The organism is Geodermatophilus sp. URMC 60 (assembly GCF_053502585.1).
The window spans coordinates 5,016,285-5,131,627 of the sequence record NZ_CP199958.1; the positions used below are offsets into that span (position 1 = coordinate 5,016,285).

Genomic DNA, 115,343 nt, shown 5'->3' on the forward strand with positions numbered 1-115,343 from the left:
CTGTTGACGGCGACGAGCGCCGGGTGCATGTGCGAGAGGTTCGTCGTCCCGGTCGCCAGCCGGATCCGTGAGGTCTCCGGGATCAGCGTCGCGAGGAACACCAGGCTGTTGGTGATGTTCTCGTGGCGGTCGGTCAGGTGCTCGCCGATGAACGCGTCGTGGAACCCGAGCCCGTCGGCCAGGATCACCGCCTCGCGGTCCTCCCGCAGGGTCTCGGCCCACGGGCGCCCCTGCGGGTGCATCGGCATGGCGAAGTAGCCCAGTCTCACGACGGTCTCCTCAGGGCTCGGTCGGTGGACGCCCCCAGTCAAGGGCCACGACCGCCGGCCGGGCAGTGTCGGCGGCGGACAAGTTGGCCGGCGGGCGATGACGGACGCCGTGAGTCGGGCCCGCCGGGCTGACGGCCCCCGGCATCCGGATCCCTGCGGGGTGACGCGCTCCGCCATCCCCCCGCGGCGGTCCTCCCGGTCTACTCGGGACAGGTCCGCGCCCGCTCGGGGCGCGGCACGCCACAGCGAGGACGGTCCGCGTGACTACTCCCGAGCCGGCAGCTGCCCCCGCGCTCGACGCCACGACCTTCCGGCACGTCGTGGGGCACCTCGCCAGCGGGGTGACCCTGGTGACGACCCGCACCGCCGAGGGGCCCTACGGCATGACGGCGAGCTCGGTGACGTCCCTGTCGCTGGACCCGCCGATGATGCTGGCCTGCCTGAACACCTCGTCGGTAACCTGTGCCGCCGTCTCGGCGAGCGGCGCCTACGGCGTCAACGTGCTCGGCGAGGGGCAGGGTCACCTGGCCCACCAGTTCGCGACGCCCTCGTCGGACAAGTTCGCGGGGGTGCAGGTCAGCGAGGGCGACCTGGGGGTGCCGCTGCTGACCGAGGCACTGGCGCGCATCGAGTGCGAGGTGGTCGAGGAGGTCCGGGCCGCGACCCACACCGTCTTCCTGGGCCGGGTCCGCCGGGCCGAGGCGGCGGAGGGCTCGCCCCTCACCTACTTCCGCGGCGGTTTCGGCCGCTTCGAGTTCGCCCGCGACGACGCCGTCTACCAGCGGGCCCGCCAGCAGGTGCTCGAGCGCCGGTACGCCGCGGACACCGTGCTGCTGCTCGACGACCTGGCCTACTCCCTGGAGGTGGACAAGCCCGCGGCCTTCTACGCCCTCACCCGGCTGGCCGCCGAGGGCCTGGTCCGCCGGGACCCCGAACGCGGGTACGTCGTCGTCCCGTTCACGGCGCGGACCTCCGACGAGACCTTCGACGCCCGCTGCGCCATCGAGCTGGGTGTCATCGACATGGTGTGCGGGCGGGTGCCGGAGCCGGAGCTCGCCGGGCTGCGCTCCCGCTTCGAGGCGATGGCCGCCCTGCTCGTCGGGGAGCGCTTCGTCGACTTCGACGGCTACCTCGACGCCAACTACGCCTACCACGAGGAGCTGGTCTCGCTGGCCCACAGCGCACCGCTGACCACGGCGTTCGCGCAGCTGCACATCAAGTCGGTGATGACCCGCAGCTTCGGCGCGACCCCGGTGACGTCGCAGAGCTTCATCGAGGCCCAGCGCGGCATCACCGAGGGCCTGGAGAGGGGCGATGCCGCGGCGGCCCGGGCCGCGGTGTACCGCTACACCGACCTGGCCAAGCAGCGGGTCCGGGAGATCCTCCAGCAGACCGGCGGCCGGCTCTGAGCCGCCGTCCGGGGCAGTGTTCCGACCTCCTGAGGGGCGGGGAGAGCGGCCCTCCTGCAGGAGGACCCCGTCCTCCTCGCCTCTCGCAGGCTCGGGGCGGGCCTCGGCACGGGGCCGCGGGGCAGGAGGGTCCCCTCTCAGGACGGCCCGGCGGGGGCGGCGCCCCGGGCGGTCACGGTCGCCCGCACCGTCGCGGCGTCCGCGCCGCCGGCCAGGAGCGCCCAGAGGAGCAGCCGCGCCTTGCGCGGATCGAGCCACCCGGCCGGCAGCACGCCCCGGGCCAGGAGGTCCTCCTCGGAGCCGACGAAACCGTAGGTGCCCGCGAGCACCGGGCCACCGCCGGTGCGGCTGGCCAGCACCACCGGACACCGCCGCACCACCGCGCCGACCACCTCCGCTGCCGCCGCCGAGAGGTGCCCGGCGCCGAAGCCGGCCACGACCACCCCGTCCCAGCCGGCGCCGGCCACCAGGTCCAGCAGCTCCCCGCGGTCACCGAGGTGCGTCTCGAGGAGGGCGACCCTCGGATCGCTCCCCTCCCGGGGGCGGGGCAGCGCCGGCCAGCGCGCCGCCCGCGCGGCGAAGGTGACCGTGCCTTCGTGGACCCTGCCCACCGGACCGAACGAACCCGACGTGAAGGCGTGCAGCGCGATGCTGTCGGTCTTCCGGACCCGCGCGGCGGCGTGCACCTCGTCGGCGAGCACCACCAGGACCCCGCGGTCCCGCGCGCCGGGGTCCGCCGCGACCCGCACCGCGGCGAGCAGGTTGGCCGGCCCGTCCGCACCGGGTGCCGACGGGGCGCGCATCGCGCCGGTGACGACGAGGGGCTCCGGGCGGTCCCAGAACAGGTCGATGAGGTGGGCGGTCTCCTCGATCGTGTCGGTGCCCTGCACCAGCACGACGCCGCCGGCTCCCGCGGCGACCTGCCCGGCGGCCCACTCGGCGGCGGCCACCACGTCGGCCGGCCGCAGCCAGGCGCCCGGGACGGTCTGCAGCGTGGTGGCACCGAGCTCGGCGACCCCGCCGAGCTCCGGCACGCTGCGCAGCAGGTCGGCCGCGTCGAGCTCCGGCCGCACACCGCCGCCGTCGGCCGGCGCGGTCATCGTGATGGTGCCGCCCAGCGAGCCCACGGCCACCCGCGGCCGCTGCACCTGTCCGTCCACGCCGGCGCCCTCCCGTCCCCGTCCGGAGGCCCCGTCGACGTCCGGCCGGGACACCGTAGGGCCCCCCTCCCCCCGTCCGTCGTCAGGAGGACCGCATGACCGACCTGGACCTGCTCGTCGCGGGGGGCACCGTGGTGACCCCGGCCGGGCGCCGCCGCGCGCACGTGGGCGTCCGGGACGGCGTCGTCGTCCACGTGGGCCCGCCGGTGGCGACCGGGAGCCCGACCGCCGCCCGGACCGTCGACGCCGCCGGGCTGGTCGTCCTCCCCGGCGGCGTCGACACCCACGTGCACCTCATGGACCCCGGCAGCCCCGAGCGGGAGGACTTCCCGACCGGGACCGCCGCGGCGGCCGCCGCGGGCGTCACCACGATCGTGGAGCACACCCACGGCGACCCGGTCCGCACCGCCGACGACCTGCGGGACAAGACGGCGTACCTGCGCGAGCGCGCCGACGTCGACTACGGGCTGGCCGCGCACGCCTGGCCGGGGCGGGCGGGGGACGTCGCCGCCCTGTGGGCGGCCGGTGCGGCGTTCTTCAAGGTCTTCACGTGCACCACCCACGGGGTGCCCGGACACGACCCGGCCCGCCTCAAGGAGCACCTGGAGGCGACCGCCCTCGCCGGGGCGGTGAGCCTGCTGCACTGCGAGGACGAGTCCCTGACCGGGGCGGCCGAGACCCTGCTGCGGGAGCAGGGACGCACCGACGGGGGGATCCTGCCCGACTGGCGCAACCGGGACGCCGAGCTCGTCGCCGCCGCCGTCGCCGCCCTGCTCGTCCGTCGCACGGGCGCCCGGGCCACCGTCGCCCACGTCAGCCACCCGGAGGTCGCCGCCTACCTGGCGGCCGAACGCGCCCGCGGCGCGGTACTGGCGGCGGAGGGCTGCCCGCAGTACTTCCTGCTGCGCGAGGACGAGGTGCTCGACGCCGGCGCGCTGCGCAAGTTCACCCCGCCGGCACGGGCCCGCACCGACGCCGACGAGGCGGAGATGTGGCAGCTGCTGCGCTCCGGCGTCCTCACCCACATGTCGAGCGACCACGCCCCGTCCACGCTCGAGCAGAAGCGCGCCGGCGACATCTGGAACGTGCACTTCGGGCTGCCCGGCCTCGACAGCACCATGCAGCTGCTGCTCGACGCCGTCGCCCGTGGCCACCTCGCCCACGAGGACGTGGCCCGCGTCTACGCCGAGCGGCCTGCCCGCGCCTACGGCCTGTGGCCGCGCAAGGGCCGGATCGCCCCGGGCGCGGACGCCGACCTGGTGCTCGTGGACCCCGCCGGCCGACGGACCCTGCGCAACGCCGACGTCCTCTCCAAGGCCGGGTGGACGCCCTACGACGGCCGCACCGTGGGCGGCCGCGTCGTCCAGACCTACCTGCGCGGCACGCTCGTCGCCGAGGAGGGGCGGCCCCTGCGCGCCCGCGGTGGCCGTTTCCTGCCCGGCGCCGGCGCGTCCCCGGTGTCGGCCTGAGGTCTTGCCCCGGCGGGCCGTCGCCACCTATGGTCCGGTCAGCCGTATACGGAGGCGCTTCTCCGCATACGACCATCTGCCCCCCACGAGGAGCCCCCGTGACCCTGTCCAGCCCCGTCCCCGACGTCGTGGACCTGCCGGTCGCCTCCCTGCCGACCGGTCTGCGGATCGGCGGGGAGCTGTCCCCCGGCGGCGCCGAGCCGATCGACGTCGTCAACCCCGCGACCGGCGAGGCCTTCGCGACCGTCGCGGCGGCCGACGCCGCGGACGTCGACCGCGCCGTCCGCGTGGCCGACGAGACGTTCCGCTCCGGCGCGTGGAGCCGGATGCCGATCCACGACCGCGCACGGCTGCTGCACCGCTTCGCCGACGGCATCGAGGCCCGCATGGCGGACCTCTACACGCTGGAGACGATGAACAACGGCCGGCCCATCACCGAGACGAAGGCGCAGATCACGCGGCTCGCGGAGTGGTACCGCTACAACGCCGCGCTGCTGCTGGCCGACCGGGACGCCGTGGTCCCCCTCCGCGGCGACTACCACGCCTACACCAGCCGCTTCCCGCTCGGCGTGGTCGGCATCCTCGCCCCGTTCAACCACCCGATGATGATCGCGTCGAAGAGCCTGGCGCCGGCGCTGGCGACCGGGAACAGCGTCGTCCTCAAGCCGTCGGAGCAGACGCCGCTCACGGCCATGCTGCTCGGCGACATCGCCACCGACGCCGGCATCCCGCCGGGCGTGCTCAACGTCATCAACGGCCTCGGCCGCACCGCCGGGGCGGCGCTGACCGAGCACCCGCTGGTCAAGAAGGTGGTCTTCACCGGCGGCACCGAAGTGGGCCGGGCCATCTCCCTGGCCGCGGCGAACCGGTTCGCCAAGGCCACCCTGGAGCTGGGCGGCAAGTCGCCGGTGCTGGTCTTCGACGACACCCCGGTCGACACCGCCGCCCGAGGGGCCGCCTTCGCCGGCTTCATCGGCGCCGGGCAGACCTGCATCGCGGGCAGCCGGCTGCTGGTCCAGCGCGGCATCTACGACGAGGTCGTGGACGGCCTGGCCACCCAGGCGCAGCAGATCCGGATCGGCGACCCCTCGCTGCCCGAGACGCAGCTCGGGCCGGTGATCTCGGAGCGGGCCCGCACCCGCATCCTCGGCCACGTCCAGAGCGGCATCGCCGAGGGCGCCCGGCTGGTCACCGGCGGCCGGGCCGCCGACGTCCCCGGCCTCCCGGGCGGCTTCTTCATCGAGCCGACGGTGCTGGCCGACGTCCGCAACGACATGCAGATCGCGCAGCAGGAGATCTTCGGCCCGGTGGTCGTGGTGATCCCCTTCGACGACGAGGACGAGGCGATCCGGCTGGCCAACGACTCGCCGTTCGCGCTCGGGTCGGCGATCTGGACGCGTGACGTGGCCCGGGCGCACCGCGTCGCCCAGCAGCTGGAGATGGGGATGGTCTGGGTCAACGACCACCACCGGCTCGACCCCTCCTCGCCCTGGGGCGGCCTCAAGGAGAGCGGTACCGGCCGCGAGGGCGGCTGGGAGTCCTTCCACGACTTCACGCACGTCCGCGCGATCACCGTGCGCACCGCGCCGGACGACGTCGACTGGTACGGCGGCCGGGCGACGGGACGGCTGAACTGATGGCCGGGCTGTCGATCTCACCGGTCACCGACGGCGTCGTCGTCGCGGAGCTGGACCGCGGTCCGGACAACCTCTGGACCCTGGCCGACCTGCGGGAGCTGGTCGGTGTGCTCGAGGCTCCGCCCGAGGGCGCGCACGTGCTGCGGGTGCGCTCGGTGGGCGAGGCGTTCTGCCGGGGCCGCGAGCGCGGTGGCACGAGCACCGCCCCGGGCGTGGTGCGTGGCGAGGCGGAGACGCTGGTCACGGTCACGCGGGCGTTCCGGCGCACCCGGCTGGTGACCGTCGCCGAGGTCCAGGGGGACGCGGCCGGCTTCGGCGTCGGGGTGCTGGCCGCCTGCGACGTCGCGGTCGCCGTCACCGACGCCCGCTTCTCCTTCCCCGAGGTCGGCATCGGGCTCGCGCCGGCACTGGTGCTGGCCTGGCTGCCCCGCAAGATCGGCGAGCGGCAGGCCTTCTGGCTGACCGCGACCGGTGAGCAGGTCCCGGCCGCCCGCGCGCTGGAGCTGGGACTGCTCAACGCCGTCGTCGGCAGCGCGGAGGAGCTGCGCAAGGACGTCGACGAGCGGGTGGCCCAGCTGCGCGCCCGCAGTCCCCGGGTGCACGCCGAGATCAAGGACATGATCCGGGCCTTCGGCGCGGTCGGCGACGACCAGGCCCTGGACATGAGCATCGACCGGCTGGTGGTCGGCTCGCTGCGCCGCGGCGAGCAGTGACCGCTGTGCGGACCACCGAGCACTGGACCGGCGGCAAGCCCACCGCCGGGTCCCCGACCGGCACCGCACCGGTCCGGGACCCGGCCACGGGCGGTCGGCAGGCCGAGGTCGTCCTCGGCTCGGCCGCGGACGTCGACGAGGCCGTGCGGGTCGCCGCGGCGGGCTGGACGGACTCCCTCGTCGGGCCGAGCCGGATCCCCGGCCCGGATGGCGTGGAGTTCCACACCCGGAGCAAGGTGGTCACCGAGCGCCGGCCGGCCGCCGTGGGACCCTCGGCGGCCAGCTACCACTTCCCGACGTCGACCTGAGGGGCCGAGGTGAGCTGAGGATGGCCGAGGAGTCAGCGGGCAGCCGCGTCGCGAGGGGACTCCGCGAGCGGTTGTGGACGGGGGCGATCCCCCCGGGGACCGTGCTGTCCCAGGCCGACATCGCCGCGGAGTACGGGGTCAGCCGCATCCCGGTGCGCGACGCGCTGCACATCCTCTCCACCGAGGGCCTGGTCCGGCTGGAGGTGACCGGTGCCGTGGTCACCGGCCTGTCCACACCGGAGCTCCAGGAGCTCTACGAGATGCGCGAGGCCATCGAGCCGGTGGTCACCGCCATCGCCGTCCCCAACGTGGGCCGCGCCGAGATCGCCCGGATGGCCGCGCTGGCCGACCGGATGGAGGCCGGGGAGACGTCCCCGGGCGAGTGGCTGGAGGCCAACGCGCGCTTCCACGCCCTGGTCTACGAGCGGGCCGACCGGCCGCGGATGGTGGCCCTGACCGAGCAGCTGCGCCGGTTGACCGACCGGTACGTGCACCTGCACCTCGACGTCATCGGCGACGTCGAGCACCTGCACCGGGAGCACCGCCTGATCCTGGCCGCGGTACGCGCGGGCGACCCCCGGGAGGTCGCCGAGCTGACCCGCCTGCACCTGGCGACGTCGCACGACTTCATCCTGCAGTACCTGCTGCGGACCGGAGCGGCCGGCGACGGGCCGCAGGAGCGCCCCGCCGCCTCCTGAGAGGGGATCCCGTCCCTGTCCAGCGCGGGCGGGATCAGCCTCGGCCCTCGGCCTCCGCTGTCCGGATCGCTGCGCGCAGCCGGTCCGGGGTCATCGGCAGCTCGGTGACCCTCACGCCGAGCGGGGCCAGCGCGTCGTTGACGGCCGCGTTGAGCGCCGCCGGGGCCATCATGCGGCCGCCCTCGCCGCCGCCCTTGATGCCGTGCGGGGTGTACGGGGACGGCGTCTCGACGTGGCCGATCCGCAGCTCGGGCACCTCCATGGCGGTCGGGATGGAGTAGTCGAGGAAGCTGCCGGTGACCAGCTGACCCTGCTCGTCGTAGACGAACTCCTCGTACAGTGCGGTGCCGATCCCCTGGGCGGTCCCGCCGATGATGTGCCCGGACAGCGACCGCGGGTTCACCAGCGTGCCGCAGTCGTGCACGGCGGCGTAGGCGAGGATGTCGACCCGTCCGGTCTCGATGTCGACCTCCACCACCGGCACGTGGCAGGCGTTGCCCATGAAGGGGTAGAAGACGCCGAGGTCGCTGCGGTCCGCCGAGGGCATCGTCGTGTACGGGTGGTCGTAGACCTTGCTCTCCTCGAGGCCGGACTCCAGGTCCTCCGGGAAGCTGTGCTTGAACATGTGCAGCATGGCCGCGATCTCGTCGAGGCCCTTGCGCTCGTCGGGCACGCCGCGCACCTGGAAGCCGCCGTCGACCCACTCGAGGTCGTCCGGGTCGACCTCCAGCAGGTGCGCCGCCGCCCGCCGCGCCTTGGCCTTGATCTTGGCCGAGGCGCCTTCGACGGCCCCGGCCAGCATCACCGTCGTCCGCGAGCCCCCGGGGCCGGTGGCCGGCAGACCGCCGGCGAGGCCGTGGTAGATGATCGACACGTCGTGCGGGTCGCAGTCGAACTCCTCGGCGACCAGCTGCGCGACCATGGTCTCCGGGCTGTTGCCCCAGAAGGCGCACGAGTACAGGGTCGCGGTGATCGTCCCGGTGGCGTCCACTCCCAGCGTCACGCTCTCGGGGCTGCTGGTGACCGGGGCGTTGGGCTCGTCGAACCAGAACCAGAACTCGGTCGCGGAGAAGACGCTGCGCTCCTGCGCGGAGATCACGCCGATGCCGATGTAGCGCCCCTCCTGGCGGAGCCGGGTCTGCTCGGCTCGCCAGTGCTCGTGGTCGGCCAGCGCGAGGGTCGCGTCCAGGACGGCGGCGTAGTTCCCGCTGTCGTAGACGTTGCCGCTGGGGATGAAGTACGGGAACTGCTCGGGCCGGATGAAGTTCCGCCGCCGGATCTCGACCGGGTCCATGCCGATCTCCCGGGCGGCCTTGTCCACCATCTGCTCGAGCATCCAGTTGTTCACCTCGGAGCCGAAGCCCCGGTAGGCCCCCTGCTGGTTCTTGTTGGTCAGCGCCGCGCGGACCCGGTAGCGGACGCTGCCGATGGTGTACGGGCCGGTGACCTGGGCGAGGGCGTTGCCGTGGTGACCGACGCCGAACTGGATGTAGGCGCCGTAGTCGTCGACGCAGTCGATCCTGATGCTGCGCATCGTGCCGTCGCGCATGACGGCCAGCTCGACGTCGTACACCCGGTCGGAGCCGTGGTGGTCGGCGTTGGACATGTTGTCGACCCGGTCCTCGAGGTACGCCACGGGGCGGCCCAGGGCGCGCGAGCACATGCCCGCGATCACGGTCGGCTTCGTGACGAACAGCTTCGAGCCGAAGCTGCCGCCCGCCGGTACCTGGTGGACGTCGAACTTGTTCATGGGGATCCCGAGGGAGCCGGCCGCCATGAACATGTAGCTGGTGAAGCTCAGCGAGTTCGTGTGCACGGTCAGCTTGCCGGTGCTGGGGTCGAAGTCGGCGATCGCGCCGACCGCCTCCAGCGGCTGGCCGCCGGAGCGGTGCCAGCGCAGCCGGTCGCGGACGACGACGTCCGCCTCGGCGAAGTCCTGGTCGACGTCGCCGAAGGTGAACTCCCGGTCGTAGGCGACGTTGCTCCCCAGCGCCTCGTGGACCAGCGCGGCCCCGGCCTCGATCGCGCGCTCCGGGTCGACGACCGGGGGCAGGGGGTCGTACTCGACGTCGATCAGGCCGAGGGCGTCCTCCGCGAGGTAGCGGTCGTCGGCGACGACGACGGCCACCCCCTCACCTGCGTAGCGCACCTTGTCCACGGCCAGGCAGCGCCAGGTGTGCTTGGTCGGGTCGGGGCCGAAGTCGGGCAGCGGGCCGGTCAGCTCGGCGGCCTGGGTACCGGTGATGACGAGGTGCACCCCGGGGGCGGCCTCCGCTGCTGCCGTGTCGATCGAGAGGATCCGGGCGTGCGCCATCGGGCTGCGCAGCACGGCGGCGTGCAGCGTGCCCGGCCGGACGAGGTCGGCGACGTAGCCACCGCGACCGCGCAGGAACTTGGGGTCCTCGACCTTGCGGATGCTCTTGCCGACCCACCGGCGGTCGGCCTTGTGGGTCCGGACCGGTGGGGGTGCTGGGCGGTCCACGGCGGTCATGCCTGGGCTCCCGTCCTGGGCTCGGGGGTCGCGGCACCGTCCTGCCGCATGCGTCGGGCAGCGGACACGACGGACTCGACGATGAACTGGTAGCCGGTGCAGCGGCACAGGTTGCTGGCGATCTCCTCCCGCACCCGCTGAGGGGTCGGGTCGGGATCCTGCTCCAGGATCTCGACGGCGCGCATCAGCATCCCCGGGGTGCAGTAGCCGCACTGCAGCCCCTGCTTGTCCCAGAACTCCTCCTGGAGCGGGTGCAGCTCCGCACCGTTGCCGAGCCCCTCGACCGTGCGGACCGTCCGCCCGTCGGCCTGCACGGCCAGCGTGGTGCACGACCGGATGCTGCTGCCGTCGAGGAGCACGGTGCACGTGCCGCAGACGCCGTGCTCGCAGCCGATGTGCGTGCCGACCAGGCCCAGGTCGTCGCGAAGCACGTCGACGAGCAGCCGGCGGGGCTCGACGGCAAGGGTGTGCCGGCGTCCGTTGACCGTGAGGGTGATCTCCTGCAGGTGCCTCACCGGTTCACCTCCGATCCCGGGCGCGGTCGACCGCGCGGTGGATCGCCTCGCGCAGGACCACACGGGCGATGTCGATGCGGGTCCGGGTGCCGGCGTGCACATCACTCGCCGGATCGAGACCGGCCGTGGCGGCGTCGATCGCGGCCGTGACCGCCGCGTCGTCGCCCGACGACCCCGCCAGCGCCTCCTCCGCAGCGCTCAGCCGTACCGGCGTGGGCGCCACGCCGCTGGCCGCGACCGCCGCGCGGGACACCCGCCCGTCGACGACGGCGACGAGGGCCGCGACGCCGACGATGGCGAAGTTGCCGTGTGTGCGGGCGAACTCGACGAAAGCGGAACCGCCGGGGAAGGACGGGAACCGGACCTCGGTGAGGATCTCGTCCGGCTCGAGCGCGGTGGTGAACGGCCCCTGGAAGAAGTCGGCCGCCGCGATGCGCCGCTCCCCGCCCGGCCCGACGGCGGTCATCTCCGCGTCCAGCGCCAGCGCGACCGCGGGCAGTTCGGCCGCCGGGTCGGCGTGCGCGATGCTGCCGACGACGGTGCCGCTGTGCCGCACCGGCGGGTGCGCGACGTGGCCGAGGGCCTCGGCGAGCAGGGGCGCGACGAGCGCCACCTCGGGGCTCCGCTCAGCCGTGGCCTGCCGCACCATGGCTCCGACCACGAGCGAGTCGCCATCGAGCCGGAGGGTGTCCAGCCCCACCACGCGCCGCAGGTCGACCAGGTGCCCCGGCTGGGCCAGCCGGAAGTTCATGAGCGGCACGAGGCTCTGCCCGCCGGCGAGGACCCGCGGCTCCTCCTCGGCGTGCGCCACGAGCAGCGCCACCGCCTCCGGGACGCTCGTCGGGGCCGAGTACTCGAAGGGCGGTGGTTTCACGGCAACACCTCGTCGACGGCTCAGCTCACGGGCGTCCCGTGATCCTGCCGAGCCGGCCGGGCGACCACCATGTGCCCGGGCCCAGGGTGTGCGCGCTCCCTTGGGTGGGTGCCACAAGGGAGGGCGCGACCCACGGGGACCGCGGCGGGCGACTCAGCCGCTCGCGAGCGCGGCGAGCCGGTCGCCGACCTCCTGCGTGCGCAGGGAGTCCTGCCCGCCCCGCGTGGACAGGTCGAAGGCGACCGCGGCGTTGACCTTCCTGGCCTGGTCGGCCCGGCCCAGGTGCTCGAGCAGCAGGCCGACCGAGAGCACCGTGGCGGTCGGGTCGGCGATGCCCTTGCCGGCGATGTCCGGCGCGGAGCCGTGCACCGGCTCGAACATGCTCGGGTGGGTGCCGGAGGTGTCCAGGTTGCCGCTGGCCGCCATGCCGATGCCGCCGGTCACCGCCGCCGCGACGTCGGTGACGATGTCGCCGAACAGGTTGTCGGTGACGATGACGTCGTAGCGGCCCGGGTCGGTGATGAAGAACATCGACGCCGCGTCCACGTGCTGGTAGGCGACGGTGACCTCGGGGAACTCGGCCGCGATCTCCTCCACCGTGCGCGACCACAGCGATCCGGCGTGGGTGAGGACGTTGGTCTTGTGGATCAGCGTCAGGTGCCGACGGGGCCGGGCCACCGCCCGCTCGAACGCGTACCGCACGACCCGCTCGACGCCGAACGCCGTGTTGAGGCTGACCTCGGTCGCGATCTCCTGCGGGGTGTCCCTGCGCACGACGCCGCCGTTGCCGGCGTACAGGCCCTCGGTGCCCTCGCGGACGCAGAGCATGTCGATCTCGCCGGGCTCGGCCAGCGGGCTGCGGACGCCGTCGTAGAGACGGGCCGGCCGCAGGTTGACGTGGTGGTCGAGCTCGAAGCGCAACCGCAGCAGCAGGCCTCGCTCGAGGATGCCGCTGGGGACCCCCGGGTCGCCGATGGCGCCCAGCAGGATGGCGTCGTGCTGACGCAGCTCGTCGAGCACCGTGTCCGGCAGCAGCTCGCCGGTCCGCTGCCACCGGGCGGCCCCGAGGTCGTAGGGGGTGGTCTCGACGTCGGGGACCACCTCACGGAGGACCTTGAGGCCCTCGGCCACCACCTCCGGGCCGATGCCGTCTCCAGGGATCACTGCCAGGCGCATGAGGACCGACCCTAGGTCAGCGGGGGGTCAGGTCCGCCGAGCGGGCCTCACCCGCACCGATGCGGCCGGCGATGTCACCGAGCAGCTCGGCCGGGACCGGGCTGTCGACGGTCACCGCCATGAGCGCCTCGCCACCGCGGTTCGTGCGGCTGACCTGGGCGCCGGCGATGTTGATGCCGGCCTCCCCCAGCGCCGCGCCCACGGCCCCGACGACGCCGGGCCGGTCGGTGTAGACGAAGAAGAGCAGGTAGCCCGAGGCGTCCAGGTCCATGTCGAAGCCGTTGACCTCGACCAGCTTGGGCACCTGGTTCTTGCCGAAGAGCGTGCCCGAGACGGTCACCTCGGTGCCGTCGGCCATGGTGCCGCGGACGCTGATCAGGTTGCGGTAGTCGGGGCTCTCCACGTCGCTGGTCAGCGCCACGTCGAGGCCGCGCTGGTCGGCGAACAGCGGGGCGTTGACGTAGGTGACCTGCTCCTCGACCACGTCGGAGAAGACGCCCTTGAGGACAGCGAGCTGCACCACCGAGTCGTCGAACTCGGCGATCTTGCCGCGCACGTCGACGGTCACCGACTGGGCCAGCCCACCGGCGACGGCGGTGAACACCCGGCCCAGCTTCTCCGCCAGCGGCAGGCCGGGGCGGACGTCCTCGGCGACGACCCCGCCGGCCTGGACGTTCACCGCGTCCGGCACGAACTCGCCCTGCAGCGCCAGGCGCACCGAGTGCGCGACCGCGGTGCCGGCCTTGTCCTGCGCCTCGGTCGTCGAGGCGCCCAGGTGCGGGGTGACGACGGTGTTGGGCAGGCCGAACAGGGGGCTGTCGGTGCACGGCTCCTTGGCGTACACGTCGATGCCCGCCGCGCCGACCTGGCCCGACGCCAGCGCCTCGGCCAGCGCCGCCTCGTCGACCAGCCCGCCCCGGGCCGCGTTGACGATGATCACGCCGCGCTTGGTGGTGGCCAGCTCCGCGGCGCCGATCAGGCCCAGGGTCTCCGGCGTCTTCGGCAGGTGGATGGTGATGAAGTCCGCCTCGCGGAGCAGCTCCTCCAGCGACACCATGCGCACGCCGAGCTGCGCGGCGCGGCCCGGCTGGATGTAGGGGTCGTAGGCGATCAGCGTGACCCCGAAGGCGGCCAGCCGCTGGGCCACCAACTGGCCGATCCGGCCCAGGCCGACCACGCCGACGACCTTGTCGGTGACCTCGACGCCGGTGAACATCGAGCGCTTCCAGGCGCCCTCGCGCAGCGACGCGTCGGCGGCCGGGATGTGCCGGGCCGCGGCCAGCAGCAGCGCCACCGCGTGCTCGGCCGCACTGACGATGTTCGACGTCGGCGCGTTGACGACCATGACGCCGCGCTCGGTCGCCGCGGCCACGTCGACGTTGTCCAGCCCGATGCCGGCGCGGGCGACGACCTTGAGGTTGGGGGCCACGGCCAGCGCCTCGGCGTCGATCTGCGTGGCGCTGCGGATCATCACCGCGGAGGCGTCGGCCAGCGCGGGCAGCAGGGCGGCGCGGTCGGCGCCGTCCACGTGACGGATCTCGACGTCGCGCCCCAGTACCTCCAGCACGCTGGGCGCGAGTTCTTCGGCGATCAGGACGACGGGCGCGGTCGTGGTCACGGGACCACAGCCTAGGGAGGATCGGCGTCGCCGGGCCGACCAGCCCCTTGCAGCCTCCGACTCCGCTGCCGGCCGCCCTCCGACGGGGTGGGTCGCTTGCCCGGGTGAGGACGGGGCGGACATCCTGGCGTGGAGGGTCGGCGGATGCCGGCGCCGACGGAGGAGAGCATGAGCACGCACGACGACGAGCACGGCCCCGGCAGCGACCCGCGGTACACGCCCCCGCAGCAGTACGGGCAGGCGTCGCAGCAGTACGCGGGCAGCGGGCAGCCCGGGCAGCCGTACGGGGGCCAGCAGTACCAGCCCTCCCCCTACGGCCAGGGCCAGCCGTACGGGCAGCCGGGGTACCCGCAGCAGTACGGCCAGCCCGGGGGCTACGGCCCGTACGCGCCGCAGGGCCAGTACGGCCAGTACGGCCAGTACGGCCAGTACGGGCAGTACGGCCAGTACGGCCAGTACGGCCGGACGGCGGTGCCCGCGCGTCCCGCACCGGTCGTGGTCGCCGCCGTCCTCGGCTTCGTCTTCGGCGCCTTCGGCGTGCTGATGTCCCTCGGCCTGCTCCTGGGCGGCGCGGTGTTCGGGACCGTCTTCGACGACCTGGTCGCCAGCGACCCGGCCCTCGAGGACGTCGACACCAGCGGCATCGACACCGGGCAGATCACCGGCGTGCTCGTGGTCATGGGCGTCCTCGCCCTGGCCTGGACGGTGGTGGTGATCTGGGGCTCGGTGCGCGCGCTGACCGGGCGCAGCCGCGTGCTGCTGCTGGTCGGCGGCTCGATCGCCGCCGTGGCGACGGGCGTCTTCGCCCTCCTCGTCCTCTCCGGGCTCTCGACCGGGGAGGTGGGTGGCGGCGAGGTCGTCTTCTTCCTGCTGCTCTTCCTGGGGGCCCTGGCGATCGTCGTGCTGCTCTGCCTGCGGCCGGCCGCGCAGTTCTACGCCGCGCACCGCGCGCGGCGCGGCCGCTGACGCCGGGCCGGGGGCGCCCCGTGTCCTCGACCGGACGTCCCGGCGCCGCCGGGGGCCCGCAGCGGCCGCTGCACGTCCTCATGGCGGGTGTGGCCGGCTTCGCCGAGGCCACGCTGCTGTTCCTGGTGGCCCTGGTGTCGTTCACCTTCAGCGCCCAGGCGGGCCTGCTGGCCCTGTTCGGCGTCTTCTACCTGGTGCTGACGGCGGGGTGCCTGTGGGGCGCGGTCTCGGTGCTGCGGGGGCGGACCGGCCGGCCGCTGATCGCCGCCTCGGCGGTCACCGGCGTGGTCGCCCTGGGCAGCCTCGTCGTCGGGGTCCTGCAGGGTGGCGGGGTGGGCTTCCTGCCCGCGCTGCTCCTGCTGCTCGCCGTCGGCGCAGTGGTGCTCCTGCTGCAGGCGCCGTCCCGCGAGTGGCTGGCCGCGTCCGGCGACCGCTGAGCCGGGGACGACGAGAGGCCCTCGCTGCCGTCGGCAGCGGGGGCCTCTCGTCGTCCTGCCCCGCCCCGAGCCTGCGAGGACGGGAGGCGGGCGGCCCTCCTGCAGGGTCCCCGGCCCTTTCCTGGCGTGCCCTGAGCTTGCGAAGGGCTCGGGGAGAGGGTCCTTCTACGAGCAGGAGGGCAGGAGGGCCCCCCTTCAGCTCCGCGCGGCGGTGCCGGTGTAGTCGTCGGACGCCGACACCCAGCTCATCAGGCCGCGCAGCTTGCGGCCGGTCTCCTCGATCGGGTGCGCCTCGGCCTCGGCGCGGCGACGCTGGAAGTCCGGCGCACCGGCGTCCTGGTCGGCGATGAAGTCCGCCGCCCACGAGCCGTCCTTGATCCGGGCCAGGACGTCCTTCATGGCGTCCTTGACGTGCTGGTCGATGATCTTCGGGCCGGAGGTGTAGTCGCCGTACTCGGCGGTGTCGGACACCGACCAGCGCTGCTTGGCGATGCCACCCTCGTACATGAGGTCGACGATCAGCTTCAGCTCGTGCAGGCACTCGAAGTAGGCGATCTCGGGCTGGTAGCCGGCCTCGGTGAGGGTCTCGAACCCGGCGGTGATCAGCGCGCTGGCGCCACCGCACAGCACGGCCTGCTCGCCGAACAGGTCGGTCTCGGTCTCCTCGGCGAAGGTCGTCCTGATGACGCCGGCGCGGGCGCCGCCGATGGCCTTGGCATAGGACAGCGCCAGCTGCAGCGCCTGCCCGGTGGCGTCCTGCTCGACGGCGACCAGCGCCGGCACGCCCTTGCCGTTCTCGAACTCGCGGCGCACCAGGTGGCCGGGGCCCTTGGGGGCGACCATGGCGACGTCGACGCCGGCCGGGGGCTTGATGTAGCCGAACCGGATGTTGAAGCCGTGGGCGAAGAACAGCGCGTCGCCGTCCTGCAGGTTGGGCTCGACCGACTCCGCGTACAGCCTCCGCTGCACGTGGTCCGGAACGAGGATCATGATCAGGTCGGCCTCGGCAGCCGCCTCGGCCGGCGTCACGACCCGCAGGCCCTCGGCCTCGGCCTTGGCGCGGCTCTTGCTGCCCTCGGGGAGGCCGACGCGGACGTCGACACCCGAGTCGCGCAGCGACAGGGCGTGCGCGTGCCCCTGGCTGCCGTAGCCCAGGACGGCGACGGTGCGCCCCTGGATGATCGAGAGGTCGGCGTCGTCGTCGTAGAAGATCTCGGCGGCCATCAGCTGTGCGGTTCCCTTCGGTTGGTGCTCGTGGCTGTGAGTGGCCCCCGCAGGGTCCCGCGGCGAGCTCGCGAGCTGAGGGGGGGGCAGAGGGTCCTAAGCGGTGCGCTCGACCGGGCGCAAGGTACCGGCGCCGCTCATCGAGCGCGGACCCCGGCCCAGGGCGACCGTGCCCGACTGCGCCATCTCCTTGATGCCGAGCGGGGCGAGGACGGCGAGCAGGGCCTGGAGCTTGTCCGGCGTGCCGGTCGCCTCCAGGGTCACGGTGTCGGTGTTGACGTCCACGACGCGGGCGCGGAACAGCTCGGCGGTCTGCAGCACCTGGGTGCGGTCGGCCATCGGCGCGCGCACCTTGACCAGCAGCAGCTCCCGCTGGACGGCCGCGGTCGCGTCCAGCTCGACGATCTTGATGACCTCGACGAGCTTGTTCAGCTGCTTGGTGATCTGCTCCAGCGGCTGGCTCTCCGCGTCGGCGACGATCGTCATGCGGGACAGGTCGGGGTTCTCGGTCGGCCCGACGGCGAGGGACTCGATGTTGAAGCCGCGGCGGCTGAACAGCGCCGAGACGCGGGCCAGGACGCCGGACTTGTTCTCGACCAGGACAGAGAGCGTGTGCCTCGTCATCGTGTTCAGACCTGCCCCTCGCCGAAGACCGGGCGGATCCCCCGCGCGGCCAGGATGTCGTCGTTGCTGGCGCCCGCGGCCACCATCGGCCACACCTGGGCGTCGGCGCCGACGGTGAAGTCGATGACCACCGGGGCGTCGTCGATCGCCATGGCCTTCTCGATCACGGCGTCGACGTCGTCCTTGCTCTCGCACCGAAGACCCACGCAGCCCAGCGCCTCGGCCAGCGCCACGAAGTCGGGGATGCGCACCGGCTTGGGGCGGCCCTGGTCGTCGACCGGGTGCAGCTTGGTGTTGGAGTAGCGGCCCTCGTAGAACAGCGTCTGCCACTGCCGCACCATGCCGAGGTTGCCGTTGTTGATGATCGCGACCTTGATCGGGATGCCCTCGATGGCGCAGGTGGCCAGCTCCTGGTTGGTCATCTGGAAGCAGCCGTCGCCGTCGATCGCCCAGACGGTGGTGTCCGGGCAGCCGTACTTCGCCCCCATCGCCGCGGGGACGGCGTAGCCCATCGTCCCGAGGCCACCGCTGTTGAGCCAGGTGCCCGGCTTCTCGTACTTGATGAACTGGGCGGCCCACATCTGGTGCTGGCCCACGCCGGAGGCGTAGACCGCGTCCGGCCCGGCGATCGCACCCAGCCGCTCGATGACGTACTGCGGCGAGAGCGCGCCGTCCTCGGGCCACTCGTAGCCGAGCGGGTACTTCTGCCGCCACTGGTCCAGCTGCGCCCACCAGGCGGACAGGTCCGCGGTGCGGCCGGCCTCGCGATCGGCGCGCAGCGCGGTGACCAGCTCGGCGATCGTCTCCCGCGCGTCCCCGACGATGGGCACGTCGGCCTTGCGGTTCTTGCCGATCTCGGCCGGGTCGATGTCGGCGTGCACGACGAGCGCGCCGGGCGCGAAGGACGACAGCTGGCCGGTGACCCGGTCGTCGAAGCGGGCGCCGAGGGCCACGAGCAGGTCGGCCTTCTGCAACGCGGTCACCGCGGTGACGTTGCCGTGCATACCCGGCATCCCGAGGTTCTGCGGGTGGCTGTCCGGGAACGCGCCCCGCGCCATGAGGGTGGTGACCACCGGGGCACCGGTGAGCTCGGCCAGCTCGGCCAGCTCGGCGCTCGCCTGGGCCTTGATGACGCCACCGCCGACGTACAGCACCGGACGGCGGGCGGCGGCGATCAGCGCGGCGGCCTCGCGGACCTGCTTGCCGTGCGGGCGGGTGGTCGGCTTGTAGCCGGGCAGGTCCAGCCGCGGCGGCCAGGAGAAGTCGGTGGTCGCCTGCAGGGCGTCCTTGGAGATGTCGACCAGCACCGGACCGGGGCGGCCGGTGGCGGCGAGGTGGAAGGCCTCGGCGATCCGCTGCGGGATCTCGTCGGCGTCGGTGACCAGGAAGTTGTGCTTGGTGATCGGCATCGTGATGCCCCGGATGTCGGCCTCCTGGAAGGCGTCCGTGCCGATCGCCGCGCTCGGGACCTGGCCGGTGATCGCGACCATCGGGACCGAGTCCATGTAGGCGTCGGCCAGCGGGGTCACCAGGTTGGTCGCACCCGGGCCGGAGGTGGCCATGCAGACGCCGACCCGGCCGGTGGCCTGCGCGTAGCCGGTGGCCGCGTGCCCGGCACCCTGCTCGTGCCGGACGAGCACGTGGCGCACGCGGGAGTCGAACAGCGGGTCGTAGGCGGGCAGGATCGCCCCGCCCGGGATGCCGAAGACGACCTCGACGCCGACCGCCTCGAGCGACCGCACGAGGCTCTGGGCCCCGGTGATGCCGCTGATCGGCTCGGCGGCGGCCTCCTCGACCGAGCGGGCGGTCGTCTCGACCCCGGTCAGTGCCTCGGCGGCCTCACGGGTGGGGGACCCACCCGGGGTGGTGCTGGTCATGGCGTCTCCTGGCCTTGCTCACTGAGGGTGTTGGCTCACTGAGGGTGTTGCCTTCTGCGGGCGCCCCGGGAACGGGGCCGTGCGGTGTGCGGCGTGGGTGCCTGCGGCGGGCCGGTGGCCGTCGGAGGAGGGGTCGGGCCCGCAAACGAAAGACCCCTCGTGCCTGGGGGCACAGAGGGGTCAGCGCGTCGGTCGGGGGGACCGACGCGCTAGGCGACTACGAGGATCAGGCACGCGGGACGCACCCGGCCACTGTGCGCCTCGACCGGGCCGGGCGTCAACCAGGCCGTCCCACGCATTGGGACAGCGTGTCGTCAGATGTGGGACGGCAGCCGGTCGCCGTCCAGCACGCCGGGGACCGCCGCCAGCACCGCGGGCAGGTCCGCGGCGGGCACGGGGCGGCCGAGCAGGTAGCCCTGCAGGATCCGGCAGCCGAGCCGGCGCAGCGCGGCCAGCTGCCCGGTCGTCTCCACACCCTCGGCGACGACGTCGAGGCCGAGGGTGCGCCCCAGCTCGATGACACCGGCGACCACGGCCGCGGTGCGCGGGTCGTCCTCGATGTGGGCCACGAAGTCGCGGTCCATCTTGAGGACGTCGACGGGCAGCCGGGAGAGGCGGGCCAGCGTGGAGTGGCCCTTGCCGAAGTCGTCGATCGAGATGAGGCAGCCGGCCTCCCGCAGGGCGACCAGCTCGCGCTCGACCCGGTCCTCGGCGTCGGCCAGCACCGACTCGGTGATCTCCAGCACAAGCCGGCGGGCCGGCACGCCGGAGGCGGCGAGCGCCCGGGCGACGTCGGCGGCCAGGCAGCCGGCCTGCAGGTGCCGGACGGAGACGTTCACGCCGACCATCAGGTCGTGCCCCTGCGCCAGCAGCGGCGCCAGGGCCTCGGCCGCCGCGCCGAGCACCCAGCGCTGCAGCGGCACGACGAGACCCTCGTCCTCGGCGACCCCGACGAACTCCTCCGGCGGGACGTCGCCCAGGTCCCGGTGCCGCCAGCGCACCAGGGCCTCCAGCCCCAGCACGCGGCCCTCCTGCGCGCCCACCACCGGCTGGAACACCAGCGACAGACCGCCGTCGGCGATCGCGTCGGGCAGGTCCCGCGCCAGCCGGGCACGCCGGTCGACGACCCGGTCCAGGGCCTCGCCGGTGGACCGGACGCAGTTCTTGCCGGCGGCCTTGGCCGCCCGCAGCGCCAGGTCGGCCCGGCGCACCGCCTCGGCGGGGTTCCCGCCGGCACGCAGCTCGGCCACGCCGACGCTGCCGGAGACCGGCAGGACCAGCCCGCCGCGGCCACTGCCGTCGGGGGCCGGGGGCGGTGGTCCCGGTCGAGCAGCACGACCAGCCGCTCGGCCAGCACGGTGGCCTCCTCCCGGCCGGCCCGCACGAGGACGGCGAACTCGTCGCCGCCGAGCCGGGCGACGACGTCGTCCTCCCGGGCGGCCGCGCTCAGCGTCTCGGCCACCTCGCAGAGCAGCCGGTCGCCCGCGTCGTGGCCGGCGACGTCGTTGACGGCCTTGAAGCCGTCGAGGTCGACGAGCAGCAGGCAACCGGGGGCGGTGCCCTCGGACACCTCGCCGAGCGCGGCCATGAGACGGGCGCGGTTGGGCAGGCCGGTGAGGAAGTCGGTGTAGGCCATCCGCTCCAGCTCGCGCCGCCTCGAGCTGCGGTCGGTGACGTCGCGCAGGTGCAGGACCAGGCCGCCGCGCCCCGCGAGACCGGACATCCCGGCGGGCGCGGTGCCGGAGGGAGCCGCCCCGGTGACCTCGACGTCGCGGCAGGCGTCGTCGCGGGCGCGCAGCCGCACGGTCGCGGGCAGCAGTCCCACCGTGGTGCCGCCGTGGACGGCCCGCGCGACGCGGGCGACGAGGTCTCGGTCCTCGTCGTCCAGCAGGTCGGCGAGCAGTCGCCCCGCGAGGTCGTCGTCGGTCCAGCCGAGCTGGGCCTCGACCGCACCCGAGGCCCAGCCGATCCGCCCCGTGCCGTCGAGGACGACGGTGACCGCGTCGCCGCTGTGCACCAGGGCGCGGAAGTACCCCTCGGTGCGCACCAGGCGCTGGGTGAGCCGGTAGCCGTCGGCCGCCCACAGGCCGGTGCGCAGCGAGGTGAGGACGACCAGCGCGGCGCCGCCGCCGGCCTCGACCGGGTCGATCGACCGCCCGGCCAGCACGCCGGCGAGCAGCAGCAGCAGGACGCTCGACGCGACACCCGAGGCGAGCACCAGGCCGCGCAGCGGCACGATCGGCCGGTCGTGGTCCGGGGTCGCCGGCTCCCCGGGGTCCGACCGCACGGCCAGCACGCCGGCCGCCAGCATGGCCATCCAGGCCTGCTCGGTGACGACGGTGGCGGCGGTGCTGCCGGCCGTCCGGCCGAGCGCGCCCCCGACCGCGACGACCGCCATCGCGACCGAGGCGGTGAGCAGCCAGACCGCGGCTCCGCGGCGTGCGCCGCGGACGCCGGTGACGGTGACCAGCCCGACGCCCACCAGGACGGCACCGACGGCCGGGTAGCCCACCGCGATCAGCCCGTCGGCGGCCCCCTCCACACCGGAGAGCAGCGCGGCCAGCAGCACGTGTCCGAGCACCGCGACGGCCAGGGTGGCGATGAGGCCGTCGAGGACCGTTCGGGAGCCGGGCCACCGGCGCGACCGCGGGGGCAGCAGCCGGAGCGCGGCCAGGACGGCGACCGGCACCGCCAGCAGCATCGGGACGTCCTCGGCGCCACCGAACTGCAGGTCCGCGCCGGCGCGGACGGTGGCGAGGACCTGGCCCACGGCCAGCAGTCCGAGGGCCACCGCCAGCGCCCGCCACGGCCGCGCGGACCGGCCCGGGAGCCGGGAGGCACCCCGCGCCGCCACCACGGCCGCCGCGCCCGACCCCAGGCCCAGGCAGGCGGGGACGAGCGCGGGGGCGAGCGGGGACCGGGTCAGCTCCAGGACGGCGGTGGCCGCCGCGAGCACCCCGAGCAGGACCATGACGGGGACCGCGCCGCGTACAGCGGACCGTGGTGGCCCCGTCCAGGGCACCGCTGCGAGCCTGCGAGGGGTGGGGAGGACGGGGTCCTCCATCACCGCGACCCCACGAGCCCCGGCCACAGCTGGCCGGCGCCGTGGTCGAGCACGTCGACGAGGTCCTGCGCACGCATCGGCCGGGCCAGGAGGAAACCCTGCGCGAAGCCGCAGCCCGCGGCGCGCAGCGAGCCGAGCTGGGCCGGCGTCTCCACGCCCTCGGCGACGACGTCCAGGCCCAGGGCCGCGGCGATCGCGACGACCGACTCGCACAGCGCGCGGGCCTTCGGGTCGCGGTCGACGCGCAGCACGAACGCGTGGTCGAGCTTGAGCACGTCGATCGGCAGCCGGGTCAGGTGCGCCAGCGACGAACGGCCGGTGCCGAAGTCGTCGAGCGCCACGTGCACGCCCATGAGCCGCAGCGCCTCGATGTCGACGGCCACGTGCTCGCCCTCGGACATCAGCGTCGCCTCGGTGATCTCCAGGACCAGCCGCTCGGGCGCCAGCCCGGTCGACTGCAGCACCGCGGCGACGTCGCGGACCAGCGTGCGCGCGGCGACGTGCGAGGCGGAGATGTTCACGCCCAGCCGCAACGGCGGGCCGCTGTACGGCAGCGTCAGGACGGCTGCGGCGGCGGTCTCCAGCGCCCAGCGCTGCAGCTCGCCGATCACGCCGGCGCGCTCGGCGATCGGCACGAACTCCGCCGGGGGCACCTCGCCGAGCTCGCTGTGCCGCCAGCGCAGCAGCGCCTCGACCCCGGTCACCCGCTGCTCCGCCAGCGAGACCACCGGCTGGAACAGCACCGACAGCTCGCCGCGGTCCCAGGCGCCCGGCAGGTCCTCGCGCAGCCGGGCGCGCCGCTCGGCGGCGCTGCCTAGCGCCGGCCGGTAACGCAGCGCGGTACCCGTGCCGGCGGCGGCCGCCGCCCGGACGGCGAGCTCGGCGCGGGTCATGAGGTCGGCGACCGACCCGGCGGCGCCCAGGTCGACCACGCCGATGTCGGCACCGAGGTCGAACAGCCCGGCGGCGGTGTCCAGCGGTTGCTCGATCACCGACAGGCAGCGGTCGGCCAGCAGGTCGACGGCGTGCGGCGCGCCCTCGGCCAGGACGGCGAAGGCACCCCCGCCCACCCGGCTGACCGCGTCGCAGCCGCGCACGGTGGCCCGCAGCCGTCGGCCGACCTCGACCAGCACCGCGGTGACGACGTCGCGGCCGGCGTCCTCGCGCACCTCGTCGAGGCCGTCGAGCTCGATCAGCAGCAGGCTCCGGCAGGTCGACCCGGCCTGGGCCAGGGCCTGCTCGAGCCGGCGCTCGAAGCCGGCCCGGTTGGGCAGCCCGGTGACCGGGTCGGTGAACGCGACCTGCTCCAGCGCCCGCTCCCGGGCGACCCGCTCGGTGGTGTCGCGGCAGTGCAGGACGACGGCGCCCACGACGGGGTCCGTGCGCAGGTCGGAGACGCTGGCCTCCAGGTGCCGCCAGGTCCCGTCGGTGTGCCGCAGGCGCAGTGCCATCACGCCGGTGGGGGGAGCCTCCCCCGCCTCCGGCTGCAGGGCACGGGCGACGGGCAGCGCGTCGTCGGGGTGCACCAGCTCGAACAGGTCGGCGCCCACCGGCACCGCGGCGGCGCCGCCGAGCGTCGTCCCCAGGGTCGGTGAGGACCAGGTGACCCGCAGGTCGCCGCCGAGGATGAGGACGGCGTCGCTGCTGGCGGCGACCAGCGAGCGGAAGTAGGCCTCGCTGCGCCGCAGCCGGGCACCGAGGCGCTGCTCGTCGCGGGCGGTCAGCCAGCGGTGCAGCACCGCGAGGACGGCGCACAGCGAGCCCCCGACGGCGATCACCGGGCCGATCCGGTGGCCGGTCAGCGCCACCGCGGCCGCACCGAAGCAGGCCACCGTCATCGCCAGGTACGGCAGCAGCTGGCGCAGCTGGGTGGAGCGTCCGCTGTGCGGGGCGGGGCCGGTCTCGGGGCAGGGGCCGGGATCGAGCAGGACGGCGGCGCCGAGCAGCACCAGGCCGCCGGCGATGAGGAAACGCCCGACGTCGCCGACGGCGTCCTCGCCGGACAGCGTGGCGGCGGTGCCCAGCGCCCGCCCCGGGGCGAGCAGGCACGTGGCGGCGAGCAGCACCAGCGCCATGGGCTGGCGGCGGCTCTCGATGGCGCCGAGCAGGAGCAGCGCCGCGGCCATGGAGGCCGAGGTCACCAGGACGGCCGCGCCGAGGACGACGCCCCCGGTGGGCGTCAGGTCCGTCCAGCGCGGCTCGGGGCCGAGCACGAGCACCTGGACGACGAGGACGCAGGCGGTGAGGAAGAGGGCCAGCTCGACGGCCGGGCGGGCCCCGCTGCGCAGCCGCGAGCGGGCGACGAGGCCGAGGGTGGCCACGACGACGATGACGTAGCCGGGGACGATGGGCAGCCAGCGCAGGGCGACCTGTTCCACCGGGTCCGCGGGCGCGACGACCGTGACGGCGACGAGACCGACCACCGGCGTCAGCGGGGCCAGCGCGAACAGCCGCCAGCCCCGCCAGCCGGACTGCTTCGACCGCCCCGCGGTCCACAGCACGGCGGCGGTGGCGATGCCGAGCGCGGCGAGGGCGAGGTCGCCGACGTACCCAGGACCCGACGGGCTCGCGGAGACCGCGCAGGCGGTACCCACGGGCACGGCGCTCCCGAGGAGCCACCACCTCAGCTTGTCCACACCTGCTCAGTCGGCAGGGAACCGGAGCGACGACAGCCGGGGGGACCCGCCCTCACCCCTCCGGGGGACGGCCGCGTGCTCGGCCCCCTCGCAGGAGGAGGACCCCGTCCTCCTCACCGCTCGGAGGAGGACCCCGTCCCCCTCACCGCTCGGAGAAGGACCCCGTCCTCCTCACCGCTCGCGAGCTCGCGGCGAGCCTCGGGACGGGGCCAGAGCCTCGGGACGGGGCCGGAGCCTCGGGACGGGGCCGGAGCCTCGGGACGGGCCGGCGAGGGCGGCTCCCTTCCGGGCCCGGCCGGCCCCGTCCCGGGTCCCGCTCCGAGCCTGCGATGAGTGGGGAGGACGGGGTCCTCCTACGAAGGGTGGGGGGGAGGGGCGTCCTTCTCTCAGCCGCAGACCGCGCCCTGCGCCGCCGAGCTCACCAGCTTGGCGTACTTGCCGAGGACGCCGGTGGTGTAGCGCGGGGGCAGCGGCGTCCACCCGGCCCGGCGGCGGGCCAGCTCGTCCTCGTCGACGAGCAGGTCGAGGGTGCGGGTGGTGAGGTCCAGCCGGACGCGGTCGCCGTCCTGCACGAACGCGATCGGGCCGCCGTCGGTGGCCTCGGGTGCGACGTGCCCGACGCACAGGCCCGTCGTCCCGCCGGAGAACCGGCCGTCGGTGAGCAGCAGGACGTCCTTGCCCAGGCCCGCGCCCTTGATGGCGCCGGTGACGGCGAGCATCTCGCGCATGCCCGGCCCGCCCCTCGGCCCTTCGTAGCGGATCACCACGACGTCGCCGGCCTGCAGGGTGCCCTCCGTGACGGCGTCCATCGCGCCCTGCTCGCCGTCGAAGACGCGGGCGGTGCCCTCGAAGACGTCGGCGTCGAAGCCGGCCGACTTCACGACCGCGCCGTCCGGGGACAGCGAGCCGCGCAGGATGGTCAGCCCACCGGTCTTGTGGATCGGGTTGTCCATGGCGTGGACGATCGTGCCGTCCAGGTCCGGCGGGGCGATCTCCGCGAGGTTCTCGGCCATCGTCTTGCCGGTGACCGTGAGGACGTCGCCGTGCAGCAGGCCGGCGTCGAGCAGGGCGCGGAGGACGACCGGCACGCCGCCGACGCGGTCGATGTCGGTCATGACGAACCGGCCGAAGGGCTTGACGTCGGCCAGGTGCGGGGTGCGGTCGCCGATCCGGTTGAAGTCCTCGAGCGTGAGGTCGACCTGGGCCTCGTGCGCGATGGCCAGCAGGTGCAGGACGGCGTTGGTCGAGCCACCCAGCGCCATGACCACGGTGATGGCGTTCTCGAACGCCTTCCGGGTCATGATCTGGCGGGCGGTGATGCCCTGGCGCAGCAGGTTGACCACGGCCTCGCCGGAGGCGATCGCGACGGCGTCGCGGCGGCTGTCGGGGGCAGGCGGCGCGGCGCTGCCCGGCAGCGCCATCCCCAGCGCCTCGGCGACGCTGGCCATGGTGTTGGCGGTGTACATGCCGCCGCAGGAGCCCTCACCGGGGCAGGCCGCCTTCTCGATGGCGTCCAGCTCCTCGCGGCTGATGAGCCCGCGGGCGCAGGCCCCGACGCCCTCGAAGACGTCGATGATCGTCAGGTTGTCCCGGTCACCGAGCCGACCGGGCAGGATCGAGCCGGAGTAGACGAAGACGCTCGCCAGGTCGAGGCGGGCGGCGGCCATGAGCATGCCGGGCAGGGACTTGTCGCAGCCGGCGAGCAGCACCGTGCCGTCGAGGCGCTCGGCGAACACGACCGTCTCGACCGAGTCGGCGATGACCTCGCGGGAGACCAGCGAGGCGCGCATGCCCTCGTGGCCCATCGAGATGCCGTCGGAGACGGAGATGGTGCCGAACTCCAGCGGGTAGCCGCCGGCGGCGTGCACGCCCTCCTTGGCCCGCTTGGCCAGCCGGTCGAGCGAGAGGTTGCACGGGGTGATCTCGTTCCACGACGAGGCGACGCCGATCTGCGGCTTCTCCCAGTCGTCGTCGCCCATCCCGACCGCGCGCAGCATCGCGCGGGCCGGTGCCCGGGTGATGCCGTCGGTCACCTCGCGGCTGCGGGGCTTCACGTCGGCGCTGGTGCGGGGTTCCTCCACGGTGGTCACGTCCGGCGATGCTAGGCCGGTTGGCGGGTCCCGCCGAGAGAGAGCTGATACTGGTAGCGACACCACCACCGACGTCCTCCGGAAGACCTCTGTGTCCGCCAGCGCCCGCCGTGCCGATCCCCCGCCCGCCCGCCGTGCCGATCCCCCGCCCGCCCGCCGTGCCGATCCCCCGCCCGCCCGCCGTGCCGATCCCCCGCCCGCCCGCCGTGAGCTCGCGGAGTTCCTCCGGTCCCGGCGCCGCCAGGTCGATCCCCGGATCGCCGGGGTGCCCGCCGGCGGGTCGCGGCGGACGCCGGGGCTGCGCCGCGAGGAGGTCGCGCTGCTCTCCGGCGTGAGCCACACCTGGTACACGTGGCTCGAGCAGGGCCGCGACATCCGGCCCTCGCGGCAGGTGGTCGACGCGCTGGCCCGCACGCTGCGGATGTCGCCGGCCGAGCACGAGTACGTGCTGCGGCTGACCGGACACGGCGGCACCGCTCCGGCGGGCGCGGCCGAGGGCATGCCGGCCCACGTGCAGCGGCTGCTCGACGCGCTGGGCCCCTCCCCCGCGTACGCGATCACCGCCGGCTGGACGATCGTCGGCTGGAACCGCGCCTACGAGCGGCTCTACCCGGGGGTGGCCGCCGTGCCCGCGGCCGAGCGGAACCTGCTGTGGCTGGTGTTCACCGACCCCGCCGTCCGCTCCCTGCTGGCCGACTGGGCGGCGGACAGCCGCCGCTTCCTCACCCAGTTCCGCGCCGAGGTGGGCCCGCGGCTGGCCGATCCGGAGGTCGTCGACCTGGTGGCCCGGCTGGAGGCGACCAGCCCACACTTCCGCAGCGGCTGGGCCAGCCACGACGTCGACCGGTTCAGCTCCTCGGAACGGCGCTTCGAGCACCCACGGGTCGGGACGCTGCTGCTCGAGCACCACCAGCTCACGCCGGCCGACGCCCCCGGCCTGCAACTGGTCGTCTACACCGCCGCAGAGGGCGGCGACGCGGCCGACCGGCTCGCGCGGCTGTCGGCCTGAGCCGGTCTGGGAGGATGTGCGGACGTGGCGACAGCGCGTCTGCGGATGACCCGGGTGGCGCTGCTGCCGGTCCTCTTCCTGCTCATCTGCGTCCTGCCCCTGGCCTTCGCCGCGGTGTGGACACCGGTGTTCCTGCTGGTGCCCGCCCTGGCCGCGGCGTACGTGCTGCGGGTCGGGGTGGACGTCGGCGACGACGGCGTCACCGTGCGCTCACTGGCCGGCTCGCGCTCCGTGCCGTGGAACGAGGTGGCCGGCATCCGCGTCGGCGAGCGCGGCGACCTGTGGCTGGTGACCACCCGCGGCACCGAGCTGCGGCTGCCGGCACTGCGCGCCCGCGACCTGCCCCGCCTGGCCGCCGTCTCCGGTGGCCGCATCCCCGCACCCGGCCCCGCCTGATGCGGCCCTCCTCCCGGCCCGCGCACGTACTGTTCGAGTGGTGAGCCGGCAGCGCGGGCGACGGGGGCGGGGCCTGGCCGGCGCCGCACTGCTGGCCGTCGTCCTGACCGGGTGCGGCAGCGACGGCTACGAGCCGGCCGGCCCGTTCCGCCCGCAGCCGGAGGGGCCACCACCGCAGGTCGGCCCGCCCACCGAGTCCACACCGGCGCCCGCTCCGGGTGACCCGGCAGATCCGGAGTCCGAGGAGGAGGCCGGCGACCCCAACGTGGTGGCCTCGGGGCTGACCGTGCCCACCGGGCTGGTGGTGCTGCCCGACGGCAGCGCGGTCGTCGGAGAGCGCGAGACCGGGCGGCTGCTGCAGGTCTTCCCCGACCGCTCCCCCGCCCGCGAGCTGATGACCGTCGGCGGCATCGACACCGCCGGGGACGGCGGGCTGCTGGCTCTGGCCATCTCACCGACCTTCACCGAGGACGGCCTGTTCTACGCCTACGTCTCGACGGCCACCGACAACCGGGTGGTCCGCTTCCCGATGGGTGGCACCCCGAACCCGGTGCTCACCGGCATCCCGCGTGGCGAGACGCACAACGGCGGCGGGCTGGTCTTCGCCGACGACGGCACGCTGTTCGTCGGCACCGGCGACACCGGCGACCCGGCGTTGGCCCAGGACCCCGCCTCGCTGGCCGGCAAGGTCCTGCACGTCGACGTCTTCGGCCGCCCGGTGGGCACCGGCCCCGTGCACAGCACCGGGCACTCCGACGTGACCGCACTGTGCCTGGGTGGCGAGCAGGTGCTCTACGCCACCGACGACTCCGCCCAGGGGGCCGACGAGCTGAACGCCGTCACGGAGGGCGGCGACGCCGGCTGGCCGACGGCGGGCCGGGACAGCACCCGCCCGGTCGTCGAGTTCGACCCCGCGGAGGGCGGGCTCGGCGGCTGCGCGGTCGCTGGACGCACCGTCTTCCTCGGTGCGCTGGACGGTCGGCGCATCCACACGGTGCAGCTCGACGGCAGCGGTGCGGTCGCCGAGGAGCCCACCGAGTTCCTCACCGACCGGTACGGCCGGCTGCGCACCGTCGTCCTCGACAGCGAGGGTGCGCTGTGGATCACGACGTCCAACAAGGACGGCGTCGGCACCCCGGCTCCGGACGACGACCGGGTGCTGCGCGTCTTCCCCCCGGGCGGAGCCCAGGACTCGCCGTTGTGAGGGGTGGTCGTCCCCGACGCGGGCCCGGAGGGCTCCCGGCGGGCAGGACGCAGCGGCTCAGCGCTCCGGGGGGACGGCACCTGGCCGCGGTGCGGTACGGCAGGACCGCAGTGTCACAGCACGCGCTCCTCGAGCATCCGCTTCACGGTCGCGGCGTCGGCCTTGCCGCGCGTGGCCTTCATGACCGCGCCGACCAGTGCGCCCAGGGCCTGCACCTTGCCGCCCTGCACCTTGGCGACGACGTCGGGCGCCCCGGCGATCGCGGCCTCCACGGCGGCGACCAGCTCGTCGGACTCCCCCATCACCGCCAGACCGCGGGCCTCGACGACCTGCGCCGGGTCGCCCTCACCGGCCAGCACACCGTCGAGCGCCTGCCGGGCCAGCTGGTCGTTGACGGTGCCCGCGGCGACCAGACCGGTGAGCTCGGCGACCTGCCGCGGGGTGACGGCGAGCTCGGTGAGCTCGACCCCGGCGTCGTTGGCACGCCGGGCCAGCTCGCCCAGCCACCACTTGCGCGCGTCGGCCGGCGTGGCACCGGCAGCGACGGTCGCGTCGACCAGGCCGAGGGCGCCGGCGTTGACCAGCCAGGCCATCTCGGTGGCCGACAGACCCCACTCCTCCTGCAGCCGCGCGCGGCGTGCCGCGGGCAGCTCCGGCAGCTCGGCGGCGAGCTTCTCGACCCACTCGGCGTCCGGCGCGACCGGCACGAGGTCCGGCTCGGGGAAGTACCGGTAGTCGGTCGCCTCCTCCTTGCTCCGGCCCGGCGAGGTGCTGCCGGTGTCCTCGTGGAAGTGGCGGGTCTCCTGCAGCACCCGGCCGCCGGCGTCGAGGACGGCGGCCTGGCGGCGCATCTCGTACCGGACCGCCCGCTCGACGCTGCGCAGTGAGTTGACGTTCTTGGTCTCGGTGCGGGTGCCCCACTCGAGGCTGCCGATCGGGGCCAGGGAGGTGTTCACGTCGCAGCGCAGGCTGCCCTGCTCCATCCGGACGTCGGAGGCGCCGAGGGTCTGGATGATGTCGCGCAGCTCCGCGACGTAGGCGCGGGCGACCTCGGGGGCCTTGGCGCCGGTGCCCGGGATGGGCCGGGTGACGATCTCGACCAGCGGGATGCCCGCGCGGTTGAAGTCGACCAGCGAGTGCGAGGCGCCGTGGATGCGCCCGGTGGACCCGCCGACGTGCAGGTTCTTGCCGGTGTCCTCCTCCAGGTGCACCCGCTCGATCTCGACGCGGTAGGTCTGGCCGTCCACCTCGACGTCGAGGTGCCCGGCGGTGCACAGCGGCTCGTCGTACTGGCTGGTCTGGAAGCCCTTGGGGATGTCCGGGTAGAAGTAGTTCTTCCGGGCGAAGCGGCACCAGGAGGCGATCCGGCAGCCCAGTGCCAGGCCGATGCGGATGGTCGCCTCGATGGCGGCGGCGTTGGCCACCGGCAGCGAGCCGGGCAGGCCCAGGCACACCGGGCAGGTCTGCGTGTTGGGCTCGGCGCCGAAGGTGGTCGCGCAGCCGCAGAACATCTTCGACGCGGTGCCGAGCTCGACGTGGGTCTCCAGGCCGATCACCGGCTCGTAGCGGGTGAGGAGCTCGTCGTAGTCGACCAGGCGGTCCGTGCCGTGGGAGGTCGGGGCCTGCGTGGTGGTCATGAGTGGTTGCTCTCCTTCGGGCCGGCACTGCGGCCGCTGAGCCACGCCCCGACGGCGGTGAGCACGCCCAGGACGATGAAGACGGCGAAGAACACCTCGCCGGTGGCGATCCAGCCGATCAGCCCCACGAGGACGACGAACGCGGTGAGGCCCCAGGCGGCCTTGAGTGCCCCGTTCACGCCGCCGCTCCCCGCCTCGCCAGCTCGTCGAGCAGCCGCGAGCCGCGGGCGGCGTCCAGCGCCGCCTCGACCGCGGCGCCGACCCGGTAGCAGCGGTCGTCGGCCAGCGCCGGGGCCATGACCTGGAAGCCGACCGGCAGCTCCTCCGACAGCCCGCACGGCACCGAGATGGCCGGCAGCCCGGCGAGGCTGGCCGGGAGGGTGCACAGGTCGGCGGCGTACATGGCCAGCGGGTCGTCGACGCGCGCGCCGATGGGCCAGGCGACCGTGGGGCTGGTCGGGCTGACCAGCACGTCGACGTCGCCGAACGCGGCGGTGAAGTCGCGGGTGATCAGCGTGCGGACCTTCTGCGCCTGCCCGTAGTAGGCGTCGTAGTAGCCGGCGGACAGGGCGTAGGTGCCCAGCACGATCCGCCGCTTCACCTCGGGGCCGAAGCCCTGCTCCCGGGTCAGCGACATGACCTCCTCGAGGGAGTGGCTGCCGTCGTCCCCCGCCCGCAGGCCGAAGCGCATGCCCTCGAAGCGGGCCAGGTTGGACGACGCCTCGCTCGGCGCGATCAGGTAGTAGGCGGGCAGCGCCAGGTCGAACGCCGGGCAGGACACCTCGCGCACCTCGGCGCCCATGCCCGCCAGCAGCTCGACGGTCTCCCGCACCCGGTCCAGGACGCCGGCGTCGTAGCCGTCGGTGTGCCCGTCGCCGCCCAGCTCGCGGACGACGCCGACGCGCAGGCCGGCCAGCTCGCCGCGCGCCCCCTCCTGCGCGGCCCGGACCAGCGCGGGGACGGGGGCGTCGATGCTCGTCGAGTCGCGGGGGTCGTGCCCGCCGATGACCTCGTGCAGGGTCGCGGCGTCGAGCACGGTGCGCGCCATCGGGCCGGCCTGGTCGAGGCTCGAGGAGAACGCGATCAGCCCGTACCGGGACACCGAGCCGTAGGTGGGCTTGTGCCCGACCAGGCCGGTCATCGCGGCCGGCTGGCGGATCGAGCCGCCGGTGTCGGTGCCGAGGGCCCACGGGGCCAGCCCGCCGGCGACCGCGGTCGACGACCCGCCGGAGGAGCCACCGGGGATCCGGTCGGTGTCCCAGGGGTTCCGCGTCGGGCGGTAGGCGGAGTTCTCGGTGGAGGAGCCCATCGCGAACTCGTCCATGTTGGTCTTGCCCAGCAGCACCGTGCCGGCGGCCTTGAGCCGGGCGGCCACGGTCGCGTCGTACGGCGGCCGCCAGCCCTCGAGGATCTTCGAGCCGCTGGTCGTGGGCACGCCCTCGGTGACGAAGACGTCCTTGAGCGCGATCGGCAGGCCGGCCAGCGGGCCGAGCTCCTCGCCGGCGGCGCGGGCGGCGTCGACCTCGCCGGCGCGGGCCAGCGCGGCCTCGGCGTCGACGTGCAGGTAGGCGCCGAGGACGTCGTCCTGCGCGGCGATCCGGTCGAGGTAGGCCTGGGTGAGCTCCACGGAGGTGGTCTCGCCGGCGGCCAGCCGTCGGCCGAGCTCGGCGGCGTCCAGCGTCGTGAGGTCGTTCGTCATGGGGGTGCTCACTCCTCCTCTCCGAGGATCTGCGGCACGCGGAAGCGGTCGTCCTCGGCCGCCGGCGCCTGCGCGAGGACGACGTCGCGCGGCAGGCTCGGGGTGACGACGTCCTCGCGGGTGACGTTGGTCAGCGGCACCGCGTGGGTCATCGGGGGGACGTCGCTGACGTCGGCCTTCCCGACCTCCGCGACCGCGTCCAGCACCGCGGACAGCTGCCCGGCGAAGTGCTCGAGCTCCTCCTCTGTGAGGGCCAGCCGGGCCAGCCGGGCCAGGTGCGCGACGTCATCACGCCCGAGTCCGGCGGTGTCCTCACGCCCGGGTCCGGCGGTGTCCTCACGCCCGGGTCCGGCGGTGTCCTCACGCCCGGGTCCGGCGGTGTCCTCACGCCCGGGTCCGGCGGTGTCCTCACGCCCGGGTCCGGCGGTGTCCTCACGCCCGGGTCCGGCGGTGTCCTCACGCCCGGGTCCGGCGGTGTCCTCACGCCCGGGTCCGGCGGTGTCCTCACGCCCGGGTCCGGCGGTGTCCTCACGCCCGGGTCCGGCGGTGTCCTCGCGGCCGAGCGCGGCGGACGCCTGCGACTCGGCCGTCTCCTGCGGGGAGGGGGTGCTCATGCTGGGGCGGGACTCTCCTCGGTCGGCGCTCGACGGGCGCTCGTCACCACGTTCGGAACCCCGCCACTGTACGTGCCGGGCCGCTCGCGCCGGTCGGCCGGAGGCGGTCTGCGCGAGGTCGCTCGACCGGCAGCCGGTAGATGGGGGAAGCTGTCGCCGCCCACGATCGACGGAGATCGGCCGACCCCTCGAACACGGAGGAACCGTGTCCTATCTCCTGCGGCTGGTCGTGCCCGACCGTCCCGGCATCCTCGGCGCCGTGGCCACGGCGCTCGGCGAGGCCGGCATAGACATCGTCTCCGTGGACGTGCTCGAGCGCGGCGGGGACGTCGCGGTCGACGACATCGTCGTGGACCTGCCCGCCGACCGGCTGCCCGACAGCCTGATCACCGCCGCGCAGCGCGTGCCGGGCGTGCAGGTCGAGGCGTTGCGCCCCTTCGCGGGGCCGCTCGACACCCACCGCGAGCTGGAGCTCCTGGAGGCGCTGTCCCGGGCGGCTACGCCTGGCCCACCCACCCTCGCCATCAAGCTGCTGGCCGCCGAGCTGCCGCGGGTGTTCCACAGCGGCTGGGCCGTCGTCCTCTCCGGGGACGGCGACGGCCCGTGCGAGGTGCTGGCCGCCTCCGACGCCGCGCCGACCTTCGACGGGATGACCGTGCCCTGGCTGCCGCTGTCGAGCGCGCGGCTGCTGCCCAGCGAGGCCGACTGGCTGCCGGAGCGCTGGCGGGAGATGGCCATCGAGATGATGGCCACCCCGTTCGGCGGCCCGGGGACGGCGGTGGTCATCGGCCGCTCCGGCGGGCCGGCGTTCCGCCGCTCGGAGCTGCTGCGGCTGGTCCACCTCGCCGGCATCGCGGCCAGCGTCGCCCACCTGCCCCCGGCCTGAGGAAGGACCCCGCTGCCCCCACCGCTCGCTGCGCGCCGGCCTGCGGGCCCGGGTGCGAGAAGCGCTGCCGGCCCACCTCGACCGGCTCGGCTGGGACCGCGCCCGGGTCGAGGCCCACCAGCAGCGGCGGCTGCGAGCGCTGCTGGCCCATGCCCGGGCGCACTCGCGGTTCCACGCCGGCCGGCTGGACGGGGTGGACGTCGACCGGTTCACCCTGGCCGGCCTGCCGACCATGACCAAGGCGCAGGCGATGACGGCGTTCGACGACCTGGTCACCGACCCCCGGCTGAGCCGGGACCGGGTGGAGGAACACCTGGCCGCGACCGGGACGGAGGCAGAGCTGCTGCTCGGCGAGTACATGGTGCTCGCCTCGGGCGGCAGCTCCGGGCACCGGGGTGTCTTCGTCTACGACGCCGCCGCGGCGGTGGACTACCTGCTCGGGCTGACCCGGGCGGGCCTGGGACGGCTCCTCCCCGGGCCGGTCCCGCCCGGTGGGATGCCCATGGCGATGGTCGCGGCCGGCCGCGCGGTGCACGCCACCCGGACGCTGCCGTCGCTGTTCTCCGGGGACCTGCTCGCCGTGACCTCGGTCCCGGTGACCCAGCCGGTCCCGGCCATCGTCGAGCGGCTCAACGCCCTGCAGCCGCCGTTGCTGCAGGGCTACCCGTCCATCCTGTCCGTGCTCGCCGCCGAGCAGGACGCCGGACGGCTGCACATCGCACCCCGGTGGTCACGGGCAGCAGCGAGCAGTTCCCGGCCGAGACGCGGGCGCGGGTCGAGGCGGCGTTCGGCGTCGCCGTCGTGGACCAGTTCGGCTCCAGCGAGGGTGTGCTGGGCGTCAGCGCCCCGGGCGAGGCGGTGATCGAGCTGGCCAGCGACCTGGCCGTCGTCGAGCCGGTCGACGCGGAGGGCCGCCCGGTGCCGCCCGGCACCCCGTCGGCCAGGGTGCTGGTCACCAACCTGATGAACCGCACCCAGCCGCTGATCCGCTACGAATTCGACGACCGGTTCGTCGTCCAGCCGGACGCCGGGGGCCGGGGGCACCTGCGGGTCACCGTGGAGGGCCGTGCGGACGACGTCCCGCGCTTCCCGGGGGTCACCCTGCACGCTCTGACGCTGCGCTCGGCCCTCGTCGCGACGCCGGAGGTCGTCGAGTACCAGGTCCGGCAGACCTCGCGCGGTGTCCACGCCGCCGTCGTCGCCGCTGGCGCCCTGGACCGAGACGGCCTCGCCGACCGGCTGCGCGCCGCCCTCGCCGGCGCCGGGCTGCGCGACCCGGTCGTCACCGTGGAGACGGTGCCCGCCATCCCCGTCGATGCCCGCACCGGCAAGGCCAAGCGCTTCGTGCCCCTCGATCCGGTGAGGACCCGGTGAGGACCCGCTGAGCAACGCGGCACGGCGCACGACCGGAGTCGGCACCGGCGGTGTGCCGTGCCGGTCACGACGCCGGGGGCGCGCCGGCCGGCGGGCGGGACTCACTCCCCCGGCGGCTCGCCGCCGTCGCCGATCGTCGCCAGCGCGCGGGCTGCGTCGGGCCCCTCCTCGAGCAGCACCCGGAAGCCGTCGTCGTCCAGGATCGGCACCTTGGCCTGCACCGCCTTGTCGTACTTGCTGCCCGGGTCGGCGCCGACGACGACGAAGCCGGTCTTCCTGCTCACCGAGCCGGTCACCTTGCCGCCCCGCTCCTGGATCGCGGCGATCGCCTGGTCGCGGCTGAAGTCGCGCAGCGAGCCGGTGACGACGACGGTGACGCCGGTGAGCGGTCCGGGCCCGGCGTCCTCACCGTCGTCGGCCATCCGCACGCCGGCGGCCCGCCACTTCTCGACCACCTCGCGGTGCCAGTCGACGGTGAACCAGTCCTTGACCGAACGGGCGATGGTGGGCCCCACGCCGTCGGCGGCGGCAAGCTCCTCCTCGGAGGCCTCCGCGATCCGGTCCAGCGAGCGGAAGTCGCGGGCCAGGGCCTGCGCCGCCGTCGGGCCGACGTGCCGGATGGAGAGCGCGACCAGCACCCGCCACAGCGGCACGTCCTTGCGGGTCTGCAGGTTGGCCAGCAGCTTCTGCCCGTTGGCGGACAGGGCGCCGTCCTTCCTGGTGAAGAACGCGGTGCGGCACAGCGCCGCCTCGTCGAGGAAGAACAGGTCGCCCTCGTCCTGGAGCAGCCCGCTCTGCAGCAGGGCGATCGCCGCCTCGTAGCCGAGGTTCTCGATGTCGAAGGCACCGCGACCGGCCACGTGGAAGACCCGCTCCCGCAGCTGCGCGGGACAGGACCGGGCGTTCGGACAGCGGATGTCGGCGTCGCCCTCCTTCTCCGGCCGCAGCTCCGTGCCGCACTCCGGGCAGTGCGTCGGCATCTCGAACTCGCGCTCGTCGCCGGTGCGCGCGGCGACCACGGGGCCGAGCACCTCGGGGATCACGTCGCCGGCCTTACGGATGACGACGGTGTCGCCGATCAGCACGCCCTTGCGCTTCACCTCGCCGGCGTTGTGCAGGGTCGCCAGCTGCACCGTCGAGCCGGCGACCTTCACCGGCTCCATGTACGCGAACGGCGTCACCCGCCCGGTGCGTCCCACGTTGACCCGGATGTCGAGCAGCTTGGTGGTGGCCTCCTCCGGCGGGTACTTGAACGCGATCGCCCAGCGCGGCGCCCGCGAGGTCGAGCCCAGCCGCCGCTGCAGGGCCACCTGGTCGACCTTGACCACGACGCCGTCGATCTCGTGCTCCACCGAGTGCCGCTGCTCGCGGTAGCGCTCGATGTAGGCCCACACGCCCTCGAGGTCGTCGACCACCGCGAACCGGTCGCTCACCGGCAGGCCCAGCTCGCGCAGCCGCGTGTAGGCCTCCGACTGCCGCTCGGGCGAGATCCCCTCGCGGGCGCCGAGGCCGTGCACGACCAGGCGCAGCGGCCGGGAGGCGGTGACCCGCGGGTCCTTCTGGCGCAGCGAGCCCGCGGCCGCGTTGCGCGGGTTGGCGAACGGCGCCTTGCCCTGCTCCACCATGCCGGCGTTGACGTCGGCGAAGGCGGCGACCGGGAAGTAGATCTCGCCGCGCACCTCGAGCAGCGGCGGGACAGCGCCGTCGTGGGGGTCGCCCGTGAGCTGCTGCGGCACGTCGTCCATCGTGCGCACGTTGGCGGTGACGTCCTCCCCCGTGACGCCGTCCCCCCGGGTGGCCGCGCGCACCAGGCGGCCGCGCTCGTAGACCAGGTCGACCGCGACGCCGTCGACCTTCAGCTCGCAGAGGTAGACCGCCGCGGAGCCCACCTCGCGCTCCACCCGGGCGGCCCAGGCGGACAGCTCGTCACCGGAGAACGCGTTGTCCAGGCTCTGCATCCGCTCCAGGTGCCGCACCGGGGCGAACGTGGCGGTGAAGCCGCCGTTGACCTTCTGGCTCGGCGAGTCAGGCGTGACCAGGGCCGGGTGGGCGCCCTCGATCGCCTTGAGCTCGCCCATCAGCTCGTCGTACTGGCCGTCGCTGACCAGTGGCGCGTCCTGCACGTAGTAGGCGAACGCGTAGCGGTCGAGCTCCTCGGACAGGTCGCGGTGCCGGGTCCGCGCCTCGTCGGGGACCTCGGTGACGTCCTCCCGCTCGGCAGCGGCCTCCACCCGCGGGGCGTCGGCCGGCGACTGGTCCAGGTCGGCGTCGGTGGTCACGCCGGAACGGTATCCGGCCGGTACGACGGCGAACCCGCGGTCACCCGGCCGTGTACGTCACTCGGGCAGGAGGTACCGCGCCGCCTCGCGCACGTGGGTCATGGCCCGGCGGGCGTAGCCGGGCGTCGCCCCGGCCAGCCCGCACGACGGGGTGAGCGTGACCGCCTCGTGCAGCTGCTCGGCGGGGAAGCCGAGCTCCCGCCACCAGGCCCGCAGCCGGGACGCCGTCGCCTTCGGCGCGGGCAGCGGGGCGTCGGTGCCCGGGACGACCCCGGGGAACAGGTGGGTGCCGGCGTCCACGGCGGTGCCGAGCGCGTCGAGGTCCTGCACCAGGCCGAGGTCGAAGGACACCGCGCCCGCCCCGGCGGAGCGGAACAGCCCCAGTGGCGCCCGGTCGGCGCAGCAGTGCACCACCACCGGCCCGGGCAGCGCGCCGACGACGGCGGCGAGCTCCTGCTCGACCACGGGCGCCTCGACGGCCGGCAGCCTCCCGAACCCGCTCGCGGTCGGCAGCGCCCCGGCGAGGACGGCGGGCAGCGAGGGCTCGTCCAGCTGCACGACCACCCGCGCTCCGGGCACCCGCGCGGACACGGCGGCGACGTGGGCGGCGAGGCCCTCGGTGAGCGACTGGGCGAGGTCCCGTCGCGCACCCGCGTCGACGACGGCGCGATCGCCGCGCGTGCGCTCCAGGCCGGAGGCCAGCGTCCACGGCCCCGCGGCCTGGACCTTGAACGGTCCGGTGTAGCCCTCGGCGACGCCGTGGAGGGCGTCGAGGTCGCGGGCCAGGAGCTCCTCGGCGCGGCGCTGGTCGATCCCGGGCCGGGGCACCAGCCGCCAGCCGGCCGGCGTCAGCTCGACGGCGAGGTCGACCAGCAGCGCGGCGCTGCGCCCGACGAGGTCCGCGCCGGGACCGCGGCCGGGCAGCTCGGGCAGGTGCGCGAATTCCGGCAGCTCGCCGGTGACCACGCGCAACGCCTCGGCCGGGTCGGCGCCGGGCAGCGAGCCGACCCCGGTGGCCGGGCCCCACCGTGCTGACGGCGACCCCCCACCGGGGGCCTCCGGTGCGGCCGCCAGGTCGGCGGGGACGTCGGGATCGGTGGGCGAGACGGGGTCAAGCGAGGCCACGGCGGCGACGGTAGTCCGGCCGTCCTCAGGCGGTCGCGAGGACCGTGCCCTGGCCGAGGACCAGGTCGCCGCGCTCGGCGTCGGTTGTGTACAGGACCGCCGACTGCCCGGGCGCCACACCGCGCTGCGCGGAGCCCAGCAGCAGCCGCAGGCCGCCGTCGTCCCCCGCGGTGACCTCGCACGGCACCGGGGTGCCGTGCGCCCGCAGCTGGACCTCCGCGGAGAACGGCAGCGCGGGCGCGGCACCCGTCCAGGTCGGCGCGGAGGTGCGGACCTCGGTCACCCCGGCGAGGTCCGCGGTGCCGATGGTCACCGTGCGGGTCACCGGCTCGATGCCGAGCACGTAGCGCGGCCGCGAGTCGCCGACGGCGACGCCGAGCCCGCGGCGCTGGCCGACGGTAAAGCCGTAGGCACCCGTGTGCTGCCCCACCGTCGCGCCGGTGGCGGCGTCCACGACCGGGCCCGGCTGCTCGCCGAGCCGCCGGGACAGGAAGCCGCGGGTGTCCCCGTCGGGGATGAAGCAGATGTCGTGCGAGTCCGCCTTGGTGGCCACGGCGAACCCGCGCTCGGCGGCGATCTCGCGCACCCGCTGCTTGGTCATCGAGCCGAGCGGGAAGACCGCGCCGGCCAGCTGGTCCGCGGTGAGGACGGCGAGCACGTAGGACTGGTCCTTGGCCGCGTCCACCGACCGCCGCAGCTGCCCACCCTCCAGCCGCGCGTGGTGACCGGTGACGACGGCGTCGAAGCCGAGCGCCTGCGCCCGGTCCAGCACCGCCGAGAACTTGATCTTCTCGTTGCAGCGCAGGCACGGGTTGGGCGTGCGGCCGGCGGCGTACTCGGCGACGAAGTCGTCGACGACGTCCTCGGTGAAGCGCTCGGCGAGGTCCCATACGTAGAACGGGATGCCCAGCTCGTCGGCGACCCTGCGGGCGTCGTGCGCGTCCTCCACGCTGCAGCACCCGCGGGCGCCGCTGCGCAGGGTCTGCCGGTCCGGCGAGAGCGCCAGGTGGACGCCGGTGACGTCGTGCCCGGCGTCGACGGCCAGCGCCGCGGCGACCGCCGAGTCCACGCCCCCGCTCATCGCGGCCAGCACACGCAAGGTCACGACTGCTCCCGTTCGGCTCCGCGGTCGCTCGACAGCACCGGTCGGTTCCGCGACCTCGCTGCGATGCTCACGCCCCGTCGCCTCACCGCCGCCCCAGCCCGGCACGGCGGGCGCGCTCGACCACCGGCCCGATCACGTCGAGGACGGCGTCGACGTCGGCGTCGGTCGACGTGTGCCCGAGGGTGAACCGCAGCGAGCTGCGCGCGCGGTCGGGGTCGGCGCCGGTGGCCAGCAGCACGTGGCTGGGCCGGGCCACGCCGGCGCTGCAGGCCGACCCGGTGGAGCACTCCACGCCGCGGGCGTCGAGCAGCATGAGCAGCGCGTCCCCCTCGGCGCCGGGGAAGGACAGGTGCGCGTTGCCGGGCAGCCGGCCCGGCCCGCCCGCGACCACCCCGTCCAGCGGCGCGCCGTTGAGCTGGGCGTCGGGCACCTGCGCCATCACCCCGGCCACCAGCCGGTCGCGCAGCGCGGACAGCCGCGCGGCGCGGTCCTCCCGCTCGGTGACTGCGATGGTGGTGGCGACCTGCAGCCCGACGATCGCCGCGACGTCGAGGGTGCCGGAGCGCACGTCGCGCTCCTGACCGCCGCCGTGCAGCAGCGGGGTGCAGTCGGCCTCGCGGCGCAGCAGCAGGACGCCGGCGCCCATCGGCCCGCCGAGCTTGTGCCCGGTCATGGTGAGCGCGTCGACGCCGCTGGCGGCGAAGTCGACCGGTACCTGCCCGACCGCCTGGACGGCGTCGGTGTGCAGCGGGACGTCGACGGCGTGCGCGACGTCGGCGAGCGCGGCCAGGTCGCTGACCGTGCCGATCTCGTTGTTGGCCCACATGACGCTGGCCAGGGCGACGTCCTCCCCGGTGCCCAGCGCCGCGCGCAACGCCCCGGGGGTGATCCGCCCGGTCGGCTCGACGGGCAGCCAGGTGACGTCGGCGCCGTCGTGCTTGGCCAGCCACTCGACGCTGTCGAGCACCGCGTGGTGCTCGGCGGGGCTGACCACGATGCGCCGGCGGCGGGAGTCGGCGGCGCGCCGGGCCCAGAACAGGCCCTTGACGGCGAGGTTGTCGCTCTCGGTGCCCCCGCCGGTGAACAGCACCTCCGACGGGCGGGCGCCCAGCGCCTCGGCCAGCCGTTCGCGGGACTGCTCGGCGACCCGGCGGGCGGCCCGGCCGCTGGCGTGCAGCGAGGAGGCGTTGCCCACCCGGCCCAGCTGCCCGGTCATCGCGGCCAGCACCTCGGGCAGCAGCGGCGTGGTGGCCGCGTGGTCCAGGTAGACCGCCTGCGAGCTGCTCATGACGCCGCCAGGGTAGTCCCGGCGTCCGGGACCGCCTCCCGCGGCGGAGCAGCCGCCCGCCCGGCCAGCCGGGCACCGACCAGCGCGAGGGCGGTGCAGACGGCGATCGACGCCGCCACCGCCACGGGCAGGACCAGCAGCCCCTCCGTGGCCGCCGCGACGAGGACGCCGGCCAGCCCGATGCACAGGGCCGACATGGTGACGTCGGCGATCTGCAGCGAGGCCGAGTCCGCACCCCGGCGGTGCTCGGGGGACTGCTCCAGCAGCAGGACGCCGACGCTGGGCATGCCGAAGCCCATGCCCAGGCCCGCGACCGCCCAGGTCAGGTAGGCCGGCCAGCCGCCCAGCGCGGGGGCCGCTGCCAGCACGGTCGCGGCCAGGCCCGTGGCGAGCAGCACGAAACCGAGACGGAGCAGCCGCTCCCGCGGCACCCGGGGGAAGCGGCCCTGCAGCTGGGAGGCCAGCGCCCAGCCGACCGCGCCGGCGGTCAGTGGCAGGCCGGCAGCGGTCGGGCTGTAGCCGTGGACGCTGGTCAGCAGCAGCGGGATCAGCGCGTCCATCCCGAAGAAGGCGCCGGCCAGGAGCCCACGGGAGGCGACGACCGCCGGCAGGCCCCGCGCCACGCGGACGGTCCCGCGCGGCAGCAGCGGCCGCAGGCCGGCCACCAGGGCAGCGGCGCCCACCACGGCGACGGGCACCGCCAGCAGGTCCAGGCGCTGGCCGGCGTACTGCAGCGCCGCGATCCCGAGACCGGCGACCACCGCCCACCACCGCCGTCCCCTCGCCGCGGGCGCCGGGGAGTCCGGCGCGGTCAGCGATCGGCCGGCCGAGAGCACCAGGGCGGCGCCGAGGACGATCAGCGGCAGCAGCCCGAGGAAGACCAGCCGCCAGCTGGCGTGCGTGGTGACCAGGCCGGCCACGACCGGCCCCACCAGGGCGGGCAGCACCCAGGCCGCGGAGATCGCGCCGAACAGGCGGGGCCGCAGCGACGGCGCGTAGGCCTGTCCGGCGATGACGTACAGCAGGACCACCATGACGCCGGCGCCGAGCCCCTGCAGGGCGCGTCCGGCGACGAAGACCGCCATCCCGCCGGCCAGCCCGGCGACCAGCAGCCCCGCCGCGAAGGCCGCGACGCCCCAGGGCAGGGCGACCCGGGGACCGCGGCGGTCACCGGCGTCCCCGCCGACGACCATGCCGACGACCGACGCCACGAGGAAGGCGCTGAACGGCCAGCCGTACCAGGCCAGCCCGTCGAGCTCGACGACCGCGGTCGGCATCGCCGTCCCGACGGCCATGGCCTCGAACGCCACGAAGGTGACGAGCATGAGCAGGCCGGCGGTCGTCCGCCGGTGCGCCTGGTCGAGGATCCCCGGCACCGCGCTCCCGTCCACTCCTCCGCCAACCCGCTCGGCGCCCGAGCCCTTCCCGGCCGACACACGCGTCGAGCGCCGGCCCCCGAGGGGACCGGCGCTCGACGCCGTGACGTGCCGGAACGGCCCCGTCCCGAGGCTCGCCGCGAGCTCGCGAGCGGTGAGGAGGACGGGGTCCCTCACTTGCGGGCGGTGATGGCCTCCGTGGCCTGCGGGACGACGGTGTTCAGGTCGCCCACGACACCGAAGTCGGCCAGCTCGAAGATCGGCGCCTCGGGGTCCTTGTTGACCGCGACGATCGTCTTCGAGGTCTGCATGCCGGCCCGGTGCTGGATGGCCCCGGAGATGCCGACCGCGATGTAGAGCTGCGGCGAGACGGTCTTGCCGGTCTGCCCCACCTGGAAGGTGTGCGGGTAGTAGCCGGAGTCCACCGCGGCCCGCGAGGCGCCGACCGCTGCACCCAGGGAGTCGGCCAGGGCCTCGATGATGGAGAAGTTCTCCGCGGAGGCGACGCCACGGCCGCCGGAGACGACGATCGAGGCCTCGGTCAGCTCCGGGCGGGAGGACTTCTGCTCCACGACCCGGTCGACGACGCGGGTGGCCTTGGCGGCGTCGGAGAGCTGCACCGCCACCTGCTCCTCCTCCGCCGCGCCGGGGGCCGGCTCGGGGGTGACCGAGTTGCCGCGCACCGTGTAGATGGGCGTGCCGACGGTGACCTTGGAGTGCACGACCGTCGCCCCGGCGAAGGCGACCTGGGTCGCGGTGCCGTCGGGGGCGATCTCGGTGACGTCGGTGAGGAAGCCGCTGCCGGTCTTGATGGCCAGCCGGCCCGCGATCTCCTTGCCCTCCGGCGAGGACGGGATGACGACCGCGGCCGGCGACTTCTCGGCCACCAGCTGCGCCAGCACCTCGGCCTTGGGGGCCACCAGGAACTGGTCGACCTCCTCGGACTCGGCGACGTAGACCTTCTGCGCGCCGTACTCGGCCAGCTGCGCCTTGGCGGCGGCGGCCGAGCCGGGGCCGCCGACGACGACCGCGGCGGGCTCGCCGAGCGCACGGGCGGCGGTCAGCGCCTCCAACGTGGTCTTGCGGACGCCCTCACCGGCCGGGTTCAGCTCGACGAGGACCAGGACCTCAGCCATGGGAATTCCTTCTCTCCTTCGAATCGGTCCGGGTCAGACGATCTTCTGGGCGGCCAGGAAGTCGACCAGCTGCTGTGCGCCGTCGCCCTCGTCGTTGACCTTGACACCGGCCCCCTTCGGCGGGCGGCCGGCGAAGTCGAGCACCTGGCTGGTCGCCGTGGCCAGACCGACGGTGGACGGGTCGATGCCGAGGTCGGCCAGCGACTTCTTCTCCACCGGCTTCTTCTTGGCGGCCATGATCCCCTTGAAGGAGGGGTAGCGCGGCTCGTTGATGGTGTCCCAGGTCGACACGATCGCCGGCAGCGGCGCCTCGAGCGCCCAGTAGCCGCCGTCGGTCTGCCGCTCCACGCGGGCCACGCCGCCCTCGACGGTGAGCTTGCGGGCCCCCGACAGCTGCGGGATGCCCAGCCGCTCGGCCAGCAGCGCCGGCATCACCGACAGCTGGCCGTCGGTGGACTCGGCACCGCACAGCACGATGTCGTAGGACATCTGCTGCAGCGCCGCGGCCAGGATGGCCGACGTCTGCGGGGCGCAGGCGCCGTGGATGGCGTCGTCCACCACGTGGACGGCCTTGTCCGCCCCCATCGACAGGGCCTTGCGGATCGCGTCGGCTGCCGAGTCCGGGCCGACGGTGAGGACGGTGACCTCGCCGCCGTGGGCCGCCTTGAGCTGGAGGGCCTCCTCGATGGCGTACTCGTCGATCTCGTTGACGACGTTGTCCGCGCTCCCCCGGGCGACGGTGTTGTCCGCCGGGTCCAGGTTGCGCTCGCTCCCGGAATCGGGCACCTGCTTGACCAGAACGACGATGTCCATCGTCAACCCACCTCCGCGCGGTTAGGGGCGCGGGCCACCGCCCGCCTGCTCCGATGGTCGAGGTTACCGCCGGGTAACGGGGCTCCCGCCGGGGGTCGGGGTGACCTGGGTCACCCGGCCCCCCGCCGCTTTCAGCGCCCGGCGAAGGTGGCCTTGCCCGGCCCGCTCTCCAGGAACGAGCGCATGCCGGTCTTCTGGTCCTCGGTGTCGAACAGCTCGGCGAACAGCCGGCTCTCCAGGACCAGACCGTCGCGCAGCGGCCGGTCGAGGCCCTCGTCGATCGCCTTCTTGGCGGCGGCCAGCGCCAGCGGTGGACCGGCGGCGAACTTGCGTGCCATGGCGACGGCGGTGTCGTACACCTCGGCGTCCGGGACGACGGCGTCGGCCAGCCCGATCTCCAGGGCCTCCTCCGCGCCGACGTGCCGGCCGGTGAAGACCAGGTCCTTGGCCTTGGCCGGGCCGACCAGGCGGGCCAGCCGCTGGGTGCCCCCCGCCCCGGGGATGACGCCGAGCAGGATCTCCGGCTGGCCGACCTTCGCGCTCGCCCCCATGACCCGGAAGTCGGCACAGAGGGCCAGCTCGTAGCCGCCGCCGAGCGCGTAGCCGGTGATGGCGGCGATGACCGGCTTGGGGATGTCCTGCACCGCGGTGAAGGAGTTCGTCAGCTCCCGACCCCAGGCCACCATGCTGCGGCCGTCGAGCTGCGACATGGCCTTGATGTCGGCGCCGGCGGCGAAGACCCGCTCCCCGCCGTAGACCACGACGGCCCGCACGTCCTCACGCTCGCCGGCCTCCACGGCCGCCGCGCGCACCTCCAGGTGCAGCTGCTCGTCGATGGCGTTCATCTTGGGCCGGTCGAGGCGGATGGTCCCCACCCCGTCGTCGACCTGCAGCGTCACGAATTCGGGCTCTGCCACGGGGACCTCCTGGCGGTGGACGACGTCGTCGTCGGCACCCTAGCCAGCGGCTCGCCGCGGCTGCCGCGGCGGGCGGCTCTGCCGGGCACCACCCCGAGCCCGGTGACGCGACGGAACGGCCACCCTCCAGGGTCCCGCCGGCGCCGCCCGGGTCCCGCCGCAAGCCTGCGAGCGGTGGGGGCAGCGGGGTCCTTCGTCAGAGGACGGGGACCGGCGGCAGGTACTGCAGCCGGCTGTCCTCGAAGATGCGGCGGTCGGGCGCCACGACGAGCTCGGCCGTCCCGCGCGTTGCCTCGAGGGCGTCGACCAGGGCACCGCAGCGCTGCAGCGACGGCACGCGGTAGCCCGGCCCGGTGACCACCCAGACGGCCGACTGCGCGCCGGCCCGCTGCAGCACGTCGGCCGCGACGGCTGCTGACGGCGTGCTGTTCATGCGGGCCTCGTAGTCGGTCCAGTCGACCCGGTCGGCCGGGCGCAGGTCGGGGAAGACGACGAGGTCCAGCCCCCGCTCCGGGGGCACGAGGCGAGCCACCGCGGGCCCGAGCTGGTCCGGGCAGAAGACGACGACGTCGCCGGGGGCCGCGTCGTCCAGGGCCCGGGCCAGCTCCCCCGCCTGGGTTCGGGGCTCCGCCACCTGGGGCAGGGCGGTGGCCAGGCCCAGACCAGCGAGCGCCACCAGCACGGCGGCGCGGACCCCGGTTCCCGGCAGGGCCGCCACGCCCAGGGCGGCGAGGGCGAGGAAGGCGAACACCGCGACGCTGGTGTACCGGTCGTGCACAGCGGTACCCGTCAGCCGGCTGACCTCCCCGGCCACCAGCAGCGTGCCCAGCGACAGGGCGAGCAGCACCACGCGGGAGCGGCGCGGCCGCAGGGACAGCACCACGGTGCGCTCGTCGGGGCGCCGCGTGGCGGCCGCGGCGAACAGGCCGACGGCAGCCAGCAGCAGCAGCACCGTCCCGAGGACGTGGGCGCGCACCTGGCCCCCGCCCTGCCAGGCCTCCAGCGCCAGGGGCAGCGCGGCGTAGCCGGGTGAGGCGGCCCACGGCGTCCCGGTGTGGGCCAGCTGGACGAGGAACGACAGCAGCCAGGGCGCGAACAGCAGTCCGCCGAGGGCCAGCCCGGCGAGCACGCGCAGCGCCGGCCGACGGCGGAACGGCAGCGCTGCGAGCGCGAGCACCCCGGTGACCGCGACGACGTGGAAGCCCCAGACGTGCGTCAGCAGCACGGCACCGACGACCGCGCCGAGGCGGAGGACCGGCCCGGCGCCGGGACGGCGCACCACCGCGGCGCCTGCGGCGACGCCGAGCAGGGTGAGCAGGACCAGGAGCGCGTACATCCGCGTCTCGCTGGCGTAACGGATCAGGAAGGGCGAGGTCGCGAGCAGCACGACGAGCGCGGTTGCCGCGCGGCGGCCGGCCAGCCGGCGGGCGACGTGCCACGCCAGCGGCAGCGTCAGGACGCTGATCACCGCCGACAGGCCGCGCACCGCGGTGGCGCTCGTGCCGAACAGCGCCGTCCAGACGTGCAGGAGGAGGTAGTACAGCGGCGGCGAGCCGTCCTCCTCCAGCGCGTCGAAGAGCTCCGGCAGCGGCAGGCGGGCGATCGCGACGCTCTGCGCCTCGTCGAGCCACAGCTCCGGCGGCGCGATGAAACGGGCGACCACCCCGGCGGCGACCAGGCCGCCGAGGAGGACCGACAGGACGGCGACCGGCCACGGCTGGCCGGAGCGCTCGCCGAGGGGGACCCACAGGCTCGAGCGCCGGGCCGGGCGTACCGGTGCCGGGGCGGCGGGAGCGGCCTGCGTGCCGCCGGGCCTAGGCAGCACGCGTACGGCGGCGGGGCAGCCACGCGGGGGCCCCGGACGCGACGGACCCGGTGGCTCCGGTTCCGACGTCGACGGTGGAGCCGGTACCCGGCAGTGGCCTGCGCACGCGTCCTCCGAAGCTCTCCCGGTGTCCCCGGTCCAAGGGCGTCGAGCCGGTCCCTCCGACACGACGGGACGGCCGTACCCCGGTGCTCCTGGAGCGGAACCCGGGGTCAGCCCGTCGGGGCGGCCGCGCTGCCGCCCCCCGCAGTCTGACCGGACGCCGGGTCTGCGCGCCACAGCACCCCCAGGCCGGACGGCGAGGTCGCCACCTCTGTGTAGTGGGCCGACAGCTCTGCGGTGACCGCGCGGGTGCCCTCGTCCCGTCGCACGTCGACGTCCGCGCGGTCCAGGCCCAGCACCACGACGGCGTCGAGGTCGCCGCGCACCGCGGCCAGGTCGACCACCGGCGGGACCTGATCGAGCCCGCGCATCTGCGGGTCGGCGTCCAGCCGCTGACGCAGGTACGGCGGCCCGTCGAAGCGCACCTGGAAGTAGTCCTGCACCGCCTCGTAGTGGCCGACGTCCACACCCCCGGCGCGGACCGCCAGCCGGCTCGACTCGTGACGCAGCGGGTCCGGCGACCCCCTCGCGGGCCACACCACCGACCGGTCGTACTGCAGGACGGCGATCGTCGAGCCGGGCGGGATCTGCCCGGCCAGCGCGAGCAGCTCGCCCACCTCGTCGGCCGCGGCGAACTGCCCGGGCAGCCGGGCGAACGCGGCGGCCGAGGCGGCGGCGACCAGGAGCACGGTCGCGGCGGCGCCCGCGCGCGGACCCGGGGGGCGGGTGGCCACCCACAGCACCAGCAGCAACGGGGGGAACCACGCCAGCCGGGCGGCGAGGAAGCCGAAGTCCGCGCCCAGGCGGTCCGGTGTCAGCCAGTACACCGCCGTGACGCCTGCGAGCAGCAGGCCGAGCGCCAGCCGCTCCGGCCCCAGCCCGGGGCCACCCGGCCGTGCCCGCCGCAGCGCCGCGACGGCGAGGGCGACGAGCACGACGACGGTGAGCAGCGCCGGCAGCCGTTCCTCGCCCCAGCCGGTGACGAACGGCCGCAGCCCGGTCAGCAGCGCCCCGAGCCGCGCCGCCGACGGCGCGACCTCGCCCTCGGCCGGTGGCCCCTCCCCCGTGGCGAGGTAGCGGGCGGTCAGCACTGCCGACGGCAGGACGGCGAGCACCACCGGGACGGCGTGCCGACCGACGGCGGCGGGCACCGGCCAGCCGCCGCGGACGGCACCGACCGTGCGGACCCCGGCCAGCACCAGCGCGCTGCCCGCCGCGAACACCCACGGCAGGAGGTGTGCGCTCCAGGTCAGCACGAGCAGCCCGGTCAGGCCCGCCACCGCGGGAGCCCGCCACCCGTCGGGGCGGCGCAGCACCACCGCGAGGACCAGCAGTGCCCCGATCACCCCGAGCACGAAGTTGTAGAAGCCGTAGGCCACCAGGTGGCTCCCCGTGAGGGGCAGCGCCGCCGCGGCGAGCCACCAGGCCCGGCGGTCGAGTGCCCGCACCGCGCAGGCCGAGGCGCCGACCAGCCCGAGCACCAGCCCGGCGACGAGCAGCCGCTCCGCGCCGTCCGGTCCCGCCAGGGGCAGCAGCCCGGCCAGCAGCAGCGTGGTCAGCATGTTGGGCACCGGCGTCAGGTCGGTGCGGTAGTGCTCGGCCAGCACGGCACCGGTCGGGCCGTCGTCCCCCGTGTGCAGCAGCACCCAGGCGCCGGCCACGTGCGCCGGGCCGTCCTGGCTGAGCACCGTGGGGAACAGCACCAGCGGCAGCAGTTGGACGACGACCCCGATGGCCAGGGCCCCGCCCGCCACGACCGCCGGCACCGACGGGCGGCCGCGCCGGCGATCCGGGACCGGGGTGCCTGACGGCCCCGTCCCGGGCCCCGCCCCGAACTTGCGAAGGGTGGGGAGGACGGGGCCCTTCATCAGGCGGCCCGGCGGGCGGTCCAGCGCCCGTCGGCGCGCTGCACCTGCAGCGCCAGCCCGAAGGTCTCCGACAGCGCCTCCTGGGTGACGACCTGCTCCAGCGGCCCGGCCGTCACGACCTGCCCGCCGCGCAGCAGCAGCGCATGGGTGTACCCGGGCGGGATCTCCTCGACGTGGTGGGTCACCAGCACCTGCGCCGGGGCGTGGAGGTAGCGGGCGAGGTCGGTCAGCCGGCTGACCAGGTCCTCCCGGCCGCCGAGGTCCAGGCCGGCGCCCGGCTCGTCGAGCAGCAGCAGCTCCGGGTCGGGCATGAGCGCGCGGGCGATCTGCACCCGCTTGCGCTCGCCCTCGCTGAGCGTGCCGAACGGACGGTGCGCCATCGGGGTCACGCCCCACTGCTGCATGAGCATCGCCGCACGGGTGAGGTCGTGGACGTCGTAACGCTCGCGCCAGCGGCCGACGACCGCGTACCCGGCGGAGAGGACGACGTCGCCGGTGCGCTCGCCGGGCTCGATCCGCTGGGCCAGCGCGGCGCTGGTCAGCCCGATGCGCGGCCGCAGCTCGAAGACGTCGACCGCGCCCAGTGTCTCCCCGAGCAGGGTCACCACGCCGCGGGTGGGGTGCATCTGCGCCGCGGCCAGCTGCAGCAGCGTCGTCTTGCCCGCGCCGTTGGGTCCGAGGACCACCCAGCGGTGGTCGGCCCCGACCGTCCAGTCGACACCGCGCAGCAGGTGCGACTCCCCCCGCACGACGTCCACGCCCTGCATCTCGACGACCGGATCGCTCGACACGGCCCCATCCAACCAACCCGCACCGCACCCGCGCCGCTGCGACCCGGAGCCGGTCGGGGCTGACAGGATCGCCGACGTGCGCAGCAGCTCCGACGAGTACGAGGTGTGGCCCGGTCGATCCGCCCCCCTGGGCGCCCACTGGGACGGGACCGGCACCAACTTCGCGCTGTGGTCGGCCGGCGCGCACGCGGTCGACCTGTGCCTGTTCGACGAGGACGGCACCGAGCACCGGCACCGGCTGCGGGAGACCACCCACCAGGTGTGGCACGGCCGGCTGCCCGGCGTCGGCCCCGGCCAGCGCTACGGCTACCGGGTGCACGGCGGCTGGGACCCCAGCTCCGGGCAGCGGTACAACCCGGCCAAGCTCCTGCTGGACCCCTACGCCCGCGCGGTCGACGGCGAGCAGTCCCTGCACCCGGCGCTGTTCGGCTTCCGGTACGAGGGCGGCGAGGGCCCCGACCCGCGCGACTCCGCGCCGTACGTGCCGCGCGGGGTCGTCGTCCGCGACTCCTTCCCGTGGGACGGCGACCGCTCCCCCGCCACCCCCTGGTCGGACACGGTGATCTACGAGGTGCACGTCAAGGGCGCGACGATCCGCCACCCCGACGTCCCCCCGGCGCTGCGCGGCACCTACGCCGGGCTGGCCCACCCCGCGTTCGTCGAGCACCTGCAGTCCCTCGGCGTGACCGCCGTCGAGCTGCTGCCGGTGCACCACTTCGTCAGCGAGCCGCACCTGCCACGCCGCGGGCTCACCAACTACTGGGGCTACAACACGCTGGGGTACTTCGCCCCGCACGCCGCCTACAGCTCGTCGGGCACGGCCGGGCAGCAGGTCACCGAGTTCAAGGCGATGGTGAAGACGCTGCACGCCGCGGGCATCGAGGTCGTCCTCGACGTCGTCTACAACCACACCGCCGAGGGCGACCACACCGGCCCGACGCTGTCGTTCAAGGGGATCGACAACGGCGGCTACTACCGGCTGCGCGAGGGCGACTCGTCCCGCTACCAGGACTACACCGGCTGCGGGAACACCCTCGACGTCCGCCGTCCCCAGGTGCTGGCCCTGCTCATGGACTCGCTGCGCTACTGGGTCACCGAGATGCACGTCGACGGCTTCCGGTTCGACCTGGCCGCGGCGCTGGCCCGCTCGCTGCACGACGTCGACCGGCTCTCGGCGTTCTTCGACGTCGTCCACCAGGACCCGGTGGTCAGCCAGGTGAAGCTCATCGCCGAGCCGTGGGACGTCGGCCCCGGCGGCTACCAGGTGGGCAACTTCCCGCCGCTGTGGACGGAGTGGAACGGCCGGTACCGCGACACCGTCCGCGACGTGTGGTCCGGCGCCCACGTCGGGGTGCGCGACCTGGCCTACCGGCTGACCGGTTCCTCGGACCTCTACCGCTCCGACGGACGGCGTCCCTTCGCCAGCGTCAACTTCGTGACCGCGCACGACGGCTTCACCCTCGCCGACCTGGTCACCTACGAGCACAAGCGCAACGAGGCCAACGGCGAGGACAACCGGGACGGCGAGAGCCACAACCGGAACTGGAACTGCGGTGTCGAGGGCCCGACCGACGATCCGGCGGTCTGCGCGCTGCGGGCCCGGCAGGTGCGCAACCTCCTGGCCACGCTGCTGCTGTCCACCGGCGTCCCGATGCTCACCGCCGGCGACGAGCTCGGCCGCACCCAGGGCGGCAACAACAACGCCTACTGCCAGGACAACGAGATCTCGTGGCTGGACTGGAAGGCGGTCGACGAGGACCTGCGGACCTTCGTCGCCCGCCTGCTGCGGCTGCGCCGGGAGTCGCCGGTGCTGCGCCAGGAGGCCTTCTTCGAGGGCCACGAGCTCGCCGACACGGGGGGCACCCGGGACCTGGCCTGGTTCGCGCCCGGTGGGGCGCAGCTGGACACCGGCGACTGGTTCGACAACGACCTGCAGACGGTCGGGATGTACCTCGACGGCCGCGGGATCCGGCACCGCGACCAGCGCGGCCGCCCGGTGCAGGACGACTCCTACCTGGTGCAGCTGCACGCCGGTGCGGAGCCGGTCACCGTGCACCTGCCCGGCGCCCCCTGGGCCGACGGCTACGAGTTCGTCGTCTCGACCGAGTGGGCCACCGGCGCGCCGCCGCGGCCGGCCGTCGTCGCACCCGGGCCGATCGAGGTGCCGCCACGCTGCGTCTGGCTGCTGCGCGTCCTCCGCAGACCCTGACCGCTGCGACCCGGCTCCCCGCCTCCGTTGCCGGGGTTCCCCGTGCTGCGAGGGTGCTGCAGCGCCGGCACAGCGCGAGGAACGCCGGCAACGGCCGGCTCAGACGGCTCTCCCGCGGTTCCTGCCGCTCCCCCGCCGGTGCAACGGCGTGAGGGCAGGCGGAACAGCGCGGGAGTGCACCCACCGGAGATGCCGAGAGCCCCGGTCCTGACGGACCGGGGCTCTCGCGTGGCGCGGCCACCCTTCAGGGTCCCGCGCCGAGCCCGCGAGGCGTGGGGGGAAGGGTGGTCCTTGCTCAGTCGAGCTGCTGCTCGAAGGTGATGACCGTCCAGCCCAGCAGCAGGCGGTCGCCGTCGGAGAGCGGGTGGGCGACGCCGGGCTCGAGCTGGGTCCACTCGGTGGCCTCGGGGCCGGCGACGTGGGTGCCGTTGAGCGAGCCGAGGTCGACCAGCGACACCTCGCGGCCGTTGCGCTGGATCGCGGCGTGCGCCGAGGACAGCACGTTCTGGGTGTCGGCGATCGGCACCGGCCGCGCCGAGCCTGCGGTGACCAGCTCGTGGTTGTCCGGACGGCGGCCGAGCACCAGGTCCTCGTCGACGGTCACGACCAGGCCGTCGTCGAAGCGCAGGACCGGAGCGGGCGGGGCCTCGGGCTTCCAGAAGGCGGTCGCCTCGCCCTCGTCCTCGTGCTGCCGCGAGGGGGCGGCCGTCGCGCCGTAGCCCGAGGAGCCCGCGCTGCCGAAGCCGGCGTCGGGGCCGGCGGTGAAGGACGACGCGGCCTGCGGGGTGGCAGCCGACGAGGGATGCGCCACCGCGGCCAGCTGCAGCATCGCGCCCGAGCCGGGAACGGTGCCCTCGACCAGGTCGTAGGCCACGCCCGGCGGCATGCTGGGGACCGGCTGCCCGGGGCCGACGTAGAGGGTCTGCCCGAGCTGGAAGCCGCCGGCGAGGGTGCAGCCGTCGATCGAGGAGCCCGACACCGGGACGCCGTCCACCGCCGGCTGGCCCTTGCCGCACCAGAGAGCGACGCCGGTGCCCGAGCCGCCCGCGGTGTCGACCAGGACCAGCGCGAAGGACGCCGAGCCACCGCCGAGCGCGGAGACCTGACCGGCGACCGCCCCCAGCACGCGCTCGGCGCCGGGGCCGGACACCCCCAGGCAGGCGTGCAGCGCGGCGACCAGGGCCGGCGAGCCGGGGGCGTCCACCCACAGCAGGCCGTTTCCGCGTCGGGCGACGACGGAGTCGCCTGGCAGGACTTCACAGCGGTCGGGCATGGCGTCAGCGTAGTTGCGACTCACCCGACTGGGTGACCCGTCCTTCCCGCCACGCCGATCACCAGGCGGCCGGCGGGACCGGTGCGACCGGCGTGGCGGATGTGCCACCCGCGGTCCCGCCTCGACCTCGCGCAGGTGGGCAGGACGGCCCCGTCCCGGGTCCCCCCTGAGCTGGCGAAGGGTGGGAAGGACGGGGTCCTCGTTCAGGCGCTCGCGATGACCCCCAGCTCCGCCGGGTCGGCCAGGTGCTCCGAGTGGGGCAGCACGCGGACCGTGTACCCGAAGGCGCCGGTGCGCTCCAGCGGGAGCGTGGCGGTGAACCAGTGCCGCGACCCCTCGGTGTTCTCGTGGGTCATCGGCAGCGTGGTCACCTCGTGCAGGCCGTCGGCGTCGTCCACCCGCCCGTAGGCCGCCTGCACCTGGACGTCGGTGGGCGTGAGCCCGGGCAGCTCCACCTCCGCCCGCAACGCCAGCGTCGAGCCGATCTCCGGGGTGTCGCCGGCGCCGGTGGCCTCGACGTGCGCGACCCGCACGGTGCTCCAGTGGTCGAGCAGTCGCGCGCGCCAGCCCGCCTCGGTACGGGCCGCGCCGTAGCCGGCCTCCGCCATGGACCGGGACGAGCCGGCCGCCGGCACGTACAGCTGCTGCACGTAGTCGCGCACCATCCGGGTGGCCAGCACCTTCGGCCCGGTCTCGCGCAGCGTGTGCCGCACCATCTCGACCCACCGGCCGGGCACGCCGTTCCGGTCGGTCTCGTAGAAGCGCGGGACCACCTGGGTGCTGAGCAGCTCGTAGATCGCCCGCGCCTCGATGTCGTCACGGCGCTCGGGGTCGACGATCCCGTCGGCGGTGGGGATGGCCCACCCGTTCTGGCCGTCGAACCACTCGTCCCACCAGCCGTCGCGGATGGAGAGGTTCAGCCCGCCGTTGAGCGCGGCCTTCATGCCGGAGGTCCCGCACGCCTCCAGCGGGCGCAGCGGGTTGTTCAACCAGACGTCGCAACCCCAGTACAGGTAGCGGGCCATGCCGATGTCGTAGCCGGGCAGGAAGGCGATCCGGTGCCGGATCGCCGGGTCGTCGGCGAACTTCACCATCTGCTGGATCAGCTGCTTGCCGCCGTCGTCGGCCGGGTGGCTCTTGCCGGCGATGACCAGCTGCACCGGGCGCTCGGGGTCCAGCAGCAGCGCCCGGAGCCGCTCGGGGTCGCGCAGCATCAGGGTCAACCGCTTGTACGACGGCACCCGGCGGGCAAAGCCGATGGTGAGGACGTCGGGGTCGAAGGCGCTCTCGGTCCAGCCCACCTCCGACTCCGCGGCGCCGCGGGAGAGCGCGGTGTCGCGCACCCGGCGGCGCACCTCCTCGACCAGCCGCGAGCGCAGCGTCCGGCGCACGCTCCACAGGACGTCCGAGGGGATCCGGTCCACGCCGTCGAAGTGCACCGGGCCGGAGGCGTCGACCGTGTCGCCCTGACTCGAGGTCTGGGTGCCCATCTCGACCAGTTCGCGGGCGGTCCAGGTGGGCGCGTGCACGCCGTTGGTGATCGAGCCGATCGGCACGTCGGACTCGTCGAAGCCCGGCCACAGGCCGCGGAACATGGAGCGGCTGACGTGCCCGTGCAGCTGGCTGACGCCGTTGGCGCGCTGGCCCAGCCGCAGGCCCATGTAGGCCATGTTGAACTTCGCCGGGTCCTCTTCGGCGCCCAGCGGGATGAGGTGCTCGAGGGGGACGCCGAAGCCGGCGAAGTAGCGCTCGATCAGCGCCCGCGGGAACCGGTCGATGCCGGCGGGCACGGGCGTGTGGGTGGTGAACACCGTGCCGGCGCGCACCCCCTGCAGCGCCTCGGCGAAGGACAACCCGTGCGACTCGGTGAGCTCGCGGATCCGCTCGATCCCGAGGAAGCCCGCGTGCCCCTCGTTGACGTGGTAGACCTCCGGCGCCGGTGTCCCGGTGAGCTGGCAGTACGCCCGCAGCGCCCGCACGCCGCCGATGCCCAGGAGCATCTCCTGGCGCAGCCGGTGGTCCTCGTCGCCGCCGTAGAGCCGGTCGGTGACCAGGCGCTCGCCCGGCGAGTTCTCCTCGATGTCGCTGTCGAGCAGCAGCAGCGAGACCCGGCCTACCTGGGCCCGCCACACGTGCGCGAACAGCGTGCGCCCCTCGGGCAGCGGCACGTTGATGACGACGGCCGTGCCGTCGGGCTGGCGCAGCAGCTTCAGCGGCAGGCCGTGCGGGTCCAGCGACGGGTAGTGCTCCAGCTGCCAGCCGTCGGCCGACAGGCCCTGCTCGAAGTAGCCGGCCCGGTACAGCAGCCCGACGCCGACCAGCGGGACGCCGAGGTCGGAGGCGGCCTTGAGGTGGTCGCCGGCGAGGATGCCGAGGCCGCCGGAGTACTGGGGCAGCACCTCGGTGATGCCGAACTCCGCGGAGAAGTAGGCGACCGTCCGGGGCGCCCCCTCCCCCAGCGACTGGTACCAGTGGGGCGAGGACAGGTACTCCTCGAGGTCGTCGACGACATCCTGCAGCCGGCGCACGAACCGGCGGTCCCGGGCCAGGGTGGCCAGCCGCTCGGCCGAGACCTCGCCGAGCACCTTGACCGGATCGCCGTTGCAGGTGCGCCACAGCTCCGGGTCGAGGGCCTCGAAGAGGTCGCGGGTCTCGGCGTGCCAGGACCAGCGGAGGTTGGTGACCAGCTGGGACAACGGCATCAGCTCCTCGGGGAGCGATGCCCGGACGGTGAACCGACGGAGAGCGCGCACCAGGCGAGACTAACGACGGCCGCTGGGGCCGCCAGAGCGGTGCAGCGCTCGACGCGCCAGGATGAGCCATGGCCAGCCGACGCCCCGGTCACCCCTCCGTCCCGCCCGTCCCGCACCGCGAACGGCAGGCCACGGCGGCCGATGTGCTCACCCGACGCGCCCTAGATAGCGTGGCCGGGATGACTGGCCGCGCTGACCTCCGTCTCGGCATCACCGATGTCGCTCCCGTCGTGTCCTGCGGTGCGTTCTCCGGCCGCGCCGTGGTCGGGGAGCACCTGCCGATCACCGCCACCGTCTTCCGCGAGGGCCACGACGCCGTGGCGGCCGACGTCGTCTGGACCCCGCCGACGGAGGCGGGCGGCGGTGCCACTGGGACGCCGGCGGGTGGGGACGCCGCCACGCGGCCGCTCCGGCGGATGGAGCGCTTCGGCGACCAGCCCGACCGCTGGCTGACCACCGTCGTCCCCGACCGCGAGGGCCGCTGGACCTACCGGGTGGAGGCGTGGAGCGACCCGCTGGCGACCTGGCACCACGCCGTCGAGGTGAAGATGGCGGCCGGCCAGGGCGCCGAGGAGCTCGCCAACGACCTGGAGGAGGGCGCCCGGCTGCTCGACCAGGTGGCTGCCGAGGCCGACGACGACTGGCGGGGCCGGGTGGCCGAGGCCGCCGCGGCGCTGCGGGACACCTCCCGGGACCTGCCCTCGCGGGTCGCCCCCGCCCTGGCCGAGGCGCTGCAGCACTACCTGCACGACCACCCGGTGCGCGAGCTCGTCACGCCGGGACCGGAGTACGAGGTGTGGGTCGACCGTCCCCGTGCGCTGTTCGGATCCTGGTACGAGTTCTTCCCCCGCTCCACCGGTCCGGTGGTCGACGGCCGGCCCACCCACGGCACGTTCGCGACCTCCGCCGAGCGTCTGCCCGCCGTCGCCGACATGGGCTTCGACGTCGTCTACCTGCCGCCGATCCACCCGATCGGCGCGGTCAACCGCAAGGGCCCGAACTCCGCGCAGTACCCCGGTGGCAACCCCCACGAGGTCGGACCGGACGATCCGGGCTCGCCGTGGGCGATCGGCAGCGCCGAGGGCGGGCACGACGCCGTCCACCCGCAGCTGGGCACGATGGAGGACTTCACGGCCTTCGTCGAGCGCACCCGCGAGCTGGGCATGGAGGTGGCGCTGGACTTCGCGCTGCAGGCCGCGCCCGACCACCCGTGGGTCAAGGAGCACCCGGAGTGGTTCACCACCAAGCCCGACGGGACCATCGCCTACGCGGAGAACCCGCCGAAGAAGTACCAGGACATCTACCCGATCAACTTCGACAACGACCCCGAGGGCATCTACGCCGAGTGCCTGCGGGTGATCCGGGTGTGGATCAGCGCCGGGGTGCGGATCTTCCGCGTCGACAACCCGCACACCAAGCCGCTGAACTTCTGGCACTGGCTGATCTGGACGGTCAAGGAGACCGACCCCGACGTGCTGTTCCTGGCCGAGGCGTTCACGCGGCCGGCGATGATGCACCAGCTCGCCCGGATCGGGTACACGCAGTCGTACACGTACTTCACGTGGCGCACCGAGCGCGGCGAGCTCGAGGAGTACGGCCGCGAGCTGGCCGCCAACTGCCACTACATGCGGCCGAACTTCTTCGTGAACACCCCGGACATCCTGCACGCGTCGCTGCAGCTCGGCGGTCCGCCGATGTTCAAGATCCGCGCTGCACTGGCGGCGATGATGAGCCCGACGTGGGGTGTCTACTCGGGTTTCGAGCTCTTCGAGCACGTCGCGGTGCGCCCCGGCAGCGAGGAGTACCTCGACAGCGAGAAGTACCAGCTCCGGCCGCGTGACTGGGACGCCGCCGAGTCCTCCGGGCGCAGCCTCGCGCCCTACCTGCGCCGGCTCAACGAGATCCGCCGCGCCCACCCGGCCCTGCAGCAGCTGCGCACGCTGCGGTTCCACTCCGTGGACAACCCGAACCTCATCTGCTTCTCCAAGACCGACCCCGGCTCGCAGGACGCCGTCCTGGTGGTGGTGAACCTCTCCAGCCACCACACCCAGATCGGCACGACGTCCCTGGACCTGCCGGCGCTGGGTCTGGACTGGTACGAGCGGTTCACCGTGACCGACGAGCTGACCGGCAACAGCTGGGACTGGGGCCAGTTCAACTACGTCGAGCTCGACCCCTACCGGGAGCCGGCGCACGTCTTCTCCATCACCTACCCCCGGCAGGTCCAGGTACCGCCGCCGGTGGCCTGAGAAAGGACCCGCCTGCCCCCACCACTCGCAGGCTCGCGGCGAGCGCCTGCAGGCGGGCCGCGACCTACCCACACACGCACGACCCAAGGGGCTACTCCTCCCGATGACCGTTCCCGTCCCCGACCTCCCCGCCGGCCGTCCCGAGGCGGCGCCGTCGGCGTTGCCGGCACCCGGCACCGACCCCGAGTGGTACAAGCGCGCCCTCTTCTACGAGGTGCTGGTCCGCGGCTTCGCCGACAGCAACGCCGACGGCGTCGGCGACCTGCGCGGCATGATCGACAAGCTGGACTACCTGCAGTGGCTCGGCGTCGACTGCCTGTGGCTGCCGCCGTTCTTCGCCTCCCCCCTGCGGGACGGCGGCTACGACGTCAGCGACTACACCGCGGTGCTGCCCGAGTTCGGCGACATCGAGGACTTCACCGAGTTCCTCGCCGCCGCCCACGCCCGCGGCATCCGCGTGATCATCGACTTCGTCATGAACCACACCTCGGACCAGCACCCCTGGTTCCAGGCCAGCCGCAGCGACCCCGAGGGCCCCTACGGGGACTTCTACGTGTGGAGCGACGACGACACCCGGTACGCCGACGCGCGGATCATCTTCGTCGACACCGAGAGCTCGAACTGGACCTTCGACCCGGTGCGCAAGCAGTACTTCTGGCACCGCTTCTTCTCGCACCAGCCAGACCTCAACTTCGAGAACCCGCGGGTGCAGGAGGCGATCATCGACGCCCTGCGCTTCTGGCTGGACCTGGGCATCGACGGCTTCCGGCTCGACGCCGTCCCCTACCTCTACGAGGAGGAGGGGACCAACTGCGAGAACCTGCCCAAGACCCACGAGTTCCTCAAGCACGTCCGCAAGGTCGTCGAGGCCGACTACCCCGACCGCGTGCTGCTGTGCGAGGCCAACCAGTGGCCGGCCGACGTCGTCGAGTACTTCGGCGAGGACGGCGACGAGTGCCAGATGGCCTTCCACTTCCCGGTGATGCCGCGCCTGTTCATGGGCGTCCGGAGGGAGCAGCGGTTCCCGATCTCGGAGATCATGGCGCAGACGCCGGAGATCCCGGACAACTGCCAGTGGGGCATCTTCCTGCGCAACCACGACGAGCTGACCCTCGAGATGGTCACCGACGAGGAGCGCGACTACATGTGGGCGGAGTACGCCAAGGACCCCCGCATGAAGGCCAACATCGGCATCCGCCGCCGGCTGGCCCCGCTGCTCGACAACGACATGGACACCCTCGAGCTGTTCAACGCGCTGCTGCTGTCGCTGCCCGGCTCACCGGTCCTCTACTACGGCGACGAGATCGCCATGGGCGACAACATCTGGCTCGGTGACCGCGACGGCGTCCGCACCCCGATGCAGTGGACGCCGGACCGCAACGGCGGCTTCTCCACCGCCGACCCGCAGCGGATGTACCTGCCGCTCAACGCCGACCCGGTCTACGGCTACCAGGTCACCAACGTCGAGTCGCAGCTGCGCAACACCAACTCGATGCTGCACTGGCTGCGCCAGATGATCCACGTCCGCAAGCAGCACCCGACCTTCGGTCGGGGCACCTACGCCGAGATCGGGTCGCGCAACCCGACGGTGCTCTCCTTCGTCCGCGAGTTCGGCGACGACGTCGTGCTCTGCGTCAACAACCTCTCCCGGTTCCCGCAGCCGGTGGAGCTCGACCTGCGCCGCTTCGAGGGCTACACCCCGGTCGAGCTGACCGGCCGGGTGGAGTTCCCGCAGATCGGCGTCCTGCCCTACATGCTCACCCTGTCCGGCCACGGCTTCTACTGGTTCGAGCTGGCCAAGCCGGCCGAGCCGGTCGAGAACCCGGCCGAGACCGACGACACCTCGGTCGCGGACTCCCTGCTCGCGGCCGGCCTCGTCGGCACCGGGGAGGAACCGCCCTCGGGCGGCACGGCCGGCACGGGAGGACCCCGATGAACGCCCTGACCGGACTGCTCCAGGAGTGGATGCCGTCCCAGCGCTGGTTCGGCAGCAAGGGACGGGAGTGGGCCGACGTCGCGGAGGAGAGCTTCTTCCTCGACCGCTCCCACCCCGTGCTGTCGATCCACCGGGTGACGGTCACCTACACCGACGGCGCCACCGAGACCTACCTGGTGCCGGTGTCCTGGCGGGACCGCCCGGCCGAGGAGCTGGCTTCGGCCCTCATCGGCACCCTCCCGCACGAGAACGGCGAGAACTACGCCTACGACGCGATGCGCGACCGCGAGGCGACCGCCACCTGGCTCACCCACCTCGCCGAGGGGGCGACGGTCGGCCCGATGCGGTTCGTCCCGGGCGAGGGCGCGGAGATCCCGGCCGGGCTCCCCGGCGACATAGTCTCCACCGAGCAGAGCAACACCTCGCTGGTCTACGGGCAGGAGGCCATCCTCAAGCTGTTCCGCCGGCTCGAGCCCGGCCTGAACCCGGACGTCGAGATCCACAGCGCCCTGCGCCGGACCGACAACCCGCACATCGCGCCGTTGCTCGGCCACGCCGAGATCGACCACGACCGGGACGCCGGCACCCCGCCGGCCACGGTGTTCATGCTGCAGACCTTCGTGCCCAACGCCAGCGACGGGTGGCGGCTGGCGACGGCGAGCGTGCGCGACCTCTACGCCGAGGGCGACCTGCACGCCGACGAGGTCGGCGGGGACTTCGCCGCCGACAGCGAGCGGCTGGGCGCGGCGACCGCCTCCGTGCACGCCGACATGGCGCAGGTGCTGCCGACCGAGGAGGCCGACCCGGCCTGGTTCACCACGGTCGCCCGGCAGATGAACGAGCGACTCGACGCCGCGATCGAGGTCGTGCCGCAGCTGGCCGGGCACGCCGACGGGCTGCGTGCGGTCTACGCGGCGGTGGCCGGGAGCCCCGAGCCGGTCGTCCGCCAGCGGGTCCACGGCGACCTGCACCTGGGCCAGGTGCTGCGCACCGCCACCGGGTGGATCGTGCTCGACTTCGAGGGCGAGCCCGCCCGCCCGCTGGCCTCGCGGCGCGAGCTGGACAGCCCCATGCGCGACGTCGCCGGCATGCTCCGCAGCTTCGACTACGCCGCCCGGCACATGCTCGTGGAGCAGCCGGGTGATCAACAACGTGCTTACCGCGCCCAGGAGTGGGCAGAGCGCAACCGGAGCGCCTTCTGCGCGGGCTACGCGGCCGCGAGCGGGATGGACGCGTGCGGCAACAGTCCGTTGCTGCGGGCGTTCGAGGCGGACAAGGCCGTCTACGAGTGCGTCTACGAGGCGCGCAACCGCCCGCACTGGCTGATGATCCCGCTGCAGTCGCTGTCCCGGCTGACCACCGCGGACTGACGCGCGCGGCACGACCACCGATACGGCACCGAAGAGGACGGCGAGCGATGACATCCCCGGACGAGACCGAGCGCACCACCGACTCACCCCAGACCGGCGCGCGCCCGCCCGCGACGCGGGAGGAGCTGCAGGCCGTCGTCGAGGAGAGGACCGCGGCGGCCGAGGCGGCCGTGGAGGGGCCGATCGTCAACGCCACCCCGGCGCGCAAGCGGGCCGCGGCGAAGAAGGCCCCCGCGGCCAAGAAGACCGCGCCGGCGAAGAAGACGACCGCCCGCAGGACGACCGCGAAGAAGGCGGCGGGGGACGCGGGGTCGCCGGAGAAGGCGACCAAGCGCGCGCCGCGCGAGAAGGCCACCCAGGGCGACGTCGTGGCCGAGCAGGGCGGCACCGCCGCGCCCGTGGTGGCTCCGGCGCCGATCGCCGAGCCCGGCAGCCCGACCGGCGCCCCGGCCGGCCAGCCCGAGCCGCCGAGCCCCGACCCGGCCGAGCCGAACACCCCCCAGGCGCCGGACGAGGACGGCGGCACGCCCCCGGCCGAGACCAGCCCTGCCGAGACCACGCCTGCCGAGGCCCCGTCCACCGATGACGCGCCTGCGCAGGACGCTGCGGCCGGGGCCGGGGCGGAGGTGGCGGCGGTGACCGTCCCCGAGGGTCAGGAGCCCGCCGCGGAGGGCCTGGCCCAGAAGGAGGCGCCCGCCGAAGTCGGCGAGGAGCAGTTGCGGGCCGTCGTCGACGGCTGGTCCCACGCCCCGCACAGCGTGCTCGGGACGCACCCCGCCCGCGACGGCTGGGTGGTCCGCACGCTGCGGCCCGACGCGGCCTCGGTGACCGTCGTCGACGAGGACGGCTCCCGCTACGACACCCGCCGGCTGCACCCCGGCGGCGTCTTCGAGGCCCACCTGCCCGAGCAGCCCGGCGACTACCGGGTCGAGGTGACCTACGGCGACGGCCAGGGCGGCACCAACACCTTCGTCGTCGACGACCCCTACCGCTGGCTGCCCACCGTCGGGGAACTCGACCAGCACCTCATCCGCGAGGGCCGGCACGAGCGGCTGTGGGAGGTGCTCGGCTCGCACGTGCGGCGCTACGACACCCCGCGCGGCCCGGTCGAGGGCGTCTCCTTCGCCGTCTGGGCGCCCAACGCGCAGGGCGTGCGGGTGACCGGCGACTTCGACTACTGGGAGGCGCGCGCCTACCCGATGCGGTCGCTGGGCTCCTCCGGCGTCTGGGAGGTCTTCGTCCCCGGCATCCCGGTGGGCACGCGGTACCGGTACCACGTGCTCGGCCGCGACGGCGTCTGGCGGCACAAGTCCGACCCGCTGGCCTTCGAGACCGAGGTGCCGCCGCTGAACGCGTCGGTGGTCACCGAGTCGCGGCACGAGTGGGCCGACGGCGACTGGTTGGCCGAGCGGGCGCAGGACGGTTGGCACCAGCGGCCGATGAGCATCTACGAGGTGCACATCGGCTCCTGGCGACAGGGGCTGTCCTACCGGCAGCTGGCCGACGAACTGGTCGACTACGTCGTGGAGCACGGGTTCACCCACATCGAGTTCATGCCGGTCGCGGAGCACCCGTTCGGCGGCTCGTGGGGCTACCAGGTCACCTCCTACTACGCCCCCAGCGCCCGCTACGGCAGCCCGGACGACTTCCGCTACCTCGTCGACCGCGCGCACCAGGCCGGCATCGGCGTCATCGTCGACTGGGTCCCGGCGCACTTCCCCAAGGACGACTGGGCGCTGGCCCGCTTCGACGGCACCCCGCTGTACGAGCACGGCGACCCACGCCGTGGCGAGCAGCTGGACTGGGGGACCTACGTCTTCGACTTCGGCCGTTCCGAGGTCCGCAACTTCCTCGTCGCCAACGCGCTGTACTGGTGCAAGGAGTTCCACGTCGACGGCATCCGCGTCGACGCGGTCGCCTCGATGCTCTACCTGGACTACTCGCGTGACGAGTGGGTGCCCAACGTGCACGGCGGGCGGGAGAACCTGGAGGCGATGGCGTTCCTGCAGGAGATGAACGCCACCGTGTACCGCGAGGTCCCCGGCGTGGTCACCATCGCCGAGGAGTCGACCGCCTGGCCCGGCGTCACCCGCCCCACCCATCTCGGCGGCCTGGGCTTCGGCTTCAAGTGGAACATGGGCTGGATGCACGACTCGCTGGCCTACATGTCCAAGGAGCCGGTGCACCGCAGCTACCACCACGGCCAGCTGACGTTCTCGATGATCTACGCCTACACCGAGAACTACGTGCTGCCGATCAGCCACGACGAGGTCGTGTACGGCAAGGGCTCGCTGCTGCGGAAGATGCCCGGCGACCGGTGGCAGCAGCTGGCGAACCTGCGCGGCTACCTGGCCTACATGTGGGCCCACCCCGGCAAGCAGCTGCTGTTCATGGGCTCGGAGTTCGCCCAGGACGCCGAGTGGGCCGAGAGCCGGTCGCTGGACTGGTGGCACCTCGACGACCCCGCGCACCGCGGTGTCCTCCAGCTGGTGACCGACCTCAACGCCCGCTACAAGGAGACCCCTGCGCTGTGGTCCCTGGACGTCGACCCGTCCGGGTTCCAGTGGATCGACGCGAACGACGCGTCGGGCAACGTGCTGTCCTTCCTGCGCTTCGGGCGTCCGGAGGCCGCCGGGGACGGTGCGGACGGCGACGGCGCGACCACCCCGGCGCTGGCCTGCGTGGCGAACTTCTCCGGCAGCCCCCACCACGGCTACCGCATCGGACTGCCGCGGCCGGGCACGTGGCGCGAGGTGCTCAACACCGACGCCGAGGGGTACGGCGGCTCGGGGGTCGGCAACCTGGGCGGCGTCGAGGCCGTCGAGGAGCCCTGGCACGGCCAGTCGTACTCGGCGACCCTCGCCGTCCCGCCCCTGGGCACCGTCTGGTTCGTGCACGAGTAGGAGGACCCGTCCTCCCCACCCCTCGCGAGCTCGACGCGGGCCCGGGACGGGGCCGGCGGCGGGACCCTGCAGGGGGGCCGCCACGATGCGACGATCCGAGGGACATGCCTGCCTCCTCCCTGCGCCGCGCGGCCGTGGCCCTGCTCGCCACGGCTGCGCTGCTGCTGGTGTCCGGCTGCTCGGTCGCCGTCGTCGGCCTCCCCAGTGCCGCCCGGCCCCCGGCCTCCGACATCCCCTCCGCCGAGCTGCAGGTCGTCGGCGCCACCGACGGCCCCATCGACACCCTCGCGCGCAACGCCCTGGCCGACCTGGAGGCCTACTGGGCCCAGCAGTTCCCCGACGTCTTCGGGCAGGACTTCGTGCCACTGGAAGGCGGCTACTTCAGCGTCGACCCGAACGACGTCGACCCGGGCGCGTTCCCGCAGGGCATCGGCTGCGGCTCCGACCCGCGTGACGTCGAGGGCAACGCCTTCTACTGCCAGGCCCGGGACGCGCCGAACTCCGACTCGATCAGCTACGACCGCGCCTTCCTGCAGGAGCTCGCCGAGCAGTACGGCCGGTTCATCCCCGCGCTGGTGATGGCGCACGAGTTCGGCCACGCGGTGCAGGGCAGGGTCGGCTACCCCGACTACTCCATCTCGGTGGAGACCCAGGCCGACTGCTTCGCCGGCGCCTGGACGGCGTGGGTCGCCGACGGGCAGAGCACGCACACGCAGATCCGCACCCCGGAGCTCGACGAGGTGCTGCGCGGTTACCTGCTGCTGCGCGACCCCGTGGGTACCAGCATCAACACCCAGGCGGCACACGGGTCCTACTTCGACCGCATCTCGGCGTTCCAGGAGGGCTTCGAGACCGGCCCGACCGCCTGCCGCGACAACTTCTCCGCCCAGCGCCCCTACACCCAGGGCGCCTTCTCGACGCAGAGCGAGGCGGCCACCGGCGGGAATGCGCCGTTCCAGCTGGCGCAGCAGTTCGCCGCCGACGCCCTGCCGGAGTTCTGGGGCCTGTCGTTCGACCAGGTCTTCGGCGAGACCTTCACCCCGCCGCAGCTCGAGCCGTTCGAGCGCACCCCGCCGAACTGCGCCCCCGACGACCTGGACCTGGTCTTCTGCGCCGACGAGGACCTCGTCGGCTACGACGTGCAGGACCTCGTCGGGCCGGCATACGAGCAGCTGCAGAACGCCGACTACGCCGTCATCATCGCCGCCTCGCTGCCCTACGCCCTGGCCGCGCGCGACCAGCTGGGGCTCTCGACCGACGACGAGGCGGCCATCCGCTCGTCGGTGTGCCTGACCGGCTGGTTCTCCGCGGCCTTCTTCAACAACGAGCTGGAGGCGGCCGACATCTCCCCCGGCGACATCGACGAGGCCGTGCAGTTCCTGCTGACCTACGGCACCGACCCGTCGGTGGTGCCCGAGGTCGCGCTGACCGGGTTCCAGCTGGTCGACCTGTTCCGCAGCGGCTTCTTCGAGGGCGCCGCCGCCTGCGACGTCGGGGTGTGAGGCCGCTGCAGGGTCCCGCGGCGGCCTCGTCCCGGGTCCCGCCCTGAGCTCGCCGAGGGTGGTTGACGGGCCCCGTCCCCTCACCGCTCGCGGTGAGGGGACGGGGCCGTTCAGTACAGGGCGAGGGTGAGCTGGCGGCGGGCCGCGGCGACCCGCGGGTCCTGGTCGCCGACGACGCCGAAGAGCTCCACGAGGTGCCGGCGGGCCTGGTCGCGGTCGTCCCCGGCGGTGCGGCGGACGACGTCCAGCAGCCGGTCGAAGGCGCCCTCGACGTCGCCGGTGCCGAGCAGGAAGTCGGCGGCACGGGCCTGCGCGGTGACGTCGTCCGGCGCGGCGTCGGCGGCGGCGAGCGCGTCGGGACCGGCCTCGTCGGCGCGGCGGAACAGCTGCACCTGGCGCAGCGCGAGACCGGCGACCGGGTGGTCGGGCTCGGCGTCGAGGATCGCCTGGTAGGCGGCCTCGGCCGCGGTCAGGTCGCCGCGCTCGAGAGCGGCCTCGGCGGCGTCCAGCCGGGGGTCCTCGGCCTCGGCGGGCCCGCCGTCGCCGGCGTCCGGGATCGCGCCACCGGTGGTGGCGCGCACCAGCTCGGTGACGAACTGCCGCGCCTGCTCCTCCGGGATCGCACCGGTGAACTCGGCGACGAGCTGGCCCTGCCAGACGGCCTTGACCGCGGGGATGCCCTGGACCCGCAGGCCCTGGGCGAGTGCGGGGTTGGCGTCGACGTCGACCTTGGCCAGCACCCAGGAGCCGCCGCCCTCCTCGGCCAGGCGCTCGAGCACCGGGGAGAGCTGCTTGCACGGCCCGCACCACTCGGCCCACAGGTCGAGCACGACCGGCACCTGGAAGGAGCGGTCGAGCACCTCGGCCTGGAAGGTCTCCTCGGTGACGTCGACGACCGCGGCCCCCGGGGCACCGGCCGGGGCGGCCGCGCTGGGCGGCGGCGCGGCCTGGGCCCGTGCCGCGGCCTCCGAGCGGGCCTTGACGGCGGCGAGGTCGACCGCGCCGGCGAGGGAGGCGGCCAGCTGTGCCTGCTGGGCCTGCGCGCGCGGGTCGGGGCGTCCGGGGCGGGTGGGCTGCATGACCTCGATCATCCCACCGCGGCGCCGACGGCGTCGGGGGTGCCGGGGCGTTACCTCAGCCGGCCGCGGTCCCGTCGTCCGCCACGTCGCCGGCGCCCCGCCGGACCCGCTCGAGGATGGTGAACAGCGCGTCCAGCTCGGCGTCGGGGACGTCGCCGAGGCCGAAGTCCAGCGCGGTCAGCGCGGCGGTCGCCTCCTCGACGACGGCGCGGCCGCGGTCGGTGATCGCCGCGAGGACGCCGCGGCCGTCGGCGGGGTTGGGACGGCGGTCGACGTACCCGGCGGCGACCAGCCGGTCGATGGCGTTCGTGACGCTGGTCGGGTGGACCATCAGCCGGCTGCCGATCACCTTCAGCGGCAGCTCGCCGGTGCGGCTGAAGGTGAGCAGGACCAGCACCTCGTAGCGGGCGAAGGTCAGCGCGTGCGGCCGCAGCGCCTCGTCGAAGCGGGCGAGCAGGATCTGCTGCACCCGGAAGACCGAGGTGGCGGCCCGCATCGCCGCGGCCGGGCCGAAGCGCTGCTCCCAGGACTCCCCGGCGCGCGCGATGGGATCGAACGGCAACCCCAGCGGACGGACCATGGCCCCAGAGGCTACGGGTGCCGCGCGCCGACCCGTCGGCCGGCGAGTCGGCGTGGCCACCGCCCACGGGAGGCCACCTCCAGGGCCCGCCCCGAGCCTGCGAGGGGTCGGCCCTGGGGGTGGTCCCTCACCGGGCGGCGGGCGCAGCGGGCCGCAGCGGCGGCAGGTGCGGCACGCCGAACACCTCGCGCAGCGCCACCTGCGCCGCGTTGTCGCCGCAGGCACCGTGCACCGCCGGACCCGGCGGGGTCGCCGAGGAGGCGAGGTAGACGCCCCGCGCCGGGGTCTTGTACGTGTTCCAGCGCGGCACCGGACGGGCGAGCATCTGCCGCAGCGTCGCCTGGCCGTTGGAGATGTCCCCGCCGAGGTAGGTCGGGTTCCAGGCCTCCATCTGGACGGCGTTCTTCGTGACCCGGTCGACGATCGTGTCCTTGAAGCCCGGCGCGAAGCGCTCGATCTGGTCCTCGATGGGGCCGGTCATGTCGACGTCCGAGGCGTGCGGCACGTGCACGTAGGCCCAGAAGACGTGCCCGCCCTCGGGCGCGCGGGTCGGGTCGGGCACGGTCGGCTGGACGGCGAGCACGTACGGGCGGTCGGTGAACCGGCCCTCGTTGGGGGCCCGCTCGCCGGCGATCGTCTCCTCGAGGGTGCCGGCGACGTGGATGGTGCCGGCCCGCCGGACGTCGGGGTTGGTCCACGGCACCGGCTCGGACAGGATCCAGTCGACCTTGAAGACGCCGGCGCCGTGCTGGTAGCGGCGCACCCAGCGGCGGTAGCCCTCGTGCACCCGGTCACCCGCCATCGCGACGAAGGCCTCGGGGGTGGTGTCCAGCAGCACGGCCGGGACGCCGTCGAACTCCCGCAGGTCGGTGACCAGGTGCCCGGTGACCACCTCGCCGCCCTGCTGCTCGAGCGCGGTGACCATCGCGTCGGCGAGGTTCTGCGATCCGCCCTCGACCAGCGGCCAGCCGACGTGGTGGCCCAGCATCGTCAGCAGCATCCCGAGCGCGGAGGTCAGCGGCTGGCTCAGGTCGAGCATCCCGTGCGCGGCGGCCCCGCCGAGGAGCGCGCGGGCCTCCTCGGTGTCGAAGTAGCGGTGCGCCAGCCAGCTGACGTTGGGCAGCCCGTTGAGCCCGAAGTAGGCGATCTGCGGCACGCTGCGCGTCGGCAGCCGGCGCAGCCGGCTGGTCAGGAAGAAGTCGACGACGTCCTGCCCGTGGGCCACGAGCGGCTCGAACAGCCGGCGGTAGGCCGACCCGTCGGCCCCGAGGCCGGCCGCGGTCTCCTCCAGCGACCGGTACGCGACCGAGGCGCGCCCGCCGTCGAGGGGGTGCGCGTAGTTGACCTCCGGCTGCACGAGGCGGACGCCCCGGCTGGGCAGGTCGAACTCACGGAAGAACGGCGCCGCGGCGGCCATCGGCTGCACGATCGAGCAGACGTCGTGCCGGTAGCCCGGCCGCATGAGCTCCTCGGTGCGCATCCCGCCGCCGGGGCGCTCGGCCGCCTCGACGACCTGCACCCTCAGCCCGGCGGCAGCCATGCGGAGGGCCGCGGCCAGCCCGTTGGGCCCGCTCCCGACGACGACGGCGTCCGGCTTCCCGTTCACCCCGTCATCGTGCCCTCAGTGGCTCCCGGCTGCGCGAGCAGCGCTCTGCAGACGCTGCCGCGAGCAGCGCCCTACAGCTGTTCCAGGAGCAGCGTGGCGGCGCGGAACGGGTCGCTCTCCCCCGCCACCACCTGCGCGGCGAGGGCACCCAGCGCCGCGGAGCCGCGGACGTCACCCATCCGCTCGCGCAGCCCGGCCACCGCGATCGCCTCGATCTCGCGCGCCGCGCGGAGGGCCCGCCGGCGGTGCCCCTCCCCCGAGGACCCCAGCCAGTCGCGGTGCTCGGCGATCGTGCCGACCAGGGCGTCGATGCCGGTGTCGGTGGCGGCCACGGTGCGGCGGATCGGTGGGCGCCACGCGCCGGGCAGCTCGTGCCGGCCGCCGAGGGAGAGCACGTAGCGCAGGTCCCGCACGGTCTCGTCCGCGCCGTCCCGGTCGGCCTTGTTGACCACCAGGACGTCGGCGACCTCGAGGATGCCCGCCTTGGCGGCCTGGATGCCGTCGCCCATGCCTGGCGCGAGCAGCACCAGCGTGGTGTCGGCGAGCGAGGCGACCTCCAGTTCCGACTGACCGACGCCGACGGTCTCCACCAGCACGACGTCGCACCCGGCGGCGTCGAGCACGCGCAGCGCCTGCGGCGTGGCCCAGGCCAGCCCGCCGAGGTGACCGCGGGAGGCCATGGAGCGGATGTAGACGCCGTCGTCCCCGGCGTGGTCCTGCATGCGCACCCGGTCGCCGAGCAGCGCGCCGCCGGAGAAGGGGGACGACGGGTCGACGGCGAGGACGCCCACCCGCAGGCCGCGCGCGCGGTAGGCGCGCACGAGGGCGGTCGTCGTCGTGGACTTGCCGACGCCCGGCGAGCCGGTCAGACCGATGACCTGGGCGTGCCCGGTGTGCGGGGCCAGCGCCGCGGCGACCTCGCGCAGCGCCGGGCTGGCGTCCTCGACCAGCGAGATCAGCCGCGCCACCGCGCGGGCCTCGCCGTCCCGGGCGCGGGCGACCAGGTCCGGGACGTCCACGGCACGCCGGCCCCGCCGCCCGCGGGGGGTGGCGGGGCCGGGCGGCCGGACGGCGACGTCTTCCGAGGTCACGCCTTCGCAGGCACGTGCAGGATCAGCGCGTCGCCCTGCCCGCCACCACCGCACAGCGCGGCGGCACCCACGCCACCGCCCCGACGACGCAGCTCCAGCGCCACGTCCAGCACGATGCGCGCGCCGCTCATGCCGATCGGGTGGCCGAGGGCGATCGCGCCGCCGTTGGGGTTGACCTTCTCGGGGTCGATCCCGAGCTCCTTCGTGGAGACGAGCGCGACGGCCGCGAAGGCCTCGTTGAACTCGACCAGGTCGAGGTCCGCGGGGTCGATGCCCTCGCGCTCGCACGCCTTCTGGACGGCGCGCGACGGCTGGCTCTGCAGCGTGGCGTCCGGGCCGGCGACGACGCCGTGGGCGCCGATCTCGGCGATCGGGGTGAGCCCCAGCTCGGCGGCCTTCTCGGCGCTCATGACGACCACCGCGCAGGCGCCGTCGGAGATCTGCGAGGCGGTGCCGGCGGTGATCGTGCCGTCCTTGGCGAAGGCCGGCTTCAGCCTCGACAGGGTCTCGACCGTGGTGTCGGCCCGGACGCCCTCGTCGTCGCGGAACTCGATCGGGTCGCCCTTGCGCTGCGGGATCAGCACCGGGGTGATCGCCTCGTCGAAGATGCCGTTCTTCCCTGCGCGCGCGGCCTTCTGGTGGCTCTCCGCGGCGAAGGCGTCCTGCTCCTCGCGGGTCAGGTCGTACCGGCTGTTCGCCTGCTCCGTCAGCTCGCCCATGGCGACCTGGTCGAAGGTGTCCGACAGCCCGTCGTGGGCCATCGCGTCGACGAGCTTCGCGTCGCCGTACTTCGTGCCGGTGCGGGAGCTGGGCAGCAGGTGCGGCGCCTGGGTCATCGACTCCTGTCCGCCGGCCACGACGACGTCGAACTCGCCGGCGCGGATGAGCTGGTCGGCCAGCGCGATGGCGCTCAGGCCGGAGAGGCACACCTTGTTCACGGTGATGGCGGGCACCGTCATCGGGATGCCGGCGGCGACGGCCGCGGGCCGGGCCGGGTTCTGGCCGGCGCCGGCCTGCAGCACCTGGCCCATGATCACGTACTCCACCTGGTCGCCGGAGATGCCGGCGCGGTCCAGCGCCGCCTTGATCGCGACACCGCCGAGGTCGGCGGCGGAAAAGTCCTTCAGCGAGCCGAGCAGCCGACCCATCGGGGTGCGGGCGCCGCTGATGATGACCGAACGGGACATGAGCTGCCTCCAGGGCCGGGTCGCCGACGCCGGCGACCCTCGTGGTCGGTACTGCCGCGGCCGGGCACGGCGTCGATCCCGCCGAGGATAGGCCGCCCGGGGGGCCACGGGGACCAGCGTGACGAGCGTTACACACACCTTCGGTAGCGCATCCGTCGCACCGTCCGGTGCGGCAGTCCACGTGTGCGACGCGCGCCACCCCGCGATGACGTCTCAGACGTCTTCCGAGAGGATGCCGCCGTGACCACCGACCCGCGCACCGGCCTGCCGGCCGAGTTGTTCACCACCATCGACCACGTCGGCATCGCCGTCCCGGACCTCGACGAGGCACTGGCCTTCTACGCCCAGGCCTTCGGCGTGCACTCCGTGCACGAGGAGGTGAACGAGGAGCAGGGCGTCCGCGAGGCGATGCTGGCCGTCGGCGACGGCGACACCCGCATCCAGCTGCTCGCGCCCCTGACCCCCGAGTCGACGATCGCCAAGTTCATCGGCCGCTCCGGCCCTGGCCTGCAGCAGCTGGCCTTCCGCGTGGCCGACGTCGAGGCGGTCAGCGCGACACTGCGCGAACGCGGCCTGCGACTGCTCTACGACACCCCGAAGCGGGGGACGTCGGACAGCCGGGTCAACTTCGTGCACCCCAAGGACGCCGGTGGCGTCCTCGTCGAGCTCGTCGAGCCCGCGGCGTCCGCGCACTGACTGCCCGCCCCGACAGCCCGACCGGTGGGCGCGGACGCTGATTACCGACCGGTAACATCTCGCGTCACCGCACTGCCGCTCCACCGACTCACGAGCCGACGAAGACCCGGGAGACCGCGTGAAGGACATCAGGGACGCCATCCTCGCCGACCAGCTGGAGGACATCGCCGGGCTGCCGGTGCCGGAGTCCTACCGCGCCGTGCTGGTGCGCAAGGACGAGCAGGGGGTGTTCGAGGGCCTGTCCGCCAAGGAGAAGGACCCGCGCAAGTCGCTGCACGTGGAGGAGGTGGCCACCCCCGAGCTCGGCCCGGGTGAGGCGATCGTCGCGGTGATGGCCTCGTCGGTGAACTACAACACCGTCTGGACGTCGATCTTCGAGCCGGTGTCGACCTTCGGGTTCCTCGAGCGCTACGGCCGCCAGAACGACCTGACCAAGCGGCACGACCTGCCCTACCACGTGGTGGGTTCGGACCTGGCCGGCGTGGTGCTGCGGGTGGGGCCGGGCGTGAACAGGTGGAAGCCCGGCGACGAGGTGGTCGCGCACTGCCTGTCGGTCGAGCTGGAGGACCCGGCCGGCCACGACGACACCATGCTCGACCCGCAGCAGCGGATCTGGGGCTTCGAGACCAACTTCGGCGGCCTGGCCGAGCTCGCGCTGGTCAAGAGCAACCAGCTCATGCCCAAGCCCGCGCACCTGACGTGGGAGGAGGCCGCGGCCCCCGGGTTGGTCAACTCGACCGCCTACCGCCAGCTGGTGAGCAGGAACGGCGCGGGCATGAAGCAGGGCGACGTCGTGCTGATCTGGGGGGCGTCGGGCGGGCTGGGCTCCTACGCCACCCAGATGGCGCTCAACGGCGGCGCGATCCCGGTGTGCGTGGTCTCCAGCGCGGAGAAGGCCGACATCGTCCGGAAGATGGGCGCCGAGCTGGTCATCGACCGCTCCGCCGAGGGCTACCGGTTCTGGAAGGACGAGCACACCCAGGACCCCAGGGAGTGGCAGCGGTTCGGCAAGCGGATCCGCGAGCTGACCGGTGGCGACGACGTCGACATCGTCTTCGAGCACCCGGGCCGGGAGACCTTCGGCGCGAGCGTCTACGTCGCCAAGAAGGGCGGCACGATCGTCACCTGCGCCTCCACCAGCGGGTACCTGCACCAGTACGACAACCGCTACCTGTGGATGAACCTCAAGCGGATCGTCGGCTCGCACTTCGCCAACTACAAGGAGGCGTGGGAGGCCAACCGGCTCATCGACAAGGGCCTCGTCCACCCGACCCTGTCGAAGGTCTACGCGATGCACGAGGTCGGCCAGGCCGCCTACGACGTCCACCACAACCTGCACCAGGGCAAGGTCGGCGTGCTGACCCTCGCCCCCGAGGAGGGCCTCGGCGTCAAGGACGCCGCCAAGCGGGAGAAGCACCTCACCGCGATCAACCGGTTCCGGGGCGTCTGAAGGAGGACCCCGTCCCGCACGGCCCGTTCCGGGGCTCGCCCGAGCCTGCCAGGGGTCGAGCCTGCCAGGGGTGAGGAGGACGGGGTCCTTCCCCTGCAGGGCGCCGGCACGTGGCGCGGCCCCGCGCGGTGCTGGCACCCTGCAGGGGACGGTCCTGGCGACACGCCGGGCTCGCCCGCCGACTCTGCGAGGATGACCGCATGACCGATCCCCGCCGCGACATGCTGCCGATGCGCGAGGCCCAGCACTCGTTCGACGTGGTGCTCCGGGGTTACGACCGGCACCAGGTGGCCGAGACCATCGAGCGCCTCGAGGCCGACATCCAGGTGGCGATGGCCGACCGCGACGCGGCGATGAGCCGCTCGGCGGACCTGGCCGGCCAGCTCTCGGCACTGCACGGGGAGATCGACCAGCTGCGGCGCAAGGCTGCGTCCTCCGGGCCGCCCACGTTCGAGAACCTCAGCGAGCGCATCCAGCACATGCTGCGGCTGGCCGAGGAGGAGGCCGCGGAGATCCGGCGCTCCGCCGAGGAGGAGGCCCGGGCGCTGCGGGAGCACACCGCCGCCGAGGAACGGGCGATGCACGAGCGGCACGCCGCCGGCCAGGCCGAGGTCGACCGGATGATCGCCGAGGCGCGGCAGAACGCCGAGCAGATCGCCAGCAAGGCCCAGATCCGCGCCGACGAACTCGTCGCCAAGGCCCAGGAGAAGGTCGCCCGGCTCGACGCCGAGTCGCAGGCCCGGCGGGCCAAGGTCGAGGAGGACTTCGAGATCGCCCAGCGGGCGCGCCGGCAGGAGGCCGCGCGGCTGGACCAGGAGCGCGACCGCACCTCCGCCGAGGCCGCCCGCCAGCGGGTCGCGTCCGCCGAGGAGCAGGCCACCCGACTCGTCAGCGAGGCCGAGGCCGCCGCGGCCGCCATCCGCGCGGTGCGCGACGAGCTCACCGGCCGGCTGCTCGAGGCCCGCACGCTGCTCGAGCGGCTGCCCGACCTCGGCGACCAGCGCCCCGAGCCGCAGGCCGGCACCCGGCCGCCGGCGCCGCCCCGCCCGCAGCCGACCCCGCGTACCCCGCAGGCCCAGCCCGGGCCGGCCCGCGAGGAGCAGCGGCAGCAGCCGCCGGTCGGCCCGGTCACCGCCCAGCAGCCGGTGGTGCGCCCCACGACGGCACCCCAGCCGGCGCAGCGGCCGGTCGAGCCGCCGGCGGGCAACGGCGAGGCCGCCGCAGCCCGGCAGCCCACCCGGCCCCCGGCCCCGCCGACGCAGCCGGCCGTCACCCCCGCGGCCGACGCCCCGACCCAGCAGGTCACCCCGGACGCGGAGACGACCCAGCAGCTGCATCCCGTCCCCACCGGCAGCACGTCCGCCTCGACACCCCCGCGGGTCGACCCGCCGACGCTCGTGCAGCCGGCCGTCCGGCCCGACGAGGCCGACACGGCCAACCAGACCGCCGCCGGCCGGCGCTGAGGAAGGACCGGCCTCCCCCACCACCACCAGCAGGCTCGCGGCGGGACCCTGGAGGATGGCCGCCGGTGTCCCGCGGGCCGACCCGTCGGCGGACGCCGGGAGGAGGAGCGGTGCCGACCCGCCGTGCCCGCCACCGCTCCCGCTCGGGAGGACGGCTCGTCGCCCTCCTGCACGGCGGCACCGGCGTGGTGGCCGTCGGCATCGTGCTGCTCGCGGTGCTGGGCGCCGCGGTGCTCGCCCTCGTCCTCGGCGGCGAGGCGGCCGACCGGTCGACCGCCGACGGTGGAGGGGCGAGCGCCGTCCCGATTCCGCCTCCCTCCCCGACGGCGGGCCCCTCGGCGTCCCCGGCGCCGGACGGGCCCGTCGCGGCGCTGCTGGACTGGGCCGATCGCGAGCTCCCCGGCGGCGCGCGGCTGCGCTCGGAGGACGACGTCCGCGCGGACCTGCTGGCCGCCGGTGCCCCCGACGAGCTGGTGACGACCGAGGAGCCGACCGGCCCCGGCGACGTCGTCCTCACCGTCACCCGCCGCGAGCCGGAGCCCGGCAGCCGCGTCGTCGCCCGCTTCGACGGCCTCGCCCTCGTCGATCCCGCACCCGGCACGCCGACGCCCGAGCAGCTCGACCAGCGGCGCGCGCTGGCCGCGGCGGTCCTGGCCAACCCGACGACTCACGTCCCCGAGGAGGCCACCGCCGTGCTGCGGTCGGCCGACGTCGACATGCGGCTGCTGTCCCTGGTCGCCGTGCTGACCGCCCGCGGGGGGGTCGACGTGGCCGCGTTCCCGCGGGCCGACGGCGCCGAGGGCCCCGTCCGCACCGTGCTGCTCGCGGCGGTGGGCGGCGCTCCCGTCGGAACCGGGGAGCCCGCCACGGCGTCGTTGACGACCTGGCTGGAGGCGCAGCGGCCGCCCTTCGCACCCGACCCCGTCGAGGTCACCGAGGACGGCGTCCTGCTGTCCTACCGCTACGCCTCCGATCCCGACGCCCTGGTGGCCGAGGTCTTCCCGTGACGCTCGGTTGGACAGGAGTCGCGAAGGGTGCGCGAATGGACCCGGAACCGCCGGAGCGGTCCGCTCCCGAGCCCGCTGGAGGAACCGTGGCCCGCTGGACCCGCGTCCTGGCCGTCACCGCCATGACCGCCGGGACGGTGCTCGTCGCCCCTGCCGGGGCCGGCGCCGCCGAGAACGGCCTGCTCCGCCTGGCCCACCTGTCCCCCGACACCCCGGCGGTGGACGTCTACGTCGACTCCGTCTCCGACCCCGGCGACGGGACGGCGCTGCTGACCGTGCCCGGCGTCGCCTACGGGACCATCTCCGACTACCAGGACGTGCCCGAGGGCGTCTACGCGGTGAGCATGCGCCAGGCCGGCGCAGATCCGGCCACCCCACCGGTGCTCTCCACCACCGTGCAGGTCGGCGCCGACAGCGCCCGCACCGTCGCCGGCGTGGGCCGCTTCGCCGACCTGGGCCTGGAGGTGCTCGAGGACGACCTCACCCTCCCGCCATCGGGCCAGGCGCGGGTGCGGGTCGTCTCGGCCGCGGCCAACGCGCCGACGCTGGACGCCTCCGCGGGTGGCACGGACCTCGCCACCGGCCTGGCCTTCGCCGGGACCGGCGACCACACCACCGTGCCGGGGGACGCCGGCGAGCTGCAGGTGACGGTGGACGGCGAGCCGACCGAGCTGCCGCTCGACCTGGCCCCGGGCTCGGTCTACAGCCTGTTCGTCCTGGACCGGCCCGAGGGCGGGCTGACCGTGCGCACCGTCCTGGACGCCGCCGGCTCCGGCGTCGTCCCCACCGGCGGCGTGGAGACCGGCGCCGGGGGCACCGCGTCCGCGGAGCTGGAGCCCGCCGTCGTCGGCGGCGCCGTCGGCCTCACCGTGCTGACCGGTGCGTTGCTGGCCCGGCGGTCGCGGCGCGGTCCCGCGCGGCACGCCGCGCAGCGCTGAGGAGCGGCCGGTGAGCCGTCACCGGAGGCCGCGGCGCCCGGCGCTGCAGCTGGTCCGGGGGCTGTCCGTCGGCGTCGCGGTGGCCGCCGGCGCGGTGGCGCTGGGCCCTCCCGGTGCTCCCGCGCCGGCCGCCGCCGACTCCCCGCCCGCCGCTGCCTCCGCCGCTCCGGTGGTCGCCGAGCGCGGCACGGAGCGGACGGGGGCCTCGCCGGTGCGCGTCCGCGTGCCGGCCATCGGGGTGGACAGCGAGCTGCTGCGGCTGGGCACCGACGCCTCCGGCGTCCTCGTGCCACCCGACGACTACGCCCGGGCGGGCTGGTTCACCGGCGGCGCCGTCCCGGGCGACGTCGGTCCCGCGGTGGTCGCCGGGCACGTCGACTCGGTCGACGGGCCGGCGGTGTTCTCCCGCCTCGACGACCTCGCGCCCGGCGACGAAGTCCTGGTCGACCGCGAGGACGGGACGACGGCGCGCTTCACCGTCACCGGCATCGGCCGGTACCCGAAGGACGACTTCCCGACCGCGGCGGTCTACGGACCCACCCCTCGGGCGGAGCTGCGGCTGGTCACCTGCGGCGGCGACTTCGACCGCTCCCGCGCCAGCTACGAGGACAACGTCGTCGTCTTCGCGCGGCTGGTGACGTGATGGAACCGCCTCCTCGCAGGGGGCCCGCCGCGAGCCTGCGAGCGGTGGGGGGCGAGGAGGTCCTTCAACGGCGGTGGCCCCGCGCGGACCAGCAGGTCGCGTGCCAGTGCCGGCGACGGTCGGCGGCCGAGTCGGTGTCCCAGGGGTCGAGGTCGGAGTCGCGCGGATAGGCCGGCCAGGCCACCAGGTGCGGCGTCCCGGGGCGGATCTCCTGGTCGCAGCCCGGGCAGCGGTAGGTCTTGCCGCTCGCCGCGCCGGTGACCCGACGCACCACCCAGTCGCCGTCCGCCGCCTCCTCCACCGTCTCGGGACGGCGGGAGGGGTCGCGGCCCGCAGGCCGCGACCCCTTCCGACCACTGCGGCGGGGCACCCGGTCAGTGGCGCGCCATGTCACGGGCGGCATGGTCCCGGAACCCCCGGCCGGTCTTGCGACCCAGGTACCCGGCGGTCACCAGGTGCTCGAGCAGCGGGGCGGGAGCGAAACCGGGCTCGCGGAACTCGGTGTAGAGCTCCCGCTCGATGGCCAGGGAGACGTCGAGGCCGACGACGTCCAGCAGCTCGAAGGGGCCCATCGGGTAACCGCAGCCGACCTTCATGGCGGCGTCGATGTCGTCGGCGGTCGCGTAGTGCGCCTCCAGCATCTTCACCGCGTCGTTGAGGTACGGGAACAGCAGCGCGTTGACGATGAAGCCGGCCCGGTCGGTGCAGGAGACCGCGTGCTTGTCCAGCCGCCGGCACACCGCGTGCGCGGTCGCCGCCACGTCCGGGGCGGTGGAGATCGTCGAGACGACCTCCACCAGCTTCATCACCTGGGCCGGGTTGAAGAAGTGCATGCCCACGACGTCGCCGGGCCGGCCGCTGGCCCGGGCGCACTCGATGACCGGCAGGCTCGAGGTCGTGGTGGCCAGCACCGCGCCGGGCTTGGCGATCTCGCCGAGGTTGGCGAACAGCGCCTCCTTGACCGGCAGCGACTCGACGACGGCCTCGATGACCAGGTCGCGGTCGGCGAGCTCGTCGAGGACCGTCGTCCCGCTGACCCGGGCGAGCACCTCGTCCCGCGTGGCCTCGTCGAGCCGGCCGCGCTGCACCTGCTTCTCCAGCGACCTCGCCAGCTCTCTGTGCACCGCCTCGACCTTGTCCGCCGAGCGGGCGACGAAGCGGACGTCGTAGCCGCCCCTGGCGACGACCTCGATGATGCCGGTGGCCATCGTCCCGGAGCCGACGACGCCGACCGTGGACACCTCGCGGGCGCCCTCGGCGGCCCCGCCCTCGGCCGGGGTCTGCGCGTCGGGCACGACCTGGGCGGAGTCCCGGTCGGCGTAGGTGTAGAAGCCGCGGCCGGACTTCCGGCCCAGCAGGCCCGCGGTCATCATCTGCTTGATGATCGGGGTGGGCGCGTGCAGCCGGTCGCGGGACTGCCGGTACATCGTCTCGAGGATCTCGTAGGCGGTGTCGATGCCGATGAGGTCCATGAGCGCCAGCGGGCCCATCGGCAGGCCGCAGCCCAGCCGCATGGCCGCGTCGATGTCCTCACGGCTGGCGTACCGGTTCTCGTACATCGAGACCGCGTGGTTGAGGTAGCCGAACAGCAGCGCGTTGGCGATGAAGCCGGCCTTGTCGCCGATGGTGACGTCGACCTTGCCCAGCCGCTCGGCCAGCGCCTCGACGTCCTCGATCACCGACGGCTCGGTGACGACGGTGCGCACGACCTCGACCAGCTTCATGACCGGTGCCGGGTTGAAGAAGTGCATGCCGATGACCTTGCTCGACCGCCCGGTGGCCACCGAGATCTCGGTGACCGACAGGCTCGAGGTGTTGGTGGCCAGGATGGTGTCCGGCGGGCAGATCTTGTCCAGCTTGCTGAAGATTTCGCACTTGAGCTCCATGCGCTCCGGCACGGCCTCGATCACGAGCTCGGCCTGCGCGAGGTCCTCCAGCGAGGTGCTGAACCGGATGCGCCCGATGATGGCGTCGCGGTCGGCGGGGTCGAGCTTGCCGCGCTGGACCGCCCGTCCGGTGGAGTGCTCCAGGTGCTCCCGCCCGCGGGCCACGGCTGCCTCGTCGACGTCCACGGCGGTCACCGACAGGCCCGCCCGGGCGAGCACCTCCGCGATGCCGGCACCCATGGTGCCCAGCCCCACCACGCCGATCTCGGTCAGTTCTCTGGCCACGCTGCCATCTCCTCTGCGCCGGCACCCGGCCCCGGGCACCCCGTCCGCGATCGGGGGCAGTCTCGCACCCACGGGCGATGCCGCGGACGCCGGGCTACCGGGCGGTAACGCTCAGAACAGCCGCTGCGTCGGGTCGTCGGTGCCCTTGAGGACGGCGTAGTCGACGGTCAGGCACTCGATGCCGCGGTCGCCGGCGAGCACCCGCGCCTGCGGCTTGATCTCCTGCGCGGCGAACACCCCGCGCACCGGCGCCAGCAGCGGATCGCGGTTGAGCAGCTCGAGGTAGCGGGTGAGCTGCTCGACGCCGTCGATCTCGCCGCGCCGCTTGACCTCGACCGCGACGGTGCCGCCGTCGGCGTCGCGGCACAGCAGGTCCACCGGGCCGATCGCGGTCGGGTACTCGCGGCGCACCAGCGACCAGCCGGTCCCGAAGGTCTCCACGTGCAGCGCCAGCAGCCGCTGCAGCTCGGCCTCGACGCCGTCCTTCTGCAGGCCCGGGTCGACGCCGAGCTCGTGCGAGCTGTCGTGCTCCACCGACTCGATGGTGATGATCAGCTGCTCCCCGGCCTTGTTGGTGACCGTCCAGGTGCCGGAGGCCCCGTCCGGACCGCTGACCAGCTCGTCCTTGAACGAGCAGGGCGGGGTCATCCAGTTCAGCGGCTTGTAGGCGCGGTCGTCGGCGTGCACGGACACCGACCCGTCGGCCTTGACGAGCAGCAGACGCGGCGCCATGGGCAGGTGGGCGGTCAGCCGCCCCACGTAGTCGACCGAGCAGCGGGCGATGACCAGGCGCACGGGGTCCGACGGTACCGAACCGGCAACGACCGGCCGGGGGCGGCGGGCGCGGCCGCGGCAACACGGCATCCTGACCAAGTGAGACGCGCGCGGCTGTCCGGAGCCCTGGCCCTGCTCGTGCTGGCGGCCGGGTGCGCCGGCACGCCCAGGGGCGACGCCACCGCCCGGCCGGCGCCCGTCTCGGCCGGGCCGGGCCGGCTGGTGCTGGAGGTCGAGCACGTCGGCGGCTTCACCACACCCGAGGCCATGGCGGCGCGGGTGCCGCTGGTGGCCGTCTACGGCGACGGCCGGGTCGTGACCCCCGGCGCGCAGATCCAGGTGTACCCGCCACCGGCGCTGCCGGCCCTGCAGGTCTGGCGGCTGGACGCCGACGGCGTGCAGACCGTCGTCGACCGCGCCGTCGCCGCCGGCGTGACCGGCAGCGGCGACCTGGGCTCCCCGCCGGTCGCCGACGCCCCGGCCACCCGGTTCACCCTCGTCACGGACGAGGGGACGACGGTGCGCGAGGTGGAGGCGCTGTTCGAGCTGCCCGAGGACAGCGGGCTCACCCCGGAGCAGCAGGCTGCGCGCGGGGAGCTCTCGGGCCTGCTCGACGTGCTGTCCTCGCCCGAGCCGCTGGGCGCGAGCGGCCCGGAGCCGTACTCGGCCGAGGCGGTGGCCGCCGTCGTCGCGCCGTGGACGCCGCCTGCCGACCCCGCGCTGGTGCAGCCGGACGTCACCTGGCCCGGCCCCGCGCTGCCCGGCGAGCCCCTGCCCGGCGGGCTGGGGCTGTCCTGCGTCGTCGCCCGTGGCGGCGACGCCGGTGCGGTGCTGGCCGCGGCGGCGACGGCCACCACGCTGACGCCGTGGGTCGCGGGCGACGGCAGCCGGTGGCTGCTCAGGCTGCGCCCGCTGCTGCCGCACGAGACCGGCTGCGCGGAGCTCGGGAGCTGAGACGCCGACGGCCCGGTCCCCACGGGAGGGGACCGGGCCGTCGAGTGCGGGGGTGCGGCTAGACGGTCACCGCCGGACGCAGGTCGGCGTCCACCCCACCGGTCGCGTCGACCGCGGCGAGCGGCTCGGCCGGGCGACCCGACCGGTAGCGCGCCACGTCGAGGATGCCCTCGCGCTTGGCGACGATCGTCGGCACCAGCACCTGGCCGGCGACGTTCACCGCGGTCCGGCCCATGTCCAGGATCGGGTCGATGGCCAGGAGCAGGCCGACGCCGGCGAGCGGCAGGCCCAGCGTGGAGAGGGTCAGCGTCAGCATGACGACCGCGCCGGTCACGCCGGCGGTCGCGGCGGAACCGACGACCGAGACCAGCGCGATGAGCAGGTAGTCGGTGACCGACAGGTCCACGCCGAAGAACTGGGCCACGAAGATGGCGGCCAGGGCCGGGTAGATCGCCGCGCAGCCGTCCATCTTCGTCGTCGCGCCGAGCGGCACGGCGAACGAGGCGTAGGACCGCGGGACGCCGAGGTCCTGCTCGGTCACCCGCTCGGTCACCGGCAGCGTGCCGATCGAGGAGCGGGAGACGAAGGCCAGCTGGATGGCCGGCCAGGCGCCGGCGAACCACCGCAGCGGCGAGAGGCCGTGCAGCCGCAGCAGCACCGGGTAGACGACGAAGAGGACGAGCGCGAGGCCGGCGTAGACGGACCCGGCGAAGACGCCGAGCGAGCCCAGGGACTCCCAGCCGTAGCTGGCCACCGCGTTGCCGATCAGGCCGACGGTGCCGATCGGGGCCAGCAGGATGACCCACCACAGCAGCTTCTGCACGATCGCCAGCGCCGAGCGGGTCAGGGCCAGGAACGGCTCGGCCGACTCGCCGACCTTCAGCGCGGCCACGCCGATCGCCACGGCCAGCACGATCAGCTGGAGGACGTTGAACGACAGCGCGCCCTCGGCCGAGGACTGCAGGCCGAGGACGTTGGCGGGCACCAGTCCGGTGAGGAAGTCCCACCAGGACCCGGTGGTCTCGGGCGCGGCCTGGGCGGCGGCGTCGACGGAGCTGTTGCGGCCCGGCTGGGTGAGCAGGCCCAGGCCGATGCCCAGGGAGACCGCGATGAGTGCGGTGATCGCGAACCACAGCAGCGTCTGTCCGGCCAGCCGGGCGGCGTTGGAGACCTGCCTGAGGTTGGCGATGCTGACGATCACCGCGGTGACGATCAGCGGCGGGACGAGGACCTTCAGCAGCGTGACGAAGGTGCTGCCGACGGTCTGGAGCGTGCTGGTCAGCCAGTTCGGGGTGCCGTCGGCGACGGGACCCATGTCGCGGGCGACGAGCCCGAGGGCGACGCCCAGCACGAGGGCGAGGAGGACCTGCGCCGCGAACGGGACGCGGCGGAGACGAGCGAGCACAGGAGTGCCTTCCGGACGGTACGAGTGGGACGACGGGCGCGGCGCGGCGTCAACAGCTGGCGGTCGTCGTCCGCCCGAAGTCCAGCGCACGCCGCCGGGTCAGGCCCCAGGGGTTCTCCACACGGAGGGCAAGGCGGCGCGCGGCGCGGTGCATCCCGCTGTGCGGAGGATCACCGGGCCCACGGCGGGCGGTGGGGTCAGCGGCGGGCGTCCCGAGCGGGGACGGCGTAGTCGCCGAAGGCCGGGTCGGCCGTGAGCACCGTGAGCGCCTCCGCCTGGGCCTGGGCGATCAGCAGCCGGTCGAACGGGTCCCGGTGGTGCCAGGGCAGCGACTCCAGCCGCCGCAGGTGCTCGTCCTCGACGCCGAGACGGCGGACCCCGGCCTCCGCCAGCACCGCGGGCAGTTCGGGCAGCGCAGCGAGCTTGCCGATCGAGACCTTGATCGCGATCTCCCAGAGCGAGGCCGCCGAGACGACCAGCTCCGCGGCCGTCTCCACCTCGTGGCGGGCCTGCGCCCCCAGCCTGGGATCGCCGGCCAGCAGCCAGAGCAGCGCGTTCGTGTCCAGCAGCAGACGCACGGGTCAGCCGTCGAGGTGCCGGTCGAAGGCCGCGGTGATCTCGGCGTCGGCCGTGTCGTAGTCCGGCGCGAACACCACCTGCCCGGCGAGGCGACCGAAGAGCCCCCGCCTCGCCGACGGCACCACGGGGACCAGCCGGAACTCCGTGACGCCGCTCCCGCGCCGCGTGATGATGACCTCCTCGCCGCGCTCGGCGGCGTCCAGCAGCTTCGACAGGTTCGTCTTGGCCTGGTGGACGTTGGCGACGGTCACCTAGCTAAATTAGCCCCGCAGGTGTCAGTCCGGCCAGACCGGCCGGCGCTTGCCGAGGAAGGCGTTCATCCCCTCGACCGCCCCCGGCAGCTGGCTGGCGGCGGCCATGACCTCGACCGCGGTCGTGTAGGCGTCCCGCTCGGGCCGGCCCAGCTGCGCGTGCATCGTCTGCTTGCCCCAGGCCTTGCTCGCCCGCGACCCCCGGGTGGCCCGGGCCATGAGGTCGGCGACGGCCGCGTCGAGCTCGGCGTCGGGCACCACCCGGTTGACCAGCCCCCAGTCCAGCGCGGTCGCCGCATCGATGACGTCACCGCTGAGCGCCAGCTCCATGGCGCGCTTGCGGCCGATGTCGCGGGCGATGGCCACCATCGGCGTGTGGCAGAACCAGCCGCCCTTGCCGCCCGGCGCGGCGAAGCCGGCCGACTCGGCCGCGACGGCCAGGTCGCAGGAGGCCACGAGCTGGCAGCCGGCCGCGGTGGCCAGGGCGTGCACGCGCGCCAGCACCACCTGCGGGATGTCGTGCAGCGCCTGCATGAGCTCGGTGCACAGCTGCAGGAGGCTGCGCACCTCGGGGACCGGCCGGCCGGCGACGTCGGCGAAGTCGTGACCGGCGCTGAACACCGGCCCCTCCGCGGCGATGACGAGCCCGGCGGCGTCGCTCTCCCCCACCTCCCTGACCGCGGCGAGCAACTGGGTCAGGTGGTCGCGGGACAGGGCGTTGCGCTTGCCCGGCCGGCACATCGTGAGGGTGACGACGTCGCCGTCCCGCTCGACCCGGGGTGCGCCCTCTGCAGTCATGGGGCGACCACACCACGACGGGGTGGGTGGGGGCAATGGAGCCCGGCAGGTGGCGGCAACGGGGTGGCAGGCTCGGCGGTGTGGAACCCGAGCCGGTCACCGGGACCGCACCCCGGCCGGCTGGGCGCACCGTGTTCACGCAGGGCTGGCGCGACGTCGCCTTCCTGCACTGGGCGGTGGACCCGGCCGTGGTGGCGCCGCTGCTGCCCCCGGGCACCCGGCCCGACGTGCTGGACGGCGCCACGTACGTCGGCCTGATCCCCTTCCGGATGCGCCGGATCGGCCTGCTCGGCGCGCCGGGCCTGCCGTGGGCCGGGTCCTTCGCCGAGACCAACGTCCGGCTGTACTCGGTCGACGACCGGGGCCGGCGGGGTGTGGTGTTCCGGTCGCTGGACGCCGACCGGCTGCTGCCCGTGCTCGCCGCCCGCTGGATCGCCGGGCTGCCCTACTGCTGGGCGCGGATGCGGGTGCGCCACGAGGGCGACCTGGTCACCTACACGTCCCGCCGGCGCTGGCCCGGCCCGCGCGGCGCGGGCGGGCGGGTCGTCGTCCGGGTGGGCGCGCCGCTGGCCGGCCCCGGGCCGCTGGCGGGGTTCCTCACCGGCCGGTGGGGGCTGCACCAGACGGCGTCCGGGCGCCTGGCGTACTGGCCGAACGAGCACCCGGCCTGGCCGCTGCACTCCGCCGAACTGGTGGCGTGCGACGAGGACCTGCTGGCCGCGGCCGGGCTGCCCACGGTGGGCGGCGCCCCGGACAGCGTGCTGTTCTCCCCCGGCGTCGACGTCCGCTTCGGCCCGCGCCTGCGCTGACCCGGGCACGGCATGATCGCGGCATGGACCCCGTGCGCTTCGGACTGGTCGGCTACGGCTTCGGCGGCCGCTACTTCCACGCCCCCCTGCTGGCCGCCGCACCGGAGGTCGACCTCCTCGGCGTGGTGACGACGTCGGCCCAGCGGCGGGCTCAGGTCGCCGCCGAGCACCCCGGCCTGCGCACGTTCGACTCGCTCGAGGAGCTGGCCGAGGCCGGGGCCGAGGCGGTGGCGATCTCCACCCCGGCCGACACGCACACCCCGCTCACCGAACAGGCACTCGGCCTGGACCTCGCCGTGGTGTGCGACAAGCCGTTCGCGCTGGACGCCGCGGCCGCGTCCGGGACGGTGCAGCTGGCCGCGGCCCGCCGGCTGCCGCTGGCGCCGTACCAGAACCGCCGCTGGGACTCCGACTTCCGCACCGTCCGGGCGCTGGTGGACGCCGGGCGGCTCGGCACGGTGACCCGCTTCGAGTCGCGCTTCGAGCGGTTCGAGCCCGAGCCGGGCCCGCCTGCTGCGGGCGGCGGCACGCTGCTGGACTTCGGCAGCCACCTCGTCGACCAGGCCCTCGTGCTGCTCGGCCCGGTGACGAGCGTCTACGCCGAGTGGCAGCTGCGGGGCGCGGGCCTCGACGACGACGTCTTCGTCGCGCTCACCCACGCCGGCGGCGCCCGCTCGCACCTGTGGGGCAGCTGGAGCCAGGGAGCGCCCGGCGACCGCTTCCGGGTCAGCGGTACCGAGGGTGCCTACGTCGTCGGCGGGCCGATGGACGGGCAGGAGGCCCTGCTGCTGGCCGGCCGGACACCCGCCACCCTGGGCGAGCGCTGGGGCGCCGAGCCACAGGAGCGCTGGGGCCGGCTCCGCCGCGGCGACGAGGGCGTGGTGGTGCCGACCGAGCGCGGCCGCTGGGACACCTTCTACCCCGCCTTCGCCGCGGCCGTCCGCGGGCAGGGCCGGGTGCCGGTCGACCCTCGGGACGCCGTCGCCACCGCCACGGTGCTCGACGCCGCCCGCCGCAGCGCCACCGAGGGCGTCGTCGTCCCGCTCTGACCGAGCCGACCCCGGCCCCGTCCAGGGCACCGCCCCGAGCCTGCGAACGGCCTCTAGGAGGACGGGGTCCTCCTAGAGGCCGTTGGCCTCGCGGACCACGTCGACGATCTGGCCCATGATGTCGGTCAGGCCGAAGTCCTTGGGCGTGAACACCCGGGCCACGCCCTGCTGGCGCAGCCGGCGGGCGTCGCTGTCGGGCACGATGCCGCCGACGACCACGGGGACGTCGTCGAGGCCGGCGTCCCGCAGCCCCTGCAGCACTGCGGGCACCACCTGCAGGTGCGAGCCGGAGAGGACCGACAGCCCGACGACGTGCACGTCCTCCTCGATCGCGGCGCTCACGATCTGCGCCGGGGTGAGCCGGATGCCCTGGTAGACCACCTCGAAGCCGGCGTCGCGGGCGCGGACGGCGATCTGCTCGGCGCCGTTGCTGTGCCCGTCGAGGCCGGGCTTGCCGACCAGGAACCGCAGCCGCCCGCCGAGCTCCTCGCCCGTGGCGCGCACCCGCTCCCGGACGCCGGCCAGGGCGCAGTCGGCCTCGCCGCCCCCTGCGGCCGCGGCGACGCCGGTGGGAGCCCGGTACTCGCCGAACACCTCGCGCAGCACACCGGCCCACTCCCCCGTCGTCACGCCGGCGCGGGCGCACCCGAGGGTGGCGGCCACCAGGTTGTCGCCGGTGCCGGCGACCTCGCGCAATCGTGCGAGCGCCCGCTCGACCGGCTCGGGGTCGCGCTGGGCGCGCCACTTCTGCACCGACTCGCAGGCGGCGGCCTCGACGGCGGGGTCGACCACCTGGATGGCGGCGTCGAGGTCGGCCAGCAGCGGGCTGGGCTCGGTGCCCTCGAACCGGTTGACGCCGACGACGACGTCCTCGCCGCTCTCCATCCGGCGCCGCCGCTCGGCCAGCGAGGCGACGAGCTGGCCCTTCATGTAGCCGGACTCGACCGCGGCGACCGCGCCGCCCATCTCCTGGACCCGTGCGATCTCCTCGCGGGCGCCCGCGACGAGCTCGGCGACCTTCCGCTCCACCACCACCGAGCCGGTGAAGAGGTCGTCGTACTCGAGCAGGTCGGTCTCGTAGGCCAGCACCTGCTGCAGCCGCAGGGACCACTGCTGGTCCCACGGCCGGGGCAGCCCCAGCGCCTCGTTCCAGGCCGGCAGCTGCACGGCGCGGGCGCGGGCGTCCCTCGACAGCGTGACGGCGAGCATCTCCAGCACGATCCGCTGGACGTTGTTCTCCGGTTGCGCCTCGGTCAGGCCCAGGGAGTTGACCTGCACGCCGTAGCGGAACCGGCGGTGCCTGGGGTCCTCGACGCCGTAGCGCTCGCAGGTCAGCTCGTCCCAGAGCCGGGTGAACGCCCGCATCTTGCACATCTCCTCGACGAAGCGGACGCCCGCGTTGACGAAGAAGGACATGCGTGCGACGACCTCGTCGAAGCGCTCCTGCGGCACCTGCCCGGAGTCGCGCACCGAGTCCAGGACGGCGATCGCGGTGCTCATCGCGTAGGCGATCTCCTGCACCGGTGTCGCCCCGGCCTCCTGCAGGTGGTAGCTGCAGATGTTGATCGGGTTCCACTTCGGCATCGCCGACACCGTGTAGGCGACCATGTCGGTGATCAGCCGCATCGAGGGCCCGGGAGGGAACACGTGGGTCCCCCGCGACAGGTACTCCTTGATGATGTCGTTCTGCGTCGTGCCGGCCAGCTCGGCGATGTCGTGGCCGTGCTCCTCCGCCACCGCCTGGTAGAGCGCCAGCAGCCACATCGCCGTCGCGTTGATCGTCATCGACGTGTTCATCTCGTCGAGCGGGATGCCGTCGAAGAGCGCGCGCATGTCGCCGATGTGGGTCACCGGTACGCCGACCTTGCCGACCTCCCCGACGGCCAGTTCGTCGTCCGGGTCGTAGCCGGTCTGCGTGGGCAGGTCGAAGGCGACCGAGAGACCGGTCTGCCCCTTCGCCAGGTTGCGCCGGTACAGGGCGTTGGACTCAGCCGGCGACGAGTGGCCGGCGTAGGCGCGCATGACCCAGGGGCGGTCGCGATCCTTCGGCGTTGAAGGGAACGGCATGGACGCGGAGTCTAGGTCTGTTACTGGTGAGTAGCGAGGCCCCCTCCGGGTGTCCCCCGGTGGCACACTCGCAAGCGCCGAGAGGAGGACTGCGATGGCACCGGTGGCCGGCACGCACTACCTGGTGGCACCGGTGATCGCCTTCGCCGTCGTCGCCGGGCTGGCCCTCTTCCTGCGGTGGGCCTTCCGAGGGGAGCCGCGCCGTCGTCCCCCGGCGGACGACGGCCTGCTCACCCGCGTCGCCACGCTCTCCCGGCGGGAGTCGGCGCTGGCGCTGAAGGCGGTGCTCTCCGACGCGGGCATCCGCTCCACCGTGCGCTTCCCCGGCCCGCACCGGGCCGAGGTGCTGGTCTTCCCCGAGGACGCCGACCGCGCCCGCGTGCTGGCCTCGTCCTTCCCCGCCGGCTGAGGCGAGGCGCCCGACCGGGCGGGTCACCCCCGCGGGCGCTCGGGTGGGTCCGCGACGTCGTCCGCCCTCTCGCCGAGCGGCGCGGCGGCGCCCGGCGGCCCCTCGGCCGCACTGCAGCGGCTGACCAGCCACGGCTGCAAGTCCTCGAAGCCGCTGACCGAGCGGCGCTGCAGCGGCTCGATCCGGTAGCCGGGGTGCTGCCGCAGCCGGGCAGCCAGCTCGCGGTCGACGAGCACACTCCCCGCGCGCGCCACCGTGGTCAGCCGGCTGGCCAGGTTCACCACCGACGAGTACACGTCCCCGAGCCGGGTGAGCACGCGACCGTGCGCGAGACCGACCCGCAGCGGCGGCCGGTCCACGGCACCCCACCGCTCGGGCAGCGACAGCCCGATCTCCGCCGCGGCGGCCGGATCGGCGGCGGTGAAGAGCACCCCGTCGCCGACGGTCTTCACCAGCCGCCCGCCGCCGCGCGCGACCACCTCGGCAGCCGTCGCCTCGAAGTCCTCCACCATGACGGCCAGTTCGGCACCGCTCATGCCGCGCGTGCGGGTGGTGTAGCCGACGAGGTCGGCGAAGCCGACCGCCAGCTCGCGCTCCTCGCCGCCGGCCGGTGCGGCAGGCGCCCGCTCGGCCGCTGCGGCCAGGTGCCGCCGCCACACGTGGTCCTGCACCTCGCGCAGCAGGGACAGCAGCGCGTCGACCGTCGGCGGCACGTCCCCGGGTGTGCCGCCCGGCCGGTCGGGCGCTCCGTCGCGATCGCGCGCCAGGGCGCTGGTGAGCAGGGTGGTCTGCCAGTCGGCCAGCCGCGCCAGCGGCTGCGCCAGCGCACGGGCGAAGGACGCCTCGGTGCCCGGGGCGACGAACCCGGCGTCGACGAGGTCGGACAGGGCGTGCAGCGCGGCGACGTCGCCGTCGGTGAACACCACCTCGTCCTCGGCGGCCTCGGGGAAACCCAGGGCGTGCCACAGCCGCCGGAAGCCGTCCGGCGGCATGCGGGACAGCTGGGCCACCTGGACCCGGGTGTACCGCCGACGACCACTGAGCAGCAGCCGGTCGAGCTCGGCGTCGGTCAGGCTGGGACGCGTCCTGCCCTCGTCGTGCACCCTCCCGAGTGTGCGGCACACCGGCGTGGTCCCGCTCGGCCCGCGCCGACCCGGCCGGTGGAGGTCACCCGGACCGCTCGACCCGCTCGATCTGCGCGCCCAGGCCGCGCAGCTGCTCGACGAAGTCGGGGTAGCCGCGGTCGACGTGGTGCACGTCCTGCACCTCGGTGACGCCGTCGGAGAGCAGCCCCGCCAGCACCAGCCCGGCGCCGGCGCGGATGTCGGTGGCCAGCACAGGCGCGCTGGAGAGCCGCTCGCGGCCGCGGACCACGGCGTGGTGGCCGTCGGTGCGCACCGAGGCACCCAGCCGGACCAGCTCGTTGACGAACATGAACCGGCCCTCGAAGACGTTCTCGGTGATCAGCGCCGTACCCGTGGAGACCGCCGCCAGCGCGACCGCCATCGGCTGGAGGTCGGTCGGGAAGCCCGGGTAGGGCAGCGTGACGACGTCCACGCAGCGCGGGCGGCCGTCCATCGCCACCCGCAGCCCGTCGGGCAGCGGCTCGACGTGTGCCCCTGCGTCGCTGAGCTTGGACAGGGCCACGGTGAGGTGGTCGGGGACGGCCCCCTCGATGACGACGTCCCCGCGGGTCATCACCGCGCCGATGGCCCAGGTGCCGGCCACGATCCGGTCGGGCACGGTCGTGTAGGTGACCGGCTGCAGCGTCGGCACGCCGTCGACGGTGATCGTCGAGGTGCCCGCCCCGTCGATCTGGGCGCCCATCGCCGTGAGCATCGTGCAGAGGTCGACGATCTCCGGCTCGCGGGCGGCGTTGTCGATGACCGTCGTGCCCTCGGCGAGCACCGCGGCCATGACCAGGTTCTCGGTGGCCCCGACCGACGGGAAGTCCAGCCAGATGCTGGTGCCCACCAGCCGCGGCGCGGTGGCCACCAGGAAACCGTGCTCGCTCTGGATGGTGGCGCCGAGCCGCTCGAGACCCGAGATGTGCATGTCCAGCCCGCGCGAGCCGATCGCGTCGCCGCCGGGCAGCGCCACCCTGGCCGAGCCGCACCGGGCGACGAGCGGGCCGAGCACGCTGATCGAGGCCCGCATGCGGCGGACCAGGTCGTAGTCGGTCTCCGTGGAGGGCTGGTCGGGGACGTCGACGACGAGCCGGCCGCCGCCGCCGTGCGGGTGCCGCTCGTAGCTCACCGAGCAGCCGAGCCGGCGCAGCACCTCGCTCATGATCGCCACGTCGAGGATGTCGGGGACCTCGTCGATCGTGGTCCGGCCGGCGGCCAGCAGGGCGGCCGCCATGAGCTTGAGGGCACTGTTCTTAGCGCCGGTCACCCGCACCCGCCCGGTCAGGGCCGTACCGCCGGTGACCTCGAAGCACTCCACGCAGCCACCCTATGGCCCTGCTGCAGGGCCCCGTCGCGAGCCTCGATCGGCCCTCCTGCAGGGGCCCGCCGCGAGCCCGCGAGTGGCGGGGGGAAGGAGGGTCCTCCCAGGGGGCAGCGGGGTCCTTCTTCTAGGCTCCGGGCATGACCGTCCGGCTGACCCGCATCTACACGAAGACCGGCGACGCCGGCCAGACGCACCTCGGGGACATGAGCCGGGTGGCCAAGACCGACCCGCGCCTGGTGGCCTACGCCGACGTCGACGAGGCCAACAGCGTGCTCGGCGTCGCGCTGGCCCTCGGGTCGCCGACCCCGGAGCTCGCCGAGCTGCTGCGCAGCGTGCAGAACGACCTGTTCGACGTCGGCGCCGACCTGTCCACGCCGGTCACCCCGGACCCGCAGTACCCGCCGCTGCGGGTGACCGCCGCCTACACCGAGCGGCTGGAGGCGGCCTGCGACGCGTACAACGCGCAGCTGCCGAAGCTGGCCAGCTTCATCCTGCCCGGCGGCACGCCGCTGGCCGCGTTGCTGCACCAGGCCCGGGTCGTCACCCGGCGGGCCGAGCGCAGCGTGTGGGCGCTCCTGGAGGCCGACGGCGAGCGCAGCAACGCCGAGACCGCGCGCTACCTCAACCGGCTCTCGGACCTGCTGTTCATCCTCGCCCGGGTGGCCAACCCCGGCGGCGACGTGCTGTGGGCGCCCGGCGCGCACAGCGGGGCGCACGCCCAGCGCGAGGCCCGCGAGTAGGAGGACCCCCTCCTCCCCCTCCTCGCGAGCTCGGAGCGGTGCCCCGGAGGGGGCCGCTCAGCGGACCGGCGGCGCGGACTCGACCCAGGAGAGGAAGCCCGTCACCGTCGAGGAGTCCATGGCCAGCTCCCGGGGACCGGCCGCGGTGGTGCAGGAGAGGACGACGACGTCGTCGGGCAGGGCGACGTCCGAGGCGCCCGCGCGGCGCCGTCCCTGGACCCGGACCTCCGCACGGCACAGCCGTTGCTCCGGGCGCACCGACAGCGACAGCGCGCGGTACCAGAGCAGCGAGTCGCCGCCGTACCAGGCCACTCCCACCGACCACCGCGGCGAGCCCGTCGGACGCAGCCACATGGTGACCGCGCCGAGACCGGTGAGCAGGAAGCGGCGGCGCAGCAGGAAGGCGACGACCAACCCGACGACGACCACCGCGACGGCCACCAGGACGAGCAGTTCGGTCGTCATCCGGGGCGCCGGGCGGTCAGGCGGGACGTCGGCGGCGGCTCAGGCGTCCTGACCCGCGGCGCGCAGCCGCGACTGGGCGCGCTTGGCGGCGGCGAGGGCCTCGGGATCGTCGCCGGCGCCCTCCGCGCGGCGCAGCGCCTCGCGCGCCCGCTCGACGTCGATCTCCGAGGAGATCTCCGCGGTCTCGGCGAGGATCGAGACCCCGCGGTCGGTCACCGACAGGAAGCCGCCGTGGGCGGCGACGACCATGTCCTCGCCCTCGACGGTGCGGACGGTGACGACACCGCCCTCGGCGAGCTGGCCGAGCAGCGGCGCGTGCCCGGGCAGGACGCCCAGCTCACCCTCGGTCGTGCGGGCCACGACCATGTTCGCCTCGCCGGACCAGATCATCCGCTCGACGGCCACCAACTCGACATGCAGGGTCGCCACAACACTCCTCGGGGTCCACCGACCGGCGGTACGGGTCGCCACGTCCGGGGTGGACACGGCGACGGGTCGGGCTCACTCTAGTGGCGCTCCCGCCGAGGCCCCCTCCCGGGCACCGCCCCGAGCTCACGAGGGGTGGCGAGGAGGGGGTCCTCTCTCAGGCGCAGCGACGGTACAGCAGGGTCCAGCGGCCCACGCGCACCCAGGGACGGCGCACGGTCGAGGCCGGCGCCCACTCGTCGGTGTGGAACTGCCGGCCGCCGACGTAGGGCACGGCGGCCGACGGCGGCCAGCTCCAGTCGGCGCCGTCCACCCGCGTCCCGGTGATGCCGTCCACGTCGTCTCTCCCGCTCGTCGCCCAGCTCTTCCGGGCGTTCCCGCACAAGATCGGCAGGGAGCGGGTCGTCCTTGAGGAACCCGCTCCGCTGACCCCCCGTCCGGGACCGCCGCGCCGGGGGCTACCCGCACTCCGGCCCGGGAACACGGAACGGCCGGGTCCCATTGGGACCCGGCCGTTCCGTGGCGAGGCGTGGGGGGAGGGGTGGTCCCCTCTCAGCCGCGCTTGAGCTTGTCGGCGTTGCGCTCGAGGTCCTCGAGGCCGCCGCACATGAAGAACGCCTGCTCCGGGACGTTGTCGTACTCGCCGTCGGTGATCGCCTTGAACGCCTGGAGCGTCTCCGACACCGGCACGAACGAGCCCGGCTGCCCGGTGAAGGCCTCGGCCACGAACATGTTCTGCGAGAGGAAGCGCTCGACGCGCCGGGCCCGGTTGACCGTGACCTTGTCCTCCTCGGAGAGCTCGTCGATGCCGAGGATGGCGATGATGTCCTGCAGCTCCTGGTAGCGCTGCAGCACCTGCTTCACCGTCTGGGCGGTGGCGTAGTGCTCCTGCCCGACGTACTGCGGGTCCAGGATCCGGCTGGTGGAGTCCAGCGGGTCCACGGCCGGGTAGATGCCCTTCTCCGAGATCGGCCGGCTGAGCACGGTCGTCGCGTCGAGGTGGGCGAACGTGGTGTGCGGCGCCGGGTCGGTGATGTCGTCGGCGGGCACGTAGATCGCCTGCAGCGAGGTGATGGAGTGACCCCGCGTCGAGGTGATGCGCTCCTGCAGCTCCCCCATCTCGTCGGCCAGGGTCGGCTGGTAACCCACGGCGGAGGGCATGCGGCCCAGCAGCGTGGAGACCTCGGACCCGGCCTGGGTGAACCGGAAGATGTTGTCGATGAAGAGCAGCACGTCCTGGTTCTGCTCGTCGCGGAAGTACTCCGCCATCGTCAGCGCGGACAGCGCGACCCGCAGCCGGGTGCCCGGCGGCTCGTCCATCTGGCCGAACACCAGGGCGGTGGACTCGATGACTCCGGACTCGGTCATCTCGGTGATGAGGTCGTTGCCCTCACGGGTGCGCTCGCCGACGCCGGCGAACACCGACACGCCACCGAACTCCTGGGCGACGCGACGGATCATCTCCTGGATGAGCACCGTCTTCCCCACGCCCGCGCCACCGAACAGGCCGATCTTCCCGCCGGCCACGTAGGGGGTCAGCAGGTCGATGACCTTGATGCCGGTCTCCAGCATCTCGGTGCGGCCCTCGAGCTGGTCGAACCGCGGCGCGTGCCGGTGGATCCCCCAGCGCAGCGCGTCGGCACCGTGGCCGGGGGTGTCCAGGCACTGGCCGAGGGCGTTCCAGACGTGGCCCTTGGTGACGTCGCCGACAGGTACGGAGATCGCGGAGCCGGTGTCCCGGACCTCGGCGCCCCGGACCAGACCGTCGGTCGGCTGCATCGAGATGGTGCGGACCACGTTGTCGCCCAGGTGCTGGGCGACCTCGAGGGTCAGCGTCTTGCCCAGGTCGGCGAGGGTGACCTCCACCTCCAGGGCGTTGAACAGGTCGGGCATCGCGTCGCGCGGGAACTCGACGTCGACGACCGGCCCGGTGACCCGGACGACGCGGCCGGTCGTCAGGGTGGTCGGACGGTCCTCGGTGACGGTCATCTGTACTGCTCTCCTGCCCTCGGCCTTGCGTTGGTCCGCGTCTTCGGTGTCCCTGCCGCGGGAGCGGCGGGGGTGGGGTCAGTCGTCGGCGCCCGCGGACACCAGCGCGTCCGCACCGCCGACGATCTCACTGATCTCCTGGGTGATCTCGGCCTGGCGAGCCTGGTTGGCCTGCCGTGAGAGGTTCTTCGCCAGCTCCTCGGCGTTGTCCGAGGCCGACTTCATCGCCCGCCGCCGGGACGCCGACTCCGACGCCGCCGACTCCAGCATCGCCGCGAAGATCCGCGTCGTGACGTACTTGGGCAGCAGGGCGTCGAGGAGGGCGTCGGGCGAGGGCTCGAACTCGTACGAGGTCGGGACGCCGGAGTCGCCGGTGGTGACCCCGCGCTCCCGCTCCTCGCGCTCGTAGTCGAACTCCTCGACCTCCTCGACCTCCAGCGGGGCCATCCGCTTGGCGACCGGGATCTGCGCGAGCAGCGAGCGGAACTCGGTGTAGACGATGTGCAGTTCGTCCACCCCGAGGACGCCGTCGGCCCCGGCGCCGCTCTCGTCGTCGTCCTCACCGGCGGTGAAGGCGGCGATGAGCGCCTCCCCCACGCCCTGCGCGTCGGTGTAGTTCGGCTGCTCGGAGAACCCGGTGAAGGTCTCGGCCACCGCGCGGTTCCGGAAGGAGTAGTAGGTCTCCCCCTTCCGTCCCACCACGTAGAGGACCGGCTCCTTGCCCTCCTGGCGGAGCAGCGAGAGCAGCTCCTCGGTGCGGCGCAGCACGTTGACGTTGTACGAGCCGGCGAACCCGCGGTCGGAGGTGATGACGAGCACCGCCGCCCGACGGGCGTCCTGCCGCTCGGTCAGCAGCGGGTGGTCCAGCGACGCCGAGCCGGCCAGCGCGGACAGCACCCGGGTGATCTCCCGGGCGTAGGGCTTGGACGCCTCCACCCGGGCCTGGGCGCGCACGATGCGGGCGCCGGCGATCAGCTCCTGCGCCGAGAAGATCTTCTTCGTCGACTTCGTGGAGCGGATGCGGCGCCGCAGCGCGCGGAGGTTGCTGGCCACGGTCAGGCGCTCCGCTTGACCTGGACGCGCTCCTGGCCGCGCTCGGACGCGTCCATCGCCTCGGCCTCGTCCTCGTTGATCCGCAGCGTGGCACCTTCGGACGTCTGGAACTGGCCGTAGAACTCCTCGACCGCCCGCTCCAGGCCGGAGACGGCGTCGTCGCCGAGCGCGCGGCTCTGCCGGATCCCGTCGAAGACGCCGCCGTGGTTGCGGGCGACGTAGTCGAGGAACTCGGACTCGAAGCGGCGGACCTCCGGCACCGGGACCTTGTCGAGCTTGCCGGTGGTGCCCAGCCAGATGGATACGACCTCGCGCTCCACCGGGTAGGGCTGGTACTGGCCCTGCTTGAGCAGCTCGACCAGCCGCTGACCGCGCTCGAGCGTGGCCCGGCTGGAGGCGTCGAGGTCGGAGGAGAACGAGGCGAAGGCCTCCAGCTCGCGGTACTGCGCGAGGTCCAGCCGCAGCCGGCCGGCGACGGACTTCATCGCCTTGATCTGTGCCGAGCCGCCGACGCGGGACACCGAGATGCCGACGTTGATGGCCGGGCGGACCCCGGAGTTGAACAGACCCGTCTCGAGGAAGATCTGCCCGTCGGTGATCGAGATGACGTTGGTCGGGATGTAGGCCGACACGTCATTGCCCTTGGTCTCGACCAGCGGCAGGCCGGTCATCGAGCCGGCGCCCAGCTCGTCGGAGAGCTTGGCGCAGCGCTCCAGCAGGCGGGAGTGGAGGTAGAAGACGTCGCCGGGGTAGGCCTCACGGCCTGGCGGCCGGCGCAGCAGCAGGGAGACCGCGCGGTAGGCCTCGGCCTGCTTGGACAGGTCGTCGAACACGATGAGGACGTGCTTGCCCTCGTACATCCAGTGCTGGCCGATGGCCGAGCCGGTGTAGGGGGCGATGTACTTGAAGCCCGCGGCCTCCGACGCCGGGGCGGCGACGATCGTCGTGTACTCCATCGCGCCGGCCTCCTCGAGGGAGGCGCGGATCGCGGCGATCGTCGAGCCCTTCTGGCCGACGGCGACGTAGATGCAGCGGACCTGCTGGGCGGGGTCGCCCGTGGCCCAGGCCTGCTTCTGGTTGATGATCGTGTCGGTGACGATCGCCGTCTTGCCGGTCTGGCGGTCTCCGATGACCAGCTGGCGCTGGCCGCGGCCGATCGGCGTCATGGCGTCGATGGCCTTGATGCCGGTCTGCATCGGCTCGTGCACCGACTGCCGCTGGACGACGGTCGGGGCCTGCAGCTCCAGCGCCCGGCGGCCGGTGGTGGTGATCGGGCCGGCGCCGTCGATCGGGTTGCCCAGCGGGTCGACCACGCGGCCGAGGTAGCCGTCGCCGACCGGGACGGAGAGGACCTCGCCGGTCCGGCGGACCTGCTGGCCCTCCTCGATGCCGGCGTAGTCGCCGAGGATGACGACGCCGACCTCGCGGACGTCGAGGTTCAGCGCCAGGCCGCGGACGCCGCTCTCGAACTCGAGCAACTCGTTGGTCATGACCGAGGGCAGGCCCTCGACCCGGGCGATGCCGTCGCCGGCCTCGGTGACGATCCCGACCTCTTCCCGCGACACGTCGGGCGAGTACTCGGTGACGTAGTTCTGGATGGCACTGCGGATCTCGTCGGCGGAGATCGTCAGCTCGGCCATGGCGTGGTGTCCTCTTCCCTGCTGGGTGGTGTCTGGGTGTGGGCCGGGTCGCGGGTCAGCCGACGAGCCGTCGGCCGGCGGCCTCGAGACGGTGCGCGACGCTGCCGTCGATGACCTCGTCACCGACGCGGATGACCAGGCCACCGAGCACGCTCGGGTCGACGGTCACCTGCAGGCCGATCGGGCGGTGGTAGAGGCGACCGAGGAGCTGGGCGAGCCGCTGCTCCTGCGCGTCGGTGAGCGCCACCGCGGTCGTCACGTGCGCCACCGATTGACCGCGGCGGGTCGAGGCCGCCTCGGAGAGGCGCTCGACGACGTTCTCGGCGTGGCCGATGGCCCGCCCGGTGAGGTGGTTGCGCAGCAGCATCGCGGTGATCGGGCTGACCCGGCCCGCGAGCAGCCGGTCCAGCAGCGCGGCCCTGCCGGCGGCCGGCGCGGTGCGGTCGCTGAGGATCCGGGACAGTTCTGCATCCCCACCGACGATACGTCCGAACCGGAACAGCTCGTCCTCGACGCCGTCGAGCTCACCGCGGGCGTCCGCGGCGTCCAGCGCGGCGTCCGTGGCCAGGGTCTCGGTGGCCTCCACCAGGTCCAGCGGCCGCGACCAGCGCTGCCGGGCCGCGGTCTCGACCAGGTCGAGCGTGGCCTCGGAGACCCGGCCGGACAGCAGCCGCCGCGCGACGCCGGCCCGGTCCGAAGGGCTTCCCGCCGGGTCCGACAGCGCCCGGCGCAGCGACACCTGCCCGTCGAGCAGGCGCGCGACGGCGAACAGCTCGTCGGCCAGGGCCGCGAGCTCCTCGGGGGTCGCGGCCCGCTCCTGGCCGGTCAGGCGATCGCGGGTCCGCTCCAGCAGACCGGACGCCGGCCGGGTGATCTCGCCCTGCCGGTCCCGGACGACCGCGAGTGCCTGGCGGCTGGAGGCATCCATCAGCGGTCGCCCTGGGGCGCGTACACCGAGCTGCCGGTGGCACCGCCCCGGCCGTCCGGCGAGGCGGCGCCGGCGGCCATGCCGTCGAGCTGGTCGAGGAACCGGTCGACGGTGCCGCTGCGGCGCGCCTGGTCCTCGAGGGACTCGCCGACCACGCGGCCGGCCAGGTCGACCGCGAGCGCGCCGATCTCGCCGCGCAGCTGGTTGACGACCTGCTGCCGCGAGGCCGCCAGCTGCTCTTCACCGCGGGCCAGGATCCGCGTCGACTCCTCCTGCGCCTGGGCCCGCAGCTCCTCGAGGATCTGCTGGCCCTCGGCACGGGCCTGGTCGCGGATCTGCGCGGCCTCGGTGCGGGCCTCGGCCAGCTGGGCGCGGTACTGCTCGAGCGCCGCCTTGGCCTCGGCCTGCATCGTCTCGGCCCGCTCGATGCCGCCCTCGATCGCCTCCCGGCGGGCCCGGAAGACCTGCTCGAACCGCGGCCAGACGAACCTGGCCAGGACGAAGAAGGCGATCGCGAAGGTGATCGTCCCGATGATGATCTCCCCCACGGGGGGGAGCAGCGGGTTGGCCGACTCCGCAGCCTGGATGCTCATGCTCTGCACGTCCCTACGTCAGAGGAGTCTGGACGGGACCCAGGTCAGCCGGCGTTGCCCGGCCCGAAGATGAACGGGACGACCAGGCCGATGAGGGCCAGCGCCTCGGAGAGCGCGGCGCCGAGGAAGGCGTAGGTCCGGGTCAGGCCGGCCGACTCGGGCTGCCGGGCGGTCGCCTGGATGTAGGCGGCCCAGACGATGCCGACGCCGATGCCCGGGCCGATCGCGGCCAGACCGTAGCCGACCGAACCGATGCTGCCGACGAGCTCTGCAAGGACCATGCGGGGTGATTCCTCCTGTGTCGGTCGCCCGGGAAGGCCCCGGGCGGCTGGCTGGGGGTGGTACGTGGTGGTGCGGTCAGTGAGCGGGCTCGACAGCGCCGTTCAGATAGGTCGCCGTGAGGACGACGAAGACGTAGGCCTGCAGGACGATGACCAGCAGCTCGAAGAAGGTCATGACCAGCGCCATGAGGAAGGAGGCCGCGCCGAAGATGGGCATGATCCCGCCGGCGGTCAGCAGGTAGACCGCGCCGAGCGAGAAGACGACCAGCAGCATGTGCCCGGCGAACATGTTGGCGAAGAGCCGGACCGCGAGGGTGAACGGCCGGATCACGAAGACCTGCAGCAGCTCGATCGGCGTGACGAGGATGAGCGCCCCGATCGGCACGCCGGGCGGGATGGCGGCGTCCTTGAAGTAGCGCGCGGCCCCCTGTTCGCGGATGCCGATGTAGTTGTAGAGCACCCAGACGATCACCGCGAGCACCAGCGGGAAGGCGAACCTGGAGTTCGGCGAGATCTGCGCGAACGGGACGATGCTCATGAAGTTGTTCGCGAGGATGAAGAAGAACAGCGACGCCAGGAACGGCGCGAACGGCAGGCCCTTGGGGCCGATGACGTCGCGGGCCATGCCGTCGCGGACCAGCGAGTAGCCGCTCTCACCGATGTACTGGAGCTTGTCGGGGACCACCGACGCCTTGCGCGCGGCGAGCACCAGCAGCGTGAGGATCGCCGCGGTCGCGATCCACATGATGATCGTGATCCGGGTGATCTCGAAGTCGATGCCCAGGACCGAGAACTCGGCGACCGCCGGCGGGTAGAACTCGGCGATGGTCGGAGACTGGAAGCCGCCTTCCCCACCGCCGCCCTCGGCGGCGAGCACGTCGGCGAGCGCGTGGGCGCTGGAGGTCACCGTTGTCCCTTCTGCGTCCTGGTCGGGCTGCGTCGCCCGCCCCGGGTGGAGCCGGTGCGCCCCGACCCCTCGGCCGGGGGCAGGGCGCCGTACTTGACGACCACCAGGTAGATGGCCACCGTCAGGCCGAGGAGCACGCCGATGAGGGCGACGAAGCGGGTGCCCCACCAGCGGTCGAGCAGCAGCCCGACCCCGCCCCACACGACGATCCCCGAGAGCATGGTCCCGGTGATGCTCCACCCGATGTCGGCCCCGCTGGGCTGACGCTGGGCGGACGGTGCAGGTCGAGGTCGAGAACCCCCGCTGGAGGAGCTGTCCTCGGCCATCGGCCGGGACACTATCAGCCGCGTGTCGAGGGGCTCCCCGGCGGCAGTGGGGTTCCCCCGGTCGAGGGCGGGGCGGGTGGGGTGACGTAGTACAGCCGGCGGGTCCAGACCCAGCGCTGCTGGACGACGCTCCAGACCAACGCCCCCACGATCACCGTCCACGCCAGCGTGCGGCGGTGCACCCACCCGTCGGCCGGCAGCGACTGGAGCACGGCGGCCAGGACCAGGATCTTCACGAAGAACGAGCCGAGGGCGGCGGGCAGCGTGAAGGCGTCGCCGTGCCGCCCGGCCCAGGCGATCACCAGGCCGGACAGGGCGAAGAAGAAGGTGACGACGGCGGCGCCGAGCAGCACGGCCACGGCGGCGTCCCAGCCCGCGACCATCCCCGCGACCGGTGCGGCGACGGCGGTGAGGGCCGCGGTCACCGCCGTCCCCACGCGGAGGAAGGAGAGGTCCCAGGGGACCTGCTGCTGCTCGGTCCCGGTGACGGTCATCGGACTCCCTGGGGCGACGGCTTGCCGGCCGGGTCGGCCGGCCGGCCCTGGACGGAGGGGGCGGTGGCGCGCAGCGCCCGCGCCGTGGGGTGGTCGGCGCGGCTGCGCCGGCGCTGCGCCTCGAGCTCGGCGGCGCGCGCCTCACGGGCCGCCCGCCGGGCGCGCGGGCTGAGGACCACGACGACGCCGAGGACGAGCAGCACCGCGATGCCGACGAGCAGCTCCACCCGGCCGCCGGTGATCGACAGGCCCACCGCCCCGAAGGAGAGCAGCGCGGCCCAGAAGTACATGACCAGCACCGCGCGCCGGTGCGAGTGGCCGATGGCCAGCAGCCGGTGGTGCAGGTGCATCTTGTCCGGCGAGAACGGTGAGCGGCCGCGCAGACTGCGGCGGACGACGGCCATCACCAGGTCGATGAACGGGATGGAGAGCACCGCGATCGGCACCAGCAGCGGCAGGGCGAGCGGCAGCAGGGTCGCCGCGGAGTCGAAGGTCTGCGGATCGGCCTGCCCGGTGGCCGAGACGGCGGCCGCCGAGAGCATGAGGCCGACGAGCATCGAGCCGGAGTCGCCCATGAAGATGCGGGCCGGGCTGAAGTTGTGCGGCAGGAACCCCAGGCACGCGCCGGCCAGCACCGCGGTGATCAGCGTGGGAGCGCTGGCGATGTCGTCGTAGCCCTCGACGCCCAGGTGGTAGCTGTAGGCGAAGAAGGCCAGCGCGGCGATGGCCGAGACGCCCGCGGCCAGCCCGTCGAGACCGTCGATGAAGTTGAGCGCGTTGACGGTGAGGACCGTCAGCAGCAGGGTCAGCGGGACGCCGATGTCGGGTCCGAGCGAGAGCGTCCCGATGTCGGCGACCGGCAGGAAGACGTAGAGCAGCTGGACCCCGAGCAGCACCATCACGCCGGCGGCGGCGATCTGGCCGGTGAGCTTGGTCAGGGCGTCGAGGCCGAACTTGTCGTCGAGCACGCCCAGCGCGCAGATGAGCCCGCCGGCGACGAGGACCGCGGCGGTCTGCGAGTCGTCGAAGGTGCGCTGGAGGGCCGGCAGCCGCGTCGCCACCAGGATCGCGGCGGCGACCCCCAGGTACATCGCGACGCCGCCCCCGCGCGGAGTGGGGATGACGTGCACGTCGCGTTCGCGCGGCGCGGCCATCATGCGCAGCCGGACCGCCGCCAGCCGCACCACCGGGGTGGCCAGGTAGGTGACCAGCCCCGCGGTGAGCAGGACGACGACGTACTCGCGCATCGGTCAGGCGGGGCCGGACGGGGTCGCGCACGGGTGCGTCCTGCCGGAGACGGTGCCCCAGGAGGGGGTGATCATCGCGGCGGATCTCCCGGGGCATCGACGACGGAGTGGAGTCCCACGGTATCGCTCCGGCCCCGCGCTCACCGGGAGCGCGCGGCCATCGCGGCCGCCGCCAGGGCGTCCCCGGGCAGCGGATGGCCGCACCCGGAGTCCGGTGACGTACTGGGACGGCCACCGTCCAGATCCCGCGCCGAGCGTGCCAGGCGTGGGCAGGGGGTCCTTCTTCAGTCGACGACCTCGGGGACGACCTCGCGCAACCGGTCGACGGGGATGGCGCCGACCCGCAGCACCCGCGGGGCCGGGACGGTGCAGTCGACGATCGTGCTCGCCGCGCTCCCGGCGCGCGGGCCGCCGTCCAGCACGACGGCCGCGTGCGGTCCGAGCTGGGCGACCGCCTCGTCGGCGGTGGTCGCAGCCGGGCGGCCGGAGCGGTTCGCGCTGGAGACCGCGAGCGGGCCGGTGCGCCGCAGCAGGTCGCGGGCGATCTCGTCGTCGGGCAGCCGGACGGCGACGGTGCCCTCGGCGTCCCCCAGGTCCCAGGCCAGGGACGACGCGTGCTCGAGGACCAGGGTCAGCCCCCCGGGCCAGAAGGCCTCGGCCAGCTTCGTCGCCGACGGCGGGACGACGGTGACCAGCCCGACGAGCGTGGACGCCTCGCCGATGAGCACCGGCACCGGCATCGTGCGGCCGCGGTTCTTCGCCGCCAGCAGCGCGGCGACCGCCGGCGGGGTGAAGGCGTCGGCGGCGACGCCGTACACGGTGTCGGTGGGCAGCAGCACCAGCTCGCCGTTGCCGATCGCCGCCGCTGCGGCGTCCAGCCCGGCAGCGCGGGCGTCGGGGTCGGAGCAGTCGTAGGTCGCCGGGGACGAAGACGGAGCCACGAGCGGCGAGTCTGTCATCCCCCGGCCCGGTGCGCGGTCGTGTACCGCGGACGCCCCGCCAGGTCGGGGTGGTCCTCGACGTCGGTCCAGCCGCCGGATGCGCGCACCAGTGCGGGCAGCGCGCTCCCCTGCTGGTCGGCGTGCTCGATGCCCAGCGCGCCCCCGGGCCGCAGCAGCCGGGCGGCGGTGCGCAGCAGCCCGCGGACGACGTCGAGGCCGTCGGGGCCGCCCCACAGCGCCAGCGGCGGATCGTGGTCGGCCACCTCGCGCGGCACCGTGGCGCCGTCGGGCACGTAGGGCGGGTTGGAGACGACGAGGTCGACCCTGCCGTCGAGCTCCCGCAGCAATCCTGGGTCGGTCATGTCGCCGGACAGCACCTCGACCGGGCGGTCCCCCGCGGCGGCGCGGGCCGCCGCGTTGTGGCGGGTCCACTCGACGGCGCCCCGGTCGCGCTCGACGGCGGTCACCCGCGCCCCGGGGTGCTCGTGCGCGATCGACAGCGCGATGGCGCCCGAGCCGCTGCCGAGGTCGACGACGACCGGCTCGGCGACGCCGGTCAGTCGGGCCAGCGCCCACTCGACGAGCTGCTCGGTCTCCGGTCGCGGCACGAAGACGCCCGGACCGACGGCAAGCTCGAGGTGGCGGAACGGTGCGCGGCCGGTCAGGTGCTGCAACGGCACCCGGTCGGCACGCTGCCCCGCGAGGGCCTCGAAGCGGGCGGCGGCGTCGTCCGGCACCTCGCCGAGGGTCAGCAGACCGGTGCGCGAGACGCCGAGGACGTGGGCGAGCAGCAGTTCGGCGTCCACCCGGGGCGACTCGACGCCGGCGTCGGCGAGCCGCCGCGCCGCGTCGGTGAGCAGGTCGCGGGTGTTCAGGAGCCCGACGCCAGCAGCTCGGCGGTGTGCGCGCGGGTGAGCGCGTCGATGACCGGGTCGAGCTCGCCGTCGAGCACCTGGTCGAGGTTGTGGGCCTTGAAGCCGACCCGGTGGTCGGAGATCCGGCTCTCCGGGAAGTTGTACGTGCGCACCCGTTCGCTGCGGTCGACGGTGCGGACCTGGCTGCGGCGCTGGTCGCTCGCCGCCGCGGCGGCCTCCTCGCGGGCCGCGGCCAGCAGCCGGGAGCGGAGCACGCGCAGAGCCGACTCGCGGTTCTGCAGCTGGCTCTTCTCGTTCTGCGAGCTGACGACGATGCCGGTCGGCAGGTGGGTGATCCGGACGGCGGAGTCGGTGGTGTTCACGCTCTGCCCGCCGGGGCCCGACGAGCGGAAGACGTCGATGCGCAAGTCGTTCGGGTCGACGGTGACGTCGACCTCCTCGGCCTCGGGCAGCACGAGGACGCCGACGGCGGAGGTGTGGATGCGGCCCTGCGACTCGGTGACCGGCACCCGCTGGACCCGGTGCACACCGCCCTCGAACTTCAGCCGGGACCAGATGCCCTCGTCCGTGCGGGACTTCACCGCGATCGAGACGTCCTTGTAGCCCCCGAGCTCGGCCGGCACGGCGTCGAGCACCTCGGTGGCCCAGCCGCGTCGCTCGGCGTAGCGCAGGTACATGCGCAGCAGGTCGCCGGCGAACAGCGCCGACTCCGCGCCGCCCTCCCCCGCCTTGATCTCGAGGATGACGTCCTTGTCGTCGTCGGGGTCCTTGGGGAGGAGCAGCTCGCGCAGCTGCCCCTCGAGCTCGGGCACCCGCTGCTCGAGCGCCGCGGCCTCGGCGGCGAAGGAGGCGTCCTCGTCGGCGAGTTCGCGCGCGGCGGCCAGGTCGTCGCGGACGGCGTCGAGGGCGCGCTTGGTCTCCACCAGCGGGGCCAGTTGCGCGTAGCGACGGCCCAGCCGGCGGGCGCGGGCCGCGTCGGCGTGCACGGCGGGGTCGGCCAGTTCGGTCTCCAGCGCGGCGTGCTCGGCCAGCAGCCCGCTGAGCCGGTCAGGCGCGGCGTCGGTGCTGCTGCTCATGTGGTGGTCACCTCGGGGAGCGGCGATCCCCGCGGGGAGCGCCGGGGGGACGGGGCTGGACACGACGACGGCGCCCGCCCCACACGAGGTGGGACGGGCGCCGTCGGGGGGACTACTGGCCGGCGTTGGCGTTGCGCTTGCCGAACCGCTTCTCGAAGCGGGCCACGCGGCCGCCGGTGTCCAGGATCCGCTGCTTGCCCGTGTAGAAGGGGTGGCAGGCGGAGCAGGTCTCGACGGTCAGCGTGCCGCCGGGCGCCGTGCTGCGGGTGGTGAAGGTGTTCCCGCAACCACAGGTCACCGTGGTGGTGTGGTAGTCGGGGTGGATGCCGGGCTTCATGTCGCCTCTTCCGGTGGTCTGTGCCGTTCAGGTGGTCGAACGCCGGCGGCCGGCCGGTCATTCCGGCCGCGCAGCGGGGCTCGGTCGCTCAGTATCCCTGACGCTGGCGACGTGCTGGAACGGCCCTCCTGCAGGGGCCCCGCCCGAGCGGAGCGAGGGTCGGGGGGCAGGAAGGCCCTTCAGTCGTTCCCCGGGCCGAGGGTCGTCTTCTGGATCTGCATGAGGAACTCGATGTTGTTGCGCGTCTTGCGCAGCTTGTCGAGCAGCAGCTCCAGCGCCTGCTGCGGCTCGAGCGCGGCGAGCACCCGGCGCAGCTTGATGACGATGGCCAGCTCGTCGGGCGACATGAGGATCTCCTCCTTGCGTGTGCCCGACGCGTTGACGTCGACGGCCGGGAAGACCCGCTTGTCCGCCAGGCGGCGGTCCAGCTTGATCTCCGCGTTACCGGTGCCCTTGAACTCCTCGAAGATGACCGTGTCCATCGTCGAGCCGGTCTCGACCAGCGCCGAGGCGATGATGGTCAGCGAGCCGCCGTTCTCGATGTTGCGGGCGGCTCCGAGGAAGCGCTTGGGCGGGTAGAGCGCCGTGGAGTCGACACCACCGGAGAGGATGCGCCCGCTGGCGGGAGCCGCCAGGTTGTAGGCGCGGCCCAGGCGGGTGATCGAGTCCAGCAGCACGACGACGTCGTGCCCCATCTCGACCAGGCGCTTGGCCCGCTCGATGGACAGCTCCGCGACCGTGGTGTGGTCCGACGGCGGCCGGTCGAAGGTCGAGGCGATGACCTCTCCCTTCACCGAGCGCTGCATATCGGTGACCTCCTCGGGCCGCTCGTCGACGAGGACGACCATGAGGTGGCACTCGGGGTTGTTCGTCGTGATCGCGTTGGCGATCGACTGCAGCACCATCGTCTTGCCGGCCTTGGGCGGCGACACGATGAGCGCACGCTGGCCCTTGCCGATCGGCATGACCAGGTCGATGACCCGGGTCGTCAGCTGGTGCGGCTCGGTCTCCAGCCGCAGGCGCTCCTGCGGGTAGAGCGGGGTCAGCTTGGTGAACTCGGGGCGCTGCCGGGCCTGCTCGGGCTCCAGGCCGTTGACCGTGTCCAGCCGAACCAGCGCGTTGTACTTGTCCTTGCGCTCGCCCTCGCGGGGCTGGCGGACGGCGCCGGTGATGGCGTCACCGCGGCGCAGGCCGTAGCGGCGCACCTGCGACAGCGAGACGTAGACGTCGTTCGGGCCGGTCAGGTAGCCGGAGGTGCGGACGAACGCGTAGTTGTCCAGCACGTCGAGGATGCCGGCGACCGGCAGGAGGACGTCGTCCTCGCTGATGGTCGGCTCGTTCTGGTCGAAGCGCTCGCGGCTGTTGCCGCGGCGGTTGCGGTCCCGGTAACGGCGGCCCCGGCGGCCGCGGCCGCCCTCGAAGTCGTCGTCGTCCTCGTCGTTGCGGCTGTCGTTGCCGCGGTCGTTGCGGCTGTCGTTCCGGTTGTCGTTGCGGTTGTCCGGCCGGCCGCCGCGCTCGTTGCGGTCAGGACCGCGGGTGCCGTCCCGGTCGGTGCGGGTGCCGTCCCGGTCGGTGCGGGTGCCGTCCCGATCGGTGCGGGTGCCGCCGTCCCGGTTGCCCTCGCGCTCGCGGTTGTCGCCGCGGTCGCCACGCTGGCCGCCGTCCCGCTCGCCGCGGTTGCGCCCGCGGTCGCGGTTGCGCTGCGGACGGTCGCCCTCGGTGCGCTCGTCGTCGGTCTGCTCGGGAGCCGTACCGGCTGCCTCGGCTGGTGCCTCGGTGCGCGGCTCGGGCGCGCTGGGCGCGGACTCGACCGCCGGGGCGGTGACCTCGGCCGCCGGAGCGGTGCCCTCGGCCGCCGGCGCGCCGGCGGGCCGGCTGGCCGCGCGACGACGCCGCGGCGCGGCCTCGGTGCCCGCGTCGGGCGACGCGGTCAGGGGGCCGCCGTTGGCGCCACCGCTGATCGGGGCCTCGACCGGTGCGGCCGTGGCGGCCACACCGCGAGCGGTGTCGGCGCCACGAGCGGCCGGGATGTCGGCGGGGGCACCGCTGGTGGCGGTGCCACCGGTGCTCTCCCCACCCACCTGGCGGGCGGAGATGGCGGCGACCAGGTCGCCCTTGCGCATCCGGCCGGTGCCGGAGATGCCGAGCTCGGCGGCGAGTCGCTGCAGCTCGGGCAGCAGCATGCCGGAGAGCCCGCTGCCGCGGCGACGGGTGCGGCCCGTCGTCCCAGAAACGGCAGGTGCCTCGTCGGTGCCTGCGCTCTGCGGCGCGGTGACGAGGTCGGTGGTCTCGCTCACGTACAGGTCCTTCCCTGCGGAGACCTGCGCCTACCAGCGCAGGGGGTGATCCGGCACCTCCCGCCCGATCTTCGAGCGGACAGCAAGAGACACGGGATCCAGTGGGTGCGGAGCGCTTCTGCGGCGACGGACATCAGATCGTCTGCAACGCCCCGCGCGAGGCTCGCCCGACTGGGCGGCTACGCCGTGAGCCTAGTTCGCGCTCACGAACACGACAACACCGTGCGGTACCGGTGTGTTCCTCGTTATCGAGACGATACCTGCTGGACAGGGCGATGGACACGCGCACCGTGGACGTCCACCCCCAGGGGTAGGACGGTCCACCCCTCTGGAGTGAGTTCGACCACGTCGCGCACCCGGACGGCGGCGGCCGGGGCGTCCGCCGGGTCGTCGGGGTGCCGGCGGGTGAGCACGAGCAGGCTCGGACCGGCACCGGAGACGACGGCGGCGTGCCCGGCGGCGCGCAGCCGCTCCAGCAACCGTGCGGAGTCCGGCATCGCGGCCGCGCGCTGCCGCTGGTGCAGTCGGTCCTCGGTCGCCTCGAACAGCAGGGCCGGCTGGCTGACCAGCGCGCGCACCAGGAGCGCGGCCCGCCCGGCGTTGAAGGCGGCGTCGGCGTGCGGGACGGCGTCGGGCAGCAGGCCGCGGGCCACGTGCGTGGACAGCGTCGTGTCGGGGACGAGCACCACCGGCTGCACGTCGTCGTGGACGGGGACGGTGTCGGCGCGGGCGACCCCGTCGGTCATCCAGGACAGCGTCGCGCCGCCGAGCAGGCAGGGTGCGACGTTGTCCGGGTGTCCCTCCAGCTCCGTGGTGAGACGGAGCACCGCGTCGAGGTCGACGGCGTCGACCTCGGGGCACAGCGCCCAGGCGCCGAGGACGCCGGCGACCACGGCCGCCGCCGATGAACCCATCCCCCGTCCCTGGGGGATGCCGTTCTCGGCGACCACGCGCAGTCCCGACGGCGCCCAGCCCAGCTCGTCGCACGCGGCCCGGAAGGCGCGCACCACCAGGTGCGACTCGTCCGTGGGCAGCTCCCCCGCGCCGGTGCCGGAGACCTCGACCGCCAGGCCGGACGCGAGGACGTCGAAGGCGACGACGTCGTGGCAGGTCAGGGCGAGGCCCGCGCTGTCGAACGCCGGCCCCAGATTGGCGCTGGTCGCGGGCACCCGGATCCGCACTGCGGCCGCGTCGGTGTCCTCCTCCGAGCGGAGGGCCGGACGTGGTCCCTCCACTACAGTCCCAGCTGCGCGGCGGCGACCGCGGCGTCGACCGGCACCGTCACCGGGGCAGGGGCGCCGGAGATCGCCCACTCCGGGTCCTTGAGCCCGTTGCCGGTCACCGTGCAGACGATCCGCTGGCCCGGCTCGAGCTCACCGGCCTCGGCGACCTGCAGCAGCCCGGCGACCGAGGCGGCCGAGGCCGGCTCGACGAAGACGGCTTCGGTGCGGGCCAGCAGCCGGTAGGCGGCGAGGATCGCCCGGTCGGTCACCGCGTCGATGCGTCCGCCGGACTCGTCGCGGGCCGCCAGCGCCTTGGTCCAGGACGCCGGGTTGCCGATGCGGATGGCCGTGGCGATCGTCTGCGGCTGCTCGACGACCTGTCCGGTCACGATCGGGGCGGCCCCGGCGGCCTGGAAACCCCACATCCGCGGCGTCCTGCCGGCCGTGCCGTCGGCAGCGTACTCCCGGTAGCCCTGCCAGTACGCGGTGATGTTGCCGGCGTTGCCGACCGGCAGGCAGTGGACGTCCGGCGCGTCACCGAGGACGTCGACGATCTCGAACGAGGCGGTCTTCTGCCCCTCGATCCGGAACTGGTTGACGCTGTTGACCAGGCTGACCGGGTAGTCGATCGACAGCTTGCTGGCCAGGGCCAGGCAGTCGTCGAAGTTGCCGTCGACCTGCAGCAGCTTGGCGCCGTGCACCAGCGCCTGCGCCAGCTTGCCCAGCGCGATCTTCCCCTGCGGGACCAGGACGGCGCAGACCAGGCCGGCACGGGCCGCGTAGGCGGCGGCGCTGGCGCTGGTGTTGCCGGTCGAGGCGCAGATGACCGCCTGCGCGCCCTCCTCCTTGGCCTTGGTGATGGCCATGGTCATCCCGCGGTCCTTGAACGACCCGGTCGGGTTGGCCCCCTCGACCTTGAGGTAGACCTCGCAGCCGGTGCGGCGGGAGAGCTCCGCGGCCGGCACCAGTGGGGTCGCCCCCTCCTGCAGGGTCACCACGGGCGTGCTGTCGCTGACCGGCAGCCGCGACCGGTAGGCCTCGATCAGGCCCGGCCAGAACGGTGAGACGGTGCCCCGCACGGGCAGCTGCGTCGTCATGACAGTCCCTCCACGCGCAGGATGCTGGTCACGGCCCGGACGGCGGGCATCTCCCGCAGCGCGGTGACCGTCGCCGACAACGCGGCGTCCGGGGCGCTGTGGGTGACGATGACCAGCGTCGCGGCGTCCCCGTGCCCGTCCTGCCGCACGGTGGCGATGCTGACCCCGTGCCGGGCGAACTCCTGGGCGACCGTCGCGAGGACGCCGGGTCTGTCCGCGACGTCGAGGCTGACGTGGTACCGGGTCGGCGTCTCGGCGATCGGCCGGGCCGGCAGGCCCGCGTAGGTGGTGACACCGGGGCCGGCGACGCCGGCGGCCCGGTTGCGCGCGACGGCGACCAGGTCGCCGAGGACGGCGCTGGCGGTCGCGTCGCCGCCGGCGCCCTGGCCGTAGAACATCAGCTGCCCGGCGGCCTCGGCCTCGACGAAGACGGCGTTGAACGCCCCGCCGACCGACGCCAGCGGGTGCGTCGTCGGGATCATCGCGGGGTGCACGCGGACGGCGACGGAGTCCCCGTCACCGTCGGCCGTGCCGTTGCCCGCCCGCCCGACCCGCTCGCAGATGGCCAGCAGCTTGACCGTGCAGCCGATCTCCGTGGCCCGGGCGACGTCGGTCGCGGTGACCGCGGAGATCCCCTCGCGGTACACGTCGGCGGCCGAGACCGGGGTGTGGAAAGCCAGCGAGGCGAGGATGGCGGCCTTGGCGGCGGCGTCGAAGCCGTCGACGTCGGCGGTCGGGTCGGCCTCGGCGTAGCCCAGCTCGGTCGCCTCGGCCAGGGCCTCGGTGAAGCCGTGCCCGGTCTCGGCCATCCGGGACAGGATGTAGTTGGTCGTGCCGTTGACGATGCCGACCACGCGCCGCAACTGGTCACCGGCCAGCGACTCGCGCAGCGGGCGCAGCAGCGGGATCGCCCCGGCCACCGCGGCCTCGTAGTAGAGGTCGACGCCGGCCTTGGCCGCGGCCGCGTGCAGCTCGACGCCGTCGTCGGCCAGCAGCGCCTTGTTGGCGCTGACCACCGACTTGCCGGCCTCGAAGGCGGCCAGCAGCAGCGAGCGCACCGGCTCGATCCCGCCGATCACCTCGACGACGAGGTCGACGTCGTCCCGGGTCACCAGTCCGTGCGCGTCGGTGGTGAGCAGGTGCGCCGGGACGTCCGGGTGCCGGTCGGGCCGGCGGACCGCGACACCGGCGACCTCGACCGGCCGGCCGATGCGTGCGGCGAGGTCGCCCGCCTGCTCGTCCAGCAGCCGCAGCACCGCGCTGCCGACGGTGCCGCAGCCCAGCAGCGCGACCCGAAGCGGCGCGCTCACGACCGTGCCTCCGCGCCGACTCGCGAGTTCGTCGACCGGACCGCGGCCGGGTGCTCGGGCGCCGGTTGGGACGGCGCGGTCGCGGGCGGGGGGACGTCGGCGAGGACGGCGTCGAGGGCGAACACGTCCGACAGTGTCTGACGCCGGACCACCTCGGTCGCGACGCCGTCCCGCACGGCCACCACCGGCGGCTTGAGCAGGTAGTTGTAGTTGCTCGCCATCGACCAGCAGTAGGCGCCGGTCGCGGCGACCGCGAGCAGGTCGCCGGGCTGCACGTCGGCGGGCAGCCACAGGTCGCGGACCAGGACGTCGCCGCTCTCGCAGTGCTTGCCGACGACCCGGCACAGCGCCGGCGGGGCGTCGGAGGTCCGGTTGGCCAGCACGCAGGTGTAGGAGGCGTCGTAGAGCGCGGTACGGATGTTGTCGCTCATCCCGCCGTCGACCGAGACGTAGTTGCGCACCTGCGGCGCACCCTGCCCGCCGCTGCCGAGCCGCACCGGCTTGATGGTGCCGATCTCGTACAGCGTCACGGTGCCGGGGCCGGCGATGGCCCGACCGGGCTCGACGGCCAACCGGGGCACCGGCAGGTCCAGTGCGGCGCACTCGGCGACGACGGCGCTGCGCAGTCGCCGGGCGACGTCGTCGGGGCTGACCGGGTCGTCCTCGGGCAGGTAGGCGATGCCGAAGCCGCCGCCGAGGTTCAGCTCCCCCAGCACCTGGCCGGTGGCCTGCCGCACCTGACCGAGCAGGCCCACGACCCGGTGCGCGGCCGCCTCGAAGCCGGCCGTGTCGAAGATCTGGGAGCCGATGTGGCTGTGCAGGCCGGTCAGCCGCAGGGCCGGCTCCCGGATCACCCGGACCGCGGCGGTCAGCGCGTCGCCCGTGGCCAGCGAGAACCCGAACTTCTGGTCCTCGTGGGCGGTGGCGATGAACTCGTGGGTGTGCGCCTCGATGCCGACCGTCGTCCGGATCAGCACCGGCACCGGCGCGCCGCCGGCGGCGACCCGGGCGGCGGCCAGCGGGACCAGCCGGTCGACCTCGTCGAAGGAGTCGAGGACGACGTGGCCGATGCCGGAGTCGACGGCCAGCTGCAGCTCGACGAGCGACTTGTTGTTGCCGTGCAGCGCGATCCGCTCGGCCGGGAACCCGGCGGCCAGGGCCAGGGCCAGCTCGTTGCCCGAGCAGGCGTCCAGGTGCAGGCCGTCGTCGGCGATCCAGCGGGCGACCTGCCCGCAGAGGAACGCCTTGGACGCGTAGTGCACGTCGGCGCCCTCGAAGGCGGCGGCGAAGTCCGCGGCCCGGCCGCGGAAGTCGGCCTCGTCCAGGACGAACAGCGGGGTGCCGTGCGCCCGCGCCAGCTCGGTGACCGGCCGGCCGCCCACGTGCAGCTCGCCGTCGACGCGCTGCGTCGAGCGCGGCCAGACCTGCGGGTCGAGGCCGCCGAGGTCGGCCGGTGGCAGGCCGACGGACGGCGGCGGGGTCATCCCGCCGTGCAGCGGACCAGCAGGGTGCGCCCTCATGGCAGCTCCAGTTCGTCGTGCCCGGCGGGCGCCGCGGGGTGCGCCCTCACATCCGCTCCGGGGCGCTGACGCCGAGCACGCCGAGTCCGTTGCGCAGCACCACGGCGGTCGCGGCGCACAGCCACAGCCGGGCGGTGGTCAGCGCGGTCGCCTCCTCGTCGCCGCGCGGAAGCACGCGGCAGGAGTCGTAGAAGCGGTGGTAGGTGCCGGCCAGCTCCTCGAGGTAGCGGGCCACCCGGTGCGGGGCGCGCAGCTCGGCGGCCGACGTCAGCACCCGCGGGAACTCGCCGACCGCCCGCAGCAGGTCGTTCTCCCGCTCGTGGGTCAGCTGGGCGACGTCGACGTCCCCCGGGGTGGGCGGGTCGAGGCTCGTGGCCACCCCGAGGTCGGCGGCGTTGCGCAGCACCGAGGAGATCCGGGCGTGCGCGTACTGCACGTAGAAGACCGGGTTGTCGTTGGTCTGCCGGCTCCACAGGTCGAGGTCCAGGTCGATCTGCTGGTCGACCGAAGCACGTGCCAGGGCGTAGCGGGCGGCGTCCGCGCCGACGGCCTCCACGAGGTCCTCGAGCAGGACGACGGTGCCCGCCCGCTTGCTCATCCGCACCGGCTCGCCGTCGCGGACCAGGTTGACCAGCTGGCCGAGCAGGATCTCCAGGTTCGCCTCGGGGTCGTCGCCCACCGCGGCCACCAGCGCCTTGTACCGGCCGACGTAGCCGGCGTGGTCGGCGCCCAGCATGATCACGACCTTGTCGAAGCCGCGGGAACGCTTGTCCAGGTAGTAGGCGCAGTCGGCGGCGAAGTAGGTGGGGTCGCCGTCGCTCTTGACCAGCGGCCGGTCCTTGTCGTCGCCGAAGTCGGTGGTCCGCAGCCAGGTGGCGCCGTCGGCCTCGTAGACGTGGCCGTTCTCCCGCAGCCGCGCGATCGCCTTCTCCAGCGCGCCGGTCTCGTGCAGCGTGCGCTCGCTGAAGTAGACGTCGAACTCGACGCCGAACGCGGCGAGCGTGCGCTTGATCTCGGCGAACATCAGCTCGACACCGCGCTGGCGGAAGCGCTCCTGCTGCTGCTCCTCGGGGAGCTCCAGCACGCCGGGCTCGGCGGCGACGACCTGGGCGGCGATCTCGCCGACGTAGTCGCCGGCGTAGCCGTCCTCGGGCGCCGGCCGGCCGTGGGCGGTGGCCATCAGGCTGCGGGCGAACCGGTCGATCTGCGCGCCGGCGTCGTTGAAGT

At 74.3% G+C, this 115,343-nt stretch carries 99 protein-coding genes and 1 pseudogene (2 of these 100 cut by a window edge); 31 read left to right on the plus strand and 69 right to left on the minus strand.

The features are described 5' to 3' along the window. Window positions 1–269, minus strand: the beginning of a protein-coding gene (locus ACWIX3_RS23645; protein WP_448609782.1) for an LLM class flavin-dependent oxidoreductase. It extends 868 nt beyond the left edge of the window; the window shows 269 of its 1,137 coding nt (coding positions 1–269); it begins with the start codon at window positions 267–269; its stop codon lies beyond the left edge, outside the window. Window positions 270–529: 260 nt separating this feature from the next. Here ACWIX3_RS23645 and ACWIX3_RS23650 point away from each other — a divergent pair, with 260 nt between their 5' ends. Then, entirely contained in the window at window positions 530–1,678 is a 1,149-nt protein-coding gene (locus ACWIX3_RS23650) for a flavin reductase (protein WP_448609783.1), read from the plus strand. A gap of 137 nt (window positions 1,679–1,815) precedes the next feature. Here the strand turns inward: ACWIX3_RS23650 and ACWIX3_RS23655 are convergent, their stop codons facing one another. Then, entirely contained in the window at window positions 1,816–2,838 is a 1,023-nt protein-coding gene (locus ACWIX3_RS23655) for an asparaginase (RefSeq protein WP_448609784.1), read from the minus strand. Between the two features lie 95 nt (window positions 2,839–2,933). On the opposite strand from ACWIX3_RS23655, the gene ACWIX3_RS23660 reads away from it, so the two are divergent. From ACWIX3_RS23660 to ACWIX3_RS23680, 5 genes are all read left to right on the plus strand, one after another. Beyond that, window positions 2,934–4,307 (plus strand): dihydroorotase, encoded by a 1,374-nt coding sequence (locus ACWIX3_RS23660; RefSeq protein ID WP_448609785.1) that lies wholly within the window; start codon window positions 2,934–2,936, stop codon window positions 4,305–4,307. 98 nt (window positions 4,308–4,405) lie between these two features. Then, entirely contained in the window at window positions 4,406–5,944 is a 1,539-nt protein-coding gene (locus ACWIX3_RS23665) for an aldehyde dehydrogenase (protein ID WP_448609786.1), read from the plus strand. Further along, window positions 5,944–6,657: an enoyl-CoA hydratase/isomerase family protein gene (locus ACWIX3_RS23670; RefSeq protein ID WP_448609787.1), complete on the plus strand. Its 714-nt coding sequence runs from the start codon at window positions 5,944–5,946 to the stop codon at window positions 6,655–6,657. Before ACWIX3_RS23665 ends, ACWIX3_RS23670 begins: the two co-directional genes overlap by 1 nt. 5 nt (window positions 6,658–6,662) lie before the next feature. Further along, entirely contained in the window at window positions 6,663–6,965 is a 303-nt protein-coding gene (locus tag ACWIX3_RS23675) for a hypothetical protein (RefSeq protein WP_448609788.1), read from the plus strand. A 20-nt stretch (window positions 6,966–6,985) separates the two neighbouring features. Then, a complete protein-coding gene (locus ACWIX3_RS23680) occupies window positions 6,986–7,663 on the plus strand; it encodes a GntR family transcriptional regulator (protein WP_448609789.1) in 678 nt (225 codons plus the stop codon). Window positions 7,664–7,697: 34 nt separating this feature from the next. Here ACWIX3_RS23680 and ACWIX3_RS23685 read toward each other — a convergent pair whose 3' ends face one another. From ACWIX3_RS23685 to serA, 5 genes are all read right to left on the minus strand, one after another. After that, window positions 7,698–10,154: a xanthine dehydrogenase family protein molybdopterin-binding subunit gene (locus ACWIX3_RS23685; RefSeq protein ID WP_448609790.1), complete on the minus strand. Its 2,457-nt coding sequence runs from the start codon at window positions 10,152–10,154 to the stop codon at window positions 7,698–7,700. Further along, window positions 10,151–10,669 (minus strand): (2Fe-2S)-binding protein, encoded by a 519-nt coding sequence (locus ACWIX3_RS23690; protein ID WP_448609791.1) that lies wholly within the window; start codon window positions 10,667–10,669, stop codon window positions 10,151–10,153. The genes ACWIX3_RS23685 and ACWIX3_RS23690 overlap by 4 nt, the downstream gene beginning before the upstream one ends. A gap of 4 nt (window positions 10,670–10,673) precedes the next feature. Further along, on the minus strand, window positions 10,674–11,543 hold the full coding sequence (locus ACWIX3_RS23695) for an FAD binding domain-containing protein (protein ID WP_448609792.1): 870 nt from the start codon (window positions 11,541–11,543) through the stop codon (window positions 10,674–10,676). A 153-nt stretch (window positions 11,544–11,696) separates the two neighbouring features. Next, a complete protein-coding gene (locus ACWIX3_RS23700) occupies window positions 11,697–12,719 on the minus strand; it encodes a 3-isopropylmalate dehydrogenase (RefSeq protein WP_448609793.1) in 1,023 nt (340 codons plus the stop codon). Between the two features lie 16 nt (window positions 12,720–12,735). Then, window positions 12,736–14,337 (minus strand): phosphoglycerate dehydrogenase, encoded by a 1,602-nt coding sequence (gene serA / locus ACWIX3_RS23705; RefSeq protein WP_448609794.1) that lies wholly within the window; start codon window positions 14,335–14,337, stop codon window positions 12,736–12,738. A gap of 168 nt (window positions 14,338–14,505) precedes the next feature. Here serA and ACWIX3_RS23710 point away from each other — a divergent pair, with 168 nt between their 5' ends. Further along, on the plus strand, window positions 14,506–15,303 hold the full coding sequence (locus tag ACWIX3_RS23710) for a hypothetical protein (RefSeq protein WP_448609795.1): 798 nt from the start codon (window positions 14,506–14,508) through the stop codon (window positions 15,301–15,303). 20 nt (window positions 15,304–15,323) lie between these two features. After that, complete coding sequence (locus tag ACWIX3_RS23715) at window positions 15,324–15,740, plus strand: hypothetical protein (protein ID WP_448609796.1); 417 nt, start codon at window positions 15,324–15,326, stop codon at window positions 15,738–15,740. 195 nt (window positions 15,741–15,935) lie between these two features. On the opposite strand, the gene ilvC is transcribed toward ACWIX3_RS23715, so the two are convergent. The 7 genes and pseudogenes from ilvC to ilvD form a co-directional block, all read right to left on the minus strand. Continuing rightward, a complete protein-coding gene (gene ilvC / locus ACWIX3_RS23720; protein ID WP_448609797.1) occupies window positions 15,936–16,964 on the minus strand; it encodes a ketol-acid reductoisomerase in 1,029 nt (342 codons plus the stop codon). 96 nt (window positions 16,965–17,060) lie between these two features. Beyond that, window positions 17,061–17,588 (minus strand): acetolactate synthase small subunit, encoded by a 528-nt coding sequence (ilvN, locus tag ACWIX3_RS23725; RefSeq protein WP_448609798.1) that lies wholly within the window; start codon window positions 17,586–17,588, stop codon window positions 17,061–17,063. A gap of 5 nt (window positions 17,589–17,593) precedes the next feature. After that, window positions 17,594–19,465: an acetolactate synthase large subunit gene (locus tag ACWIX3_RS23730; protein ID WP_448609799.1), complete on the minus strand. Its 1,872-nt coding sequence runs from the start codon at window positions 19,463–19,465 to the stop codon at window positions 17,594–17,596. Between the two features lie 314 nt (window positions 19,466–19,779). Continuing rightward, window positions 19,780–20,715 (minus strand): EAL domain-containing protein, encoded by a 936-nt coding sequence (locus ACWIX3_RS23735; protein WP_448609800.1) that lies wholly within the window; start codon window positions 20,713–20,715, stop codon window positions 19,780–19,782. Window positions 20,716–20,798: 83 nt separating this feature from the next. After that, window positions 20,799–22,529 (minus strand): annotated as a pseudogene (locus tag ACWIX3_RS23740) (diguanylate cyclase); the annotation flags it as partial. Further along, a complete protein-coding gene (locus ACWIX3_RS23745) occupies window positions 22,529–25,129 on the minus strand; it encodes a putative bifunctional diguanylate cyclase/phosphodiesterase (protein WP_448609801.1) in 2,601 nt (866 codons plus the stop codon). The pseudogene ACWIX3_RS23740 and the gene ACWIX3_RS23745, both read right to left, overlap by 1 nt. Before the next feature lie 422 nt (window positions 25,130–25,551). Beyond that, on the minus strand, window positions 25,552–27,255 hold the full coding sequence (gene ilvD / locus ACWIX3_RS23750; protein WP_448609802.1) for a dihydroxy-acid dehydratase: 1,704 nt from the start codon (window positions 27,253–27,255) through the stop codon (window positions 25,552–25,554). Window positions 27,256–27,346: 91 nt separating this feature from the next. Between ilvD and ACWIX3_RS23755 the strand changes: the two genes are divergently transcribed. From ACWIX3_RS23755 to ACWIX3_RS23765, 3 genes are read left to right on the plus strand one after another with little or no spacing between them, the layout of a single operon-like run. Continuing rightward, window positions 27,347–28,264, plus strand: a complete 918-nt coding sequence (locus tag ACWIX3_RS23755; protein WP_448609803.1) for a helix-turn-helix transcriptional regulator — start codon at window positions 27,347–27,349, stop codon at window positions 28,262–28,264. A 24-nt stretch (window positions 28,265–28,288) separates the two neighbouring features. Further along, window positions 28,289–28,660 (plus strand): PH domain-containing protein, encoded by a 372-nt coding sequence (locus ACWIX3_RS23760; protein ID WP_448609804.1) that lies wholly within the window; start codon window positions 28,289–28,291, stop codon window positions 28,658–28,660. Window positions 28,661–28,700: 40 nt separating this feature from the next. Next, a complete protein-coding gene (locus ACWIX3_RS23765) occupies window positions 28,701–29,864 on the plus strand; it encodes a PQQ-dependent sugar dehydrogenase (RefSeq protein WP_448609805.1) in 1,164 nt (387 codons plus the stop codon). A 113-nt stretch (window positions 29,865–29,977) separates the two neighbouring features. Here the strand turns inward: ACWIX3_RS23765 and gatB are convergent, their stop codons facing one another. Genes gatB through gatC form a run of 4 tightly spaced genes read right to left on the minus strand, consistent with a single transcriptional unit; the run spans window position 29,978 to window position 33,814 of the window. Beyond that, on the minus strand, window positions 29,978–31,501 hold the full coding sequence (gatB, locus tag ACWIX3_RS23770) for an Asp-tRNA(Asn)/Glu-tRNA(Gln) amidotransferase subunit GatB (protein WP_448609806.1): 1,524 nt from the start codon (window positions 31,499–31,501) through the stop codon (window positions 29,978–29,980). Then, window positions 31,498–31,680, minus strand: coding sequence for a hypothetical protein (locus ACWIX3_RS23775; RefSeq protein WP_448609807.1), 183 nt, complete (start codon window positions 31,678–31,680; stop codon window positions 31,498–31,500). The genes gatB and ACWIX3_RS23775 overlap by 4 nt, the downstream gene beginning before the upstream one ends. Next, window positions 31,677–33,200, minus strand: a complete 1,524-nt coding sequence (gene gatA, locus ACWIX3_RS23780) for an Asp-tRNA(Asn)/Glu-tRNA(Gln) amidotransferase subunit GatA (RefSeq protein WP_448609808.1) — start codon at window positions 33,198–33,200, stop codon at window positions 31,677–31,679. The genes ACWIX3_RS23775 and gatA overlap by 4 nt, the downstream gene beginning before the upstream one ends. A gap of 8 nt (window positions 33,201–33,208) precedes the next feature. Further along, the gene (gene gatC / locus ACWIX3_RS23785) at window positions 33,209–33,814 is read right to left on the minus strand and encodes an Asp-tRNA(Asn)/Glu-tRNA(Gln) amidotransferase subunit GatC (protein WP_448609809.1); all 606 of its coding nucleotides are present in this window, start codon (window positions 33,812–33,814) and stop codon (window positions 33,209–33,211) included. A 205-nt stretch (window positions 33,815–34,019) separates the two neighbouring features. Here gatC and ACWIX3_RS23790 point away from each other — a divergent pair, with 205 nt between their 5' ends. The 3 genes from ACWIX3_RS23790 to ACWIX3_RS23800 are packed head-to-tail and all read left to right on the plus strand — an operon-like array spanning window position 34,020 to window position 36,074. Continuing rightward, window positions 34,020–34,700 (plus strand): ACT domain-containing protein, encoded by a 681-nt coding sequence (locus ACWIX3_RS23790; protein ID WP_448609810.1) that lies wholly within the window; start codon window positions 34,020–34,022, stop codon window positions 34,698–34,700. A 52-nt stretch (window positions 34,701–34,752) separates the two neighbouring features. After that, window positions 34,753–35,562: a hypothetical protein gene (locus ACWIX3_RS23795; RefSeq protein ID WP_448609811.1), complete on the plus strand. Its 810-nt coding sequence runs from the start codon at window positions 34,753–34,755 to the stop codon at window positions 35,560–35,562. Beyond that, window positions 35,502–36,074 carry a hypothetical protein gene (locus ACWIX3_RS23800; protein WP_448609812.1) on the plus strand — a complete coding sequence of 191 codons (573 nt, stop codon included), beginning with the start codon at window positions 35,502–35,504 and terminating at the stop codon, window positions 36,072–36,074. Before ACWIX3_RS23795 ends, ACWIX3_RS23800 begins: the two co-directional genes overlap by 61 nt. A 101-nt stretch (window positions 36,075–36,175) precedes the next feature. On the opposite strand, the gene ligA is transcribed toward ACWIX3_RS23800, so the two are convergent. The 11 genes from ligA to ACWIX3_RS23855 all read right to left on the minus strand — a co-directional run bounded on the left by ligA (window position 36,176) and on the right by ACWIX3_RS23855 (window position 50,699). Continuing rightward, window positions 36,176–38,353: an NAD-dependent DNA ligase LigA gene (gene ligA, locus ACWIX3_RS23805; protein WP_448609813.1), complete on the minus strand. Its 2,178-nt coding sequence runs from the start codon at window positions 38,351–38,353 to the stop codon at window positions 36,176–36,178. Window positions 38,354–38,410: 57 nt separating this feature from the next. Continuing rightward, window positions 38,411–39,478 carry a methionine synthase gene (locus tag ACWIX3_RS23810; RefSeq protein ID WP_448609814.1) on the minus strand — a complete coding sequence of 356 codons (1,068 nt, stop codon included), beginning with the start codon at window positions 39,476–39,478 and terminating at the stop codon, window positions 38,411–38,413. Window positions 39,479–39,503: 25 nt separating this feature from the next. Next, complete coding sequence (gene mnmA, locus ACWIX3_RS23815; RefSeq protein ID WP_448609815.1) at window positions 39,504–40,583, minus strand: tRNA 2-thiouridine(34) synthase MnmA; 1,080 nt, start codon at window positions 40,581–40,583, stop codon at window positions 39,504–39,506. An 82-nt stretch (window positions 40,584–40,665) separates the two neighbouring features. After that, on the minus strand, window positions 40,666–41,871 hold the full coding sequence (locus ACWIX3_RS23820) for a cysteine desulfurase family protein (protein ID WP_448609816.1): 1,206 nt from the start codon (window positions 41,869–41,871) through the stop codon (window positions 40,666–40,668). Beyond that, window positions 41,868–43,262 (minus strand): MFS transporter, encoded by a 1,395-nt coding sequence (locus ACWIX3_RS23825; protein WP_448609817.1) that lies wholly within the window; start codon window positions 43,260–43,262, stop codon window positions 41,868–41,870. Before ACWIX3_RS23825 ends, ACWIX3_RS23820 begins: the two co-directional genes overlap by 4 nt. A 158-nt stretch (window positions 43,263–43,420) precedes the next feature. After that, window positions 43,421–44,383 carry an electron transfer flavoprotein subunit alpha/FixB family protein gene (locus tag ACWIX3_RS23830; protein ID WP_448609818.1) on the minus strand — a complete coding sequence of 321 codons (963 nt, stop codon included), beginning with the start codon at window positions 44,381–44,383 and terminating at the stop codon, window positions 43,421–43,423. A gap of 33 nt (window positions 44,384–44,416) precedes the next feature. Continuing rightward, window positions 44,417–45,196 (minus strand): electron transfer flavoprotein subunit beta/FixA family protein, encoded by a 780-nt coding sequence (locus ACWIX3_RS23835; protein WP_448609819.1) that lies wholly within the window; start codon window positions 45,194–45,196, stop codon window positions 44,417–44,419. Window positions 45,197–45,327: 131 nt separating this feature from the next. Beyond that, a complete protein-coding gene (locus ACWIX3_RS23840) occupies window positions 45,328–46,113 on the minus strand; it encodes an enoyl-CoA hydratase/isomerase family protein (protein WP_448609820.1) in 786 nt (261 codons plus the stop codon). Window positions 46,114–46,309: 196 nt separating this feature from the next. Next, window positions 46,310–47,938 carry a glycosyltransferase family 39 protein gene (locus tag ACWIX3_RS23845; RefSeq protein ID WP_448609821.1) on the minus strand — a complete coding sequence of 543 codons (1,629 nt, stop codon included), beginning with the start codon at window positions 47,936–47,938 and terminating at the stop codon, window positions 46,310–46,312. 212 nt (window positions 47,939–48,150) lie between these two features. After that, on the minus strand, window positions 48,151–49,794 hold the full coding sequence (locus ACWIX3_RS23850; RefSeq protein ID WP_448609822.1) for a hypothetical protein: 1,644 nt from the start codon (window positions 49,792–49,794) through the stop codon (window positions 48,151–48,153). 113 nt (window positions 49,795–49,907) lie between these two features. Then, window positions 49,908–50,699, minus strand: a complete 792-nt coding sequence (locus ACWIX3_RS23855; protein WP_448609823.1) for an ABC transporter ATP-binding protein — start codon at window positions 50,697–50,699, stop codon at window positions 49,908–49,910. 76 nt (window positions 50,700–50,775) lie between these two features. Here ACWIX3_RS23855 and glgX point away from each other — a divergent pair, with 76 nt between their 5' ends. Continuing rightward, a complete protein-coding gene (glgX, locus tag ACWIX3_RS23860; RefSeq protein WP_448609824.1) occupies window positions 50,776–52,908 on the plus strand; it encodes a glycogen debranching protein GlgX in 2,133 nt (710 codons plus the stop codon). Between the two features lie 295 nt (window positions 52,909–53,203). Here the strand turns inward: glgX and ACWIX3_RS23865 are convergent, their stop codons facing one another. Both ACWIX3_RS23865 and glgP read right to left on the minus strand, forming a co-directional pair. Further along, window positions 53,204–54,181 (minus strand): FHA domain-containing protein, encoded by a 978-nt coding sequence (locus ACWIX3_RS23865; protein WP_448609825.1) that lies wholly within the window; start codon window positions 54,179–54,181, stop codon window positions 53,204–53,206. A 203-nt stretch (window positions 54,182–54,384) separates the two neighbouring features. Beyond that, window positions 54,385–56,934, minus strand: coding sequence for an alpha-glucan family phosphorylase (gene glgP / locus ACWIX3_RS23870; RefSeq protein ID WP_448609826.1), 2,550 nt, complete (start codon window positions 56,932–56,934; stop codon window positions 54,385–54,387). Between the two features lie 179 nt (window positions 56,935–57,113). Between glgP and ACWIX3_RS23875 the strand changes: the two genes are divergently transcribed. From ACWIX3_RS23875 to ACWIX3_RS23895, 5 genes are all read left to right on the plus strand, one after another. Next, window positions 57,114–59,183, plus strand: a complete 2,070-nt coding sequence (locus ACWIX3_RS23875) for an alpha-1,4-glucan--maltose-1-phosphate maltosyltransferase (protein ID WP_448609827.1) — start codon at window positions 57,114–57,116, stop codon at window positions 59,181–59,183. 103 nt (window positions 59,184–59,286) lie between these two features. Continuing rightward, window positions 59,287–61,119: a maltose alpha-D-glucosyltransferase gene (treS, locus tag ACWIX3_RS23880; RefSeq protein ID WP_448609828.1), complete on the plus strand. Its 1,833-nt coding sequence runs from the start codon at window positions 59,287–59,289 to the stop codon at window positions 61,117–61,119. Then, window positions 61,116–62,489 (plus strand): maltokinase N-terminal cap-like domain-containing protein, encoded by a 1,374-nt coding sequence (locus tag ACWIX3_RS23885; protein WP_448609829.1) that lies wholly within the window; start codon window positions 61,116–61,118, stop codon window positions 62,487–62,489. The genes treS and ACWIX3_RS23885 overlap by 4 nt, the downstream gene beginning before the upstream one ends. A 47-nt stretch (window positions 62,490–62,536) precedes the next feature. After that, window positions 62,537–65,392 carry a 1,4-alpha-glucan branching protein GlgB gene (gene glgB / locus ACWIX3_RS23890; protein ID WP_448609830.1) on the plus strand — a complete coding sequence of 952 codons (2,856 nt, stop codon included), beginning with the start codon at window positions 62,537–62,539 and terminating at the stop codon, window positions 65,390–65,392. Window positions 65,393–65,496: 104 nt separating this feature from the next. Beyond that, on the plus strand, window positions 65,497–66,894 hold the full coding sequence (locus tag ACWIX3_RS23895) for a neutral zinc metallopeptidase (protein ID WP_448609831.1): 1,398 nt from the start codon (window positions 65,497–65,499) through the stop codon (window positions 66,892–66,894). Window positions 66,895–67,004: 110 nt separating this feature from the next. On the opposite strand, the gene ACWIX3_RS23900 is transcribed toward ACWIX3_RS23895, so the two are convergent. The 5 genes from ACWIX3_RS23900 to ACWIX3_RS23920 all read right to left on the minus strand — a co-directional run bounded on the left by ACWIX3_RS23900 (window position 67,005) and on the right by ACWIX3_RS23920 (window position 72,437). Next, entirely contained in the window at window positions 67,005–67,973 is a 969-nt protein-coding gene (locus ACWIX3_RS23900; protein ID WP_448609832.1) for a tetratricopeptide repeat protein, read from the minus strand. A gap of 55 nt (window positions 67,974–68,028) precedes the next feature. Then, window positions 68,029–68,553 (minus strand): MarR family winged helix-turn-helix transcriptional regulator, encoded by a 525-nt coding sequence (locus ACWIX3_RS23905; RefSeq protein WP_448609833.1) that lies wholly within the window; start codon window positions 68,551–68,553, stop codon window positions 68,029–68,031. Between the two features lie 127 nt (window positions 68,554–68,680). Continuing rightward, window positions 68,681–70,159, minus strand: a complete 1,479-nt coding sequence (locus ACWIX3_RS23910) for a phytoene desaturase family protein (protein ID WP_448609834.1) — start codon at window positions 70,157–70,159, stop codon at window positions 68,681–68,683. A 71-nt stretch (window positions 70,160–70,230) separates the two neighbouring features. Further along, window positions 70,231–71,250 (minus strand): methylmalonyl Co-A mutase-associated GTPase MeaB, encoded by a 1,020-nt coding sequence (gene meaB / locus ACWIX3_RS23915; protein ID WP_448609835.1) that lies wholly within the window; start codon window positions 71,248–71,250, stop codon window positions 70,231–70,233. Continuing rightward, window positions 71,247–72,437 carry an acetyl-CoA C-acetyltransferase gene (locus ACWIX3_RS23920; RefSeq protein WP_448609836.1) on the minus strand — a complete coding sequence of 397 codons (1,191 nt, stop codon included), beginning with the start codon at window positions 72,435–72,437 and terminating at the stop codon, window positions 71,247–71,249. Before ACWIX3_RS23920 ends, meaB begins: the two co-directional genes overlap by 4 nt. Window positions 72,438–72,677: 240 nt before the next feature. Here ACWIX3_RS23920 and mce point away from each other — a divergent pair, with 240 nt between their 5' ends. The 6 genes from mce to ACWIX3_RS23950 all read left to right on the plus strand — a co-directional run bounded on the left by mce (window position 72,678) and on the right by ACWIX3_RS23950 (window position 78,634). After that, window positions 72,678–73,133, plus strand: a complete 456-nt coding sequence (gene mce, locus ACWIX3_RS23925) for a methylmalonyl-CoA epimerase (protein WP_448609837.1) — start codon at window positions 72,678–72,680, stop codon at window positions 73,131–73,133. 118 nt (window positions 73,134–73,251) lie between these two features. Beyond that, entirely contained in the window at window positions 73,252–74,583 is a 1,332-nt protein-coding gene (gene ccrA, locus ACWIX3_RS23930) for a crotonyl-CoA carboxylase/reductase (RefSeq protein ID WP_448609838.1), read from the plus strand. A gap of 200 nt (window positions 74,584–74,783) precedes the next feature. Then, window positions 74,784–76,046: a hypothetical protein gene (locus tag ACWIX3_RS23935; protein WP_448609839.1), complete on the plus strand. Its 1,263-nt coding sequence runs from the start codon at window positions 74,784–74,786 to the stop codon at window positions 76,044–76,046. Window positions 76,047–76,156: 110 nt separating this feature from the next. Continuing rightward, window positions 76,157–77,053, plus strand: coding sequence for a hypothetical protein (locus ACWIX3_RS23940; RefSeq protein WP_448609840.1), 897 nt, complete (start codon window positions 76,157–76,159; stop codon window positions 77,051–77,053). An 86-nt stretch (window positions 77,054–77,139) separates the two neighbouring features. Then, a complete protein-coding gene (locus ACWIX3_RS23945; protein WP_448609841.1) occupies window positions 77,140–77,991 on the plus strand; it encodes a DUF4397 domain-containing protein in 852 nt (283 codons plus the stop codon). Between the two features lie 10 nt (window positions 77,992–78,001). Next, the gene (locus ACWIX3_RS23950; RefSeq protein ID WP_448609842.1) at window positions 78,002–78,634 is read left to right on the plus strand and encodes a class F sortase; all 633 of its coding nucleotides are present in this window, start codon (window positions 78,002–78,004) and stop codon (window positions 78,632–78,634) included. Between the two features lie 64 nt (window positions 78,635–78,698). Here ACWIX3_RS23950 and ACWIX3_RS23955 read toward each other — a convergent pair whose 3' ends face one another. The 3 genes from ACWIX3_RS23955 to nucS all read right to left on the minus strand — a co-directional run bounded on the left by ACWIX3_RS23955 (window position 78,699) and on the right by nucS (window position 81,600). Further along, entirely contained in the window at window positions 78,699–78,935 is a 237-nt protein-coding gene (locus ACWIX3_RS23955; RefSeq protein ID WP_448609843.1) for a hypothetical protein, read from the minus strand. 73 nt (window positions 78,936–79,008) lie between these two features. Further along, the gene (locus tag ACWIX3_RS23960; RefSeq protein ID WP_448609844.1) at window positions 79,009–80,805 is read right to left on the minus strand and encodes a 3-hydroxyacyl-CoA dehydrogenase family protein; all 1,797 of its coding nucleotides are present in this window, start codon (window positions 80,803–80,805) and stop codon (window positions 79,009–79,011) included. Window positions 80,806–80,916: 111 nt separating this feature from the next. Beyond that, complete coding sequence (gene nucS / locus ACWIX3_RS23965) at window positions 80,917–81,600, minus strand: endonuclease NucS (protein WP_448609845.1); 684 nt, start codon at window positions 81,598–81,600, stop codon at window positions 80,917–80,919. Window positions 81,601–81,678: 78 nt separating this feature from the next. Here nucS and ACWIX3_RS23970 point away from each other — a divergent pair, with 78 nt between their 5' ends. Continuing rightward, the gene (locus ACWIX3_RS23970) at window positions 81,679–82,533 is read left to right on the plus strand and encodes a hypothetical protein (RefSeq protein WP_448609846.1); all 855 of its coding nucleotides are present in this window, start codon (window positions 81,679–81,681) and stop codon (window positions 82,531–82,533) included. Window positions 82,534–82,591: 58 nt separating this feature from the next. Here ACWIX3_RS23970 and ACWIX3_RS23975 read toward each other — a convergent pair whose 3' ends face one another. The 4 genes from ACWIX3_RS23975 to ACWIX3_RS23990 all read right to left on the minus strand — a co-directional run bounded on the left by ACWIX3_RS23975 (window position 82,592) and on the right by ACWIX3_RS23990 (window position 85,566). Next, window positions 82,592–83,938 (minus strand): dicarboxylate/amino acid:cation symporter, encoded by a 1,347-nt coding sequence (locus ACWIX3_RS23975; protein WP_448609847.1) that lies wholly within the window; start codon window positions 83,936–83,938, stop codon window positions 82,592–82,594. 197 nt (window positions 83,939–84,135) lie between these two features. Beyond that, window positions 84,136–84,516: a type II toxin-antitoxin system VapC family toxin gene (locus ACWIX3_RS23980; protein ID WP_448609848.1), complete on the minus strand. Its 381-nt coding sequence runs from the start codon at window positions 84,514–84,516 to the stop codon at window positions 84,136–84,138. Between the two features lie 3 nt (window positions 84,517–84,519). Next, a complete protein-coding gene (locus ACWIX3_RS23985; RefSeq protein WP_448609849.1) occupies window positions 84,520–84,768 on the minus strand; it encodes a type II toxin-antitoxin system Phd/YefM family antitoxin in 249 nt (82 codons plus the stop codon). 24 nt (window positions 84,769–84,792) lie between these two features. Next, a complete protein-coding gene (locus ACWIX3_RS23990) occupies window positions 84,793–85,566 on the minus strand; it encodes an enoyl-CoA hydratase-related protein (RefSeq protein WP_448609850.1) in 774 nt (257 codons plus the stop codon). An 80-nt stretch (window positions 85,567–85,646) separates the two neighbouring features. Here ACWIX3_RS23990 and ACWIX3_RS23995 point away from each other — a divergent pair, with 80 nt between their 5' ends. Next, window positions 85,647–86,375 (plus strand): YqjF family protein, encoded by a 729-nt coding sequence (locus ACWIX3_RS23995; protein WP_448609851.1) that lies wholly within the window; start codon window positions 85,647–85,649, stop codon window positions 86,373–86,375. A 23-nt stretch (window positions 86,376–86,398) separates the two neighbouring features. Beyond that, window positions 86,399–87,424, plus strand: a complete 1,026-nt coding sequence (locus ACWIX3_RS24000; protein ID WP_448609852.1) for a Gfo/Idh/MocA family protein — start codon at window positions 86,399–86,401, stop codon at window positions 87,422–87,424. Between the two features lie 72 nt (window positions 87,425–87,496). On the opposite strand, the gene ACWIX3_RS24005 is transcribed toward ACWIX3_RS24000, so the two are convergent. After that, a complete protein-coding gene (locus tag ACWIX3_RS24005) occupies window positions 87,497–89,491 on the minus strand; it encodes a methylmalonyl-CoA mutase family protein (RefSeq protein ID WP_448609853.1) in 1,995 nt (664 codons plus the stop codon). 94 nt (window positions 89,492–89,585) lie between these two features. Between ACWIX3_RS24005 and ACWIX3_RS24010 the strand changes: the two genes are divergently transcribed. Beyond that, a complete protein-coding gene (locus tag ACWIX3_RS24010) occupies window positions 89,586–89,900 on the plus strand; it encodes a hypothetical protein (protein ID WP_448609854.1) in 315 nt (104 codons plus the stop codon). 23 nt (window positions 89,901–89,923) lie between these two features. Here ACWIX3_RS24010 and ACWIX3_RS24015 read toward each other — a convergent pair whose 3' ends face one another. Next, window positions 89,924–91,003 carry an adenylate/guanylate cyclase domain-containing protein gene (locus ACWIX3_RS24015; RefSeq protein WP_448609855.1) on the minus strand — a complete coding sequence of 360 codons (1,080 nt, stop codon included), beginning with the start codon at window positions 91,001–91,003 and terminating at the stop codon, window positions 89,924–89,926. A 64-nt stretch (window positions 91,004–91,067) separates the two neighbouring features. Further along, on the minus strand, window positions 91,068–92,345 hold the full coding sequence (murA, locus tag ACWIX3_RS24020; protein WP_448609856.1) for a UDP-N-acetylglucosamine 1-carboxyvinyltransferase: 1,278 nt from the start codon (window positions 92,343–92,345) through the stop codon (window positions 91,068–91,070). A gap of 143 nt (window positions 92,346–92,488) precedes the next feature. Here murA and ACWIX3_RS24025 point away from each other — a divergent pair, with 143 nt between their 5' ends. Then, entirely contained in the window at window positions 92,489–93,091 is a 603-nt protein-coding gene (locus ACWIX3_RS24025; protein WP_448609857.1) for a cob(I)yrinic acid a,c-diamide adenosyltransferase, read from the plus strand. Between the two features lie 57 nt (window positions 93,092–93,148). Here the strand turns inward: ACWIX3_RS24025 and ACWIX3_RS24030 are convergent, their stop codons facing one another. From ACWIX3_RS24030 to argS, 23 genes are all read right to left on the minus strand, one after another. Then, a complete protein-coding gene (locus ACWIX3_RS24030) occupies window positions 93,149–93,556 on the minus strand; it encodes a DUF2550 domain-containing protein (protein WP_448609858.1) in 408 nt (135 codons plus the stop codon). Between the two features lie 39 nt (window positions 93,557–93,595). After that, complete coding sequence (locus tag ACWIX3_RS24035) at window positions 93,596–93,985, minus strand: F0F1 ATP synthase subunit epsilon (RefSeq protein WP_448609859.1); 390 nt, start codon at window positions 93,983–93,985, stop codon at window positions 93,596–93,598. Window positions 93,986–94,139: 154 nt separating this feature from the next. Beyond that, window positions 94,140–94,319, minus strand: a complete 180-nt coding sequence (locus ACWIX3_RS24040; RefSeq protein WP_448609860.1) for a hypothetical protein — start codon at window positions 94,317–94,319, stop codon at window positions 94,140–94,142. 215 nt (window positions 94,320–94,534) lie between these two features. Next, on the minus strand, window positions 94,535–95,971 hold the full coding sequence (atpD, locus tag ACWIX3_RS24045) for a F0F1 ATP synthase subunit beta (protein WP_448609861.1): 1,437 nt from the start codon (window positions 95,969–95,971) through the stop codon (window positions 94,535–94,537). Window positions 95,972–96,049: 78 nt separating this feature from the next. Next, entirely contained in the window at window positions 96,050–97,024 is a 975-nt protein-coding gene (locus tag ACWIX3_RS24050; RefSeq protein WP_448609862.1) for a F0F1 ATP synthase subunit gamma, read from the minus strand. Window positions 97,025–97,026: 2 nt separating this feature from the next. Further along, complete coding sequence (gene atpA, locus ACWIX3_RS24055) at window positions 97,027–98,664, minus strand: F0F1 ATP synthase subunit alpha (protein ID WP_448609863.1); 1,638 nt, start codon at window positions 98,662–98,664, stop codon at window positions 97,027–97,029. 55 nt (window positions 98,665–98,719) lie between these two features. Further along, window positions 98,720–99,592 (minus strand): F0F1 ATP synthase subunit delta, encoded by an 873-nt coding sequence (locus tag ACWIX3_RS24060; RefSeq protein ID WP_448609864.1) that lies wholly within the window; start codon window positions 99,590–99,592, stop codon window positions 98,720–98,722. Then, window positions 99,592–100,185, minus strand: coding sequence for a F0F1 ATP synthase subunit B (locus ACWIX3_RS24065; RefSeq protein ID WP_448609865.1), 594 nt, complete (start codon window positions 100,183–100,185; stop codon window positions 99,592–99,594). Before ACWIX3_RS24065 ends, ACWIX3_RS24060 begins: the two co-directional genes overlap by 1 nt. Window positions 100,186–100,229: 44 nt before the next feature. Then, on the minus strand, window positions 100,230–100,466 hold the full coding sequence (atpE, locus tag ACWIX3_RS24070) for an ATP synthase F0 subunit C (protein WP_091152699.1): 237 nt from the start codon (window positions 100,464–100,466) through the stop codon (window positions 100,230–100,232). A gap of 76 nt (window positions 100,467–100,542) precedes the next feature. Then, a complete protein-coding gene (gene atpB / locus ACWIX3_RS24075) occupies window positions 100,543–101,373 on the minus strand; it encodes a F0F1 ATP synthase subunit A (RefSeq protein WP_448609866.1) in 831 nt (276 codons plus the stop codon). After that, window positions 101,370–101,594, minus strand: coding sequence for a hypothetical protein (locus tag ACWIX3_RS24080; protein ID WP_448609867.1), 225 nt, complete (start codon window positions 101,592–101,594; stop codon window positions 101,370–101,372). The genes atpB and ACWIX3_RS24080 overlap by 4 nt, the downstream gene beginning before the upstream one ends. 119 nt (window positions 101,595–101,713) lie before the next feature. Further along, on the minus strand, window positions 101,714–102,193 hold the full coding sequence (locus ACWIX3_RS24085) for a hypothetical protein (protein ID WP_448609868.1): 480 nt from the start codon (window positions 102,191–102,193) through the stop codon (window positions 101,714–101,716). Continuing rightward, on the minus strand, window positions 102,190–103,440 hold the full coding sequence (locus ACWIX3_RS24090) for a glycosyltransferase family 4 protein (protein ID WP_448609869.1): 1,251 nt from the start codon (window positions 103,438–103,440) through the stop codon (window positions 102,190–102,192). The genes ACWIX3_RS24085 and ACWIX3_RS24090 overlap by 4 nt, the downstream gene beginning before the upstream one ends. Before the next feature lie 284 nt (window positions 103,441–103,724). Continuing rightward, window positions 103,725–104,381: an L-threonylcarbamoyladenylate synthase gene (locus ACWIX3_RS24095; protein ID WP_448609870.1), complete on the minus strand. Its 657-nt coding sequence runs from the start codon at window positions 104,379–104,381 to the stop codon at window positions 103,725–103,727. Between the two features lie 14 nt (window positions 104,382–104,395). Beyond that, the gene (gene prmC, locus ACWIX3_RS24100) at window positions 104,396–105,256 is read right to left on the minus strand and encodes a peptide chain release factor N(5)-glutamine methyltransferase (RefSeq protein WP_448612501.1); all 861 of its coding nucleotides are present in this window, start codon (window positions 105,254–105,256) and stop codon (window positions 104,396–104,398) included. Continuing rightward, on the minus strand, window positions 105,253–106,332 hold the full coding sequence (gene prfA / locus ACWIX3_RS24105; protein WP_448609871.1) for a peptide chain release factor 1: 1,080 nt from the start codon (window positions 106,330–106,332) through the stop codon (window positions 105,253–105,255). The genes prmC and prfA overlap by 4 nt, the downstream gene beginning before the upstream one ends. A gap of 112 nt (window positions 106,333–106,444) precedes the next feature. Then, window positions 106,445–106,669 (minus strand): 50S ribosomal protein L31, encoded by a 225-nt coding sequence (gene rpmE, locus ACWIX3_RS24110; protein WP_091212718.1) that lies wholly within the window; start codon window positions 106,667–106,669, stop codon window positions 106,445–106,447. A 179-nt stretch (window positions 106,670–106,848) separates the two neighbouring features. Continuing rightward, the gene (gene rho / locus ACWIX3_RS24115; protein WP_448609872.1) at window positions 106,849–108,966 is read right to left on the minus strand and encodes a transcription termination factor Rho; all 2,118 of its coding nucleotides are present in this window, start codon (window positions 108,964–108,966) and stop codon (window positions 106,849–106,851) included. A 245-nt stretch (window positions 108,967–109,211) separates the two neighbouring features. Next, entirely contained in the window at window positions 109,212–110,135 is a 924-nt protein-coding gene (gene thrB, locus ACWIX3_RS24120) for a homoserine kinase (RefSeq protein ID WP_448609873.1), read from the minus strand. Between the two features lie 65 nt (window positions 110,136–110,200). After that, window positions 110,201–111,286 carry a threonine synthase gene (gene thrC / locus ACWIX3_RS24125; RefSeq protein WP_448609874.1) on the minus strand — a complete coding sequence of 362 codons (1,086 nt, stop codon included), beginning with the start codon at window positions 111,284–111,286 and terminating at the stop codon, window positions 110,201–110,203. Beyond that, window positions 111,283–112,596: a homoserine dehydrogenase gene (locus ACWIX3_RS24130; protein ID WP_448609875.1), complete on the minus strand. Its 1,314-nt coding sequence runs from the start codon at window positions 112,594–112,596 to the stop codon at window positions 111,283–111,285. The genes thrC and ACWIX3_RS24130 overlap by 4 nt, the downstream gene beginning before the upstream one ends. Beyond that, a complete protein-coding gene (gene lysA / locus ACWIX3_RS24135) occupies window positions 112,593–114,116 on the minus strand; it encodes a diaminopimelate decarboxylase (RefSeq protein ID WP_448609876.1) in 1,524 nt (507 codons plus the stop codon). Before lysA ends, ACWIX3_RS24130 begins: the two co-directional genes overlap by 4 nt. A gap of 46 nt (window positions 114,117–114,162) precedes the next feature. After that, window positions 114,163–115,343, minus strand: the 3' portion of a protein-coding gene (gene argS, locus ACWIX3_RS24140) for an arginine--tRNA ligase (RefSeq protein WP_448609877.1). 493 nt of this gene lie beyond the right edge of the window; 1,181 of the gene's 1,674 nt are visible here — the last part of the coding sequence; the start codon falls outside the window, past its right edge — the gene reads right to left on this strand; the stop codon is at window positions 114,163–114,165.

What these genes read in the sequence shown, in the direction of transcription:
- ACWIX3_RS23660 (WP_448609785.1), top strand. Translation starts at nt 2,934, where the DNA reads ATGACCGACCTGGACCTGCTCGTCGCGGGGGGCACCGTGGTGACCCCG.
- ACWIX3_RS23670 (WP_448609787.1), top strand. Translation starts at nt 5,944, where the DNA reads ATGGCCGGGCTGTCGATCTCACCGGTCACCGACGGCGTCGTCGTCGCG.
- ACWIX3_RS23680 (WP_448609789.1), top strand. Translation starts at nt 6,986, where the DNA reads ATGGCCGAGGAGTCAGCGGGCAGCCGCGTCGCGAGGGGACTCCGCGAG.
- ACWIX3_RS23685 (WP_448609790.1), bottom strand. Translation starts at nt 10,154, where the DNA reads ATGACCGCCGTGGACCGCCCAGCACCCCCACCGGTCCGGACCCACAAG.
- ACWIX3_RS23700 (WP_448609793.1), bottom strand. Translation starts at nt 12,719, where the DNA reads ATGCGCCTGGCAGTGATCCCTGGAGACGGCATCGGCCCGGAGGTGGTG.
- ACWIX3_RS23710 (WP_448609795.1), top strand. Translation starts at nt 14,506, where the DNA reads ATGAGCACGCACGACGACGAGCACGGCCCCGGCAGCGACCCGCGGTAC.
- ilvC (WP_448609797.1), bottom strand. Translation starts at nt 16,964, where the DNA reads ATGGCCGCCGAGATCTTCTACGACGACGACGCCGACCTCTCGATCATC.
- ilvN (WP_448609798.1), bottom strand. Translation starts at nt 17,588, where the DNA reads ATGACGAGGCACACGCTCTCTGTCCTGGTCGAGAACAAGTCCGGCGTC.
- ACWIX3_RS23730 (WP_448609799.1), bottom strand. Translation starts at nt 19,465, where the DNA reads ATGACCAGCACCACCCCGGGTGGGTCCCCCACCCGTGAGGCCGCCGAG.
- gatB (WP_448609806.1), bottom strand. Translation starts at nt 31,501, where the DNA reads ATGACCACCACGCAGGCCCCGACCTCCCACGGCACGGACCGCCTGGTC.
- gatA (WP_448609808.1), bottom strand. Translation starts at nt 33,200, where the DNA reads ATGACGAACGACCTCACGACGCTGGACGCCGCCGAGCTCGGCCGACGG.
- gatC (WP_448609809.1), bottom strand. Translation starts at nt 33,814, where the DNA reads ATGAGCACCCCCTCCCCGCAGGAGACGGCCGAGTCGCAGGCGTCCGCC.
- ACWIX3_RS23820 (WP_448609816.1), bottom strand. Translation starts at nt 41,871, where the DNA reads ATGAGCAGCTCGCAGGCGGTCTACCTGGACCACGCGGCCACCACGCCG.
- ACWIX3_RS23830 (WP_448609818.1), bottom strand. Translation starts at nt 44,383, where the DNA reads ATGGCTGAGGTCCTGGTCCTCGTCGAGCTGAACCCGGCCGGTGAGGGC.
- ACWIX3_RS23835 (WP_448609819.1), bottom strand. Translation starts at nt 45,196, where the DNA reads ATGGACATCGTCGTTCTGGTCAAGCAGGTGCCCGATTCCGGGAGCGAG.
- ACWIX3_RS23865 (WP_448609825.1), bottom strand. Translation starts at nt 54,181, where the DNA reads ATGCCCGACCGCTGTGAAGTCCTGCCAGGCGACTCCGTCGTCGCCCGA.
- ACWIX3_RS23875 (WP_448609827.1), top strand. Translation starts at nt 57,114, where the DNA reads ATGACTGGCCGCGCTGACCTCCGTCTCGGCATCACCGATGTCGCTCCC.
- treS (WP_448609828.1), top strand. Translation starts at nt 59,287, where the DNA reads ATGACCGTTCCCGTCCCCGACCTCCCCGCCGGCCGTCCCGAGGCGGCG.
- ACWIX3_RS23885 (WP_448609829.1), top strand. Translation starts at nt 61,116, where the DNA reads ATGAACGCCCTGACCGGACTGCTCCAGGAGTGGATGCCGTCCCAGCGC.
- glgB (WP_448609830.1), top strand. Translation starts at nt 62,537, where the DNA reads ATGACATCCCCGGACGAGACCGAGCGCACCACCGACTCACCCCAGACC.
- ACWIX3_RS23895 (WP_448609831.1), top strand. Translation starts at nt 65,497, where the DNA reads ATGCCTGCCTCCTCCCTGCGCCGCGCGGCCGTGGCCCTGCTCGCCACG.
- ACWIX3_RS23900 (WP_448609832.1), bottom strand. Translation starts at nt 67,973, where the DNA reads ATGCAGCCCACCCGCCCCGGACGCCCCGACCCGCGCGCGCAGGCCCAG.
- ACWIX3_RS23905 (WP_448609833.1), bottom strand. Translation starts at nt 68,553, where the DNA reads ATGGTCCGTCCGCTGGGGTTGCCGTTCGATCCCATCGCGCGCGCCGGG.
- ACWIX3_RS23920 (WP_448609836.1), bottom strand. Translation starts at nt 72,437, where the DNA reads ATGTCCCGTTCGGTCATCATCAGCGGCGCCCGCACCCCGATGGGTCGG.
- ACWIX3_RS23935 (WP_448609839.1), top strand. Translation starts at nt 74,784, where the DNA reads ATGACCGATCCCCGCCGCGACATGCTGCCGATGCGCGAGGCCCAGCAC.
- ACWIX3_RS23990 (WP_448609850.1), bottom strand. Translation starts at nt 85,566, where the DNA reads ATGACTGCAGAGGGCGCACCCCGGGTCGAGCGGGACGGCGACGTCGTC.
- ACWIX3_RS24000 (WP_448609852.1), top strand. Translation starts at nt 86,399, where the DNA reads ATGGACCCCGTGCGCTTCGGACTGGTCGGCTACGGCTTCGGCGGCCGC.
- ACWIX3_RS24005 (WP_448609853.1), bottom strand. Translation starts at nt 89,491, where the DNA reads ATGCCGTTCCCTTCAACGCCGAAGGATCGCGACCGCCCCTGGGTCATG.
- ACWIX3_RS24010 (WP_448609854.1), top strand. Translation starts at nt 89,586, where the DNA reads ATGGCACCGGTGGCCGGCACGCACTACCTGGTGGCACCGGTGATCGCC.
- ACWIX3_RS24025 (WP_448609857.1), top strand. Translation starts at nt 92,489, where the DNA reads ATGACCGTCCGGCTGACCCGCATCTACACGAAGACCGGCGACGCCGGC.
- ACWIX3_RS24030 (WP_448609858.1), bottom strand. Translation starts at nt 93,556, where the DNA reads ATGACGACCGAACTGCTCGTCCTGGTGGCCGTCGCGGTGGTCGTCGTC.
- atpD (WP_448609861.1), bottom strand. Translation starts at nt 95,971, where the DNA reads ATGACCGTCACCGAGGACCGTCCGACCACCCTGACGACCGGCCGCGTC.
- atpA (WP_448609863.1), bottom strand. Translation starts at nt 98,664, where the DNA reads ATGGCCGAGCTGACGATCTCCGCCGACGAGATCCGCAGTGCCATCCAG.
- ACWIX3_RS24060 (WP_448609864.1), bottom strand. Translation starts at nt 99,592, where the DNA reads ATGGATGCCTCCAGCCGCCAGGCACTCGCGGTCGTCCGGGACCGGCAG.
- ACWIX3_RS24065 (WP_448609865.1), bottom strand. Translation starts at nt 100,185, where the DNA reads ATGAGCATCCAGGCTGCGGAGTCGGCCAACCCGCTGCTCCCCCCCGTG.
- atpE (WP_091152699.1), bottom strand. Translation starts at nt 100,466, where the DNA reads ATGGTCCTTGCAGAGCTCGTCGGCAGCATCGGTTCGGTCGGCTACGGT.
- ACWIX3_RS24080 (WP_448609867.1), bottom strand. Translation starts at nt 101,594, where the DNA reads ATGCTCTCGGGGATCGTCGTGTGGGGCGGGGTCGGGCTGCTGCTCGAC.
- ACWIX3_RS24085 (WP_448609868.1), bottom strand. Translation starts at nt 102,193, where the DNA reads ATGACCGTCACCGGGACCGAGCAGCAGCAGGTCCCCTGGGACCTCTCC.
- ACWIX3_RS24090 (WP_448609869.1), bottom strand. Translation starts at nt 103,440, where the DNA reads ATGCGCGAGTACGTCGTCGTCCTGCTCACCGCGGGGCTGGTCACCTAC.
- prfA (WP_448609871.1), bottom strand. Translation starts at nt 106,332, where the DNA reads ATGAGCAGCAGCACCGACGCCGCGCCTGACCGGCTCAGCGGGCTGCTG.
- rpmE (WP_091212718.1), bottom strand. Translation starts at nt 106,669, where the DNA reads ATGAAGCCCGGCATCCACCCCGACTACCACACCACCACGGTGACCTGT.
- thrC (WP_448609874.1), bottom strand. Translation starts at nt 111,286, where the DNA reads ATGACGACGCAGCTGCCCGTGCGGGGCACCGTCTCACCGTTCTGGCCG.
- lysA (WP_448609876.1), bottom strand. Translation starts at nt 114,116, where the DNA reads ATGAGGGCGCACCCTGCTGGTCCGCTGCACGGCGGGATGACCCCGCCG.